This is a genomic window from Danxiaibacter flavus (assembly GCF_041060425.1).
Taxonomy (GTDB): Bacteria; Bacteroidota; Bacteroidia; order Chitinophagales; family Chitinophagaceae; genus Danxiaibacter; species Danxiaibacter flavus.
On sequence record NZ_JAULBC010000008.1, the window covers coordinates 288,357 to 403,699 of the forward strand.

Here is a 115,343-nt window from a genome sequence, read left to right on the forward strand (position 1 = left end):
CCAAAAAGAAAATAATGCAGATGATTTTAATTATTTCAGCAACACGTCGGAGGATACTGCGCTTGCCGGAGGACAGTTGATCATTTCTTCTATTGATACTGTAAACCAGACAATAACGGGTAAGTTTTTGGGAAACGTGTACTATGATGAAGACGGGTCAAGCAAAAAGATCACGAGCGGAGAATTTAACCTGCCATACGTGATTTCTATGCTAGATAACAATGAAAATGCTTCAACCACCGATACAGTGTCTGCATTAATAGGTGCAAATAAGTGGACGGCAGCGACGGTTAAATCTGCCTTTATCCAAAAACAGGGACTTGTAATTCGGGCATTGTCGGCTGATCAGGAAGTTTCGATTCAGTTTCAACTAGCCGCCAATATTAAAGTCGGTTCCTACCCACTGGAAATTTCATCTGAGCAAACGGCGTTATACACAGAAGGAAAATTTATTTCAAATCAAAGAGCTTTCAGCCCGATATCCGGTACGTTGGAAATCCTTGAGCACAATACAACCTCAAAACTACTTCGCGGTACATTTAGTTTTGCCGGCCTATCATACAACAGCACAGAGGCGAGGCAAATAACGCAAGGTTATTTCAGTGTGAAATATCAATAATATAAAAAGCTGACAGCTCAGCGCTGTCAGCTTTTTATATTATTGAAACACAATTTTGAAGACTTCTCTTGTTTTCAATTCATTCCCTCATTCGCATATTTGCACATTCCCCCATTTGCACATTTCCTATTCTTCATTGTTTATCACCACCTTCAACCCAATCTCATATTGCGGGTTATAGCCATACTTCATTTTCCCACTATAGAAAAAGTTTGCTTCAATCCAGTCTTTAATTTCAACACCAAGGCCGCCCATCATGTTGCCGGTGCTTTGCCAGTAGAGACTTGCATGAAAAACCTTTTCAAATTCAAATTGTGCGGCAGTTGTAAAAATGTTCTCATGTTGTTTGTATAGCTTGTAAGAAAGCAGCGGCGTTATGCTCATTTTGCTATCCTCGTCAAAGTAAAGTTTATAGCTTGTTTGAACTTGCGCGAGTGCCAGATCGGAAGTGGCTACTTTAAAGTTTTGGCTGCTCAGGTTAAAGACGGAAGCGCCCACCATAAAATTGTTTTTCTGGTAAGCAAGACCAACATCTCCATCAAATTGCCAGCCGCGTGAATTAAATTCTTTCACAACGGGATCAACATCGCCGGAAGCGTTTATTACATTATTGTCCAGCCGCTCTTTATACAGCTCCAGGCTTGTACCGAGCCGCAGAAATTCAGTCTCAGAAAACTTAACTCTATACGAGTAACTTATCGCGCCAAGGTTGCGTTGCAATACACCGCTCTTGTCTGAAATAAGTTGCAGGCCTGCGCCGGAATTGTTGCCAAAAGCAAAGTCGGCAGAAAAATTGATCAGTCGCGGTGCATTTTCAAAGCCCGTCCACGAGCTGTTCATTAACGCATAGATCCGGGGCCGTGTGGTTTGTCCCGCAAAAGATGGGTTCCATAAATAATCATCCCTGAAATACTGGGCGATGGGATTGTTAAAATAGCGTTGTCCATCTGCCTTAGTAACACAGAGCACAACAAGTATAATAAATGAGACGATCTTACATTGATTCCTTTTCATACTGCATCTTTTAATAGTGATGATTGCTTGCACAGGGTTCTTGCTCAAAAACTTAATGAGCAATGGTTACACCTCCCTTTTTAACAACTTTGCCGTTTACTGTTAGCACGAAATAATAGGTATTGTTCGGCGGAACATTTCCATTAATTCTTCCATCCCATTCGTTGTTATAGCTGGTCTTGCGATAAACAAGTTTGCCGTCCCTGTCGAATACTTCCAGTTTATTATCCGGGTATTGCGCAATGTTGGTGAATGTCAGCCTGTCGTTAATGCCATCTCCGTTAGGTGTTATCAATTTATTATAATCGAAATATGCGATGGTTACCTCAACCCTGGATGTGTCTGTTGCCTGACAACCTTCAGGGCTTGTTAATGTAGCTGTATACGTGGTAGTAGCAGTTGGTGACGCTTTTGGCGTAAAGCTGGTTGCATTATCCAGTCTTGTGGATGGCGTCCAGACGATTGCGCCTTCACCTGTTGCTGTCAGTTGCGCGCTTGATCCAACCCCGATTGATACATTTTTGGGCGTAACTGTCAGCAATGGTTTTTCCAGTAATGAAACTTTGACTGCTATTGCATCGGCAGGCTTGCTTTCGCAAACGTCATTGCCACGTACCGTTCCATAGAAAGTAGTATTGCTGTTAAGTGGCGCTGTAATGAACGGACTGCCCGTTCCCACTTTGTTTTGTAATGCTGCATCACTGTACCAGCTAAATACTGCACCCTGTACATTGCTTGTCGCGGTGAGGATTGCAGGAGATCCATGACATGCAGTTGTGTCTTTTGCACTGATGTCAGTAGCCACAGCATAAGGATTCACTTTTGTTGTTACCGGTGCACTCTCTGGCGACCAGCAGCCCGCGGCATTCTGAATCTTAACTGAATAGTTTCCGTTGATGTTTACCGTGATAGAAGAAGCTGTTGACTGATTGCTCCATTTATAGCTGCTTGCCGATGGTGCTTGTAAAACAACAGAATCTCCCTGGCAGAAAGTTAAAGGACCACTGGCCGAAACAACAGGCTTGGAAGGGGCTGGTTTTACAGATACCGTTACAGGTTTGCTTGTCAATGAAGTACAATGATTGGCATCCTGGATTGTCAACGTATATGTGCCGCCGTTCCGGACGATCAAAGTATCCGCGCCGGCCTGGTTATTCCAGAAGTATGTAATAGCTGCAGTGGCTTTGAGTATAACAGAATCACCCTGGCAGAAAGAGAGAGGTCCGGCGGACGTGATAGTCGGTATAGCAGGCAAAGGATTAACAACAATTTTTATTGAGTCGCTTGCAACTGATGTACATCCACTTGAATCCTTAACCTGCACAGCATAGTTTCCGCTTGTAAATACGGTAAGTGTTTGATTGGTTGAACCATTGCTCCATGTATAAGTAGGAAGCGTTGCATTTGAAGTCGCTGTCAGTACAACCGAATCTCCAGCGCAGAATGTTGTTGACCCACCTGCGCTAATTTCCGGTTTCGCGGGCGGTGTGCCGATCGTTACATTTTTAACAGCGCTTGCAAGTGATAAGCAATGGTTGGCATCACTCACCTGTACAGTATAGTTGCCGGATTGTGTGACGGTTAGTTTAGGTCCTGTAGCGCCAGTGTTCCATAGATATACCGGGGATGAAACAGCAGCGCTTGCAGTTAATGTTACAGAACCACCGGAGCAGGCATTTGTTGAACTGGACGCAGTGATGGTTGGCGCAGCCGGTAAAGGATGAATGCTGACACGCTGGGTATCGCTAACCGATGATGTGCAATGGTTAGCATCAGTTACCTGCACAGAATAGTTGCCGGAAGCAGACACTGTTACTGTAGCTCCTGTAGCGCCGTTGCTCCATGCATAAGCCGGAGATATAGCTGATGAATGTGCCGTTAAGATGACGGAGTCGCCTGCGCACAAAGTATCCGATCCCTGCAGTGTTATGGTTGGTTTTGCAGGTAATGAATGAACTGTTATTGTTTGCTCATCACTTGGAGCTGAGAGGCATCCGCTTGTATCTTTTACCTGTACGGAATAGTTGCCCGTCGTTGTAACGGTAAGTATTGTGCCTGTTTGTCCATTGCTCCATACATAATTCGGAGCGTTTGCTAACGATGAAGCTTTGAGTACTACTGAATCCCCGGCACAAAACGCTGTCGCGCCCATAGCGGTTATTGTTGGTTTTGGAGGAACTGCATTGACTTTTACCTGTAACGCATCGCTTGATGATGAGATGCATTTGTTGGAGTCTATTACTTGTACCGTGTAGCTGCCTGAGGTATTTACTGTGATAGAATTATTTGTATCTCCGTTGCTCCAGATATAAGATGGAGCAATAATACCGGAGTTAGCAGTCAATACAACAGATTTGCCGCTGCAGAAAGACGTTGGCCCGGCTGCGACAATTGTTGGTTTTGCCGGCAGCGCGTTTACTGTTACCATCTGTGCATTGCTGGCAGCTGATATACATTGATTTGCATCCTGCACCTGCACAGTATAACTGCCGCTCTTTGTTACCTTGATCGTTGCCCCTGAAGAACCATCACTCCATAAATATTGAGGAGATGTAATTGTTGTGTTTGCGGTTAAAATAACTGAATCGCCTGCGCATATGGTTGTAGTGCCACTGGTTGAAATTGTAGGTTTAGCAGGTAACGGATTTACGGTTACAGTTTGCGCGTTACTTGCCAGGGACAGGCATTGATTGGCGTCTCTTACCTGTACCGTATAACTACCGGACTTTGTTACACTGAGTGTTGCGCCGGTGCTGCCATCGCTCCATAAATAAGAAGGAGACGCGATAGATGTATTCGCAGTTAGCGTAACCGAACCTCCCGCACAGAACGTTGTTGTATCACTTGCGGTGATGGTTGGCTTAGTTGGCAGATTATGCGCAGTTATTTGCACAGCATCACTTGCAGGAGAAATACATTGATTGGCGTCTTTGACCTGTACAGAATAGCTGCCTGATACTTTAATGGTGTCGTTGTTGCTTGATGGTGCAGTTGGCTTATTGCTCCAGATAAATATTGGAGATGTCACTGTTGAACTTGCAGTAAGAATAACCGAGTCTCCTGCGCAGAAACTTAACGCATCGCTCGCCGCAATGAGTGGTTTGGCTGGCAGATTATATACAGTTACTGTCACTGCATCGCTCGCCGGGGATGTACATTGATTCGCATCTTGAACCTGCACAGAGTATGTGCCTGATGTTCTAATTGTATCCTTGTTGCTGGACGGCGCATTTGGTTTATTGCTCCAGATATATGTCGGAGAAGTTGCAGTTGAACTTGCAGTAAGAATAATTGAATCTCCTGTGCAGAATGTAAGTGTGTTGCTTGCTGCAATAAGTGGTTTGGCTGGAAGATTATGGACAGTTACTATCACCATATCGCTCGCCGGGGATGTGCATTGATTGGCATCTTTAATCTGCACAGAGTAGCTGCCTGATGTTTTGATTGTGTCCTTATTACTTGAAGAAGCGTTTGGTTTGTTGCTCCAGATATATATTGGAGAAGTCGCAGTTGTGCTTGCAGAAAGAATTACTGAATCGCCTGCGCAGAATGTAAGCGGGTTATTCGCAGCGATAAGTGGTTTGGCCGGAAGATTATGTACAGTTACAACTACTGCGTCGCTTGCCGGTGACAAGCATTGGTTGTTGTCTTTAACCTGAACAGAATAACTGCCTGTTACCTTAATAGTATCCTTGTTGCCTGACGGCGCATTTGGCTTGTTGTTCCATATATACGTTGGAGAAGTTGCAGTTGAACTTGCCGTAAGAATCACAGAATCTCCGGAACAGAAGGTCAATGGATCAGTTGCAGAGATCAATGGTTTGGCCGGAAGATTGTGCACAGTTACGGTAACCTCATCGCTCGCGGGAGAAATACATTGATTGGCATCTTTAACCTTAACAGAATAGTGGCCAGATGTTTTAATGGTGTCTTTGTCACTGGGTGGCGAATTCGGTTTATCGCTCCATATATATGTTGGCGAAGTTGCAGTTGAGCTTGCAGAAAGGATAACAGAATCTCCGGCACAGAAAGTAAGTGCATTGCCTGCAACGATGAGTGGTTTGGCTGGCAGACTATGAACAGTTATAAACACAGCATCGCTTGCTGGTGACAAGCATTGGTTATTATCTTTTACCTGAACAGAGTAACTGCCTGTTACTTTAATGGTGTCCTTGTTGCTTGACGGAGCATTAGGCTTGTTGCTCCAGATATATGTTGGCGAAGTAGCACTTGAACTTGCAGTAAGGATAACAGAATCGCCTGCACAGAAAGTAAGTGCATCACTCGCAGCGATAAGCGGTTGGGCCGGCAGATTGTGAACGGTGACATTCACAAGATCACTGGCAGGGGAGATACATTGATTAGCATCTTTCACCTGAACAGAATAGCTGCCCGATGTTTTGATTGTGTCCTTATCACTTGAAGGTGAAGTTGGTTTGTTACTCCAGATATATGTTGGTGAAGTTGCAGTTGAACTTGCAGCAAGAACCACAGAATCGCCTGCACAAAAGGTTAGTGCACCAGTTACCGCAATCGTTGGTTTGTCCGGCAGATTATGGATCGTTGTAGTTACGAGGTTACTTACAAGAGAAATACATCCATTGATGTCTTTAACCAGAACAGAGTAAGTGCCGGCCGTTTTGATGGTGTCCTTGTCGCTGGATGGTGCGCTTGGCTTGTCGCTCCAGATATATGTGGGCGAAACTGCAGTTGAACTTGCAGTCAGAATAACAGAATCTCCGACACAGAAAGTGGTTGGTCCCCCGGTAGCAATTGTTGGTGCTTCAGGTAAGGCATTAACAGTTACAGTTGTTGCATCGCTGAATAGTGAGGAACACCCATTTCCATCGGTGACTTTTACGCTGTAATTACCTGTAGTGTTAACCGTAATTTTATCGCCTGTTGAAGTATTGCTCCACGTAAACACTGGTGAAGTAACAGCTGAGATTGCAGTAAGCGTAACTGATTTGTCCGCGCAAATCGCAATCGGTCCAGCCGGATCAATTGTTGGCTTAGCGGGTGCAGGATTCACAAAAATCGTCGTTGCATCGCTTTCGGGTGATTCACAACCTGTAGCATTTTTTACTTTAACTGTGTAATCTCCGGCGGTGCTCACATCAATGCTTTGCGTAGTTGCACCCGTGCTCCATAGATAACTTGCAGAAAGTGGTGCTGTTAGTGTGATATGATCACCTTCGCAGATTGTTTTGGGGCCTGTTGGATTGATGATAGGTTTGGCTGGTAATGGGCTTACTGTTATGTCTATGTGGTTATCTAATGTAGGTTGTGCTACACAAGCACTTTCACCCCGTGCATAATACGTTGCATCCGCAGTAGGGAAAACATCAATTTTATTGCCAGTTCCAAGTGGGTTAGAGAATGAGGCATCTGAATACCAAACCCAGTTGGCTGCATCGTTCAGATCGCCACTTGCTGTAATGGTTATTTTACTACCGGCGCAATATGGTCCTGCGGAAGGCGTCAGGTTAGGTTTTGTGGGATTAATGTACGCCGGACTTAGTGTCATCACCGTAGCTTTCCCCAGGTTTGCTGCACTAAGGTCGCCATAGCCAATATAGGGCATGCCATTGTTATCAAGGGCAAGGGACACACTATTGGCGCCAGCTGTTGAAACGGAAGCTGCCTGCCAGCTTGTTCCATCAAATTTGCTTTCGTAGCATTTTGCACTAGGACTGCTTGTTGTCCATGCCAGTTCGGGTATTCCGGTTGCATCAAGTTCTAAAGCACAGGATGTAATGCGCCCATTAGAGACTGGTGCACCTATAGTTTGCCAGGTTCCTGAAACAAGTTTACAGACTATTATTGCTTGACTAGTTGATCTGTCCTGGAATGCGATAAAAGGTGTGCCAGCGTAATCGACCTTGATTTTAACAGGAGTCAGGTTCGCGGGGCCAACACTTCCCAAAAATTGCCAGGTTCCGCCGGAGAATTTCATCATCGATACTTCATTCGTGCCGATGTTTTCATTGTAGAACGCGATGAATGGCACGCCTGTATCGTCAATGTCCATATCAATAGACGAAGAATTGATCGCGGTCAATCCAACAGTACTGCTCATTCCAACAAGGCTCCAGGTAGTTGAGCCAGCAGGGCATTTTTTTACAAAAGCCGCATCGCCAATCAAATATGCGACATATAAATTGCCTGCATTATCTATGTCAAATGCCAGATCAGTAACAATTTCGGTCGGGGAAGTGATTGGCTGCAGGTCCTTGATCATTGTATTCCAGTTTCCGTTCACCGCATCATATTTTCTCACGATAAGCTCCCGGTCATTAATTCCTTCCGGTTCGGTGTAATAGGCTATATAAGCTGTGTTGTCCGGGGCGAATTTTAGTTTGGGGCCAACATTAGCAAAGGCGAATTCACTATTGCCAACTATGGTCCAGCCAGTACCCTGCACATATTTTTGAACAGATATTTTGCTGGAAACTTTATCACTGTATGCTATGTATGGAATGTTACCGGCATCGGTAGCAATTGATGTAGACCATACTGCAGCTGATGTAAACCCTTCGGGAGGTAATGCTTGTAAAGTTGGCGCATTGTAAAAATCATCATTGCAATCCAGGTTGTTTTGTACATACTTAACTGGACCGGATGGCGGGCCAACTGATGGCAAGGACGGATGATACCTATCTCCCAACCCATCTCCATCCTTATCAGGATACCACAATCTTTGAGCATATACCTCATCTGTACAACATAAAACAAACAGAAGAACATATAGCAATGGCAACAGTGTCTTCATATAGCAATTCAATACTTTAGTTTAGGAACAACGGCTTATAGGAGTGGAATTTCAGGCCTGTTTCTTAATCACGCATATAAGTTAGCAATACAAGAGGGCACGGTGGGTTACCTAATGCTATGTAATAACAGAAACTTATCGGTAAATGATCTGCAAGCAATCACGGAGTAAACAGAACAATAGTGTTGGTTTAATGTCCTCGTCGCTACCGTGCTTTAATCAAAACGTAACGATACAATATTTCTAAGGGGACAGTGTTTGACAGTTAGTTTTTTATAGATATGTGGATGGGTTATCTGTTTAAGAAAGTTAGTATAAACAAGCGAAATTTACAACAAACTGTAAAACATATTTATTTTTAAAACATCGCATAGTTTAACTCAGCAACTCTTTTAAATATGCTATGGAAACCGGTTTTATAATATAATCCGTTACACTTTTATATGCTTTGGCTTTTTTGCGATCGTTTTCGTCAATGGATGAGCTTACCATATAAATCTTAATAGATTTCGGGATGCCATCAGCCATCGTTTCATACGCTTCCATAAATTCCCAGCCATTCATAATAGGCATGTTGATGTCAAGAAAAATTACATCCGGAAGATCGTGCGTAGAAGAATTAGCAAGTGTGTTTTTAAGGGATGTAATTGCTTCAAGACCGTTCTTATATTCAATAATGCTTTTGCTGAGCTGATTTATTTCAATCATCCGCTTCATACTGAATAAGTAGAACTGGTCATCATCTATCAGAAAAATCTTCTCTGTTGTATTCATTGCTGCAACTATTTGTTCATTTGTTAGCGCTTTATCAATATTCAATGGCTCACAAACATTTAAATACTTACCAGCTTCGTCCATCCTTGTAAATTATAGGGTAAAATAAGTCATATTTTCATAAATCCTATGATTTTCAAGCGTTTATTTTTCGAAGCCGGCAAAATGATCTCTGTCTTGCCTACAAAGCAAGCTGAATGCTATGGGGGGAACATGACTGTGAATACGGTTTCGATATTGGATATTCAGGGCAGAACCTCTGTTATGGTAACAAGTATAACAAGCGAAAAGTTCTACCCGTGTGGTGATTTAGTATTTTGGATCAGAACTTATTCTTCCACATCATGCTTTCTATTGGTTTATCAGGCTGTCCATTATACTTAGCGTTTTTCTTCTGATTGTATTTTACTTCAATCTCTCCTTCAACAGGAAAATAGATCAACTGCCCAACAGGCATGCCTTTATATACTTTTACCGGTTGTTTTACTGAAATCTCCAGGGTCCAGTTACCACAAAATCCAACATCTCCTTTTCCGGCAGTGGCATGAATATCAATGCCAAGCCTTCCCGTCGAAGATTTACCTTCTAAGAATGGCACATGTGCATGTGTCTCAGTGTATTCTTCCGTAACGCCAAGGTAAAATATATGCGGGTAGAGTACAAACCCTTCCTCAGGAATTTCAAAATATTCTATCTCATTGTGTTTTTTTGCGTCGATGATATGCTCTTTGTAAGTAGCCAGCCATTTACCTAAATGCACATCATAACTATTGCTTCCAAGGCACTCTCTTTGATAAGGCTCTATTTTAATGGTGCCTTTATCTATCTCTTCTAAAATGCGTTGATCTGAAAGAATCATTGTTACAATTTTTATTATCCGTAACCGGATAAATCAGCGAATCTTTGATTGCCATCGGCGAATTTAAGCGGGGAATCTTTGTTTTAGTCACCCGTACTAAATATCTTGGTCGGCAAAGTTTTGCAAATAAATGCATTTCTTGCGTTATAAATAAAAAACCTTATTGTCAATTGGCTCTATTCTATCAAAATAACATTAATGCGTCTACGCGGCTGGGTATTTGGCATATTGAAGAAGATGAGCATTTTTTTCTTGAACATGTTCCTCTGAAAAAAGATATAACGCACCCCCACAAGCGGTTACAACATCTTGCAGGCCGTTACCTGCTTAAATTTCTGTTCCCGGATTTTCCACAGCATGAAATATTGATAGCAGATACACGCAAACCTTACCTGGCGGACGAGCTTTATCATTTTTCCATTTCGCATTGCGGCAATTTTGCAGCTGCCATTGTAAGTACAGATCATCGCGTGGGCATCGACATAGAAATTCCCTCAGCAAAAGTTGAACGTGTGCAACATAAGTTTCTCCATCCAAATGAAGAGGCATTTCTGACTTCATTTGTAAACATGGGAAAACATTTTCGTGTGGAAATGCTTACGGTGTTCTGGAGCTGTAAGGAAGCCCTGTATAAATGGCACGGCCTGGGTGAAGTGAATTTTAAGGAATGCATGTACCTGGACGGAGATCTTGTAGTCGGCGCCAGTAATATTATCGATCTACCCTACACTTTCGCTAAAGACAGCGTGAATAATGTTCAGCTAAAAGCAAAAATATTTGAAGATATTGTTTTGAGCTGGGTAGTGACTTAATGGATAATTGATAGTTGACAATTGAAAATGATTATAGCAAAGAATAAATATAGTTTTAAATTCCAAGCAATATTTCTCCCCCATTTTCAATTGTCAATTTTCAACTGTCAATTACTTTGATTAATTGTCTTCCACAACACATCCTTCAACTCCGTCAAACCCTTATTGGTGACAGAAGAAATAAACAGGTGAGGAATATTTGACGGTAATTCTTTAGAGATCGCTTCTTTTAACTCATCATCCAGCATATCACTTTTACTGATGGCTATTACAAAATCTTTCTGCAGCATTTCAGGATTGTACTGCTCCAGTTCATTAAACAGTATCTCGAATTCTTTTTTATGATCGTCACTGTCTGCCGGGATAAGAAAGAGCAATACAGCGTTACGTTCAATATGACGCAGGAACCGGTGTCCCAATCCTTTGCCTTCAGCGGCTCCTTCAATAATTCCGGGAAGATCGGCAATGCAGAACGACCTGCCGTCACGATATTCCACCATCCCAAGTTGCGGGGTTAATGTTGTAAACGCGTAGTTGGCAATTTTGGGTTTCGCAGCTGTAATTACGGAAAGTAAAGTTGATTTACCTGCATTTGGAAAACCTACAAGACCCACATCGGCCAATACTTTAAGTTCCAGCGTTTTCCACCCTTCGACGCCCGGTTCTCCCGGCTGTGCGTGTTCGGGAACCTGGTTGGTAGGCGTAGCAAAATTCTGGTTGCCCAGGCCACCTCTTCCGCCCCGTAACCAAATGATCTCCTGGCCGTCCTCAAGAATTTCTGCTTCTATTTCGCCGGTTTCTTCATCACGGGCAACTGTGCCCAAAGGCACCTCAATAATCACATCTTCACCGTCTTTTCCGGTACAATTGTTTTTGCTGCCGTTTTCACCATTCTCGGCTATTACGTTCTTGTAGTACCGGAGATGCAACAGCGTCCATAACTGCTTGTTCCCTCTTAAAATAACATGCGCACCACGACCTCCGTCGCCACCATCAGGCCCGGCCATTGCATTGTATTTCGTGCGCATAAAATGTTTGCTGCCTGCTCCTCCGTGTCCGCTTTTGCAGAAAATGCGGATATAGTCTATGAAGTTTGTTTTTTCCATTAAGTGCTGCAAAGATATTTTTCCAAAGTCAGGATATGAAATTAGTTTCAAAAATGGTTGCTAATAAACTGATTGCGAGTTAATTAGTTTGAGACAAAACGCGGCGTTGAGATATTAGTCAATTGCTATTAGAATAATTTCTAAGATAAATATCCATCTGAATCATTGCTTAGTGTACGTTGTTTTTTATTAATCGTGCAACAAAAAGGTTCGCTAATTGTATTACAAAAGAAATGAGTTGCAACACAATAATTTAGAGAACAATGTTTTAGGGGTTTGCAATGTTGGGCCGCTGTTTCCTTGCATGAAGAATCAATAGCAAAAGCGATTTTCAGGTTTCCTGATCAAATGAGAAATATACAATCCTCAAAATAGTGCACTCGTTGATTTACATCGACAAACGTTGCAGCTAATGAAAGAAATAAGTTGTCTGATGTAAGTGTGATTGCCGCTGCCTTACCTGCTGAAGACTATTTCATATCAGAAAAAACTGACACAACCTTTTTAACGGAGCCGGATAACAAGCCGGCGCAACTGCATAATCTGTCTGTTTTTTCCGGCAAGCATTTTTCGAGTTGCCAATGCATTTGATATTATAAAATTCAATAGTATGAAATATCTGCTTGTGCATCAGGATAACCTTCATCCCAAATAAAATAAAATGCGGAGAATGTTGGCGCATTCCCCGCTTACTTCAGGTTAACGTATTGCATAATCACCACCCTGGCGGGTTGGCTTTTTTCATTAACCATAATAATCTAAAGTATGAAATGTTTGCTAACTGATGTCAGACAACCTTTGGCATCAAGGCTATTGCTCATTATTAAAATAATGACAATATGTATGTTGGCTTTTAGCCTGCAGGCTTCTGCAGAGGGGCGTGGCAAAAAACTATCTGTCAAAACAGAGAAAACCGAAATTACTGCAGTGTTGAAAGCTATAGAGAAGCAAAGTAATTTCCGTTTTGTTTATAAGGATATAAAAAACCTGACACAGAAAGTTTCTGTTAATCTGCAAGATGCAGACATACAGGATGTGCTGGACCAGGTATTGCAGAACACAGGCCTTACTTACGAAATAATGGATGACGGGCAGATCATCATCAAGGAAGCAGCAGCGGGATATCACTCTGTTCAGGCAAATGTTACGGGAACTGTCCGTGGCGATAGTGGCGTGTTGGCAGGCGTTTCTGTACAGGTTAAAGGAACTACAAGAGGCACCGCTACAAATGAAGATGGAAAGTTTTCCATAAGCGCAGAGCCCACAGATGTACTTGTGTTTAGCTATGTGGGACATATTAGCCGCGAAATAACTGTCGGCACTCAGACGGAGATCAATGTAACACTTGCGAGTGAAGCTGTTAACCTGGATGGAGTGGTTGTTGTTGGGTATGGTACAGCGAGGAAAAAAGATCTTACCGGCGCAGTCGCCAATATCAAAGGTGATGAACTTTCCAAACAACCGGTGTTAACTGCGACACAAGCGTTGCAAGGTAAAGCCGCCGGTGTGCAGATCATTAGCTCCGGTGCACCAAACTCTTCTCCTTCCGTGCGTATTCGCGGTACAGGTTCTATGCTCGCCGGCGTTAACCCTTTGTATGTTGTAGATGGTGTAATTACGGATGATATCACCAACATTAATACTGCGGATATTTTGTCCATGGATGTGCTGAAAGATGCATCGTCCACAGCCATTTATGGTGTGCGTGCCGCCAACGGTGTGCTGATCATTACGACGAAGAAAGGTCGCTCGGGTAAAATGGTGGTGAATTATGATGGAACAATAGGCGTGAAAGAAGCTGCGCACCTGGTAAATATGGCCGGCTCGCACCAGTATGTTGGCTATCTGAACGAAGCGAGCCGTTATTATGGTAACAGTGATAATCTTGTTGACACAGCATTGCTAAACAATGGCTCTAACACAGATTGGTACGATCAGATCCTCCGTCGAGGATTACAGCAGAACAATAACCTTTCCATTTCAGGCGGTAGCGAAAAGATCAATTATTATCTCAGCGCCGGTTATTTGCTTGATGAAGGGATCATCAAGAATAACAGCTTCAGAAGATTTACCATCCGTAATAACAATGAATATAAATTCAACAACAAGCTTAAACTCACAACGGTAATTTCTTATGCCAACGGTGTTTTGGATGATGTTGATCTAAACTCCGCATATGGTAACTCTTACAGAGCCGCACCCGTTGTTCCTGCAAGAGTTGGTACTAAGTATGGTAATACGTCGGCGTTTCAAAATGTTGGTAATCCGCTGCTGGACATCGACAAGAATTACAACAGGGGGAACGACAATCGTATACAGGGTGCAGCAACATTTGAGTACAAGATTTTACCATGGTTGGTGTTCTCTTCTAACATCGGTGTGGATCTTGATTTTTATAAGAACACCCAATACGCGTATCAATATTTCGCCGACAGCACCATATTTGATCCGCCGGGTGGTAACCAGCAACAACCGGTTAGTGTTTTGCAGATCACCAAGAATGATGCAAACAGATGGTTGTGGGACAATACGCTTACTGCATCCAAAAAGTTTGGGGATCATAACCTGAAGCTGATGATAGGTACAACAGCCGAACAGTATAAGTTTAATCGCTTATACGGGTACCGGCAAAATGTTCCTCCTGCGAAGAATCAGTGGTTTCTCGACGCGGGCGATGCCAATACTGCAAAGAACAATGGTTCCGGCGATAAATGGGCCCGCAACTCTTATATCGCAAGATTTAATTATGACTATAAAGATCGCTACCTGGTTACTGCAACATTCAGAGGTGATGGTAGTTCCCGTTTTCCGGAAGGAAACAGGTGGGGATTCTTCCCTTCAGTAGGCCTTGGCTGGAATATTACGAGCGAAGACTTTATGAAGGATCAGAAAACCTTTAGTTATTTGAAGTTGAGAGCAAGCTGGGGTAGGGTAGGTAACGATCAGATCCCTTCATCTTTATACCTGCCTCTGGCATCTCCTAATCTTCCTTATGGCAACCTGGGTTCAGGTATTGCTTTTAACCAGATCACAGATCCCAATCTGAAATGGGAAACTACTGAAGAATTTGATTTTGGACTTGATTTTACGGTACTTGACAAACGTTTAAACGGTACAATAGATTTATATAGTAAAAAGACCAACGATGCGCTTATTTATGTAAACATACTAGGAACATTGGGTGATCAGGACAGCAAGTACCTGACCAATGCAGCAGCTATTCAGAACAAAGGTGTGGAACTGGGCTTAACATGGAGCGATAAGATTGGTAAAGACTGGACCTACAGCATCAGTGGTAATGGTGCCTACAATAAAAACGAAGTTGTTGGGTTATCAAGTGGCCAACCGTTGGTTGATGGTAATCTTGCAGGTCAGGGATATGTTACATTGTCTCCAAATGGCCAGCCTATCGGAAGTTATAACGTGTTGAAAGTTGCCGGAATTTTCCAAAACCAGGAAGAGATAGATAATTATAAAAACAAAGCCGGCACCGTTATTCAGCCAGATGCAAGGCCGGGCGATTTTAAATATGTAGATCAGAACGGCGACGGCGTAATTGATGCAAATGACCGGGTGTTGGTTGGATCTTATCAACCAAAATTTATCTATGGCTTTAGTGGCAGCGTTACTTACAAATCCTTTGATCTGAGTTTCGGCACTTATGGTACTTCAGGAGGTAAAATATACAATGCAAAAAAAGCTTTGCGAGCTTCAACCAACTCATTGGATAATATGGAAGCAAGTGTGGTTACTGACAGGTGGACCGTAGACAACAAGTCTAATTCAAATCCCAGGGCTACATTAAATCAATGGCCGGCGTCAACTTATTTTGTTGAACAGGGCGGCTTTTTCAGGATTAACAACCTCACGATCGGATATACGCTTCCTCAAGACATGCTGAAGAAAGCGAAGATCACTAAACTCAGGGTCTATGCCACCGTGCAGAACCTTGCAACAATTACCAATTACACCGGCTTTACACCTGAGTTCTCCGCTATTTCCACCGGTGTAAATGCGTTGAAGGCAGATCCGAATTCTGCGGCCAATCAAACCAATTTGGGCATTACAAATGCGGGTGTTGATATTAATACTTATCCAACTCCGCGCACATGGGTATTTGGTATAAACCTGGGTTTCTAGTCAATCAACAATTAAACTTCGCATCATGAATACCAATAATAAAACAATAAAATATTCACTGCTTGGAAGTGCTGTTGCGGCATTACTGTTTTTCAGCTGCAGCAAGAATTTCCTGAATGTGCCGCCGCAGGGACAACAAACCGAAGATGAAGTGAGCCAGGATCCTAACGCGGCATCAGACCTTGTACTGGGTGCGTACAACACTTTATATTTTGGCGGTTTCGATAATACCACCATCGGGCTGCTTTACTCACTGACAGTAGACGTTGCATCTGACGACGCTGACAAAGGAAGTACAGCTTCTGATGGTCCCGAGGCCAATCAAATGGATCACTTTAATATTAGCCCGACAAACTTCTACCTGGATAATCTCTGGAAAGGGCATTACCAGGCAATTGCCCGCACCAACCAGGCCTTAAAAGTATTGGATGCGGCTACATTTGACGAGACATTAAAGAACAGGCTGATTGGTGAAACAAGATTTCTGAGAGGTTTTTATTACTTCAATCTTGTTCGCTTGTTCGGCGGAGTGCCGTTGATTCTGAGAGTACCAGCTCCTTCCGAATCCAATAAAGATGAATTTGTGGTAAAGCAATCTGTAGATAGCGTTTACAAAGCGATCATTAGTGATTTACAGTTTGCTATGGATAACCTGCCTTTACGTGGAGAAGCAGGCGCGCAGGAAGGTCGTGCCAATAAAGGCGCTGCTGAAGCTTTTCTCGCAAAAGTGTACCTGTATCAGAAGAACTATCAGAAGGCTTATGAATTAACAAAGGATATTATTAACTCAGGAAAATATTCATTGGTTCCTTATCCCTACTACGGCGCAATATTCCGTGAAAATCCTGTTAATGGTGTTGGCGGGGTGAACAACACAGAATCCATTTTTGAAATGCAGGCAGCCAAAAACAATACCTGTGATGCCATTAGCAAGCTATATGCAAACGGACAGGGAGCACGAGCAAAGAAAGGCTGGCCGGATAATGTGTTTAATGATGTTATTTATGCCGGTGACCTGGGGTTTGGATTCAACGATCCTTCTGAAAGTTTGGTAAATGCGTATGAGCCCGGCGATTCTACCCGCAAGTTTGGAACAATCATATTTGTGCAGCCAACTGGCGGAGCCAATACGGGCACAGTGTTGTGGGATGGATTCAGGATACCTACACAGGACTCTGTTGAAAATCCGCGTTACAGTTACAAAGCATATCACAGTCCTTTGAAAGAAACTTTTGCATGCAACGGTCCGAACGATAAAGATGACAGACCTAAAAATATACGCCTGATGCGTTATGCAGAAGTGTTGCTGATTAATGCGGAAGCAGGATTGCAGGTTGGCCAGGCTGGTGAAGCTGCCACCAGTTTGAATATGGTAAGACAAAGAGCAGGGCTGGCGAATGCTGCTGCAACTATCGACAACGTATGGAAAGAACGCCGCGTTGAATTGGCTATGGAGTGTGACCGTTTCTTCGACCTGGTGCGCACCGGACGTGCAGTTACATTTCTTGGTCCGCTAGGGTTTAAGGCCCAACGAAATGAAGTGTTTCCCATACCGCAAAATCAGATCGATCTAAGTAACAAAAGGTTGACACAAAACCAGGGATACTAACGGTACTTGCATTTGTGTACACACAAAAAAGAAATGTATGAAAAGCATGATAAAAATATTCTCATCACCTTCACTGGCCTTGTTTACTATGGGGGTGATTATTTTCGCTTCCTGCACAAAAGCCGATTATGGCGATGATTTTAAACAGTCATCTCCGCCGCCTATAGGTAACTACAACACATCTGATGATGTGGCGAAGGATGCTATTATTGCCAAGTGGAGCTTTGAGAATAATTTCAATGATAGCATCCAGCATCTCACCGGCACAAATCACAATGCATCTTTTGTCGAAGGTTTTAAGGGGATGGGCTACCAGGGTAATGATACCAGCTATGTAACATTTAAGCAACCGGGGTCAATACCCAATCTTAAAGGGTTTACCATTTCATTCTGGATGAAAGCGCCTCAAACAAGCGGGCTTGCAAGAGGGATCTGGTCACTCAACAACAAGACAGATTTCTGGGGTAACCTGGACATCTACATGGAAAATTTTTCCAGTCCTGACACCGCTTATTTTAAAGTCCATCTTGGCAACAACATTGACGGCGTTAACATAGGCCAGTTTAGCGAAACCAAAATTCCGGCCGCCATTAATAAATGGACCAGTATTATTATATCTTATGATTCAGCTAGCTCCGTTTTTAATATTTACGCCAATTCTCAATCACAGCCCATCAATGTGGGTAGCCAGAGCAATGTAAGAGGACCGGTATTAAGCGGGCCGAATAATACGAACTATGGTCCGCTCAATTTTAAAGACAACAATGCAACCGCTGTGGTGCTTGGCACCTGGCAGTTTCAGCCGAACGATCCTGAGATTACCAGCACAGGCAGCCAGCCATGGGCCGGAAGTTTTGCAGGCGTATTGGATGAATTCAGGATTTATAGCAGAGCTTTAACAGCGAAAGAGGTAGATGCATTGTTCAGGCTTGAAAAATTGGGGCTGTAGAGAAGCTTATTTCAATTCATTGCCGTCGTGCTTTAGCCGACGGATGACAGTTGATATTTTAATTTGGCTTTAGCCAAAAAGTTGAAATATGTGGCTAAAGCTATAATCCAAATTGTGACTATCCGTTCGCTAAAGCGAACGGCAATGAAAAACAGCCAACATTTTGATATTGGACAGACACTCATATTGTGCCAATAACAAGCTTACCAATAATGCAGGTTTTCCCGTAGGGAATTAAGCTCAATAGAAATGTCAAAAAAGACAATCATAGTCCGTTAGGACTTTAACACAGGCGCGAGGTTAATGTCCCACGGACAACAACAGGCTTCAATCATTCTTAGTCTTTGACTGTAATTTGTCTTAGAAGATTGGAACGCATTCTCTGTGTAATTCTGTGCCTGCTCCGTGTAACTCTGTGTAACTGTATTATTGCGCAACCCTGAAAAGCACACCAATTTATTGCCCATGCACAAAAGGTCCTTTTTCATATTGAGTGCAATAGTCGTTTTGTTTTCCTGCTCAAAAAGCAGCAATTCCAATACGCCGCCACCTCTTCCTCCGGAAGACTTCAGATTCACCGGTGTTACAGTTGACGGTGTTTCAGGAACAAACAATTATTCCTATCAATCAGTGAAAGTAAGCCCTGTTATTAAACTTGCCTTCACTGTTCCTGTTAGTTTAACTTCCGCATCATCCGCTATTTCGCTGATCGATCAGCACAGTGTTTCTGCGCAGTTGCAGTACAGCTATGCAAGTGCATCTGACAGTAATACAATAGTAGTGCAACCGAAGAGCAATCTTCAAAACATTGAAGCATATGTATTGAAAGTAATGTCCGGTCTGCAATCGCAAAGAGGAACAAAATTGAATAATACGATTACAGTAAACATATTAACTGCAATAGATTCTACAGATAAATTCCCCCGGATTTCAGACAGTGCGTTATTGGATCTTGTACAAAAACAAACACTCAAATATTTTACAGACTTCGCACATCCTGTAAGCGGCATGGCAAGAGAACGCAATACTTCAGGAGATGTTGTAACGACCGGTGGAACTGGTTTTGGTATTATGGCCATAATAGCCGCAGCGAACAGAAATTTTATTGCGCGAAGTAGTGCCACTACACAGATTCAGAAAATTGTAAACTTCTTACATACTGCTGACCGTTTTCACGGCGCATTCCCGCATTGGCTGAATGGCAGCACAGGTAAAGTAGTCCCTTTCAGCACAAAAGATGACGGAGCCGATCTTGTTGAAACCGCTTTTTTAATGCAGGGATTGCTGGCTGCGCGACAATATTTTAACCTCGCAACTAATGAAGAAAAATTATTAAGAAGCGACATAGATAGTTTGTGGCGGGCGGTTGAATGGAGTTGGTTCAGGAAATATGTTGGAAACGGGCCGGAAAATGTTTTGTACTGGCATTGGAGTCCTAACTACGCTTGGGATATGAACCTCCAGGTCCGCGGATGGAATGAAGCGTTAATGCCATATGTGCTTGCTGCATCTTCACCAACGCATGGTGTTCCCAAAATAGTTTATGATAATGGCTGGGCGCAAAACGGCGCGATGAAAAACGGCAAAACATTTCTCGGGTATCAATTGCCGTTAGGACCGGATTATGGCGGCCCGTTGTTCTTTTCTCATTATTCATTCCTTGGAATTAAGCCCGGTAGCCTTAAAGATGTTTATGCAGATTATTGGATGCAGAATAAGAATCATACAATGATCAACTACAACTATTGTGTAAATAATGACAAGAATTTTTTTGGCTATAGTGCAAGTTGCTGGGGACTAACTGCCAGCGATGATAACAGACAGGGCTATCTGGCACACAGTCCTGCGAATGATGATGGTGTAATATCTCCTACGGCAGCGTTGTCAGCCATGCCTTACGCACCTGCCGAATCGATTGCAGCTTTAAAGTTTTTTTATTATACTTTGGGAGATAAGTTGTGGAAGGACTATGGTTTTATTGATGCGTTCAGTTTAAACGATGCATGGTTCGCCAATTCTTTCCTGGCAATAGATCAGGGGCCAATAATTGTAATGATTGAAAATTACAGAAGCGGTTTGCTTTGGAACTTGTTTATGAGTTGTCCTGAGATTAAGAACGGGATGAAATCCCTCGGATTTCAAAGTCCGTATCTGTAATGGTAAAATAACGGTGCCGGCTTGCTGAAGAAACGAAAAATAAAAACGCGCTTATGAAATATACTCACTTGTTCCTGCTATTATTTCTATCCTGCTGTTTTCATGCTGCTTTTTCACAAAAGAAGCAAGCTGTCCCTACAGTTGCATTTGATGCGGCTAAAAGGCCAAAGAACTTATCGGATACTGCTTTACTCGAACTGGTGCAAAAACAAACCTTTCGCTATTTCTGGGATTTTGCGCACCCCGTAAGCGGGCTTGCCCGCGAACGTAGTAATGTGGCTTATGATTACGGGAATGAGGTTGTTACCACGGGTGGCAGTGGCTTTGGGATTATGGCCATTATAGTTGCATCAGAAAGAGGATGGGTAACAAGAGCGCAAGCAGCAGAAAGAATGAATAAAATTGTCAGGTTCTTATATAAAGCAGACAGCTATCATGGTATTCTTCCGCACTGGCTGAATGGTGAAACGGGAAAGACTATTCCTTTTAGCAGGAAAGATGATGGAGCCGACCTGGTGGAAACAGCTTTCTTGTTCCAGGGACTTTTGTGTGCGCGACAATACTTTACAAAGGACAATCAAATGGAGCGTGAAGTGCGAGATCGTGTTAACTGGTTATGGGATCAGGCAGAATGGAATTTCTTTACGCGGGATGGTCGCGATGAACTATACTGGCACTGGAGCCCTAACAACGGCTGGAGTATGAACTTTCCGTTGCGTGGCTGGAACGAATGCCTGATGGCGTATATAATGGGAGCCTCATCACCACGCTATGCGATAACGCCACAGGTATATAACCGTTGCTGGGCGGAGAGCAACCATTTTAAGAATGGAAAGGAATTTTATGGCATCAAATTGCCGTTGGGCTTCGACTATGGCGGCCCGTTATTTTTTACACATTATTCATTTCTTGGGTTAAGTCCAAAAGGATTAAAAGATCAATACGCAGATTATTGGGAATTGAATACAAATCATACACTCATCAATCACGAACATTGCATTCGTAATCCAAAGAATTTTAAAGGCTATGGCGCCAATTGTTGGGGCTTGACAGCGTGCGACACATATGACGGCTATAATGCTTTTTCACCGGACAATGATTGGGGAACCATTGCTCCCACAGCTGCACTATCAGCATTCCCTTATACGCCGGAATTTTCCATGCAGGCACTCAAGCATTTTTATTATGATCTGGGGGATAAAATATGGAGCGAATATGGCTTTGTGGACGCATTTAATGAAACACAAAACTGGTATGCAAAATCTCATCTTGCCATTGACCAGGGACCGATTATTGTGATGATTGAAAATTACAGGACAGGGTTGTTGTGGAAGTTGTTCATGAGCTGCCCGGAGGTGCAAAAGGGGTTAAAGACGCTGGGTTTCGAAAGTCCCTATCTGCGATAGGGGTAAACCACGGAGGCAGGGCGCCAAAACGAAACACGGAGGTTTTTTGGGCCACAAAGACGCAAAGACAAAAAGAAGCACAAAGATGCTTGAACCCCGTCCGATCCGGCACGGGCGGGCACGGAGGCACAGGCGAAAGAACGAAACACGGCGTTTTTTTAACCAAACACAAAGGTGCACAAAGGATTAAAAGCTTTGAATTATCTTATTATTCTCGCAAATCTTTTTTATGATTTCGTACCCATCTACTATTCTCGAAATCTTACGGTCTTAGGCGTCTTACGATCTTACATGTCTTACACGTCTTACGATCTTACTGTCTTACTGTCTTCAAAATATTTCTCTTTCTTTGCTGTATGACTCACAAAACCAAAGGCATTGTTTTACGTGCAGTAAAATACGGCGAGACCAGCATCATCGCGACGGTATATACCGAGCTTTTTGGAATTCAGAGTTATATTGTAAAGGGGGTAAGACAATCATCAAAAAAATCCCAGGGAAAGAGTAATTATTTTCAGCCATCAGCTATCCTGCAAATGGAAGTGTATCACAACGAGCTGAAAAATCTTCAGTTTATCAAGGAATTTGAATGGGCATATTTATATGAACACTTATTTTTTGATGTAATAAAAAATGCAGTAGCTACCTATATGGTTGAATTGTTGCAACATAGTTTGAAGCAACCTGAAGCGAACCCGGAATTGTTTTACCTGATGGAAGATTCGTTAAAACAACTGGACAGAGGAGATGTTACACTCACTGCCAACCTTCCTCTATACTTTACCCTCCATCTCGCCACAGAACTTGGGTTTCAATGGCAGGGAGAATTTAATAAACATACACCTGTGCTGGATCTTGAAGAAGGGCAGTATGTTGGCGATATTCCCGGACACCCTTTTTATCTATCCGGCGAACTTGCCCGCATCAGTTCCGAGATCAATAGCATCAACTTCTACAACGATCTGGAAAATATCCAGTTAAACAGAACTGTAAGGCGTCAGCTGCTGCAATCTTTCCAGCAATACATTGCACTCCATGTCTCCGATTTCGGCGAGCTCAGAAGCCTTTCTGTCCTTTACGAGCTCTTTTAAGTTTCACGCAGCGCCCGCGACGAAGCAACGGCGCAACGAATCCTTTGAGCCTCTTAGTGTGTCCCTTGTGCTTCGTGGTTCGAATGCTCCGTGTTTCGTTTTCTCGTCCGTGCCTCCGTGGTTCAAGCATCTTTGTGCTTCTTTTTGTCTTTGCGTCTTCGTGGCAAATAAATCCCCGTGTTTCGTTTCTTCGCCTGTGCCTCCGTGGTTTAAAAAACCTATTTTTGGCATTTGAATCACAGTTCATGAGTAATCCCAATTTACAGGCAGATAAATCGCAGCAAAGTGCAGCAGAGAAGGAGTTCGAGAACACGATACGCCCGAAAGAGATCGTTGAGTTTGCCGGACAACCCCAGATTATCGAAAATCTTGTCATTTTTATAAAAGCGGCAAAATTGCGCGGTGAGGCATTGGATCATGTCCTGTTTCACGGTCCTCCCGGTTTAGGTAAAACAACTTTGTCCAGAATTGTTGCAAACGAGTTGGGAGTGAATATTAAGGAAACCAGCGGACCGGTTATTGAAAAGCCGGGTGACCTGGCGGGCTTACTGACAAATCTTTCTGCGGGTGACGTATTGTTTATTGACGAGATCCACAGATTAAGTACTGTTGTTGAGGAATACCTGTATGCGGCAATGGAAGATTTTCGCATTGATATCATGATCGATAGCGGTCCCAATGCCAGAAGTGTCCAGATCAATCTGAATCCATTTACATTGATCGGCGCAACAACGCGAAGCGGCTTGCTGACGGCTCCGTTGTTATCCCGCTTTGGTATCAAGTCCAGGCTTGAATATTATAACGCACAAACGCTCAAGAAGATCATCGAGAGAAGTTCTTCAATACTTCAAACTGCTATAACGCCTGAAGCCGCTTTGGAAATAGCTGGAAGAAGCCGCGGCACGCCCCGTATTGCAAATGGTCTTTTAAGGCGGGTAAGGGATTTTGCGCAGGTTTTGAACGATGGCAGTATTGACATCGGGATAACGCGTCATGCATTAAAAGCATTGAATGTAGACGAGCACGGCCTTGATGAAATGGATAACCGCATTTTGTCAACCATCATTGAAAAATTCAAGGGCGGACCTGTTGGTATCACCACCATTGCCACCGCCGTAGGTGAAGAACCAGGTACACTGGAAGAAGTTTATGAGCCATTCCTGATCCAGGAAGGATTTATTCAACGCACTTCCCGCGGACGCGAAGCTACCCATAAAGCATATGAGCACCTCGGCAAGAAACCATTTACCAGCACCGGCGCAAACACATTGTTTGATTAAAATACATTACTAAACCATATAAGGCATATAAGGCATATAAGAAAATATAAGAGCCAGCATAAATCTTATATTTTCTTATATGCCTTATATGGTTCAAAAAACAAAAAAGCCTGGCGAAGTCAGGCCTTTTTTATTCAAGTTATTTTTCTAAAATTTTTCGCCGTTAGGCATTTTCAATTCTCCATTAACCTAAGATGGTTCTTTCACCACCAAACGGAAACCATTTCCATGAATATTCACAATTTCAATGTGTTCATCGTCTTTCAGGTACTTACGAAGTTTAGCAATGTAAACGTCCATACTACGGCCATTGAAGTATGTATCGCTGCCCCAGATTTTCTTTAATGCCCGCTCTCTTGGTAAAAGATCATTTTTATGCTCTGCGAGCATTTTCAATAATTCGTTTTCTTTCGGGGAAAGTGTTTGCGTTTTGCCATCGAAAATCAATTCACGCAACTTAGGATTGAAATGGTATCTGCCCAGATCAAATTCCATGTTTTCATTTTCCTTGTTAAGGTCCTCATTGCGCTTTAAGATCGCTTTTATTTTGAGCAACAACACTTCGCTGTCAAAAGGCTTTGTAATATAATCATCGGCGCCAAGCTTATAACCCTGGATAATGTCATCTTTCATTGTTTTGGCACTCAAAAAGAACAGGGGAACTTCTGGATCAATATCGCGGATCTCCTCACCCAGGGTAAAGCCGTCCATATTGGGCATCATTACATCCAGCAGGCATATGTCAAATTTTTCACGCTGAAATGCGGCCAGTCCCAAACGCCCGTCCCTTTCCAGTGTAACATCGTAATCATTCAATTCGAGATAGTTCTTTAACACCATTCCAAGATTCGTATCATCCTCACATAACAGTATTTTGTATTTTTTTCCTTCCATAATTATCTGAATTTAAATTTTAAACAAATAAATATAACTAATTATTACGCCGATTCAAAATTGGATCATTGTTTTGTTAAAGGTAATTAGTACAGGCGTTCTGATATATTTCTGCACCATAGTTTAACGCTTGTTTTTAATTTTGCATTTTAAAAACCTAATATGTTGTTAACTCCGGATAATAAATTGAAAAAACTGATCGTAATAGGGGATAGGGTGCTGATAAAGCCACTGCAGCCGAACGATAAAACATCTACCGGCTTATACCTTCCGCCCGGCGTACAGGAAAAAGAAAAAGTGCAGCAGGGATATGTAATCAAAACCGGTCCCGGATATGCTATTCCGATGCCTGTTGAAAATGAGTCCTGGAAATCTGAGGAAGAACAGGTAAAATATGTTCCGCTTCAGGCGAAAGAAGGGGATCTTGCGATCTTTTTATTAAGTGGCGCAACAGAAGTAATATATGAAGGCGATAAATATTTCATTGTTCCGCAGGGCGCGATATTAATGCTGGAGAGGGAGGAGGATTTGTAATTGACAATTGAAAAGGGATAATTGAAAATGAAAAACCGGGAACCGCTGTGCTAACTCCTTATATTTTCAAAGAAATAAATACAATTACACTGTTACACGGAGGATCCACTGAGTATCACAGAGTTTTATATTGTTCCATCATTATCAATTGTCAATTTTCCCTGCCTGAACGACTCCGTCGGGCAGGAACTTTCAATTAAAGAAACATTTGCGTATCTTTATAATGGTCATTAATAAGAAATATAGCATTGCTTTCGCTTAAAGATTGTATGCCGGATAATTGAATGGCAATTTTCTCCTCGCCGACCGTGTTTAGATTTTGAAGCTAAAAATCTCCGCATATGAATACCGATTATCAACATCACCACCACGATCTGTCACGTTACGATTATCAGCAAAGCGATCTTTCCCGGTGCGTACTAGGCGGATTATTTGCAGGCATTATCGGCACAATTGCCAATCTTATTTTCATTGCAGTTTATCGCCGAATTAATGAGTTCTATACATTTAATGCGCTGGACGTTGGCACTATTATTTTTGGCAGCACTTTATTGCTGATGGCCTGCGGTATTTTCTATTATTTCTTCGCACATTTTATGAGAAGAGGCACCAATCTGTATCGCGTGGCAGTTTTTATTATCACAGGTGTTATTGTGTACTTTGCTCTTATGGTTCGTCCGGAAGAAAATAAATTCCCCGGCGATTTCAGGGCAATGTTCATTGGGACACAAATAATCATAGGTGGGCTGGCAGCATTCTTAATCCCATACCTGTTCAGGCATGACAGTCTGATCAGTTGACTTATACAAATCACTTCCTTCGCCGCAAGGCGAGCCCTGTGAAAAAAGTAGCCTGAAGTTGAAGATTTATTCTCCAGCTCCAGGCTACAAATGTTTTAGATAATGCAAGTTTGTTACCAGACATACGTGCCCACTGCACCGCTATTCAGATTTGTATTCATCGAAGTTCCATTCTCTTCAATAGTAAATGTTTGTGTAGTATTGCTTTCATTCAACACGATCAGCACTTTCTTTCCTTCAGGAGTTTTGAATGCCACATTGGGCAGCCCATTAACTGTAGTGCTTGAAATGCGGACAGAACCGGGTCTTACAAATTTGGCTGCATGTGCAATAATGTAGTATGCAGAATTGCGTTTAACCTGGTTACCATCTATTGTAACTGCGCCAAGACATTCTGTACAACCACCCGGAGTATGTGGTTCTTGCTTTGAGTTTGCTGCGAGGTTCCACTGAAGAGAAACCTTGCACCAGTTTCTTGTAGCGCCGATAATCAGATTCTTGATATGCCACTTAAGATCTTCAGGTAAGTTGCCCGGAGCACCTACCCATTGTTCTGTGAAGTAAAGGTTCTTATCAGGATATGCATCATGCACTTTTGAAAGTGTATCAATTGGTCCGGCATAAAGATGAAACGCTGAACCATCTACATACTGCGCAGCATCTTTATCTGCGAGAATGGACATTGGATAATCCGGCCGATCAGCATTGTGATCGTAAAGGATAATCTTTGTAGAGATACCCGAAGACTTAAATGCTGGTCCCAGGCTTTGTTTGATAAATGCTGCCTGCTGTTCCGGTAACATTAGTAAGCTGGGATTGTTGCCCGGGTGCAGAGGTTCGTTTTGAATCGTGATGGCATCAATCGTAATGCCTTCAGCTTTCATACCCTGGATGTATTTTATAAAATATCTCGCATAGGCGTTATAGTATTCAGGTTTAAGACTTCCTCCTTTCGAGTTGTTGTTTGTTTTCATCCATGTGGGTGGAGACCATGGTGATCCTAAGATTTTGATTGAAGGATTGATGGCCAGAATTTCTTTTAGTACTGGAATCAAAAAAGCTTTATCCGGCAGCAGGCTGAATTTTTCCATCAGCGTATCAGTCTGACCTTCGGGCAAATCATCATAAGAAAAAACTTTTTCGTCAAGATCAGAGGCGCCGATGCTTACCCGCAAATAGCTTGTACCAATGCTATTTCCATCTGTAGCAAATAATTCTTTTAATAACGCAGCCCGGCTTGCCTCTTCCATATTGTGGATATGGAAAGCACTGCCGCCCGTAAGACAAAACCCAAAGCCGTCAATTGTTTGAAAGGATTGTTTATCGTCTACCTGAATCACCGGCCCGGAAGAACCTGTGAGTACATTATTTTTCTTTTGAAACAGAACTGATAATGCAGGATCTGTTATCCATGCTTCCGTTGAAGCAACTGTTCCATTACCGGATGAAGGAGTTGCAGATGTGCCCGGCATTGTTTTTTTAGAGCAGGAAACTATTAGCGTGCAGAAAAGTAAAACGTGTAGTATTTTCATGTAACCCGGTTTAACAGATTTCCGCTGGCAAAACCGGCGGAAGTAAATTTTATTAAGATGCTTTGTGCTGTGTGAGCAAGATTGTGAGTATTGTCCTACACTTTAAAAGTGTAGGACAAATACTCACAACGGTCTGGAATATATTTAGTATCCCTCGTTCTGTGTGAGCAAAGGATTGAGATCTATCTGCGCCTGTGGAATAGGCATCAGCAAACGATGTGCATCAACATTGTAATTAAGATTATTGCCACTGCCATCTTTTTGTGCATTCATTGTACTGATTGCTTTTCCGGTTCTTAGCAGGTCAAACCATCTGTGGCCTTCGAAAGCAAGCTCCAGCCTTCTTTCATTTGCAATAATGTTCCTGGCGTCGTCGGCGCTTACTGCAGCTTTCGGGCTCAGTTTAACACGGGCTCTAACCTGGTTAACCAGGGCCATCGCGCCGTTGATGTCAGCCTTCTCAACCAGTGCTTCCGCTTTCAGCAAAAGAATATCCGGCAGACGAATGATATAGAAATCATTGGTGCCGTTAAATGGATCATTGTATTTAGCCAGGAACGGATAGTTGGCCAGGTTCCAGTATTTGTCTGTCCAGTGACCACGCATATCAGCAAATGAAATAGAAGCATTCATGCGAATACTGTCATGTTCCGCCGTATAAGCATTTACGAGATCATTTGTTGGCGTATTGAAACGTTTCCAATCACTACCGAGGAAAATGCTTGGAACCCAGTTGCCTATAACATCGTATCCCTCGTAATTCAGTTCCCAGATTGCTTCGCTGTTGTTTTTATGGTTGTTATCCCACAGGAAAGTAAAATCAGGAACAAGTGAATAATCAGGAATTGTTGCATTGCAGTAATATAGAACAGAATCCCAGTTTGGTGTTGGCAAACTCGCATATACTTTAGCAAGTGTTGCATTTACTGTGCCTGTCGCTACAGTGAATTTAGAATCTGATGCTCCAACTGAACGTACAGTGGATCTTGCAAACCACAGGTCCTTTAAAATAGCATCATAAATTGAATCTGTAGAAGATTGCGGAACGATGGTTGAATTAAGTAGTGTCTCAGCATCCTTTGTGTCGGCGGGAGCCAGTAATAATGGAACTCTTCCATACAAACGAACCAGATCAAAATAGGAATAGGCACGCATGAATTTAGATTCGCCGAGTATTTGGTTTTTACGTCCTGCGCTAAGCGCAGGGTCAACACATTTTTCAACCTGGTCTATTGCAATATTCAACCGCCCTATAATGCCGTATGCATCCTTCCAGTCTCGCGCTACGTTACCATTTAAGGAGTTTGCAGTAAACAGGTCTAACGTGATGTTATCAAGGTTATCACCGCCCGCGTAACAGTTGTCGGCAATGGCATCGCCGTTCACTATGCGATCCAATACATTCAATTCAAGACCAAAATCATAGCCCCTGTAAGTCGTATACGCGCCGGAAATTAAATTCTCTGCGTCGGCAGCTGAAATAGTAGCATTGTCAGCAGGCGCTACTGTTTGCGTTTGAGGTTGTTTGTCCAGAATTTTTGAACACGCCTGCATGCACATCATTGCAAATAGAGCAAGTCCGCTGCAGGAAAGTATATATAAGATTTTTGTTTTCATAACAATCAAGGTTTAATTCATTTACGACTTTAACCGTTTGCGGGTTTACTTTAATGACACATTTACGCCAAACAGGAACATTTTTGCCTGGGGATAAGCTCCGTAATCAATTCCAAGAGAAATGTTCTTGTTATCGCTATCTGTAGCTGTTCCATATGTACTTACTTCAGGGTCAAATCCGGTGTATTTGGAAATTGTTATCAGATTTTGGCCTGAAACATACACAGATGCAGCACTCAAGCCGATATGTGTAAGCCATTTCGGATCAAACCGGTAAGAAAGTGTAATAGTTTTAAAACGCAGGTAAGATCCGTTTTCCAGGAACCGTGTAGAGATCTGGCTGTTGTCATTGCTGTTTGCTTTGATGCCTGGAATATCTGTAACATCACCCGGGTTTTGCCACCTGCTCAAAACAGCAGTGCTTTGGTTACGTGAATCTTTCATGCCTTCTGTTTCCACTCTCACGCCGTTGAAGATCTTGTTGCCCTGGGATCCCTGGAAGAAGACAGTAAGATCAAAGTTTTTGTATGAAAGGCTGTTTGTCATGCCATACACAAAGTCCGGCAAAGCGCTTCCGATAAGTTGCCTGTCAGAAGGTTTGATCTCTGCATAAGTAACAGCTTTACCAGCCTGGTTAACATATAACTGATCGCCTGTGTTTTTATCCACTCCACCAGATACAAATCCGTAAAATTCGCCTAAGCCGTAACCTTGCACAAGTGCGATTGCATTTCCTCTTTCATAGATGTTGCCGTAAGCATTCATGAATGTGATACCATTACCAATGCTGGTAACTTTGTTCTTGTTAAATGAAATGTTGAAATCGGTATTCCATGTAAAGTCTTTCTGCACAATGTTTTTACTGGAAACCTGGAATTCCATACCCTTGTTCTCCATAGATCCCATATTTAACAGAACGCTTTGCACAATCTGGGATGAAAGGGGTACCCTAACCAATACATCCTTTGTTTTCTTGAGATAGAAGTCTGCAGAAAAGGTGATCCTGTTTTTAAGAAATCCGGCATCAATACCGAAATTCGTTTGTGTACTGGTTTCCCATGTAAGATCCTTAGGTGCAATGGTAGCAGGGCTGGTAGATCCGTCAAGGGGATTAATATTCATCAGGGAAAGATATTCGTAGCTGCCAATGCCTTCCTGGTTACCGTTCTGACCCCAGCCGGCTCTCAGTTTAAGATCGCTGATTACATTCACATCACTCATGAATTTTTCCTGCGAAATTCTCCATCCTGCAGAAAAAGAAGGGAAGGTAGCTGTTCTGTTTCCGGGAGCAAATTTGGATGAATTGTCTGAGCGGATATTTGCCTGCAAGAGATATTTGCCATCATAGTCGTAAGTAATTCTTCCTAAATAAGAAAGCAGCGCCCACTCATCAATACTCTTGGTGCCAGGTTGTTTAGTCTTTGTACGCATATACATTTCATCCCATGACTGATGGCGATAAGCGGTATCCAGTTGCGTTCCGGAAATGTAAGTCTGATTCCACTTGGATTCTTGGACAGTCCATCCGGCCATTGCCATAAAATGGCTCTTACCCCAGTTCTTATTGTAGGTAAGTGTTTGTTCGCTCAGCCAAACCAGTTGTGTGCTTTTAGTTTGGTTTAGCTGGCCTTGTGTTTGTTGGCCGTTTGTAGTAAGCCATGGATCAAGAAAATAATTCTGCTGATAGTCTGTGTAATCAATACCAAAACGTGAGCGGAACACCAGATCTCTCATCAGTTTTACATCCGCACCAATGTTTGACACGAGTCTGTCTGTTACTGCCTTGGTTGTTTGCCCTTCAATTGCACCAAGCGGGTTCTGCCATCCTGATAGCGGATTAAGACCGATCGTTCCATTAGCATTGTATTTAGGCACAGTGGGAGGAGTTGCTAAAGCTGATAATACTACACCACCTCTTGCCACACTTGCATTATCAGTAACATCGTTTGTATTAGAACGTGTAATGACTGTTGCTGTTGTTAATGTAAGCCAATCATTCGCTTTTGTGGTCAGGTTTACACGTCCAGTCAGACGATTGAATTTCGCGGGTTTAATCGTTCCCACCTGGTCACTGTAACCCAATGAGATCAGATGCTGTGTTTTTTCTGTTCCACCTGATACGGTTAATTGGTAATTTACCTGGTTGCCGTGTCTGAAGACCTCGTCCGGCCAGTTAATATCATTCGCCTGAACCATAGAATCTGTAATGGTTCCGGGGCCAAGTACTTTGTTCGCATAATCCTGGTATTGCTTGCCATTCAGCACCGGCAGCTTTTTAGTTGTAGAGGATGTGCCGTAGTACATGCTGAAATCTATTTTAGACTTTCCGGCAACACCCTTTTTTGTAGTTATCACAACAACACCATTTGCTGCACGTGTCCCATATATGGACGATGATGCCGCATCTTTAAGAATGGATATTGATTCAATATCGTTGGGTGTGTATGAGGAAATGTCTGTCATAGGAATGCCGTCAACAACATATAACGGGTCGTTGCCTGCACTAATAGAAGACGAGCCTCTTACACGAATGGTTAATCCTGCGCCAGGTTTTCCTGAATTCGAAACCACCTGTACGCCGGTGGCCTTACCCTGCAAGGCTTCTCCAACGTTTACAATGGGTCTGTTTGCCATGTCTGCGGCGCTAACAACTGAAACAGAGCCTGTAAGATCTTTCTTTCGCTGGCTGCCATAACCTACAACTACTACCTGATCTAACAATTTTGTAGAAACACTTAACTGAATAATTAAATTGGTCTGCCCTCCAACAGGCACTTCCTTGTCGTCGTATCCCACGTAAGAAACAACCAATACGGCATCATCTGCGGCAGTGATCTTAAAAACGCCGTTGTTATCTGTAAAAACACCGTTGTTGGTGCCTTTTACTTTTACGGCTACTCCGGGTAGTGGTTGATTGTTTTCGCCCGTTACCGTTCCGGTTATTGATGCAGGTGTGTAAGCCGCCTCTTCTGAGGTCGCCAGGATTACTACCAGGTTATTGTCAAGCACCCGGTAAGTAAGGCCGGTATTTTCCAATAGCTTATCTAATGCAGTCTTAAAGTTGAGGTCATTTGCCGTAAAATCGACTTTCTTATTTAGTGCATATAACAGGTTGTAATTATAAAGAAAGCGTACGTTGGTATTTTTCTCAATTGCCGATAAAACGTTCTTTATTTCTGTTTGTTCCACATGTACGCTTACCTTTTGCCCAAGCACTTCTGCGTGTAACTGATAAGCAGTGAATAGCGTAAGTAGGATAATCATTTTCATGATCAGCAAGCATTTAAGCAAAGGCACCACGTGCCGGCGCCTGTTTTCAGGCACATTTTTTTTCATACTTTTGGTTTTACGGTTTTACAATTGGAAACGCAGCAATTTGCCGATCGCCCGCGTTTCCGTTAAGCCTAATGTGGGTAGCCGCGCTTTTCTTCAACCTGTATCCTTGCACAGAGTCAGGCCGGAAAGCCGGTTTCCCTTTTTATAAGCGATAACTTACAATTGGCCTTGCCGGGCCCGTGTACATTAGTCGCTTTTTGATTTATAGATCTCTACTTCATGGTCATGTATTTTATATGTAAAGGGTGCGGTTAGCTGCAGGGCATTTAAAGCCTGTTCAATAGTCTCGTTTTCAAACACACCTTTAAAACGGTAATTCATCACCCTATCACTCCGGAAAATGATTTTTACATCAAACCACCGTTCCATTTTTACTGCGAGGTCCTGAAACCTGTCTCCGTCAAAAATCAATTTGTTGTACACCCAGGACGTTTCCTTCATTGCGCTGTCCGGTAGGCTTTTAGACACCGGCATAATGAATATATCCTGGGATGAAGTTTTTGCGATCGTATTTGCCGGAACTGTCAGTTTCAGGCTATCTCTTTCTTTATTAAAAATGAGTTTTTCGTGTGGTTGAAGTAAAACACGCGGACCTGTTGGTTCATTTTTTTTGATCACTTCGATCAGGCCACGTACGAGCGTCGCCTCAATGGTAGATTCTTTAGGGTAAGATTTTACGTTGAAGGCAGTTCCCAGTACTTTAATATCTATTCCCGACGTGTGCACTATAAATGGTCTTTGTGCATTTTTCACAACATCAAAAAATGCTTCTCCCTCCAGTTCCACTTCACGGAATTTGCTGTTAAAGCTGCTGTTGTAGGTGATCCGGCTTTCAGCGTTCAGCCATACTTTAGTTCCATCCGGAAGTGTCAGCCTGGATTTTGCGCCGCTTTTCGCGCTTACTTCATTTTTATGGGAAACGGCTACAATTGGCTGCGGCTGTTTTCCGGAATATTTATAGATACCCAAAAACACTGCGGCACATGCAGCAGCCGCGGCTGACCATAGATATATTTTTCGCCTGAAAGAAGAATTATTTTTTGGGGCACTTATTTGCTCCTCATTTGTAGAAGTTGTTTCGTCTGCAAGCGCGAGTATGTGATTAAAATGTTCGTCTGAGTTGGTTTCGTCATCAGCAAATGTGCCTTTGCCGGAGATCCAGTAATTACTCAGCAGATCCAGGAAATATTGTTGATCCGGTTGATCTTTCAGCAGGTCAAACAGTTCCTTTTGCTCCTCTTCAGAAGTTTCTCCGGCTAAATGTCTGGTGATTAAAACAGCAAGTTTATTGTTAAGCATGATTGTGACTTAACTATACAGACAGGGAAAAAGAAAGATGACCCTAAAAGGGCGAGAAACTTTTTTTGACGAGGTGTGAGGTGTGAGGTGTGAGGTATGAGGCGTGAGGTGTGAGGTGTGAGGTGTGAGGTGTGAGGTATGAGGTTTAAAACTTTAAGCCTCATACCTCATGCCTTAAATCTTATCCCAGGCTTTTACTTTTGAATTTTGATTTCTCTGGAAGTTTTTATCTCCAGGTGGTTGCGGAGTTTTTCACTGATGCGCTTTACGGCAATTACCATTTGAGCATCTACCGTGTTAACAGAAACATTGAGTATTTCGGCTACTTCTTTATATTTCAATCCGTCTTCTCTCACCAGTTTAAAGATCATTTTACAACGTGGAGGCAATTCTTCAACAGCGGTTTCAATTTTTTTGAAAAGTTCTGCTGTCATCATTTTTTGCTCGGGATTCTGCTCTGTTGCAAGATGTATGTCGATAAAATCAAATGGATCGGTGATCTGTTCTTTAGCTTTCTGTGAAAGACGATTAAGTGAGGCATTTTTTACAGCCGTATATAAATAAACACTGATATTTTGTATATCCGGGGCGTTTACCCGGTTTTTCCACAGCCTGACAAACACCTCGTCTACGACTTCTATCGCCGCTTCGCGGTTTTTTAATATTGCCAGTGAAAAATGGATGAGGCGTGCGGAGAAAAGATCAAATAACTGCCTGAAGGATTGCTGGTTGCTATTTGCAATTCCTGTCAGTATATCGTTATTTTCTTTATCGTGACCTGTAATCTTCATAAAATGGCAAGCCGGATGAATAAGCCTCAAATTTATAGGAGAAGCAGTTGTTCTGCAAAATCTCTTTTTAAAGGCAACAATTTAATCTGTTGCGTTGCATGAAAAGCCGCAACTTTCGGAATTTTGTGTCTCCGCAGTTCACGTAAACAATTACAGACCGGTAAATGAATCTTTGAATATCGGTCGTGGTTGTGTCTTTCCGAATGAGGGACAAGTTCGTCTCTTAAAAAAATAATACCTTAGCCGGCCCCTTTCCCCCCTTTTGACAAACATTTAAACCAAAGAACGATAATGAAGCTAAAAGAACAACTACTGAAAAGAAGCGAAGGCAAATGCGAATTGTGCGGATCTGCAGATAACCTTGACGTTTACGAAATACCGCCTCAATCGCAAAGCGATGAAAACAATAGTATTCTTATTTGCGGCAAATGTCTGGCTCAAATAGAGAAAAAAGAGGAGCCGGACAGCAACCATTGGCAATGCCTTTCTACAAGCATGTGGAGCGAAGTGCCGGGTGTGCAGGTTGTTACCTGGCGTTTATTGAACAGGTTTCGTGGTGAAAGCTGGGCCGCTGACAACCTGGATATGATGTACCTTGATGATGAAATGTTGAGCTGGGCAAAAGCGACAGGCGATCATGAAAATGATGCTTCCGTTGATCTGCACAGGGATTGCAATGGCGCAATATTAAATTCGGGTGATACTGTTGTTCTGATAAAATCATTGGATGTAAAGGGTAGCACCATTAATGCCAAAATGGGCACGGTAGTAAAAAACATCCGTTTGGTGGAGGATAACACAGAGCAGATTGAAGGCAGGATTGAAGGACAGGTAATTGTAATCCTGACAAAATATGTGAGGAAACAGAATAGCTAAGAAGTGCTGTATTGTGTCATGATAATTTTTCGATATTATTAAAAAGAAAAAGTTGCTGCACAACCAAGTGCTGCAACTTTTTTGTAGTAAGCTTGTCGAAGTGTGGATTTATTCTCTGTGCAACTCAGTGTCTTCTCCGTGGCACTCTGTGTAACTGTATTTTTAACAGAGCATGTAACATCGGATGTGAGATCGTTTGCGAATATTCAAAAGAAGTTTTGTAAATGTTTGTATAAGATCACGTTTAATCTCCCTCATCTTCTTCCAGCGAATTTTTTTCGTCGCCTCCCAGGCTGTAATAGTTATTTTCTTCATCTTCTTCACCAATTATTTCGTCGCTGTCGTCCAATTCTGAACCGGGAACATCCAGATCTTCCGAAAGGGGAACGCTATCATCAACAAACTCTTCTTTTTTGTCCTTGTTATAAATGTCTTCTTTTTCAGGATAATGGGGATAGCCCGGAAATTTTTCATCTTCTCCGGATGAAGCTTGCTGCTGATTTTTCTTCTTATCCATAAAGCTTAATTTAATATTACTAAGGTACTCAGATATCATTGAATATAGTGCAAAATTTCCCCGGATTCCTTATCCAAAACGCAGACTACCGGTGCTTTTGCTGATCTTCGGAGTTGCACGAATTTTATATAATTTTTGAAGAAAGCTACTCATAGACATTGGTGTAAAATTCTTTGAGTTTATGGGTTAATTAATTAAACAATATATTTGATACCTGTTAAACCAATTATCCGTAACCAAAACTTTGTATGACTATAATGCAACTAAGACATTATGCAAGCCTTCTTGTTGGTTTGGTTTTTATTTCTTGTAATCAAAACGCTTCGGTTAAATCCACAAATAAAATCGTAGATTCTACCAAAACAAGTGTAGCTCCGGCCGTGGAGGATAGTTTGCAATATGCGATTGACTTAAATAGCTACGCTGGTCTTCCTTTCTGGACTTCAGATATGGCGCACGCTGGAGCAAATGGATACATCGATACTTTTACTATTGGCGAAAACGAGCTCCGGATCGTTCATCAAAACGAGGAGTATGATGGCTTGGTTGAAGTAAATAAAAATGGCCGTTGGTATAAAGTGTGGCAATTTGAGAACCTTGGAAATCACAATGATTACGATAGAACACAGGACCTGAACAGGGATGGTTATAACGATCTCATATTTTACTGGAAATGGTCTGCTGAAGTGCATTTTTTTGATCCGTCTAAAAGCTGCTTTTCTCCGGAGATAAATTGCGAGTTGGCTGAAAGTTGGGAAAGACTTGATAGTTCGGCTGGAACGTACTATGAAGTCAGAGAGGGAAAGCTATTACAACCGGTTAGGAGCGCGCTATTCAAGTTTAAAAACTTTGAGAAAATTGAGTTGGCGAATCTTACGCTGACTTTTGATTCCGGAGATGAAAATTATTACATAAAAAAAGCAGCGCTCCGTTATGCAAATAGTGATCAAGTGGACGAGATAAAGGTGCCTGAGAAGATGAGTGTTATTGATTTTGACTATAAAGGCTTCTGGAAAGAAAAACAGGCACATATTACTGGCAACCAATGATTGCAACGGTGCGACTCATTAATCAGAACTTAGAAAGGTATAAAAAGCACCTTAAGCAAGGTGCATATATAAACTTCGTTGGGTTAAAAGAATTTCTGCGTTTCCACGATCTTTCTTTGTACCATCATCTTTTTCACAAATAATTGTTCATTAGAGGTGATTCCCAAAAGGTCGCCGAGCGTTTCGATCAGGCGATCCTCCGAGGCATCCAGTTGCCCGTCACTTAAAAATAATTCCACACAATAGGAAAATAAAGCTGCTTCGTTTGCAGAGCTGATAGTTGTAATCAGATATTGCAAATACGCACGCTCGTCAGTTATGGTAGGTTTATAAGCTTTAAAGCGGACAACTTCATCTTTAAAATTGAGTGTTTCATGCATGCCCAGTGCGGCAAATTTTCCCGCAACGGAGTCCAGCTCACCCTCGGAGAAAACACCATCTTTAAAGCAGCAATACAAAAACAAATGGCATACAGCTGCGTCTTTTGATCCAATCTCTTTATACATACTATTGAGTTTTTTGTTTCGATAAAACAATTTTGATGCCGGGGCGATTAGGGTCAGCCAGATTAATTGATAGTCGTCAGCGTTTTATTCAAGTACGATTTACGAAGTACGAAGTACTCAGCTTTTTGGCACGTTGTGTTTTATATACAGGTCGAAAAAACAAGATGCCTGTCGAGAAGGAACAAGTTTGAATTAAAGTACTTCGTACTTCGTAAATCGTACTTTAAACACGTTGTATAACCCAGGAAGCGATGTTTGCTTCTTCTGCCTCCCCTCTTGCACTTACAAAAAATAATACGTAAATTTAAGAAAGACTGAGCATTACCTTTTCTGAAATCTCCGGCATTAGCTTCCCGATAGATTAATGTTAGCAATACATTAAATCATGGCCAATACCAATAAATACCCATTTAGAAGAAATCTGTATATTATCCTCACGCTTACGGGATTGGTTTGTCTTTTTATCGCATTGAATTACCTGGTGATTATTCCCCAGCAACAAGACTGGTTCAACAAAAAGACGTTTCGCATACTGCAGGATCAGACAAATGATTTTTCGGAGATGATTGGAGGCTATGATACTTACTTCAGGAACTATGCTGATACCCCCACCAGGAAGATTCAATGGAATGAATCTTTTACTAACCCTGCCTTATTTATGCAAACGCTCAAGGGTTCTTTTGATGGATACAACGCCCGTAAAAAAGATACAACACGGTTTTGGATTGAATTTGTGGCTGACTCAGTAAAGTTTTATAACAGCAGACATCCGAAAGATCCTTTCTTTAAAAGCTTGCACGATCTTATTCAGCCCATTCAGTCAATGCACGAACGGATATTTGAGCATGTATTGCTGGTAAAGCACGATACTTTGGAAAAGGAAGAGATGTTGATCTATAAATCTCCGGGGTTGTCCATAGACTATGACTATATCAATCTCGATTCAAGCCTGAAAAAAGGCCCACTGCATCTTTCTTCCATTACGGATATCGTTGTTAACGGTGTGCCGTATAAGATGTTTCTATGTCCTTTTAAATTCAGGGATCAGTCCTTTATACTTGGCGGCTTATTGTCCACACGCATCTACAAGCAAAGTCTGACGGCTTCTTCATACCCTGTAATCATTACAATCGGATCACTGGTGATACTTATTATCATCAGTTTCCCATTTCTTAAAATTTATTTTTTAAGCAGGAGAGAGAATATCAATATCACGGATGTGCGTACGCTTGTAGCAGCTTTTTTACTGGGGCCTTCTTTTTTTATTCTTTTGCTTGGCACAGGCTATATCTTCACGATGGGCGATGAGCGCACAACCGAGTTACTTAGATCGTTGCATGCCTCCGTTCAGCGTAACTTTTACGCAGAGCTTGATTCTGTAGTAAAGCAAATGCGGGAGTTTGACGCATTACTGGATACCTCCAGATTTTCGCAGAATGCAGATTCTTCTTCAATAGTTCGCTACAAGTCTATGGTTGACTACTGGAAGGAATATAAGAAGAGCAGAACTGGCAAGCGTACCTACTCGTTCGCTGACCTGTATTTTTATCCGTCTACGTACAAGAATATGGACGGTGTTACCTGGGCCGATTCCAACGGGCAAATGATTGCAAAATGGAACTTTATTGATACTGCGTTTAGTTATCTTTCCCTGCGTGAGCGTCAATATTTCAAAGATGTGCGGGATGGCAATCTTATCGCTTTACCCAATCACCCAACAAAAGATTCTTTTGCTATACAGCCTACCATTTCATGGGCTACGGGTGGTTATACCATTAATATATCTTCAAGAAGCAATGCTACTTTTAAAAATGCGAATGAGATACAAAGAGCCAAAATGATTCTGATCTCGGCCAACATGTACTCAGTCTTTAACCCTGTTACCCCTAAGGGGTTTGGATTTTGCATTGTTGACGGAAAAGGCAATACTGTTTTTCACTCCGAGTCTTCCCGCGCCATGCACGAAAATGTTTTAAAGGAAACTGATGGTAATGATGAGCTGGTTAAAGCAATACGGCACAAGGATTCTGTTTATATAGACAACATTACTTTGTATGGCCTTAGTGTTAAGATGATTGTAACGCCGATGAAGAATCTTCATTATTATCTCATCAGTTATTATCAAAACAGGGAGCAGAATTTGTTTGTTTTTCATATTACTGCATTTACTTTCTTTTGCACGCTTGTACTGTTTGCGGCGTTTCTCGTATTTCTTCTTGCTTATTATCTTTCAGAAGCAAAACCTTCGCGTTTATTGTTTGAACCGGGCAATCCTGATTGGATGATGCCAAAACCATCCAAGTCCAATTATTACAAACAGTTGATTTTGTTTGAGCTGCTTTTGCTTGGTTTCGTAACGATACTTTTCCTGTTTGCCAAACAGTTTAATGCGCTTTCATTCACCCTTGTTGATGTTGCTATATTTCTGCCTTTTCTTACTATAACCGGATATTACATCATCAAGAACAACCTGAGTGAAGAGATGCCGGATCATACGTTGCGGTCTTTTTTTGTGCTCAATAAAAAAATACTCCTGTTTTACCTGTTTACATTGCTCATATTTCTTCTGTTGAGAAAGTATCTTATCGGATCGGGCAACTTAAAAAATATAGCAATTGCATCACTTATAAGTATCTGTCTGCTGGCATTTTTCTTTACTGCCATCTTTAAAAAAGATAAGCCGCAAAGTACAGTTCAGGACAAAAGCAACTATTTGCAATATTTTACTTTTGCTACTTTTTTGGCCGTGGTAATAATGAGTATAATACCAACGGCCGGCTTTATGTATTATGCTTTTAATAAGGAACTTCCACTACAAATTAAAACCCGTCAACTTTACTTGTCGGAAAATATAGAAAGAAAAAGTCGTGAGGTTGATTACAATAGAAGAAAAAGAAAATGGAGTTTTATTACCCCCACCAATGATAGCTTTGCTATGGCTTATAATCGTTACCAGGATAGTCTGAAATATTCGTCCAGGTACGGCATCTATAGTGGCTCCGGCAAACTAAAAAGGGTTGCTTTTGATTCGTCAAAAAGAGATGTTGTTAATAATCGATTGTATAAACTGGTTACCAACTATTTGTTTCTTCCCTCAGATCACCTTGATTTTGTGAGCGACAGCCCATACTACTATTGTTGGTTTCAGGACACTTCTGGCGCTACTAACCTAAAGTATGCAATATATGATTCGCTGCATAGGGACAATGCCATCCAGTTGACCAGCAGGTCTCCAAGATCCTTTGTGTTCTTCAATTTATTCAACACTGGCAGGGCATTCCTGGCATGGTTGTATTTAATAATCGGGCTACTCTTTGTTACCGTACATTTCTTTCTTATCAGATCGATGGCGAAAAAGATCTTTCTCCTCGGTTATTTTAGAAATTTTGAACCGGAATATGACTGGATGTATGAGCAGCTCAGCACCGATAAAAAAGTTGGCGATAAGGTGGTGATGCCAGCACAAACCAACATGAGCAGGCATAGTTTTGATCACTACGTGAAGAACATTATAGATGAAGAGGAAGCTGACATAGCAAACAGTGAGGATGGCTACGACAGTATACTTAAAAGGCAGTTTATGCTTGAGAAGAGTTACGACCGCCTTTGGAGTGAATGTTCAACAGAGGAGAAGTTTATTTTATATGATTACGCGCTGGATGGCTTTACCAACTACAAGAATACTGATTTTCTTTACAGGCTTTGCGTGAAGGGACTGCTGAGAATTAATGAAGATGGTCAGCTGCGCATTATTACTTACAGCTTCAGAAATTACCTGATTGCCAAAACAGGCACCGATGAAATAAACCGGCTGAAACAGGATATGAATATCGCTGGCACCTGGTCAAGCCTGAGAAATGTATTCTATTTCTTATTGTTTGGCATTGCTGTCTTCCTGATTGTAACACAGCAGGAAGTTGTTACCACCAGGCTCCTCGTGATTATTCCAGCGCTGGCTACGTTACTGCCGCAGATTATTAAATTGTTTGATAGAGGAGGTACTACAGTAAGTAGTGCCGATACAAAGAATAGCTAGTTTTTGAGCTTTATATGGAGTTCCCATACTTTCTTTTAAAATAAAAATAAAACGGTACTCCCGTTGCTGTTAATGCCAGTCCAAGCAAGCTGTTGATTACAGGTGCTCTGCCTGCGTTGTAATTGCTTACCTCATTGTATATCGTTACCACAAAATAAAAAGCGGAAAAGGCTACAAAAACAATTGGTACATAAGGATATCCCCATACTTTGTATGAGCGTTGAGCTTCCGGCATTTTATGACGCAGCACGATTACGCCGTAGCCCAAAAATCCGTAGAAGATCCATGCAATAAAAACAAACATATCCATCAACATATCAAATGATCCCGACAACACAAACAGGGAGGAAATAATACATTGTAACCACAGCGAGGTTACAGGTGTTTTGTAACGGGGATGAACCGTTGCTACACTTTTGAAAAGCCTGCCCTCTGTTGCCATGGCGTAATTCAGGCGAGCGCACGGAAGCACATTTCCATTCACTCCACCTATTGTTGAGATCATAACAAGAACAGCAATAAAACCTCCACCCATGAAACCTGCAGCTTTTTCGTACGCATCTGTAGCAACGTGCTGAGATAGCTTCATATCGTCAATCGGTAGCATATATAAATAAGCCTGGTTTGTAAAGATGTATGCGATAATGCAGATTGAAATGCCAATCAGCAAGCCTTTGGGTATATTCCTCGACGGGTTTTTTACTTCCCCCGCTGCATACCCGAGTACGATCCATCCGTCATATGCTGCCAGTGCGCCAGAGCAGGCTGCTATCATACCCGTGATGATCTCCCACCCGGAAAAATGCACTTCGGTTTTAGTTGTATAAAAATTGGATACATTTCCCTTGCCGGATAGAAAAATGCCTGTAACAAGAAATGTGATAGCCAGCAATTTTATAATTGTAAAGAACACTTGTACGTAGGCTCCAGCTTTAACACTTCTGATATTGATAACTGTAAGCAGAAGGATCAAAGCGATAGCAGATAATTTTACGCCAATGTTTTCCAGCCAGAAAAGTTTACCAATAAAGGGAATTGTTATGGCAAAAGAATGTTCGGTTGTTGCATCAAACCGGGGTAAATGAATAACGTAGTCTGAGTATTGTGCAAACAAAAACGCGATACCCGCAATCGACGCAGTGTTGATCACAATAAGTCCTGCCCAGCCAAATAAAAAGGAAAAAAAATCGCCGTACATATGCCTGAAGTAGACATACATCCCACCTGTCTCAGGAAACACAGAGCCGACTTCTGCATTGATCATTCCGCCGAAGATGCTTATAACACCCGTTATGAGCCATACCGCAAGAAGCAACAATGGCAGGTGAACCTGTGAAGCCATTATAGCAGGCTTCATAAAAATACTGCTGCCTATAATTGTGCCCGCAACCAGCGATATGCAGGACCATATTCCAAGCTTTCGTTCCAGTTGAGGCACAGTGTAATGTTTAGGTTAGATGAATTGCGCTATGAGTGAGTGAAAATGATGTGTTCCCTGTTCTCTTGTTGCCGAATAACGTCCGTGCTCGTAAAATCTTGATCTGATTCCTTTCTGAACATTCTCCACTACCTCCTCATCTTCATGCTCTACTGTGTCCAGCCCGCTTCCGGCGCCTGTTCCCAATTTGCTTTCATCATATACATAAGAGAGAAAAGATACTTTGCAGCTGCTTATTCCGGTGGGCTGCACGATGTTAAGGGAGAGTCCCCAGGGATAAAAATTAAACATCATGTTCGGGAATACCCAGAAATAATAAGCCGCAACTTCTTTTCCGTAATCCGGAGAAGTTTCAGGCAGTTCGAAACAGACATCGTCTTTTTTACCAATACCCAATTGCAGGTTGGAATACCGGAAAAGCTCCGTTGTATATTCCCCGAAATCAAGTACAGCATTCAGCCCCGAATGAACAAAAGGTATGTGAAACCCTTCCAGGTAGTTTTCACAATACAGGGCCCAATTGGCTTTTACATGATAGTCTTTTGAAAGATCGGCTCTAAAGACAAGCTTATCCATTGGCAGCCAGCTTACCCTTTCCATCATTTCGCGGAAAAGCTCAGCAGCGTCAATGCCGCTCCGTAAGCTTGTGAATAACAGTTTGCCCCACTTAAACAGCGGTAATGATGTAAGATTATCACAAGGTTCGGGAAAATTTTGAACCTCTTTGAATTCAGGCATAGAAAGAAAAGATCCATCCAGCAGGAATTGCCTTCCATGATATCTGCATCGCAACAGGTTAGCTTTTCCTGCTTCATAAGCTACAAGATTGCCGCGATGCGTGCAGACATTTGACAGGCAATGCATGTTGCCTTCTTTGTCTTTTGTGAGTACCAACGGTTCATCAAGATAGCCAGGAAGTAATGTAAAGGGGTGAATAGAGCCATGCTCGCCAATCATGCCTTCATCGCCGGCAAACTGCCACAACGGTGCGAAGATCTTTTCTTTAGCCTCCTCAAAATATTGCGGACCAGTATAGAATGTGGTGGACAACGTTTTTGCGCGGGTTATATCCGGATCTATATGGAAGCGCCTCATGAGCAATGTTTGTCTTGAAGATAGGCAGAAGATTTGGAGATTTGAAATTTGAGGATTTGAAATTTGAGATTTGAGATTTGAAATGATTCAGTTTGATTCGGTAGCCTTTGTGCAGGCAGCGTGATTGGTAAAATTTGAGATTTGAAGAAAAAAGGGTTACACAGAGAGCACAGAGAAGACACAGATGTGCACAGAGAGTGTGATTTGAAATTTGAGATTTGAAATTTTGGATCTGCGGTTCACTTGTCTCGTCCTGCTTTAAGTTTAATAACCAGATCTATTCGTGATTTTTGCACTGATCAACTTTGATAATCTCAAATCTCAAATTTCAAATCTCAAATCGGTCTACGCCACTTCTTCCACTTCAACCGGTGGTTGCAGTTTTGTAGCGACGCCGATCCTGTTCCATGCGTTGATGGTGACAATTGCCATGATGATCTCTGCAGTTGTTTGTTCGCCAAACAGTGCAATAGAGCGTTCATAAGCGTCATCACTTAATCCGTGTTGATGGATTAGTGTAATCTCTTCTGTCATCTGGAGCAGTAGCAATTCTTCTTCATTAAAGATATTTTCTGCTTCACGCCATGCGCTGATCAGGTATAACTTTTGTTCTGACATGCCTTTCTTCCTGGCATCTTTTGAATGCGAGTTTACACAATATGAACAACCATTGATCTGCGATGCACGGATCTTGATCAGTTCTTTGTATAAAGGGTCAATATTCACTTTTGCAGCTTCTTCATCCAGTGTAAACATTGCTTTATAGGCCGGTGGCTGAATTTTTCTTAGTGGAGTTCTTTGTTTCATCTTTTATTGGTTTTATTTATAGACTTTTGATTCGGTTTCGTTTAGTTTCATGTCTGCATCAGCTCTGTGCAACTCTATGTAATTGTATTTCTATTAACGTAAATAAGCTTCTTCCGTACAATCATTCAATACAAACTCGCGAATGGCTACGCCTATCTCATGCGGCGAATCCTCCTGGATATAATGAATTCCTGCTACAGTCACTTCCCGCTGGTTGGGCCATTTTCTGCAAAACTCCAGTGCTGAACCAGTAAGCAGCGCGCCAGGTTCTGCGGAAATCAACAGCTTCGGAAACTTACTTTCAGAAAGCCATTCCCCATACTCTTCAACTATCGTTACAATATTTCTCGGTTCTCCTTCTATGGGTAATTCACGGGGAAATACAAGCGCCGGCAGTCTATCTTTTTTATTTTTAAATGGTTCGCGGTAGGTATCCATTTCCTCCTTGCTTAATTGGCGGATAACACTTTTGGGTAACACCGTTTCTATAAAGAAATTCTGTTCAAAGATCATTTTTTCACCCTTGTCTGATCGCAGCATCCTGAAAATTGCGTCACGGCCGTTATGGAAATCTTTCCATAAGCGAGGCAGCACCAGCGCTTCCATGTAAGCAATTCCTTTTATCACTTCCTGGTTCCGGTAAGCATAATAAAAACCAAGCGCTGAACCCCAATCATGTAAAACCAATACAATGTTCTTGAGCCCTAATTGTCTAAACCATTCATCCAGGAATTTTGCATGCTCAGTGAAGGTGTAAGTGCCCGTGGGTGATTTGTCAGATCTGCCCATGCCGATCAGATCGGGTGCAAGACATCTGCGGTATTTACTCAGGTAGGGAATAATATTGCGCCATAAATAAGAAGACGTCGGATTGCCATGAAGAAAGACAACAGGCTCTCCTGCGCCCTCATCCACATAGCTCATCCGGCCGCCTCCAACATCTATCGTTTTGCGTCCGAAATTATCTTCAGCGCTAATCGGTTCCTCTATTTCTTCATCAATGAAAAACTGTTTAGTTGATGGTTTCATAGCATTAGCTGTTATTGTGATAACAAAGCTAGCTATGGTTTAAAAGCATGTCTATATCCATTTTGTAAAAAGCGATAAGACCATTTAAGCTTAAAGCCTAAAGCCCAAAGCCTAAAACTGTTGTACGTTGTAAGTTATACGTTGAAGCCTGAGGAAATGAACCACGAAGATACAAAGGGCACAAAGTGGCACGAAGATAGGTTGTTCTTTTCTAAAGCTTTGTGACCTTATACGCATTAGCGCTTTCCTTTAATTCTTTGTGCTCCTTAGTGCCCTTGGGTCTTTGTGGTTCAAAAAAAACTTTGTGCCCCTTTCTGTCTTAGTGTCTTCGTGGCAAAAAATCGTCGTGTTTCGTCCTGTCGCCCGTGCCTCCGTGGTTCAATAAGCTATTCTCAAAACACTCCTTTAGTTTTTCCACACCCATTTTCAATCTGTATTTTGTAAACGCCGCGAAGCCCAACGTTATAGCCGGCGGTATATTATGTTCTATTGTATATTCAGAAGGAAAAGAAACAAACAGCTTTTTCTTTTCTATTTCTTGTTTCAGTAACGCAAGATCTACTTTGTCCGAGATCCAGCATAACAAGTGCAGGCCAGATTGTCCATCTGATGGTGTCAGGTATTCACTCAATTGAGCCTTTAATAACCCAATTAAAATAGCAAGCCGTTCCGCATACAGCACACGCATTTTGCGGATGTGGCGCAAGAAATGCCCTTCTTCCATAAATGTGCATAGCATTAGCTGTTCCATAACAGGAGAACGTCTGTCAATCGTCTCTTTAAACGCGTTAAATTCTTTAACCATTTCTACGGATGGCAATACAAGATAAGCAAGCCTCAGCGCCGGGAACATCACTTTACTAAACGTTCCCATGTAAATAACGCGGCCGGCTTTATCCATTCCCTGAAGGCTTGGTAACGGGCGCGATTCATACCTGTATTCGCTGTCATAATCATCTTCCAGTATCCAGGTATCATTCTCTTCGGCCCATTGTAAGAGCTCTGTTCTTTTGTTCTGTGGCAACATGCATCCTAAAGGAAACTGGTGCGAGGGTGTTACGTAAGCAAGCCTGGCGCCTGGGAAATTTTTCTTTGCATAATCAATATCAATTCCATCCTGAGTTACAGGTACCGGGCATAGTTTTACGCCAGCGTACAGAAACGAGGAAACGGCACCAAAATAACCCGGATCTTCCATCCATACTTCATCACCCTTTTTAAGCAGAAAGCCGGCAACCATATTCATACCTTGCTGTGCACCTGTTACAATAACAACCTGGTCAGCTTCACATTGTACAGCACGCGATAAGCGGAGATAAGATGCTATTGCTTTGCGCAGCGGCCAATAACCGAGGGAGTCTCCATAACCGAGATTGTGCTTTTTCAAATCCTTCAACACTTTGTTGCCTGTTGTTTGCCAGGTTTTATAGGGAAAATAGTCGAGCGATGGAATGCCTAATTGAAAAGGTTCAATCTTCGTCTGCATCTCGCTTTGAGGCAAACTCACTACAGGTTTGTTTACTTCAGTTGCAGCTTTCTTCTTTGAGGTTGTTTGCCTGGCTCCAACATGCAATAGTTGGTCAGGAAGTGTATCTGCTACAAAAGTACCGGCACCAGTCTTGCCTGATAGATATCCCTCAATAATCAGTTGTTCGTACGCCTGGCTGACAATGACACGTGATGCGCCCAGTTCAGTTGCCAATGTTCTGCTTGCCGGAAGCCTGTCGCCGGAACGCAGACGTCCTTCAATGATCATTGTTCTAAGTTGATTGTAAAGCTGTAGATATAATGGATCCTCAGAGCTTTTCGAAAGCTTGATTCCGGCAAGGTGTATTTCAGGTGATTCTTTTGGCAAGGAGCGGGATATTTAAAATTTGAGATTATTGTTGCCCGGCTAAAAGCGTGGAATAGCCTTTAATTAACAACGGTGAGGCTAATCAGTCTGATTTTATTAAGAAGAGTAAGCTCAATTTATACAATCCCGAAGCCCGCCTGACCGGACGGGCAGGGGATTAGGTTAAACTTCGCTAAAATGATTTTCTCTATACGATATTATCACCCACGTCTGTTCACTAAAAAAACTGCATGCCGGGATCGGCTCTCTTCCTGTCTGTAACTCGTAATTTTGAAACATCGAAGATCTTAGATTCAATTTGTTCAAATTTTAGTCGGACAATAATGAATTGAAATTTGAGATCAGGTTGCATTTCATAATTGCTTCTGTTCTCCGGACAGGTCTTCTTTCAATGCTGACAAATTAGTCTGCTTGTGATTCGAATGCTAACCAAAATTGCCCATCTCAAATTTCAAATATTTTACAGTTTTTCCATTTCACCATTCACAAATTCCATCAGCGTTTTTATATGATCCGGAGAGAAATTGAATTTCAATCCCGCGGTTTCATACAATTGAGGTAATGTTTTAGTGCCGCCCAGGCTCAGTGCATTAATATAATTCTGTAATGCCTGTTGCGGGTGTTGCTGGTATTGCATCCAAAGGCCTATGGCGCCTAATTGTGCAATGCCATATTCAATGTAATAGAATGGCACTTCAAACAAATGTAACTGGCGCTGCCAACCTGTTTTACGGTATTCTTCCAGTCCGCTGAAATCAATGGTTGAAGCAGAAAATTCATTCAGGATCTCCATCCATTTATTTGTTCTTTCTTCAACTGTGTGTTGCGGATGTTCATACACCCAATGCTGGAATTTATCTATAGTGGCGATCCATGGGAAGATAGTGATCACCCTTTCCAGCTGATGTTCCTTAGCGCGTTTTAAATCTTCTTTATTGTTGAAGAAGGCATCCCAGTGATTCATGCTGAAAAGTTCCATAGCCATGCTTGCTACTTCAGCAATTTCCATTGGATATTCTTTAAATGCACTTAGTTCCAGGTGGTGCGATAAAAATGAGTGAATCGCGTGGCCTCCCTCATGCACCATGGTGGTAACGTCTCCCATCTGGCCTGCTGCATTCATAAAGATAAAAGGAGCGCCGCTTTCGGCTAACGGGCAGTTATAGCCACCCGGAGCTTTTCCTTTGCGGCTGTCCAGGTCAAAATGTTTCATCTCATCCATCTTACGCAAACAGTTTGCAAAGAATGGATTTAATTCATCGAAACATTTCTCAGTCTTGGATAATAATTCAGATCCTGTTTCAAATGGATGAAGCGGTTGAATGCCGTCCGGCTCTGCTTCGGTATCCCAGGGGCGAAGTGTATCAAGACCGAGTTTTTGCTGTTTTGCTTTATAGATCTTTTCAACCAGCGGAAGTACATGTTGTTTTACCGCTTCATGAAAAGCATAACAATCTTCTTTAGTGTAATCAAACCTTCCCAGTTCAATAAATTTATAATCACGATAATTGGCGAAACCGGCATTTTTAGCAACCTGGTCGCGCTTTTCAATCAACTGCGTATATAGATCGTGAAGTGATTGTTTATCCTGCAGTCTGCGTTCCTGGATCTTTCTGTAAACCTCTTCGCGCAAATTCCTGTCATGACTTTCCAAAAATTTGGAAGCCTGTTGCAGTGTGTATTCCTGTCCATTTACCTCAACCGTCATTTTGCCAGCGATAACGCCGTACTGCTGCTGCATTACAGCCAACTCGGCTTGTAGTGGAATGTTTGCTTCGCGAAAAAGATCTATGCTTTTTTTCACGCTGCGCAAATAGGTAAAATATTTATCCTTATCCAGATTATTGGTAAGCGGATTGTTGATGAGCTTTCTGTTTAGTTTATCTGCATAAGGTTGCAGGCGCGGCTGAATCTCCATGCAGAAATAGGTAAAAGCTTCTTCAAGGCTTTTATCTGTTGTATCACATGTCATGCGTATTTGTCTCCAGCACGCATCTTCGCTGATTACGGCTTCCGCTTCACTCAGGTCTTTCAGCCATTGTTCAAGGGATTTTTCATCCGTTATTTCGCGTTGCTCCAATTGTATAAAATAAGGTTCCAGTTCATCCCAGGTCGTTACTTTAAAATCCTCCGGTAGAAACTCTCTTTTTGCCTTTTTAATGTCTGCGCTTAATTGCATAACCAGGATCTTTTAATGGTGAGTGATGTAATTAACCGGCATATCCGCCGTATGTAAATAGCAGGTTTCTGCCTGCTCTAACGAAGAACGAGGCAGGAAAATACAAATAAATGCACTTCCGGCCTCGCCCATTTTGTTATTGAAACACAAAATCTCTTGCTGTCTTACGTGTCTTACACGTCTTACGGTCTATTCTTCTGTCTTTTTCTTCTTTGGCGCAGCTTTCTTCTTTGGCGCAGCTTCTGCAACTACAGCATCGCCATCTTCAGCTTTAGGTTCTGCTGCTTTTGCTTTCTTTTTTGCCGGCTTTGAAGCAGGTTCTTCTGCATCTTCTGTTGCTGCTTTTTTAGCTTTGGTGGCTTTTTTGGGTTCTTCTGCCACTTCTGCAGTTGTTTCTTCAGCTACCGGTTCTTCCACTTCTTCCTCAACTTCTTCGTCGCGCAGTTTTATCTCAACATCATTTTTCTTTAATACTGAAAACCACTTCACCATCTTCTTCATATCGCTAGGGTAAACCCGGTCAAAGTCCATGTCAGGATAAACTTCCTGGAAATATGCTTTAACAGCAGCCTGGTCTTTTTCGTTTGGCAGTGCCAGTGAGCTTTTACCCATAGCTGCAAACACATCTACCAGGTTTACATTTTCACGTATGGTATACACTTCTATGCTTTCCAGATGAGAGAAGCTATGAATTCGCGATGAAACGAACTTTGTGCTCTTATCTTCCAGTGAGCGAACGATGGCGCCATCATTTTTACTGCCAACCAATTCAAACAGCCCGCCCATACCGGTTACGGAAATAATTTTACTGTATTGCATATCAAAAAAACTTTTAAAGGAGGTGCAAGATATTCTAAAATCCCAACATGAAAACCTGAAAGTAAAAAAACTGGATACTTATTAATATTTCGAATTGTTTTCCACCCTTTTGCATTAAAATTAATTTTAATAAAATGACCTTTTTTATATATTTTTTTAAAAAAGTCGCTAGGGAATGGCCGTCAAAAAACTTAGCTTTGGTAAGACCGCATTACTAACTAAAATTTTCGACCTATGATAGTAGATGTAAAAGATATACAGGAAGGCTATGTAAAATCCGAAACACATAAACACGTTAGAACAATAGAATTTTTTCATCCGCAAAGCAACTCCCTTCCCGCCAAACTACTTTCTGATCTGGCTCATGAAATTACTTATGCAGGTAACGATAAAGATGTCCGTCTGATCATTTTAACCTCTGCAGGACAGAATTTTTGCGCCGGAGCATCATTTGACGAGTTGCTGAAAGTTACTAACGAAAAAGAAGGAACACAGTTTTTTAGTGGATTCGCCTATATAATAAATGCCATGCGTAAGTGTCCGAAATTTATTATAGCGCGCGTACATGGCCGGTGTGTGGGAGGTGGTGTGGGTGTAGCTGCAGCTGCAGACTATGCCATTGCTGTTGAAGGCGCCGATATAAGACTGAGCGAATTGTCCCTCGGAATAGTGCCTTTTGTTGTGGGCCCTGCAATAGAGCGGAAGATTGGTCTTTCTTCTTACAGCCAGCTTGCAATTGACTCAAGTATGTGGCGAAATGGCGACTGGGCAAGAAGAAAAGGGCTTTTTGCAGAACTGCATCCTTCCGTGGAAAGTATGGAGGAATCTATCGCAAGACTTTCTGATACTTTGGCAAATTATAGCGAAGAAGCTACTATCGAACTGAAAAAAATGTTGTGGCACGGTACTGAAAACTGGGACACGCTGCTCCTGGAACGTGCTGCTTTGACCGCAAAACTTGCACTTACGCCAAAAGCGAGGGAAGTAATAGCTGCTTTTAAGAACAAGACAAAGGTGAGTACACCGCACTAGAATCGATTTATATCATCCCAAACAATACGAAAGCCGCTATTATTGGCGGCTTTTATTTTCAGGTATAGTAAGTTTGATGCTTCTATACAACTAGTGAATAGTGAATGGTCAATGGTGAAGGTCCGGGCTGGTTAAGTAAATATATTGTCGTTTAAGTGTTACTATTATCCTGGGCAAAAGCTCTTATTTGCTCTTATATGCCTTCTATACAACTAGTGAATAGTGAATGGTCAATGGTGAAGGTCCGAACTGGTTAAGTAAATATATTGTCGTTTAAGTGTTACTATTATTCTGGGCAAAAGCTCTTATTTGCTCTTATATGGCTTATACGGTTTAAAAAACTTCGCTTCGGTCAGTTTTAGGCTTTAGGCTTTAAGCTTTATCAGTTGTTAACAAAGAAACGTTGGCGCGGCCGACACCTTACTTCTATGGAGATGAAACACCAAACATTTGACCACTCAAATTTTCATCAGATCTGTGATGAGCTCGCGCGGCAGGATAGCGATTTTAAGCGCGTTATTGAACAATACGGATATCCGCCGCTGTGGAATAGAAAACCGTCTTTCGCTACATTGATTCATATAATACTGGAGCAGCAGGTTTCGCTCGCTTCAGCAAAAGCCGCTTTTTTAAAATTGCAGGAAAAAATCGGCCACATCACTGCCGAAAAGCTTTTGCAACTTACCGACGAAGAATTGCGGGGCTGTTATTTCAGTCGCCAAAAAGCGGTCTATGCCCGGGCGCTGGCTACCGCGGTGATTAATAAAGAGATTATAATTGAGGAGCTGCATCTGCTCGCAGATGATGAAATAAGGATCTCGCTCAAAAAGATCAAGGGTATTGGAGACTGGACGGCAGATGTTTTCTTGATGATGGTGCTGAACCGTTGCGATTTTTTTGCTCCCGGCGATATTGCATTGATGAAAAGTGTTAGGGAAGTAAAACAACTGTCATCAGATGTTCTTAAAGATGAAATAATAGCACTGACTGAAAAATGGAAACCTTATCGTACCGTGGCATCTTATCTGCTTTGGCATGCTTATCTGAGTAAAAGGAATATTTCGCAATAGGAAGGACTTAAGTACGAAGTACGAGTTACGAAGTACCTGGGTGCAAAAGCGAAAGTGCTGTGGATGTAGTCCCTTTTTTTACTGCTACCGCGTTAGAGTGTAATAGTGTTCGAAAGAATATGTCCTGCATTTTCAAAATGTAGGACATATTCTTTCGAGCCAAAGCTCCTCGCACCTGTGCATAACTAAGTCATGTTTCTATCCGTCATTCTATATTATCTTCGCAGCCTGAAAATCAAACGAGATCAACCCCGCTACCCATTTCCAACTTTTAATGTGAGTTATTCGATAGCGATATGATTGTTAATCTGGATGTTAGTTCAAAGTTTATGAGCAAGTTTAATTCAATCCTTATCCTGTGCTGTGTGCATATTCTTTTACCTGTTCTTCTTGTTGCCAGGGACGTAAAAAATATCGGAATCCCTTACATTCAAAATTATACAAAGGACTTGTACAGGTCCGGCAATCAAAACTGGTCAGTGTCAAAAGATGAGCGTGGGGTGATGTATTATGGTAATAATGATGGCCTGCTGACATTTGACGGCAGACACTGGCAACTCTATTCAATGCCGAACAAGTCAATAGTTCGTGCCGTTGCTTGTAGTAGAGGTAAAGTATTTGTAGGAGGTTTCGGAGAGTTTGGCTATTGGTCATATGATCAAAAAGGATTGTTTAAATACACTTCACTTGCCCATCTGGTTCCGGGCGGATTATTGTCAAGAGATGAAATATGGAAGATTTATATAGATGGTAACAGGGTTGTTTGTCAGTCATTCGGACGAATGTACGCATATGAAAACGGTAAAATTTCTATTATTGATGCCCACCGTCCACTGTTGTTCTCGCACAAAGTAAACGACAGGATTTTTGTAGAGATATTATCAGGCGGATTATTTGAACTGAAGAAAAATGAACTTCACTTTGTTGAAGGCTCTCAAAGCCTGGGACAAACAGGTATCTATTCAATCCTTCCGTTCAGAAATAATCAGTTCCTTATTGCAACAGCTAAAAATGGACTTTTCATTTATGATGGTAAACAGTTTGTGCGATGGAATACCCAGGCTGACGGCTTTTTAAGATCCAACCAGGTAAACAATGGCCTGGTAATGTTTGACAAATATTATATATACGGAACTATATTGGATGGGATAGTGATTTTAAATGATTCAGGGAAAATTATCCAACACATCAATAAGTCGAGTGGCCTGCAAAACAATACTGTACTTAGCCTGTTTGCTGACAACGAGGAAAACCTGTGGCTCGGGCTGGATAATGGGATTGACAGGGTAGAATTAAACTCTCCTTTATACTACTATTTTGATAAGGCCGGTGTATTCGGAACCGTTTATACAAGCCTTGTGTACGACAACAAAATTTATCTGGGCACCAACCAGGGACTGTTCAGCAGCAGCTGGAACGGTGGAGGTCAAAACGCATTTCAGCCATTCAATTTTAAGCTGGTCCCCAACTCCCAGGGACAGATCTGGAACTTATCTGTTATTGATAATCAATTGATATGTGGGCAGAACGACAAGACCTTTCTTGTAAAAAATGACCAGTTGACCAAGATCTCGGAAAGTGGCGGCGGCTGGACAATCAAGCCACTGAACAGCAATCCCGGCCTGCTGATCCAGGGGATGTATACCGGTCTTGCCATTTACAGAAAAGATGCGTCAGGCAGATGGACTTTTGCGCACAAGGTGACAGGATTTAGTGAGCCTGCCCGGTATGTGGAGCAGGACGCCAAGGGGAACATCTGGGTAGGACATCCTTACAAGGGTCTTTACCGTCTTACATTAACGGATGATGCTACATCTGTCAGTTCCCTTAAATACTACGACGGACAAAACGGCCTGCCGCAAAATCTGCATGTGAACGTGTTGCAGTTTAACAACCAGGTGGTTTTTTCATCAGAAAAAGGGGTTTATGTATATGAAGAAATAAGCGACAAATTTGGGCCATATGATCAGCTAAACAAACTGCTGGGATCTTTCGCTACCGCAAATAATATCATCCCGGCAGGCGACAAGCAGTATTGGTTTATCAATAAAGGAAGAACTGCGTTAGCCGATTTTTCACAAACTGACCATTTTTCGATTGATTCCGTCAGGTTTGGTGCCCTTACCGGCAAAATGGTCGCCTCTTATGAAAATATTAATAAAATTGACACTTCGTTGTTTCTTATTAGCGTTGACGATGGTTTTGCCATTTTTAGCTCGGAAAATATCGAAAGCAACGAGCAACCGTTGCCATCTGTGTTGATCAGGCAGATTAATAACACCACTGACTCCAGCTTTGCATTGGCTGAGTCAGATCTGGCTACTTCGGTTATTGAGATCCCATACGATCAACACAATCTGTCCCTTTTCTATGCTTTGCCGTATTATCACCAGGCAAATGTTCAATACCAATACTTTCTCGAAGGATATTCAAGGCAGTGGTCGCCCTGGGAAAGCCAAAGCCGTAAAGACTTCACCAATCTTCCGCAGGGTAAATACCGTTTCCTGGTTAAGGCAAGGATAAACGGAGGGGCGCCGACAAGCGCGTCTGTCTATGAATTTATCGTTCTGCCACCCTGGTATGCAACCACCTGGGCGTACATTTTTTACTTTATTGTCTTTGTTGTTGCTGCCTTCGCCGCCCGTCGCTGGTATAAGTTCCGGTTACTAAAACACCGGAAAGAAATTGAAGAGAAAGCTGAGCAGGAGAAAGAAGAATTCCGCAAAAAGGAAAAATTGGCTAGTGAACAACGGATTTCCTTGCTAAAAACACAGCAGTTGGAGGCTGATCTGGCAAACAAAAAAAGAGAACTGGCCACTTCTGCCATGAACATCGTGTACAAAAACGAATTATTGCAGAAGATCAACGATGAATTGTTGGGGTTAAAGGACAAGGATGGAAAAACACTGCCCGGCCATCAGCTACGAAAAATACAGGAGGTGATAGAAGACGGTATGTCAGACGAGCGCGACTGGCAACTTTTTGAAAACAGTTTTGACGAAGTACACCAGGATTTTTTCCGGAAGCTAAAAACTACCTATCCTGATCTGTCCCTGAATGACCTTAAACTTTGTGCTTACCTCCGCATGAATATGAGCAGTAAGGAACTTGTGTCCATTTTAAATATTACGCTCCGGGGGGTTGAAATTCGCCGTTACAGGCTGCGAAAAAAGCTCAATTTAGAGCACGATCAGAACCTGGTGGAGTTTCTAATGGCTGTTTAGCACTACATCATTACCTCTCATCCTTAAAATCCGGCCTTTCTTATTTTTTTAAATTTTTATTTGTATAAGGTTAAAATTCAACAGTTTAATTAAAAGTATTTCCAAAACTCATGATTTCTGACATGTGTGTGGAGATGTAGAGGTGCTTTTTTTGTTATTGCATGCACTTACCAGCAAATTGCCAGCTGTTAAATTTTATGCAATAACCAAAAAATTGCCATTATGAATCGACTACTAGTCTTTATTATGACGGTGTGTTTCTGTTTTTCCAACCTCATCAGGGCACACGCACAACAAAATACCATCACCGGAACAGTTAAAAATGGAGCCAGTGGCGATGCGCTCGCCGGAGTGAATGTATTGGTAAAAGGTACCCAATCCGGAACCCAAACGGATGATAAAGGGGAGTTTAGTATTAAGGTAAAAAATGAAAATACCACCCTGGTGTTTTCATATGTAGGGTACAAAAGCCAGGAAGTTAAGGTAGGCAATCAGAATGTAATCAACGTAAATCTGGAACTTGAGGTCGCTATCCTGGACCAGGTAGTTGTTGTAGGATATGGCACCCAAAAATCCAAAGACCTCACAGCGCCGGTTGTTACAATAAAAAATGAAGAAATTACCAAACAACCGGTTTCAAATGCATTGAATGCCCTGCAAGGAAAAGTGGCGGGTGTAATGATCAGCACAGATGGAAAACCCGGCGGCGCTCCCACGATGTTGATCCGCGGTGTCGGCTCTGTCAGAGGCGCTGTTAGTCCGCTTTATATAGTGGACGAGGTGTTTATGGATGATGTAAGCTCAATCTCTCCGAGTGACATCGAATCTGTTACGATCTTAAAAGACGCATCTTCCTGTGCCATATATGGTGTAAGGGCGGCCAACGGCGTGGTGATCATCACGACCAAAAAAGGCACGAAAAATCGTCCGGCAAAAGTTTCTTATAATGGATATGTAGGCGTTCAGTCAATAACCAACAAAATGCCGCTGGTCGGTTCAAAGCAATATGTTCAGCTCATTAATGAGAAAATGTACTCAGCTTTTTTGAGGGATACTTCAAAAGGCACTTATTCTCCATTTGATCCTGCAAATTACCCAACAAGCACAAACTGGTATGACGAGTTATTGCGTAATGGCTTTATGCAAAATCACGACCTGAGCGTAACCGGAGGTTCTGAAAAATCCGCTTATTATTTTGGTGTAGGCTTGTTTACACAGGATGGACTGGTAAAAAAGAACGATTATACCAGGTTTTCTTTGAGAGGGTCTCATGACATTACAATCAATAAATATGTAAAAACCGGGTACAGTCTTACGCTGAGCACGTGGCAGGAAAATGCACCAGCAGATGTATTGACAAGAATTCACATCATTCCACCTGTATTTGCACCAAAAGACGCCCAGGGCAACTTTACGAATCCGCTGGAGTCAGGATTTGGGATTTTCGCAAATCCATCAGCGGTTATTGAATACAATAATTCGTTGAACAAGAATATAAGAGGGCTAATGAATTTGTACCTGGAAGTAAAGCCGATAAGGAACTTAACGCTCAAAACATCTTTCACTCCTGATTTTAAAACGACAAATAGCTCTATTTATGTTCCCAAATACTGGGTATCCAGTGCTCAGTATGACACAGTGGCTCACTTAACCAAAGAGTCCAATTACAATTTAAACTATGTATGGGACAATACAGCTACATACGAAACCCGCATTGAGGAACACAGAATAAAAGCAATGGTGGGCTTCTCCGCTGTACATAACTCCGGAGAATTGTTGCGTGCCGTTGGAACTGGCGTGCCTGATTTTACGGATGCAACACATTATATTGATCTTGGTGACAAGACTGGCTATTCCGTTGTTAACTATCCTTATGATAAAATAAGTGCGTTGTCTTATTTCGGACGGGTGCAATACTCATTTAAAGAACGCTATTTGGCAACTGCTACTTTGCGCAGAGACGGATCTTCCAAATTTCCTTCTGACAGCCGCTGGGGTACATTCCCTTCTGTTGGTCTGGGTTGGATAATAAGCGATGAGTCGTTCATGAAAAAGGTAAGAGGTATTGATTTCTTAAAAGCACGTGCAAGCTGGGGTAAGTTGGGTAATGACAAAATACCTCAGAATGCATACACTTTAACAGCCAATACTGACGCAAGATATTCTGCTATTTTCGGACCTTATGGTTCTAACGTTGTATCGCCCGGCGCCAATATCACTACCGCAGTTCAGCCAAGACTGAAATGGGAAATAGTTGAAGAGTCCGACGCCGGAGTTGAAGCCGCATTTTTGAGAAGCAGGTTAAACGTAACTGCGGACTATTATCACAGACTTACAAGAAATGCAATTTTTGATGTTACCCTGATCGGTAGCTCCGGAGCTTCAGGTACCGTACTTGATAACAACGCTGATATATTGAACCAGGGTTTTGAGTTTACCGCAAGCTGGGCCGATAACATTTCAAATAAATTCAGCTACAGAATTGGAGCTAATCTCACCACTATTAATAATAGAGTTCAAAAATTGAAAAATGGAACCTTGCCAATTAATGATGGTGATGTGGTGAACGGAAACCTGGCCACTTACACGCAGCAGGGCCACCCGATCGGAGAATTCTGGGTTTACCAGGTAGACGGTATTTTCCAGAATTTCAATGATGTTCACGCATATAAAAATGACAAGGGCGTAGAATACATGCCAAATGCTGTTCCTGGTGATTTTAAATACAAAGACATAAATGGAGATGGCGTTATTGACAGAAAAGACCGCGTAACTGTTGGTAGTTATATTCCAAAAATTACCTATGGATTTAATATCGGTATTAACTACAATTCTTTTGATCTGTCTGCCGACTTCCAGGGTGTTGCAGGAAATAAGATCTATAATAAAAAGCGTGCGAACAGGTTTGGTAATGAAAGCTACGATGCTGATTTCTACAATCACAGCTGGCATGGCGAAGGAACATCAAATACTTACCCCAATGCAGATATCAGTGGTGGCTTAAATGCATATCCAAATACATTCTTTGTAGAATCCGGAAGCTATTTCCGTATTCGTAACATTCAGTTGGGATATACTATGCCAAATGCGTTAACAAAGAAGATAGGTATTGAAAGGCTGAGATTCTTTGTAACATCTCAAAATCCATTCACATACTTTAAATACAACGGCGTGTCTCCGGAGATTACCGGCGGTACTGCTACAACAATGGGTATAGACAACGGTGTGTATCCGCTTTCCCGCACAACAACTTTCGGTGTAAATGTTAACTTCTAAATAGTGGACAATGAAAAAATATTCAAGTTTATTAATTCTGATAGCAGGCATATTTATCACGTCTTGCAAAAAATATCTGGACTTTCCTCCTGAAGGAAAAGTTCCGGCAACCAATTTCTTTCAAACTCCTGATGATGCGGCAAAGGCCATGACTTCTATGTATGGTAATTTGCGTACATGGGACATGTATGGCGGGTTTAATTACCTGTTGGTAAATGAACTGCCTTCTGATGATATCATTAAAGGAAGCGAACCTGGTGATGGTGGTGCTAATAACATGTATCATTCATTCCAGTTTCAAAAGACCGAAGGAACATTCAATAGTTACTGGAACACAAGATACCAGCAGATCAATTTAAGTAACCAGGTTCTTTCCAATGTGCCGGGTATCAATATGGACCAAACACTTAAGAATCGCTACTTCGCTGAGGCTAAGTTTTTAAGGGCATTCTCTTATTTTGATTTGCTGCGTGCGTTTGGTGGCGTTCCCATTGTAGATAAAGTTCCGGTTGGGCCAGAAGGCATGTTACGCAAAACTTCGGACGAAACATATGACTTTATTGAAAAGGATTTGAAAGATGCAATAGCTGTATTGCCGTCTGACCTGCCTCCTGCTGAATTGGGCCGTGCAACAAAATGGGCTGCTGAATTTTTATTGGCTAAGGTCTATTTGTACCGTCAAAAATATAACGAATGTAAAACGCTTACGGATGAAATCATATCCAGCAACAAGTTCTCTTTGTATGGCGACTTTTACAAATTGTTCCGCCCGGAACAGGAGTTTTGTTCAGAATCAATTTTTGAAGTAGTAAGCACTTATCTCAACGAGAACAGCGGTATTTCCAGTTGCCAGTACGCTCAGATCAGAGGCGTTAGAGGCAGCGGTACTGAAAGCTGGGGCTGGGGTTGGGGCACTCCAAGCGATAACCTGGTTAAGGCCTTTGATAATGCAGGTGATGTTGTGAGAAAAAAAGTGACCATTTTAACAAGAGGTGATATTACTCCGGATGGTGATCTCGTTGCAGGAATCCAGGTTATGGATGGCGCATCCGAGCCACGCTACAATGGTAAGGCGTACGTTCCTACACGTATTGCGCAGGGCAAGAGCGGTGGCACTCAAAACAGTGACCAGAATATCCGTTTGATGAGATATGCTGAAGTACTGCTTATGAACGCTGAGGCTGCTGTTAGAACAGGTGGCAATGGCGCTGCATCGTTGAATCTCGTTCGTAGAAGAGCCGGCCTTTCTGACATTACTTCACCAACACTTTTACAAATTCTGGAAGAAAGGCATCTTGAGCTTGCCGGTGAAGGAGACCGCTTTTGGGATTTAGTTCGTACCGGTCGCGCAGCCGAGGTTCTTGGCCCGCAGGGATTTGTTGCCGGAAAGAATGAATTGTTCCCTATTCCGGATTTGCAGGTTCAATTATCCGGAGGACAGCTGACTCAAAATCCGGGTTGGTAAAATTGCTAATACTCAAATTAAAACAATGAAAATAATTAATAACATATTGAAGGCAAGTTGCCCGTTAACATTGTTGCTAATGCTTGCAGCGTGCCAGAAGGAAGGAGTTGTTGACAGAACTTCCTATGCTCCGGATCACAAAATAAATATGCCGGACGAACAAGTGTATGACGTTGTAAATGCTGATCATCAGGTGGCTTACTGGAATTTTAATAACAGTATCAAAGAACTGGTTGGAAACAGAACTGCAACAATTTCAAAAATGGACTATGGTGTAGATCGTAAAGGATTTAAATCATCTTCTTTTAGCGGCAACGGTAAAGATATCTGGTTTACAGTGCCGGCCGATGATAAATTGAAATCCGGCAGTGTTACCGTTTCTGTTTGGGTTAAGCCCCAACTCAATACGAGCGGTACCGGCTTTATAGTATCCCTTACTCAAAAAGATACATGGGCCAATGGCTATACCCTTTTTATGGACGCCGCCGCAACAAATTACAGGTTTAAGGCCACGGACTATCATCAAATGACAGCAGGAGGTCTTGGAAATAACTGGTTTGATAAATCAGGTGGGTATCCGGATGATGGTTGGTTTCATCTGGTTTACATGTGGGATGCTGTCACCAGTACACAAACAGTGTATGTTAACGGCTCAGAGTTTAACAAATCGGTTGCGTCTGCTACTGCTCCCCGTGGTCCGCTGGTATACAGTGACGGCACTGCGAACGCAGAAGTATTGTATGTTGGCAAGAACGGAGGAACGGATGGATGGATCAGCCCCTTCAATGGCTTGATGGATGATTTGCGTGTGTACGATGTAGCATTGACTCCCACTGAGGTTGCGCAGATTTACAATAATGAGAAAATTAAGTAGTTGTAAAAACTGCTGATTTAGTTAAACAAAGGAGATGGGTAATACTCCTGTCTCCTTTGTTCTTAACGATTGATTTAAAACAGACATTGTGAAAAAGAATCATTTATTACTTATAGCTGCCATAACGTGTGTATTGCATTCTTGCTCAAAGAAGGATGAAACACCTACGCCGCCGGCACCTGTTCCTTCATCTTTCAGCTGTTCTGATATTACTATAAATGGCAGTCAGTCGTTTAACGGAAAAAACTATTTTGATGTAGGCAGGCAACCTTCTCTCAGGTTTAAATTTGGTGCCCCCCTGGAACGGTCATCTGTTGCAGACAATATTGTTCTTTTGGGTGCAACAGCCAATGTCATTAATTGTTCAACAAGTTTCGAAGATGACGACAGTGTAGTCGTATTGAAGCCGTCTTCCACCTTAACAGCGCTGTCTCAATTTAAAGTGTCGGCGTATACAAGCCTCACATCGAAATCCGGCGGAAAATTGAATAATGCCATATCACTTTCTTTCGTGTCTTCTATCGACTCAACGGATAAATTTCCCAGAATTTCAGATAACGAACTGCTTGACCTTATTCAACAAAAGACTTTTAAATATTTCTGGGACCTGGGCCATCCGGTTAGTGGCCTTGCAAGGGAGCGTAATTCATCTGGCGATTTAGTTACAACCGGTGGATCCGGCTTTGGGATAATGGCATTGGTTGCAATGGTTGACCGGGGCTTCAAGACACGTGCGGAAGGATTGCAACGAATGAAAACCATTGTTTCGTTTTTACAAACAGCAGACAATTTTCATGGCGCATTTCCTCATTGGCTCGATGGCAACACAGGAAAAGTAATTCCTTTTAGTGCAAATGATAATGGTGCCGATTTAGTAGAAACGTCTTTTCTGATGCAAGGTCTTTTAACAGCCCGCCAATACTTTAACCAGGCAGTGCCGGATGAAGTGGCTTTACGCCAGGATATAGATAGCTTGTGGAGGCGAGTTGAATGGTCATGGTTTCAAAATGGCACAAACAGTTTATACTGGCATTGGAGCCCGGATAAGCAATGGGTAATGAATATGCCGGTCTCAGGATGGAATGAGGCATTGATCACCTATATTCTTGCAGCTTCATCACCAACTCACCCTATTCAAAAAGCGGTGTATGATCAGGGATGGGCAAAGAATGGAAATATCAGGAACGGTAGTAGCTATTATGGAATTCCTTTACCGTTGGGTGATGCATTCGGTGGCCCGCTGTTCTTTTCTCATTATTCTTTTTTAGGTCTGAATCCAACGGGTCTGAAAGATGCATATGCGGATAATTATTTCGTACAAAATAAAAATCATACATTAATCAACTACAATTACTGTAAGATCAATGCCCGTGGCTTTTTTGGTTATAGCGATGCGTGTTGGGGATTAACAGCCAGTGATATTCCTAACGGTTACACGGCGAGTTCTCCTTCTAATGATGTAGGTGTCATTGCTCCGACTGCAGCAATTTCTTCTTTGCCTTACACCCCCGAAGAGTCAATGCGTGCGATCAGATTTTTCTATTACAAACTGGGCGACAAACTCTGGGGTGACTATGGCTTTAAAGATGCATTTAGCTTAAAGGATTTGTGGTTTGCAGATTCATTCCTCGCTATAGATCAGGGACCGCAAATTGTGATGATAGAAAACTACCGTTCAAAATTATTATGGAATTTATTTATGAGCAGTCCGGAAGTTAAAACCGGATTGACGAAACTTGGCTTTTCCGGTTTTTAAAATAACAATTGATTGGTGCACATTTTTTGGCGGCATATATTCCACCGATTGCAGAATGCTGCCGCCAAATATTAAAAAAACTTTGCTGATATGAACAGAAGACCGTTGCTATTATTGATGTTAATCCTGCTTGAGTCGGTTTGCTTTGCACAAAAGAAATCCTCTTTCAATCCCGCCAATCGTCCTAAAAATCTTTCAGACTCTGCATTGCTTGGGCTGGTTCAAAAACAGACTTTCAATTATTTCTGGGACTTCGCTCATCCGGTGAGCGGTTTGGCAAGGGAACGCAGTAACGAATCTTTCGATTACGGGGGCGAAGTAGTTACTACCGGCGGTAGCGGTTTTGGTATTATGGCGATCATCGTGGCATCCGAGCGTGGTTGGATTACGCGTGAACAGGCTGCCGAACGCATGAACAAGATTGTAAAGTTTTTATGGAAAGCAGATGCTTTTCATGGTGTTTTTCCGCACTGGATGAATGGCGAAACCGGCAAAACAATCCGGTTCGGCAGAAAGGATGACGGAGCCGATATTGTTGAAAGCTCATTTTTGTTCCAGGGACTGCTATGTGCTCGTCAGTATTTTACAAAAGATAATGTAATGGAAAGGGAGATTCGTGACAGGGTAAACTGGATGTGGAATGAAATCGAATGGAACTGGTTTACAAAAGATGGTCAGGAAGTCCTTTACTGGCACTGGAGCCCAAATAACGGATGGGTAATGAATTTTCCGTTGAGAGGCTTTAATGAATGTTTGATCACTTATGTTTTGGCTGCATCTGCAGAACATTATCCTGTTACACCTGCCGTGTACCACCGTGGCTGGGCGCAAAGCGATTTCTTTAGAAATGGGAAAGAGTTTTATGGTATTAAACTGCCGCTGGGTTTTGATTACGGTGGGCCGTTGTTTTTCTCGCATTATTCTTTTTTAGGACTTGACCCGCGGGGATTGAAGGATCAGTATGCCGATTATTGGGAACAAAACAGGAACCATACCCTCATTAACCGCGAACATTGTGTTCGTAATCCTAACAAATTCAAGGGCTATGGAGCGAATTGCTGGGGTTTGACGGCAAGCGATACATATAACGGCTACAACGCGCATTCTCCCACAAATGATTTTGGAACGATTTCTCCGACAGCTGCATTGTCTGCATTTCCTTATACACCAGAATATTCCATGCAGGCGCTAAAGCATTTTTACTACGACCTGGGTGATAAGATTTGGGGTGAATACGGCTTTGTGGATGCTTTTAATGAAACACAGAACTGGTACGCAAGCTCCTACCTGGCCATCGACCAGGGACCAATTGTTGTAATGATAGAAAATTATCGAACAGGACTATTGTGGAATTTGTTTATGAGTTGTCCGGAGGTGAAGAACGGGTTGAAGAAGCTGGGATTTGAGAGAACAACGCGTTGATTGGCGACAGTTTAACCACAGAGGACACAGAGTTTTTTTCACAGATGACACAGAAGCTTACATTTGGCGTATTACCTAAACCCGTTTTATGAATGTAAACGATCTGACAGGAACAATAATTGGTGCTGCTTTTAAGGTTCATAGTGCACTTGGGCCCGGATTATTAGAAAGTTCCTACAAAGAATGTCTTTATTATGAAATAATGAAAACTGGACTTGGAGTTGAAAAAGAAAAAGGATTGCCACTAGTTTATGAATCAGTAAGATTGGATATTGGTTACCGGATTGATTTGCTTGTCGCCGGCCAGATAGTCGTTGAAATTAAAGCGGTTGAGAAATTGTGTGATATCCACCTTGCGCAGATCCTGACGTATCTTAAACTTTCCCGATGTAGAATAGGGTTACTGCTAAACTTCAATGAAGTAAGCATGAAAAACGGAATTAAAAGGGTTGTATTATAACAAAAAACAGGGTATACGGCCACTGTGTCACTCAGTGAAAAAACTCCGTGTCCTCTGTGGTAAAAAAATAATTATGAAGAAAATACTCATTTTATCTATCGCGTTAGTATTAAGCTACTCTTCATACTCCCAACAAAAAACCTATTGCAATCCCATCAATATCGATTACGGCTATTGCCCGATTCCCAATTTTACACAATGGGGCAAACATCGTGCAACTGCCGATCCGGTTATTGTTACCTATAAAGGCGATTACTATCTTTTCTCCACTAACCAATGGGGCTACTGGTGGAGCAGCGATATGCTGCACTGGAACTTTGTCTTCCGTCATTTTTTAACTCCCGAACTTACCAACAAGTATCCGGGACTATATGATGACCTGTGTGCACCTGGCGTGTGGGTTCAGGGCGACACTATGATGGTTTTCGGTTCAACATACACTTCTGAGTTTCCCATCTGGATGAGCACCGATCCCAAATCAAACAAATGGGAAAAAGCCGTTTCCAACTTTGAAATAGGCGGTTGGGATCCGGCCTTCTTTGTAGATGCCGACGGCAAATTATATATGTACAACGGTAGCAGCAATGTATATCCGTTATACGGGATTGAATTGGATCGTAAGACATTACAGCCTATCGGCACCCGCAAAGAAATGTTGTTGACAGACGATGCCCGTTATGGCTGGCACCGCTTTGGTGAATATCTTGATAATACATTCCTCAAAGGTTTTATGGAAGGTGCATGGATGACAAAGCACGACAATAAATATTATCTGCAATGGGGTGGACCAGCTACCGAATTCAGCCATTATGCCGATGGTGTAGCAGTAGGGAATTCGCCGCTTGGTCCTTTTGCACACGAGTCGTTACCGCTTAGCTACGAACCTGGTGGTTTTGCGCGCGGTGCGGGACACGGCGCCACATTTCAGGATAAATGGGATAACTACTGGCACGTTTCATCGATAGCCATTTCTGTCAAAAATAATTTTGAGCGCCGCCTGGGTATCTGGCCTGCAGGCTTTGATAAAGATGGAACCATGTATTGTAATACAGCCTGGGGCGACTATCCGCATTATCTTCCTTCCGGTAAGGCTGATCACTTGCAAAGCCAATTCACCGGCTGGATGTTGTTGAATTATGATAAACCGGTTCAGGTGTCATCTACACTCGGTGGCTTTCACGCCAATCATGCTGTTGATGAAAACATCAAAACTTACTGGAGTGCAAAAACTGGCGATAAAGGAGAGTGGATCCAAACTGATCTTGGGGAAGTTAGCACTGTTAATGCAGTTCAAATAAATTATGCTGATCAGGATGCAGAATTCCTGGGAAAGCAACAAGGGATTTATCACCAATACATTTTAAGGTATTCAACTGATGGTAAAAACTGGAAGGTGTTGGCTGATAAAAGTCAAAATAAAACAGACATTCCGCATGACTATGTTGAGCTGGAAAAACCTGTTCAGGCTCGTTATATAAAGCTTGAAAACATTCACATGCCAACGGGAAAATTTGCCATCTCCGGCCTGCGTGTGTTCGGCCTTGGTGTAGGAGAAAAGCCTGATGCAGTAAAGCAATTTATTGTATTGAGAACTGAAGCAGATAAGCGCAGTGCGTGGTTGAAATGGGAGCCGGTTGATAATGCCTACGCATACAACATTTATGTCGGCACCGCCCCTGACAAACTGTACAACTGTATCATGGTGCACGATGCCAACGATTATTTCTACAAAGCAATGGATAAAGAGAAGCCATATTATTTCGCCATAGAAGCAATTAACGAAAACGGTGTTTCGGTACAAACAACAGCAAAAGCGGAATAATCGCCACTAAGACGCAAAGGCGCAAAGGTGCACAAAGGAGGAAGCTTAAAGCTCAAAGCCTAAGGCTTAAAACTAAATACTCGTGTGTGGTGAGTAAATCGAACTCTGTGTTTCGGTGCCTCCGTGGCAATTTAAAACTTTGTGCTTCTTTGGGTTTTTGTGTCTTTGTGGCCCCTAAAACTTTGTGTTCCTTTTTGTCTTAGCGCCTTTGTGGCAAAAACTAAAATTATGATCATGAATAAAAAAGCAGGATGGTTGTTGCTTGCTGCAACAATTGCGGCAACGCCCTCTTTTTCCCAGGTTAAAGAGAAAGTGAGCAAAGTCGACGTCGTTGTCAACAAGTCCACGATGGATGTCTTCGTCGATAACCTGATAAAGCATATGACGATTGAGGAGAAAATTGGTCAGTTAAATCTTGTCACGCCCGGCGGAGCAGTGACCGGTTCTGTTGTGAGCGGTGATGTAGATAACAAGATCAAGCGTGGCGAAGTAGGAGGCTTGTTCGGGATCACTGGCGCAGAAAAAATCCGCAAGGCCCAGGAGATTGCCGTCAACAATTCAAGGCTTAAAATTCCGCTGATCTTTGGACTGGATGTCATTCATGGCCATAGAACAATATTTCCTATTCCGTTGGGTATTTCCTGTTCCTGGGATATGCCGATGATTGAAAAGAGTGCGCAGATAGCTGCAAAGGAAGCGACTGCCGATGGGCTGGCATGGGTGTTTTCACCAATGGTTGATATTTGTCGCGATCCACGTTGGGGGCGCATTTCTGAAGGTTCAGGTGAAGATCCTTATCTCGGGTCGCAAATTGCCAGGGCAATGGTCAAAGGCTACCAGGGAAATGATCTTGCAGCGAAGAATACAGTAATTGCCTGCGTTAAGCACTATGCGTTATATGGTGCAGCTGAAGGCGGACGTGACTATAATACAGTGGATATGAGTCGCATTCAAATGTTCCAGGATTATATGCCTCCGTATAAAGCTGCAGTCGATGCCGGTGTTGGCAGTGTAATGAGTTCTTTTAATGTTATTGATGGCGTTCCCGCAACCGTAAACAAGTGGTTGCTGACAGACCTGTTACGTAAAGATTGGAAATTTAAAGGCCTTGTTGTTACGGACTACACTGCTGTTAATGAAACCATTGATCATGGAATGGGAAATCTGCAGGAAGTATCTGCACTGTCTTTAAAAGCCGGCGTTGATATGGATATGGTCGGCGAAGGATTTTTGACCACACTAAAAAAATCACTGAACGAGGGAAAGGTTACGGTTAAGCAGATTGAAGATGCATGCCGAAGAGTATTAGAAGCAAAATTTAAACTTGGATTGTTTGAGGATCCATATCGTTATTGCGATCCCAGTCGTGCAGGAGATATCTTTAATGCTGATAATCGTGCTGCCGCGAGGGATTTTGCAACCCGTTCTGCAGTATTGTTGAAAAACGGCAATAACGTTCTTCCCCTGAAGAAGTCAGGCACAATTGCACTTGTTGGTCCTTTAGCAGATAATCATTTAAACATGCTCGGCACATGGAGTGTTTCCGGTGATTTTGTGAACAATGTAAGTGTGTTGCAAGGAATGCAAAATGTAGGTGGAAGCAATGTAAATATCATTCATGCAAAAGGTGCAAATATTTCTGATGATACAGCTTTTGCAAAAAGGGTGAATGCATTCATGAATGAGATTGATATTGATAAACGTTCAGCGCAGGAGATGTTGGATGAAGCGGTGACAGCAGCCCAAAAGGCGGATGTTGTTGTCGCTGTGTTGGGTGAATCCGCAAACATGTCAGGAGAGTCGTCCAGCTTATCTAATATTGACCTTCAGCCGAGTCAAAAAAGATTGTTGGATGCATTGAAGAAAACAGGCAAACCTGTGGTAATCGTTTTGATGAATGGCCGCCCGATGACCATATCCGAAGAAAATGCAAAAGCAGATGCTATTCTGGATGTTTGGTTTAGCGGAACCGAAGCAGGAAATGCGATTGCAGATTTGTTATTTGGAGATCGCGTGCCTTCAGGCAAACTGACCGCATCTTTTCCCGTGAATGTAGGCCAGATTCCAGTTTATTACAACCATAAAAATACTGGCCGTCCTTATGTTAAAGGCGGTCCGGCAAAGTTCAAATCAAATTATCTCGATATTCCCAACGAGCCATTGTTCGAATTTGGCTACGGATTGAGTTATACTACGTTCAATTATAGCCCGGTAAAATTATCATCAACAAGCATGACAAAGACAGGTAATATTACAGCTTCTGTTACTGTGACAAATAGCGGTAATTACGACGGTGAAGAAGTTGTTCAGTTGTATATCCGTGATATGGTTGGATCAGTAAGCCGTCCGGTTAAAGAATTGAAAGGATTCCAAAAAATATTATTGAAGAAAGGCGAAAACAAAGAAGTGACCTTTACGATCAATGAAGAGATGCTGAAATTTTTCAATTCAGATCTTAAATACGTATCAGAGCCTGGTGATTTTAAGGTATTTATTGGCCCGAGTTCGGCAACGACGAATGAAGCGGGTTTTATTTTAAAATGACGGTCGGCGTCTGAATGATGACCTGGGATGTTTTTGGTGTGGTATTTTTTCGCTAACGCCCTTTCAGGGCTTGATTGACGATGTTCATCTTTTCATAGGGCGTTGCCCTATGCTAATGCTTCAAGGCCTTCAGCCTTGTGCGTAGAGGGTGTTGTCTTGCCATGAATATGGTCGTGCATATAACATGCGGTCAGTCTTCCAAGATGCTCATTCTTATTAAAATAAACATAAACGATTTGCGTTCGCAAGCCCTGAAAGGGCGTTGGCAATAGCCCAGGGCAACACCCTGGGTTCAATGATCAAAATGTAACTAAGCCCTGAAAGGGCGAAAGCCAGGGCCAAAAAATAATCCGACCTTTGCATTAACTAAACTCTTAAAACATGTCACAATCCTTATCCAAAGTTTATATCCATCTAACTTTTAGCACAAAAAAACGTGCTCCAATTATCGACGATAACATAAAAGATTCTTTGTGGGAATATGTCGGTGGCATTTGTAAAGGAATTGGATGCGATCCGGTACAGGTCGGCGGATACACTGACCATGTGCACATTCTATGCGCGTTATCAAAAAAGATTACCGTTTCACAAATGATTGAAGACATCAAAAAACAATCTTCAAAATGGATCAAAACAAAAGATCCAAAATATAAGGACTTCTATTGGCAAAATGGCTACGGCGCATTCTCTGTAAATCCTTCTGAAATTGAAATCGTAACCACCTACATAAAAAATCAGGAGCAGCATCACAAGGTTTATCGGTATCAGGAAGAATTAATCGCCTTTTTAAAAAAATATCACATTGAATACGACGAACGATACTTATGGGATTAGTCTCGCGGATTCTATTACGATTCAAGAACATATTGTCATAACAAAAAGGCCGCAGATCACTCCGCGGCCTTGCATGCATTTATACAAATATTACATAACACTTGTAAATCCACTAAAGATCATCGTATTCGTACAATGGATCTATATGAGTGCCTGCTTCCATTTCGAAAACAGGTTTAATAATTCCATCTTTCAAACCATACACCCAACCATGCAGGTGCGGCTTTTGAGTGTGTTTCCATGCACGTTGAATGATGGACGTTTTTGCCAGGTGCATTACCTGTTCCCTAACGTTGAGTTCAACCAGTCTGTTTGAACGCTCTTCCTGACTTTCTATTGCATCCAGTTCTTCCCTGTGCAATCTGTATACATCCTTGATATTTCTGATCCACATATTCAATACCTGCTTGTAATCGTGGTTGCCCATAGAAGCATTTACACCGCCGCAGCCATAGTGGCCGCAAACAATAATATGCTTTACTTTCAGGTGCACTACTGCATATTCCAATACGCTCAACAGGTTTACATCAGTATGTATCACCATGTTGGCAATATTACGGTGTACAAATATTTCACCCGGCTGTGTTCCTGTTATTTCATTTGCAGGAACACGGCTGTCGCTACAGCCTATCCACAAAAACTCTGGCGTTTGAATGTGGGCCAGTCTGTCAAAATACATTGGGTCGTCCTGGATTTTTTCTTGTGCCCAGGCCTTATTCTCTAATAGTAACTTTTCGTATGATTGCATAATATTATTCTTCGATTAATTGAAATTGCTTTTTTATTACCAGTTGATGCATCGGTTTAAGCATACTCTTTTTTAGTTCAACGCGAATGTTCTTTAAATGGGCGTGGGTTAAAAAGTCATTCACTACTTCAATAACGTCCTTGTCGATAAAGTCTGCCCTGGAAATGTCAATCAGTATAAAACTATTTTCCGGCACCTCTTCCAGTCTTCTTTTTAAAATAGCCTTGTTTAAAAAGGATACGTCTTTGCGTAAGCGGATAAGGTATTTATTCGCATCGCTCACTATCAATACTGCCGATTTAAAATTGCTCCTTAAAATGAAAACGAGGCCAACAAGAATGCCTATGATAATTCCTATTAAAAGGTCTGTAAAGATAATAGCTAAAACCGTAACAATGAAAGGGATAAATTGATCGAGCCCTTTTTTGTACATGGAGGTAAAAAGCGACGGTTTAGCGAGTTTATAACCGGTATAGATCAATACTGCTGCCAGTGCTGATAGCGGAATCAGGTTTAAAAGTGACGGAATAAACATCGCACAGATCAGTAACATGAAACCATGCAGTATGGCAGACATTTTTGATCTCGCACCAGCATTCACGTTCGCTGAAGTTCTTACAATTACAGAGGTAACCGGCAAACCGCCTACCATTCCGGAAACGATGTTACCTATACCCTGAGCTTTCAACTCCCTGTTAGTTGGCGTTACTCGTTGGTAAGGATCCAGTTCGTCCGCGGCTTCAATGTTTAAAAGCGTTTCAAGGCTCGCCACAATAGCCAGCGTAATGGCTGTGGTCCACACAACAGGATTAGACAGGTGTTCCAGCTTCGGAAAGATGAAAAAAGAGAAAAAGCCGGACACATCTTCTGCAACCGGTATGTTCACAAGCTGGTCTTTCTGCAGGCTAAGTGCAGGAAAAGCAGAAAGGCACCATTGGTGAATAGCCGTAGCTACCAGTACAACTATCAATGGTGCCGGTATCAGTTTGAAGAACGACGCTTTTTTTACCAGCACTTTATCCCAAACAATCTGAATGAGGATGGATATAATACCAATTATAACTGCCAGCTTCGTAATCTTACTAAAGGCACCGAATAAGCCGGAAAACGTGTTTTTGTGATCCGCTTGGGCAAATGTTTCGTCGCCCTCAAAATCAGCATCGTATCCAACAAGATGGGGTATTTGCTTCATGATCAGGATGAGGCCGATAGCCGTGAGCATTCCTTTAATAACGCTTGACGGAACAAAGTCGCCCAGGAAACCTGCTTTAAAGGAGCCCAAAAGAAACTGAAGTACACCAGCAATAATAACTGCCAGCAAAAAGGCTTCAAACGCAGGCATACGGGCTATTGCAACGGCTACAATTGCTGTTAAGCCAGCAGCCGGACCGCTAACACTCACATTAGATCCGCTGAGGGAACCAACAACAATACCACCGGCAATACCGGCAATAATTCCTGAGAAAAGAGGTGCACCGGAAGCCAGTGCTATACCGAGGCATAGAGGTAGTGCAACAAGAAACACTACCAGGGAAGCAGGCAAGTCAGCGCCTGCATTCCTAATAAAATTTTTCATTATTGAAGATGTTATGTAGTAAGTAATAAATGCACGCGAAACATGGTCTGCACAATGCAGGCCTGCATTCTTTGAGAATGATATTTACTACATGAAGTTGGGAGGAGGAGTCTGAATATCGCCGTTATGATTGTCGGGGATGGACGATGCAAAATCAATGTGATGATTTTTTGACAACAGCGATACAATGATATGACCATTTAAATAGTCATTGCCTGCAGGCTCGAATTTTAAGTCGACTGCTTTTTCTACGCCGAATGAATGGGGTAACTCTTCTGTGATCTGGTTACTGCTCAGCAGCGATCCCACCTGTCTTACAGGAAGTATCTGTATGCTAAGCACCAGAAGACACAATATTGCGATTACCTTTTTCATCATTTGTACTGCAAGATAAATAACTGAGCGTCAAAATAAAAACCGCTCAAAACATATTTAACGTTTTAGGTGGTAAGTTATACGTTGTACGTTGATTGGTAAGCGTTTGAGAGGCTTATCCATACTATTTTTCCAGATTAAATTATTCTTAATACAATCTTTCTTCTTCTTCCTGTCTTATTCTTATACTAAGAGCCCCTTCAGATCTTCGCCCAAGAAAAACGTACAACGTATACCTTATTACTTACAACTTATATATTGAGTCCGCCGCAAGCGCTTAGCACCTGGCCTGTAATATAAGTGCTCATGCTACTTGCAAGAAACACAGTAGCATCTGCAATCTCACTGGCGCTACCAAATCTGCCCAGCGGAATTTTTTTCAGAAAGTCTTCCGCACCGCTTCCTTCTTTTAAATAATGCGTCATGTCTGTTTCAATAAATCCCGGAGCAATGGCGTTACAACGAATGTTGCGGCTGCCTAATTCTTTTGCAACGGATTTAGTGAAACCGATAATGCCAGCCTTGCTTGCTGCATAACTTGCCTGGCCTGCGTTTCCGCTTACACCAACAATGGAGCTCATGTTGATAATGCTTCCGGCCTTAGCTTTCATCATTGGGCGGATAACCTGTTTGGTCATGTTGAAAACACTTTTCAGATTGGTGGTCATTACATCGTCCCATTGTTCTGCAGTAAGGCGGAGTAAAAGATTGTCTTTGCTGATACCTGCATTGTTAACACAAATGTCAACGGTTCCGAATTCTTTTACCACATCATTTACAAATGTCTCGCATTGTGCAAAGTCACCTGCGTTACTTTTATATGCTTTTGCTTTTACACCAAGTGCCTGCAACTGTGCTTCCAAAGCGGCTGCTTTTTCTGCACTGCTGTCGCTTACATAAGTAAAAGCAACGTTTGCTCCATGTTCTGCAAATTTCAGGGCAATGGCAGCGCCAATACCTCTTGCGGCGCCTGTAACAATGGCCACTTTTCCTTCCAGTAATTTCATTCCGTTATTTTTTGTTGGTTAATGATTTGGTGTTATTAATTGCTAAAGGAGGAAAAACATTGAATTGTATTGCCCTGCACAGCAGTTAATAAGTGAGCAAATGTAAAGTAATAGGAGAAAAAATTAGCATGTACTTATTTTAATGCGTCAGCGCCAGTATTTCGTCAATATACTTGCGGTCGTTACTTAAGCGGGGGATTTTGTGTTGTCCGCCAAGTTTGCCTTTATTTTTCAGCCATTGCATAAATACATCTTTCTTAAGGGAATGAAGCAAAGGCATGCGGAGTGCAATGTCTTTATGTCTTTTGGCTTCGTAATCGCTGTTGATGCTTTTTAATGCGCAATCCAGCTCGTAAGCAAACTGGTTAAGGCTTTCGGGTTCTTTGTCAAACTCTATCAGCCATTCGTGGGCGCCATTATTTTCATCCGAGAAATAAACAGGAGCTGCTGTATAGTCATTAACAAGTGCACCGGTTTTCTGGCAGGCGATTGCAATTGCTTTGTCGGAATTGTCTACGATCAATTCTTCGCCAAAAGCATTAATGAAGTGTTTTACCCTGCCGCTAACCTTTATTTTAAAAGGAAACAAAGAGGTGAATTGAACAGTATCTCCCAATAAATAACGCCACAATCCGCCGTTTGTAGAAATTACCAATGCATAATTCTTTCCGATTTCAACATCCTGTAAGCCGATTGTTATAGGATCAGGTTTGCCATACTCTTCAATTGGCATGAATTCGTAAAAAATGCCATGTTCAAGAAACAGCAACATACCTTCTTCGTCGGGGTTGTTCTGCGCAGCAAAAAAACCTTCGCTGGCATTGTACATTTCCAGGTAATTGACACCCTGGCCTATAAATTTTTTGAATTGGTCCCTGTATGGTGTAAAGGAAACTCCGCCATGAATATATAACTCAAGATTTGGCCAGACTTCCTTAAGGCAGGATTTGCCGGTTATTTCAAGTATTCGTTTAATAAGCACAAGTGTCCAGGTAGGTACACCCGAAATAGATGTAACGTTTTCAAGAATAGTGGATTGTGCAAGACTTTCAATCTTGGTTTCCCATTCATCCATTAATGCGATGGAAAGCTCAGGCGTTTTTATCCACTGGCTCCAGAAAGGGGCATTTTGCAGGAGGACAGCACTAAGGTCACCATAATGCGTTTCTTCATTCACCTGGCTTACCTGGTGGCTGCCGCCAATTACCAATCCCTTTCCGGTTAGCAGGTCACTTTCCGGGTTAAAATTGTAGTATAAAGTAAGAACGTCTTTAGCGCCCTGGTAGTGGCAATCTTCCAGGCTTTCTTCTGTAACGGGAATGAATTTACTTTTTTCGCTGGTAGTGCCACTGCTTTTGGCAAACCAGTTAACAGGGGTGTTCCACAAAAGATTCTGTTCGCCATCCATCAATCTTTGTACGTAAGGTTTTAGATCCTCATACTCCTGGATGGGAACGTTTTTTTTAAAAGCGCGGATATTAAAAGTATCGCTGAAATTGTATTTTCTTCCGAATTCAGTATGCTGACCATGGGTTACAAGATCCTGCAGCACGATACGCTGAGCCGCAATGGGATCATTTTTCCATTGTTCAATGCTCCAATAGCGAAAGCGAGCCAATCGTGATATTGCGGGAGAAAGTATTTTCATGCTGACAGTTGGCAAAATAAGAAATGCTGCCCATATATGAGCAAGATATCCGTTTATCTTTTATGTCTGTAAGCAGAATTTATGCTTATTCTGACTATAGAAAAAATGCCTGGCCTGAATCTTTGGCTGATTGCTTTATTCAGCTTTGCTGCTGTCTTTGGCGAGATGTGCAACGCTGTCGTTTTTACCCATCTCAATGATCCAGTCTTTGCGCCTTAGCTCAAAGTTTGTTCCAAGGTATAAGCGGCGAACCTGTTCATTAGCAGCAAGTTCTTCCGCAGTTCCGTGTTTAAATATTTTACCATCTATGAGCAGATATGCTCTGTCGCAAATAGATAATGTTTCGTTTACGTTATGGTCGGTGATTAATATACCGATGTTTTTATATTTCAATCTGGCGACAACGCTTTGAATGTCCTCAACCGCGATGGGGTCAACACCTGCAAAAGGCTCATCCAATAGTATGAATTTGGGGTCCACAGCAAGTGCCCTGGCTATCTCGGTTCTCCTTCTTTCCCCTCCACTCAGGCTGTCGCCATTGTTTTTGCGTACATGATGCAGGTGAAATTCATCCAGTAACGATTCAAGCTTGTCTTTTCTTTCCTGCCGGGTTAAATTGGTCATTTCAAGCACTGCCATAATATTGTCTTCCACACTCAGTTTCCTGAATACACTGGCTTCCTGTGGCAAATAACCGATACCCATTTGAGCGCGCTTGTACATGGGCAGTTTGGTGATGTCTATCTCATCAAGAAAAACTTCACCTTCATCGGGCTTTATTAAGCCAACAACCATATAGAAGGTGGTAGTTTTACCGGCTCCGTTAGGACCCAGCAAACCCACAATCTCTCCCTGCTTTACGTTCACTGATACATTGTTAACTACAGTTCTGCTGCTATAGGTCTTGACCAGATTCTTTGTATGTATAGTTAAACTCACTCGTGGATGTAATTTGGACAAAAATAAATGAAGTGTTTGAATAAGGTTGCCAATAAAGGTATATAAAGGTACTTAGCCTGGTTCTGATATCAATATTTGTATTTTGGTTAACGAATTAACTATTGACTTTCAGCTATATGCATTGATTGGTCCAATCATCAATCAGATTTTACTTTATTAGATATGTAGATAAAAGCGTTGGCTAATGTATATTGCAACAATTTTATAGAAAGAGATGAAAGTTACAGATCACATTGCGCAGGCAAAAGACACATTGGTTTCGTTTGAGATTTTGCCCCCTCTGAAAGGTAAAAGTATTGCATCGATTTATGACCACCTGGATCCATTGATGGAGTTTAAACCTTCCTGGATAAATGTTACCTATCATAGAACAGAAACAATGTTCAAAAAGAAGGCAGACGGAAGTTTTGAAAAAGTGGAGGTGCGTAAAAGACCCGGTACTGTTGGTATTTGTGCTGCCATAATGAACCATTATCATGTTGATGCTGTGCCACATATCATCTGCGGCGGCTTTACGCGACGTGAAACAGAAGATGCCCTGATAGATCTTAATTTCCTTGGCATAGATAACGTGCTGGTGCTGCGTGGAGATGCTGCAAAAAATGAAACTTTTTTTGAGCCGGAAGCAGGCGGGCACCGCTACGCCATTGATCTGCTCAAACAAGTGTCTAATTTAAATAACGGAATTTATATTGATGAAGACATTCTGAACGGAGGAAAAACAAAGTTTTGTATTGGTGTGGCCGGTTATCCTGAAAAACACTTTGAAGCACCCAATCTTCAGACGGATTTGCAACGTTTGAAGGAAAAGGTTGATGCTGGTGCTGAATATGTAATGACCCAAATGTTCTTCGATAACAAGAAGTATTTTGCTTTTGTGGAAGCTTGCAAGCAGGCTGGTATTAACGTGCCGATCATCCCGGGATTAAAACCCATCAGCAACAAAAAACAATTGTCTGTACTGCCAAGGATTTTCCAGGTGGAATTGCCGACTGAACTCTCCAATGAAATTCTTAAATGTAAGACCGATGCGGATTGTGAGCAGGTTGGTACCGAATGGCTGATTCAACAGAGTAAAGAATTAAAGGCGTTCGGTGTGCCTGTATTACATTACTATACACTAGGTAAGCCTCAGATCATCAGAAATGTAGTGAAAGAGTTGGTATAAGCTGAAATTATAAAAATTGAGAACGAACCCGGAGCAACGCTTCGGGTTTTTTGTTGCACCACATTGAGATTTGCTTAAATTTTTTATACGCTTACCAAAGACTAGCAAATTTTAAAAGTGTGTTGTAACTTTCTTAAGGCTTTAATCTGTAACCTATACACATATTCGATATTCCGGCTTGGACTGAACTGCTGCAACCTTTCGTCGTTACCTTGATTTTTCACAATTAAAATACAACAAACATGGCCCACTTTTTACTGCAGGGTTCCTATTCACCCGAAGCATGGAAAGCATTGGTAAACAAGCCCGAAAACAGAATTGAAGTTGTCCGTCCTGTCATTGAAAGCCTCGGTGGCAAAGTTGAGTCTGGTTATTTTTGTTTCGGGGAATATGATGTTTTTCTGGTTGTTGAATTGCCAGACAATGTAAGCGCCGCTGCGTTTTCGGTTGCAATAGCCGCGGGCGGTGCATTTAAAACACAAAAGACGACGATACTTATAACTTCGGAAGAAGCTGTAGATGCTATGAAAAAGGGGGCGGGCCTTTCGGGATATCGCGCGCCGGGGAAATAAGACCGTAAGACAGTAAGATCGTAAGATCGTAAGACGTGTAAGACGTGTAAGACAAAGAATACCGGGTGTGTAAAATAACGATTGGGTAAGGCTTGATTAAGTCTTATGGAAAGATTTTGTTCCCTTCTGGAGCGAGTGTTCCACAGGATCACGTGTCGATTAATTTTTGCCCGATTGTGTCGGGAACTTAGAGACAAATGCTTGTTTTGGGGCTGCTCTTCTGTAAAGTCCGGATACAGTTCGGCTGAATTACCAAGCACTGACTTATGCTGCACTTGCGGTTAACGAAATGGGCTATCGCAAAAAGTAACTGACGAGTTAAAGTGTGTTTCTCTTTGTCGGACGAGTGAATTTGGCAATCATTTATTTATCCTTTTGGCTTTGTGCTAGTGCATATTCCGATTCCAATTCAGCAATGGGTTTAATGGACTCACAGGCTGCAATGAATGGATCCTTTTCATTTTCCGATGCAAATTCTTTAGCCTTGTCCCGGTGTTCATTTACTTTGGCGACAATCTTTTGTTTGTCGGAGTCTCCGGCACCCCAAGCACAATAGCGTAGAAATTCCCTCATGTAATTATGATATTCTGCAAATTCATTTTGTCCTTTGGACAGTTCTAGTTCACTAAACCCTAATTTTTGATTAACCAAAGACTGGAAAGCGATATGCTCGTCTGAATAAAAAGCGGAAGATACACTCGGCGATGTTTGTTCATATTGTTTTCCGCCCCATTCCCATGCGTCCCAGGTTGTATAGCGATAATTCCCTGTTTTTTCTTTAGTTTTTTCCTGCTGTTCTACGTGATCCATTTCGTGTATAAGATCAATCAATGGGCAATCAGGATTATAATAAACAATTTTCTCTACCTGATCACCGGGAATGACCTGATCGTTGGTTTTCTCGTTAAGCATGTACGCAGGAACATCATAGTTTGGTTCTTTGCCTTCCTCTTTTTCAGGATCTGACCAGTAATGGCGTATCACTTCCGTGTAACAATGGTCGCGATCTTCTGTTTTCCTCAGTTGCCAACCGAGTGTGCCCAGTTTCACTTTTATTGCATTGAATGATGCAAGAGCTTCAGCTGGTATATCAGGCTTAGTTTTATCTTCTACATCCTCCTCGACGTCCGATGAATTTTCCAATGAGAAGGACTGTAGATTTTTTTTAAAGTTTTCACCGGTCATATCCCCGATTTTTGTTTCCCCTTCTTTAAATGTCAGCCGTTGTATAATACCGTTGCCCTTTTCAGTGCCCGGAACAGCGGAAATATTCTCCAGGGTTTGAATGATTTTCAATTGCGTGGGAATATCGTGGGGTTGAGCATTATCGTTGCCTTGCAATTCCTTTAGTTTGATATGTTGAAAAGCAGGTATCGCACTGGTTGAAATCCCGCCTGACGGAGAATGATTGGCTGCTGACCTTGATGTAGGGTTGGAATGAGTAACATTATGTGTGCTTTCATGCATGTACTAAAACGTTGCATTGTTAAGAATGGAACTTAAATATAATTAATGTTTTTTGGCTTGTAAACTTTGTTTGAGCTAATACCATTACTCTTCTACCCGTGTGTTTGGGAAGATCATATGCCGCCGATTTTGCTTTAATTGTATGAGTGAAAGGCAATCGTAAACTTCCTGGTGCAGCAGGTCCTTGGGGGCCGGGCAGCAGTTACGAAAAGGTTAAAGTAGACGTTGCTAATCTTAATTTAATCTCCGCTTATTGCGTAAACTGATGCATGCTAATATATTAGCAGTAAGTCAATTTGTAAACATTTACATTAATTGTGATAATTCGTGTAATTATTTATTGATCAACAACCCGGGAGTAGTATTCTCTTGAAATAGATCCTTTTTATGAAAGATTACCAGAATTACAATATTTATATTGGAGCGATAATCCTGCTGGTTCTTTTCAGCTGCAAAAAAACAATATCAGTTCAATTAGAGTGGGGAACTATAGAAACTCCCAAAAACGTAGAGGCAGGACTGCCAATTACCTCAAAAGTTCAGCTTATGTATTCGACAACCTCTTATCCCATCAATTTTCAGGGCTTTCGAACAGTGGAAAAGTCAAAAAATCATTTTCTTATTGCAGCGCCTGCAACTATCATAACGCATGGAGCCGGTTCTGTGAACGCAATGGAATGGATAATGGACACCACGTACGTTTTATTAACAACCTCTTCTGGCCAATATATTCTTGATTTTGTTTTTAAAGGGAATGTAATGCAGTCGGACACCGTTGATGTAAGATGAACAGAAACTTCTTGTGTGTTTGTGAGTATCGAGACGAAACATTTCGGAGCCACAACAGCTGTAAATCCACGGAATTTTAGGATTGCCAAAAAACAAAAAAGCCTTGTAAATCAATTTACAAGGCTTTTTAAATTGCTGTAGGGGTAGGAGTCGAACCTACACGAGGCAGTTGGCTAAAGTACAAAGTCTGGTGGTCAACCCCGGTCGGCCGAACTCGAGAGTAGGTCGACTCTATGCTTAGTTTATCCTGTTGTCCTCACCCCCGAGACGAGAGGGCATGTCTGCCAAAATTTCATCACCCCACAGTATAAAAGAACTTTTTCCGTTTCTTTGAGAATGCAATATTAAAGAGATAAACTCACTTATTGCAAATATTTCAAAGATTTTTTTCTAAGTATTGAAATTATTTAATAAATTGGTGTTTTGGTTAGATTTTATTTAATTTTAAACAAAATAAACCCGTGAAATTTAATTTAGACAAACTTGACTTCCAGATTATCCAGGAAATGATGGAAAACGCAGAAATTTCCTACGCGGATCTCGGTAAAAAGCTATTTGTTTCAGGGGGCACAATCCATGTCCGCATTAAAAAGCTACAGGAGTTCGGTATTGTTAAAGGTACTAAACTCAATGTAGATTTAAAATCTTTAGGTTACGATGTTATAGCTTTCATCGGTATTTATCTCGAAAAAAGCTCTTTATATGATTCCGTTGCCAAAGAATTAAGAAAAATCCCGCAGATTGTTCGCCTTAACTACACAACAGGAAATTACAGCATGTTTGCTGAGATTGTTTGCAAAGACATTCAGCAGCTCCGCTTTGTTTTACACGATGAACTCCAGAAAATAAAAGGCATAGAGCGAACGGAGACCTTTATCTCGCTAGATGAAAGTTTTAGCCGGAATGTGTTGGTTAGCAGCGAGTGAGAGGATCAGGGTGGAAGGAATGAGGCTTGAGGCCTGAGGTATGAGGCAGAAGGAATAAGGTCTAATGCCTAACGTTGATGTATGAAGAGGAAGGTTTAAGGCATGAGCTATATGGTTTAACGAACGCCAGAAGTGTCCCGCACCGAAAATGCCGGACACTTTTTGTTATTATTCACATTCCATACCCGAAGCCTTCGTCTACCGCCTCAAGCCTTATACCTCAAGCCTCACGCCTCTCCCCCTTAACCATAACTTATCATTTTCTTCGCTCTTCCCATTTATTTAATGTGTAACTTCAAGCAAACCTTTAATTTTTATGCGTTGGAGAAAGTTTAACGGAGAAACCATCCATTTACCTATCAAAAATGCGGTAGAAGAGGCTATAAAAAGAGAGTATGCAAAGGGCGTTCGATTGAAAGTTTGCATAGGAACTGATAGCCAGGTAAAGGGTGAGGAAACAGAATTTGCCACGGTAATTGTTTTTTTGAGGGAGCACAATGGTGGATTTATGTACATCCACAATGAAAAAACAAGGCACAAGTACAACATCAAGGAACGTATGCTGGTTGAAGTTGCTAAAAGCATTGAAATTGCATACGAATTGTGCAACCTGTTTATTCAGTATGATATTGACATGGAAGTTCATGCTGATATCAACACAAATCCTCAGTTTAAAAGCAATGACGCTTTGCGTGAAGCCATGGGTTATATTCTTGGTATGGGCTTCGCGTTTAAAGCGAAACCGGAGGCCTTCGCCAGTAGTTGCTGCGCGGATAAAGTTTGCAACTAATTGAGCTCAACATCGCTCTGTGCACAATCTGTCCCGGCAGGTTGCATGATATCCTTTCCCCTATACTTTTTGAAATTGACACTCGGCCCTAAAAAAATACAACTCATCCCGGCAACATTTTACTGCTGTAAGATATCTATTAAGAAAGAATATCAACCATGTATAAACTGCTCCTTTTATCTCTTTTTGTCTTTTGTTTCGGCTCATGCAGCAAGGAGGATCATTCTCTGCCGTTAAATGAAATAAGCGGTACATGGAAATATGTGGGCGAAAGGGCAGGCAAGGCTAATGCTTATTTTATACAGAAAGATTCGGCTGACTACTATTTCCGTTTTGCGCCTGATACCTACCTGCGCCAGAGAGACGGCGCCCGTATTTGCGGCAGTTACTTTTATTCAAAAGGGACGCTGACTTTACGCATTGGCAAGTCAGACAGCAGTTTTCAGGCTCAGTTTCTCAATGATACACTTGTACTTAGATCCAATGATCATCCTGGAAATGGCTTCCAGTACTTCATCCAGTCGCTCAGGCAACTAAAAAACTGCAACTAAACTCATCTGCGATTTTAACCAGTGGTGTAAAATCAACATCATTTTCCCGGGGCTTGAATAATTTTGCGCCATAAAAAAAATTAAGCACTGCATAGGGGTAACTTTCTTTTGGACTGTTACTATTGAAAAGGATTTAAAGTGAATGCAGTTGCACTTGGTACATCTTGTCAAACATTTATTTTGGAGTATAGCGACAATGCACTTGTGCAATCTTTGATCAATGGCAATGAACAAGCCTTTGAACAGGTTTTTAAAGCCTATTTTAAAAATCTGCATGCCTATGCCTGCAATATTCTTAAAAACGATGCAACAAGCGAGGAAGTGGTTCAGAATGTATTCTTTAAACTTTGGAACAGCAAGAGCAATATTAATGTTCAATCTTCTCTCAGTGCCTATTTATACAGAGCCGTACACAATGAATGCATGAATCATATAAAACATGGAAATGTAAGAAAGGTCTACCAATTGCATGCCGCACATACCATGCAATCAGCAGGTAACGGGCATGCAGATCATAGTCATGCGAGAGCCGAGCTGCAACAAAAATTACAGGAAGCTTTGAATGATTTACCAGAACAGTGCAGAACTGTTTTTCAACTAAGCAGGTTTGAGGAGTTAAAGTACCGGGAAATTGCAAAAGTGTTGGGTATCTCGGTAAAAACGGTTGAAAACCAAATGGGTAAAGCGTTGCGGATACTCAGAACAAAACTGGCTGATTTTCTGCCATTGCTTATTTTTATTCACTGCCTATTTTAAACCTACGTTGATTGAAACATTTTTCGAACGATATGATTGATGATCTGCTGGTTAAATACCTTGCCGGAGAAATAACACCGGACGAGGAACAGGTATTGAATCAATGGATAAATGAAGGCGCAGAGAACAGGAAATATTATAACGATTTCAGGTTGATATGGGAAAAAAGCCTTGACCTGGCGGCTAAAAGTACGATGGACGAACATGAGGCGTGGAAACGGTTTCAGCAACGCATCAATCAGAAGCCCGGCGCGGCCATTGTTGAGCTCCCTCGTAAAAAGACTAAACGAAATACCTGGCTAAAAATTGCTGCTGCAATGTTTTTTGTAATTGCCGGATCTGCAATAACATATCTGTACATTTTTAAGCCAAAGCCAGTTGAGACACTGCAAATCGCGACTGTAAATGAAGTGATCAATGATACATTGCCAGATGCTTCCGTAGTGACACTGAATAAGCATTCAAAACTTTACTATCCGTCGAGGTTTAATAAAGACAACCGCTCTGTGACACTGGAAGGAGAGGCTTTCTTCAACATAACACCAAACAAGCAGTCACCTTTTTTGATTACGGTGAATGACATTACTGTAAAAGTGGTTGGCACTTCATTTAATATAAGAAGCTTTAATGGCAAGACAGAAGTTATCGTAGAAACTGGTGTAGTGCAGGTAATAAAGAACGGAAAGATAACTGAGCTGAGGCCCAAAGAGAAAATAGTAACCGATGCGCAAGATTCATCTTTTACAAAGCAACCTTTAACGGATGAACTGTACAACTACTACAGAAGCAAGAAATTTATTTGTGATAATACGTCGCTGGAACGTTTGGTTGAAATGCTGAACGAGGCTTACGGAGTACATATAATTATCGCAAAAGATGAACTGAAAAAACTTTCACTCACAACCACATTTGATAACGAAACCCTGGATCATATTATCGAAATAATCAGTGACACATTTAATATTTCGGTAGTTCATAAAGACGGCCAGATCATTCTTGAATAAAACAGGAAATTAAGATGGAACAATTTTTTTGCCGGTTAAAAAAACGGCTTGGGATAACTATTGGCATCATTGTTTGCATAGCATGTAGCGCTGTGGCGCAAAGCCAGCTGAATAAGCAAGTGTCATTTGAAGTGCACAATGAAAAGCTGGAAGATGTATTGGGCGTACTTAGCAATAAAGGCAACTTCTATTTTTCCTACAGCAGCAATATCATCAGAAAAGATAGCGTAGTAAGCCTTAAAGTAGTTAATAAGACTGTAAAGCAGGTGCTGGATGTTTTGCTCAAAGGATATGAGTACAAAGAAAACGGCAATTACATCATTATAAAAAAAGCTCCCGCGCGTGTCACAGTCGTAACCACACAGATTGTAGCGGATAAACAATATACCATTAGCGGATATATTATAAATGAAGAAACAGGAGAAAAGATAAGTGATGCCAGCATCTATGAAAAGCATCAACTGGCTTCGGCGTTAAGTGATGAAACAGGCTTCTTCAAACTGAAGTTAAAAAGCAAGTATCGGACTGCTGAAATAACCATCAGTAAAGAATTGTATGAAGACACTACAGTTAATCTAGCCTCTAAACAAAGCCAGCAGCTAACGATAGCCATCACACCAATAGAAGTGCCTGTAACAATCAGCCCGGAAGATTATTCCCTTCCGGATTCTGTAATTGTAAAAGTGAAAACTGACAGCACGGAGACTGAGTACACATTTGTAAAGCAGGATTCTGTTAAGGTTGAAAAGACTGTATTGGGGAAGTTTTTTCTTACATCCAAACAAAGGATTCAAAGTCTCAATTTAAAGAAGATCATTGCGGAACGCCCATTCCAGGTTTCGCTGACTCCCGGATTGAGTTCACATGGAAAGTTAAGTCCGCAGGTTGTAAATAACTTTTCGTTGAACGTATTGGGCGGTTATACAGGTGGAACAGAAGGTGTTGAAATAGGCGGTTTATTCAACATCAATAAGAAAGATGCACGATATGTTCAGGTGGCTGGTGTATTCAATATTGTAGGAGGGTCAGTGGCGGGAGTGCAGGTAGCAGGTATTCATAACCTTGTTTTGCATGATCAATCGGGTGTGCAAGTAGCTGGTATCAGCAATCTTGTGCACAGTGACGCGAGTGGTGTTCAGGTAGCTGGTATTTACAATCATGCGACCAATAGTGTTAAGGGTGTGCAGGTTGCAGGTATTGGTAATTTCACCAATTATACAAAAGGTGTTCAGACCGCAGGTATAGTTAACATTACACACGAAGATTTGAAAGGTGTTCAGATTGCAGGTGTATTTAACTATGCGAAATCGTTGAAGGGAGTGCAGATCGGCCTGATCAATTTTGCAGATACATCTGATGGGTATAGCATTGGTCTGATCAATTTTGTGAGAAGAGGGTATCATAAGATCGGGATATCTACAAACGAATTGATGCAATTGAACGTGGCATTCAAATCAGGCAACAGAAAACTGTATAGCATTTTGCTTGGCGGAATGAGCACCAATGCAAATGAAAAATTATATTCATTCGGATATGGTTTGGGAACGGAAATCGGGATTGGCAGAATGTTTTCAATTAATCCTGAGTTAACAACGCAATACCTGTACAAAGGTGCCTGGGACGAATACAATTCATTAAACAAACTTACGCTGAATGCGAATTTTAAGATTGGCAAGTATTTCTCCATCTATGCAGGTCCCGTGTTGAATATTTATTATGGAGATCAAAATGCTGCTTCAAGTGAATACAAATCTGTAACGCCGCCATCCGGCTATCATCAATTTGATTTCAAGAATGATCATCTAACCGGATGGGTTGGGTGGAATGCGGGAATACATATTTTTTAAGTGAGTCGCTTGTCTTCCGAAACTAACTTTCAACATTATTGAAGTGTGGGCTGTCATCGTCATTTCGAGCGAAAAGAAAGTTGATTGAGAATAGTGACTCTGACAGATACAAAACAGTTGCGGGAAATCGGCTGAAGGTCAGGTTATTGAATTTTGTGAGAAATTGATAGCGGTTAATGCCCTACGGGCAATGCTGGTCATCTTCATGGTTGATTCTATTGAGCTTAATCCCCTACGGGGAAAGAACAACATGCAAACTGTTTATCACTTAGGTCGTTGACAGCCGTTTGATTTTTGAAAGAGTTCCGATGCATATCGTCATTTCGAGCGGAAATAGGTTGATTGTGTTTAGTGAAATCGGTAGCTATAAAACCGTCGCGGGAAATCTTCCGAAAATTGAGCTGTTGAATTTTGTGAGAATCTGATAGCGCACAAGGTTAATGCCCTACGGGCAATGCTGTTCCCCTTATGGTGTGTCTCTATTGAGCTTAATCCCCTACGGGGAAAAGAACAACATGCAAACTGTTTGTTACGCAAGGCACTGGCAGTTGCTTGAATTCGGAAGCTTTCGATATCATCGTCATTTCGAGCGAAAAGAAAGTTGATTGTGAATAGTGACTCTGACAGATACAAAACAGTTGCGGGAAATCGGCTGAAGGTCAGGTTATTGAATTTTTTGAGAAATTGATAGCGGTTAATGCCCTACGGGCAATGCTGGCCATCTTCATGGTTGATTCTATTGAGCTTAATCCCCTACGGGGAAAAACAACATGTCGCTTTTCGCAACCGAATAGCGGCAAGAACTGTTGAATTAAATAACTACGTGAAAAAACTATTAAGCTTAATCCTCTGCGGGGAAAAGAGAAACCCGAAGGTTGTTTAATATCTAAGTAGGCAGCCTTACCCGAAGTAAACAATTCCATGCGGCGAAAATAAACCCGAAGATTATTGAGAACCTTGCAGGCCGGTCTTGCCCGTAGGGCATTAAGCTCAATAGAACTGTAGACGCATAAGTTCTTATTGTCCGTAGGACATTAACCATACATAAACCAGGAAAATTCACTGAAGCAATAGGGGGAACTCATCCCTCGATTGTCAATCATGCAAATATCAACCTGTTCTATTAAACACACCAAAAATGACGACGACTAAACAATCAGGGTCCGCGATAAAGAACTTCATCATCCAACCTTTATTTTACATAATAACGATAATTATACTTACTGCAACAAGCTGTACAAAAGATCGTGTAACCGGAAGTGGTAGTATTATCTCTCAAACCCGGAATGCCGATCCATTGCATGGCATCTCAGTAAGCGGAAATAACAAGGTAACTGTAACGTATGGTACAACTCAACAACTCACATTAACAGGCTATGAAAATTTGTTGCCTTACTTTGAAACTAATGTGCGCAATGGAATTCTTGAAGTTGGATATAAAAACAATACCCATATAAAAAACGACAACATAGAAATTGCTATAATGGTTCCGGCGTTTGATAAAGCAATGTTGAGTGGTTCCGGCGAACTTTCCGTAAATGGGTTTAACGGTAATTCTTTATCGCTCGATTTAAGCGGTTCCAATAATGTGTCTGTTGTTTCAAGTTATGCAAATGCCGATATATCAATGAGTGGTTCAGGAAACGTAAATGGTGCTGAGTTCAAAACAAAGAAAGCTACAACCCATATCAGCGGTTCAGGCACCATCGAACTAAGTTGTTCTGATAATCTCACAGCTCACATTTCCGGCTCGGGAAACATCTATTATTGGGGAAGTCCTTCGCTTGATGTCTCCGTTAGCGGAAGTGGTAAAGTAGTAAAGAAATAATTCTGCTCCTCGAAGTCAGGATTGCTTACAAATGGATTTTAAGTTATGCAAGTTTTTGACTTTTTACTTTTGACTTTGTTCTACTGTTCCACTTTCTTATTACAACTATCAATAAACGTAAGCACTTCCTCTCTTCCCGTTTTCTTTTCCGCACTGGTAATAAAACTTTGAGGAAGGAACTGCCATGTCTCCCGCATAGCATCTAAAAAATTCTTTACATGCCTTTCCAGTGCTTTTGGCTTTTCTTTATCGGCTTTCGTAAAAACCAACGTGAAAGGCACCTGCCATTCGCCCAGTTTATTTACAAATTCGAGATCGATGGCTTGTGGCTCATGGCGACTGTCTATCAGCACAAAAATATTTACAAGGTTGTCCCGTTTACGCAAATAATCTTCGATCATTTTTTCCCACTTATTCCTCTCGGACTGAGAGCGTTTGGCATAGCCATATCCTGGCAAATCAACCAGGTACCATTTGCTTTTTGTAGCGGCTTTAATGCTGGCTTTACTTTCAATATCGTAATGATTGATCAGTTGTGTTTTTCCCGGTGCGGCGGAGGTTTTTGCAAGCGTACTATTATTGCACAACATGTTTATCAGCGACGATTTGCCCACGTTACTTCTGCCTATAAAAGCATATTCGGGCCTGTCAGCCTTCGGGCATTTTTCAACCGAAGGGCTGGAAATAAGATAGTTCGCTTTTTTAATAACCATTACGTTCTACGTTGTAAGTTATAAGTTATACGTTGTACGTTTTTTACGTAGAACGTGTTTAAGAAACCCTGGCAGCAAAAGTAGTGTATTAGTTATACGTTGTACGTGATAAGTTTTACGTAGCCCGAACCTTCAAAAAAGAAACCCGGCATTTAACCGGGTTCTTTAAAAGAAATATTGCGAATGGACCAAAATGGTTCTTCCTTTTCAATTCGATGTCATTTAAGTCAAACAAGCATCATCAACCTTGGGTGATGTCTCCTATCGTCGACATGACGATCCTGGCTTATCAGAAAAAGTGATTGCAACACTGATGCCGCACGATCTGGGGAAGTTCACAACCGCATCGTCATCTCGACGATAGGAGAGGTCTCCCGAATATTGATCTGATCGTGACAGTTTGTGTGCGCTGGAGAATTAAAACTTTAATTAAACGACACTTCATTGTCAATTGTCAATTCTCCATTATCAATTAACTCACAAGCACATCGCCTTTCATTTCCGGAGGTATTGGCAATCCCATCATAGTTAATATTGATGGAGCAATATCCCCTAATTTGCCGGGCTTCACTGTGCCGTGCCAGTTCTTGTCAATTACAAACAGAGGAACCAGGTTTAAAGAGTGTGCTGTGTTAGGAGAACCATCAGGATTTACCATGTAGTCAGCATTGCCATGGTCTGCTGTCAGGAAGATAGTATAACCATGCGCCAGTGCAGCGGTAACAACACGCTCAACACATTTGTCAACTGTTTCAGCAGCTTTTACTACCGCAGGAAAAACACCTGTGTGGCCCACCATGTCGGTATTTGCATAGTTGAGCACAATAAAATCAGCAGATTCTTTTTCAATTTCAGGAACAAGTTTATCTGTCAATTCGTAAGCGCTCATCTCTGGCTGAAGGTCATAAGTGGCAACTTTAGGAGATGCTGCCAGTATGCGGCTTTCACCTTCAAATGGCGTCTCCCTTCCTCCGCTGAAAAAGAATGTAACGTGCGGATACTTTTCAGTTTCAGCAATGCGGATCTGTTTCTTGCCATTGGCTTCCAGCACCTGTCCAAGTGTGTTGTTCAGGTTGTCATTTTCAAACACTACCTCAACATGCTGGAATGTTTTGTCATATTCCGTCATGGTTGTGTAGTGCAAGTTCAGCTTGTGCATACCAAAATCAGGGAAATCCTGCTGCGTAAGCACTTGTGTAATTTCGCGGCAACGGTCAGTGCGGAAATTGAAGCAAAGTGCAACATCGCCATCCTTAATGGTGGCCAGTGGTTGCTGCGCTTCATTTACAATCACAATTGGTTTAATAAATTCATCTGTTATATCTGCTGCATAAGATTGTTCAATCGCCGCAATAGCATCAGTTGCTTTTGGTCCTTCACCTTTTGCAATAGCATCATAAGCAAGCTTAACTCTTTCCCATCGTTTGTCACGGTCCATTGCATAATAACGGCCGCTAACAGTTGCAATTTTGCCGGTGCTTGAATTCAAATGCTCCTGCAATTCCTTTATAAAACCAAGACCGCTTTTTGGGTCGGTATCACGGCCATCAGTAAATGCGTGGATGTAAACTTCTTCCAGGCCTTCATTCTTGCAAAGCGTTGTTAAAGCTTTTAAGTGATTGATGTGTGAGTGCACGCCACCATCACTCACCAGCCCCAATAAATGGAACGGCTTTTTATTTTCTTTTGCATAACGGATAGATTTTAACAAAACTTCATTTTTGAAGAATTCACCATCACGTATTGCAACATTAATTCTTTGTAATTCCTGGTAAACTATGCGTCCTGCGCCCAGGTTTAAATGTCCTACTTCACTGTTACCCATTTGTCCGTCGGGCAAACCTACTGCTTCACCACATGTAACTAAGGTTGTATTAGGGTATTTGCTATAAAGACTGCTCACAAAAGGAACATTGGCGTTCTGTATGGCATCGGCTGCCTTAACCTTTCCAAGACCCCAACCGTCCATAATGATCAGTATTGCTTTTTTATTATTTTCCATGCGCTATGAATTTTGCTGCGCTAAGCTACACATGAATTTTGAATTTTTGTTTACCATCTGTTAAGGCTTTTGTTTAATATGAGTAATTGGCATATTTTTAGCTCCAAATAAGATCAAAATAAAAAATGAAAAGTTTTTTGTACGCGGCGGGGTTGGTAATGGTATTATGCTCTTTTAGCATATCTACTGATAGTGACGGAATTGTTAATGCATTGAAAAAAGGCAACGCTGATATGCTGAGCGCTTATTTTGATAACATTATTGATGTTAAACTCCCCGGAAAAGATGAAGTGAAAGGAATAGGAAAAAATCAGGCAACTATTACGCTGAAGGACTTCTTTACCCAAAATCGCATAAATGATTTTGAACTCACTTCTCAGCGGGAAATGAGCGGAACAATGTATATGGCCGGAAAACTAAAAAATAATGCTAACGGCTACAACATTACGCTGATGATGAAGAACCGGGGCGATAAGCTCTCGATAATAACCATCCGGATCAACTAATTTAGATCCCGCCACTACGGCGGGATTTTTTGTAAGCACACCTTGATATTTATCACACGCTCAGATGAATGAATCCCTACCTTTGCGCCAAAATTTTAGCTATATGGATTACCGCATAGAAAAAGATACTATGGGCGAAGTGCAGGTACCCGCCCAGGTTTATTGGGGTGCTCAGACACAACGCAGCATCGAGAACTTTAAAATTGCGCAGGATATTAATAAGATGCCCAAGCCAATTATCCAGGCTTTTGCTTATTTGAAAAAAGCAGCAGCTTTAGCGAATTTTGAGTTGAATGTATTGCCGGTTGAAAAAAAGGACGCCATCGCCAAAGTTTGTGATGAGATACTGGAAGGAAAACTGGATGATCAGTTTCCGCTGGTGGTTTGGCAAACAGGGAGCGGCACCCAAAGCAACATGAACGTGAATGAAGTGGTTGCTTACCGTGCACACGTGTTAAACGGCGGTCAGCTTACTGATAAGGATAAATTCGTTCACCCGAATGATGATGTAAACAAATCCCAGTCTTCTAATGATACATTTCCTACCGCAATGCACATTGCTGCATATAAAATGCTGGTAGAGACAACAATTCCAGGTATTGAAAAACTGCGTGATACCCTTGCTGAAAAAAGCAAAAAATTCATGCACGTTGTGAAGATTGGCCGTACGCACTTTATGGATGCAACGCCGTTAACCCTTGGCCAGGAGTTCAGTGGTTATGTTGCACAACTTACGCATGGCCTGAAAGCGATCAAAAATTCACTGGCACATCTGAGTGAACTGGCTCTTGGCGGAACTGCGGTAGGTACAGGAATTAATACGCCGGCTGGCTATTCTGAACTGGTTGCTAAGAAAATTGCTGAATTAACTGGCTTGCCTTTCATTACTGCTGAAAATAAATTCGAGGCACTTGCTGCTCACGATGCTATTGTGGAGGCACACGGCGCACTGAAGACTGTTGCTGTTAGCCTGATGAAAATAGGAAATGATGTTCGTATGCTGTCCAGTGGTCCACGCAGCGGCATCGGCGAAATCCATATTCCTGACAATGAGCCGGGTTCTTCTATCATGCCCGGAAAAGTAAATCCTACACAGTGCGAAGCTTTAACAATGATCGCGGCGCAGGTATTGGGTAATGATGTTGCTATCAATATCGGCGGTGCTACCGGTCATTTTGAACTGAATGTGTTTAAACCGGTGATGATCTTCAACTTCCTGCATAGCGCAAGACTGATCGGTGAAGGCTGCATATCATTCAACGATAAATGTGCGGAAGGAATTGAGCCGATTGAAGCAAACATCAAAAAACATGTCGATAACAGCCTGATGCTGGTTACCGCGTTAAATACTAAGATCGGTTACTATAAGGCGGCTGAAATTGCGCAGAAAGCACACAAGGAAGGAACGACGCTAAAAGAAATGGCATTGAAACTTGGCTATCTGACTTCAGAAGAATTTGATGCATGGGTTGATCCGATTAAAATGGTTGGAGAGTTGAAATAGTTCTCAGTTCAAATAACTCAATAGAAGTAGGCTGCATCCAAAAAAAGATGCAGCTTATTTTTGGGGCTTAACCGAGGGTTAAGAAAAAGAGAAGTTATGAGTCAGGAATGCTTAATTTGGTAGCAATAACTGCCATATAATGCAACTAAAACATTGTTTCTTCGTTCTGCTGCTATTTGCTTTTTCTGCGGCAACTGCGCAAACGGAAGGTTTTTCTATTACTGAAGCAAGTAAAAAGCAACCTTCACTTGATGGTAAAGCCAGTAACCAGGATTATTTGTATGTAACAGCCGGCGACAGGTTGTATGCAATCGGCAATCAACAGGGAAATTTTCCTTCAGTGGGTTTCCATATTCCAGGAGAAATGGGTGGGATCTGGCAACATCCTATAAAGCTATTAAATGGCTTTGGGTTGGCTATCCGCAAAGCCGGTTCTGCAGATTTTCATAAACTGGAAAAAGCAGACCATTTTAAAACATATCCCTTCACTACATCTTTTTCTTACGAGCTGCCTGACGAAGGTTTAAGCATAACAAGAACACAGTTTGTTCCCGACGCCACGCCGGTTTTAGTTGTTGAATATGCTATTCACAACAATGGACAAGAAGACGCGGCGTTCAATCTCTTGTTTAATGCAACAATTAATCTGTTGCCTACATGGTTGGGGGATCGTGCCGGAATGATTGACGGGAAGGATGAGTTAGCATCTGCCGACGATAATAAAGGAATGTACTTTATAAAAGATCACAACAACACCTGGTTTGCAGGTATAGCTGTAGAAGGTGCAAAAACTAATCTGCAAAAGCAGGAAGGAGCAGGTAATACTTTAAATGCCGCATTTGCTTCGGATTTACGTGTGCGAAAAAACAGAACAGCCTACGTCCGGTACTTTATTTCCGGTTCAATAAATAATGCACGAGAGGCGGGAGGAATGATCTCTATTGTAAGAAACGATCTTGCCCGAATGTTTTTTCAAAAAGCCATGCGTTATGAGGTGATTGCGAGACAGGCGCATGTCTCTATTCCTGACACCTTGCTACAACAGGCTTATGAATGGGGAAAATATAATTCCGATTGGCTGGTGCGCGATGTCCCGGGAATGGGCAGGGCAATGAGTGCAGGTTTGCCGGATTATCCCTGGTTCTTTAGCAATGATCAGGCTTATACTTTTCGCGGACTTACGGGCACAATGCAACCTTCGTTATTCTACAGCTCGTGGAAAATGCTGAAACAACTTTCAGATAAAACGAATAATGGCAATGGAAGAATTATGCATGAAGCATCTACCAACGGCGCCGTTTATGATAAAGGCCGGATGGAGGAATCACAGCTGCATATCATTGCCGCATGGCATATTTTTAAGTGGACAGGCGATCTGGATTTTCTAAAAGAAAACTATGCTTATGGTAAAAAGACCTGGGATTGGTTACAGCAACACGATACAAACAAGAATGGTTATATAGAAGGATATGGCGGGGTTGAAATTGAAGGCTTAAATGAGGAAATGCTGGATGTGCAGGTGCACACCCAGAAATTTCTCGCCTGTATGTCGGCTATGGCAAGGCAATTGAGTGATGAAGCAAGTGCGCAGATTTACGCGCAAAAGGCGGATTATTTAAAATCAAAGATCAATACGGAGTGGTGGCTGCCGGAGGAAGGCCGTTATGCCGATTTTATTACTTCACGAGGAAAAGCGCTTACAATAATCGATACCGCCCTGAGTAAACGTGTTCATACAGGCAGGAACGAATGGGCAAGAAAAAAACTGAGTGACCTGCGGAGACAAATTGCCGACGGAAGCTACCGCGATAAGGGTTACGCAGTTTATTACAACACACCCGGAATTTTGCCTGCCGAAACCGGTATAGTTGACACCGCGAGAGCGAGGGAAATGTTTAAGAAACTGAGCTTCTTTACCAATAAATTTGGTTTATACATAGCCGGCATCGAACGGCCGGATGATATTTCAACAGACGAAGGTTCTTTTGCACACGACAGTACTTTTACCTACAACAGGGCTGTTATGACAATAGCGACTTCGACGGCCGCCATTGCCGCTTGCAAATATGGTTTGGCAGATACTGCCCTGGCTTATATCCATAAGATCCTGAATACCTTCGGTTATGCGACGCCCGGAACTACTTACGAAGTGTCTCCTGATTATGGCATGTTTGTTCAGGCGTGGAATACAACGGGAATCAATATCCCGTTAATTCAGTACTTTTTTGGAATTGACCCTGATGCGTACAACAAACAGATTGCCATCAGGCCACTCATGCCATCTAAATGGAATAAAGCAAGCATTGGCGATGTTATTATCGGAGATGCCAGGCTTTCTTTTGACTATAGCAGGAATAAGGATCAAACTACTTATATGATCAAGATAAACAAGGAAGGATGGACGATCAATGTAGCATTGCCGGCCGGCGTGCGCGCCGCCACAGTGAACGGAGTTGAGCAACAGGCAAAAGACGGGATGATCCTGCTGGATAAAAACAACAATGTCGTAGTTTTTTAGACTGGATCTGCGTGGAAATTGGCCGGGATCTGTTGTTTTATCATTTGTTTGAATCAGCATCCTTAGTACCTTCGTTTTTCACCGTTCATAACCTACAACTATGCCTGTTCGCCCTCACACTTACTATGATTTTACAATAAGCTTGTGTCCGGTATGTCTTAAAAGAGTAGATGCTAAAATTGTATTTGAGGATAGCCAGGTCTTTATGCTGAAGAAATGTAATGAACATGGATCGTCGAAAGTGCTTATTGCAACAGATATTGAATATTACAAAAACATCCGCAATTATAACAAGCCTTCAGATATGCCACTTCGGTTTAATACGTCCGTGCATTATGGCTGTCCGTATGATTGCGGTTTGTGTACCGATCATGAACAACATAGTTGTTTAACTGTAGTTGAAATTACCGACAGGTGTAATCTTACTTGCCCAACCTGTTATGCCATGAGCTCGCCACATTACGGCCATCATAGAACGGTGGAAGAAGTAGAAAGAATGCTGGACAAGGTTGTGGCGAATGAAGGTGAGCCCGATGTGGTACAGATAAGCGGAGGAGAACCTACGCTTCATCCCGACTTTTTTACCATTCTGGATATAGCCAAACAAAAGCCAATCCGCCATTTGATGGTCAATACCAACGGCATGCGAATTGCGAAGGACAAGAAGTTTGTTGAGCGGTTAGCAACCTACATGCCGGATTTTGAAATTTATCTGCAGTTTGATTCTTTTAAGCCCCAGGCATTAAAACATCTCCGGGGTAAAGATCTTTCAGCTGTGCGGTTAAAGGCATTGGAAAATCTGAATGAGTTCGATTTGTCAACCACGCTTGTTGTCACGTTGCAGAAAGGACTGAATGATGATGAAATGGGACAAATTATCGAGTTTGCCTTACAGCAACGTTGCGTGCGGGGTGTTACTTTTCAGCCAACCCAAATTGCCGGAAGGCTGGACGGCTTTAATCCTGCAACGGATAGAATAACACTCACCGATGTTCGCACCAAAATTCTGGAGCAAACAAAGATCTTTCAACCCAATGATCTTATTCCTGTTCCCTGTAACCCGGATGCTCTTGTAATGGGCTATGCGCTGAAGTTGGGCGGACAAGTTTTTCCTATGACGCGCTATGTTGATCCTGCACATCTTTTAAATAATAGCCGGAACACAATCGTTTATGAACAGGATGAGCAGCTTCATCAGCATATGCTGAAAATATTCAGTACCGGTATTTCTGTTGATCGTGTTGGAGATGATTTTAAAGAGTTGTTGTGCTGTCTTCCTCAAATACATGCGCCGGGGTTGAACTACGACAACCTTTTTCGCATCATCATCATGCGCTTTATTGATGCATACGATTTTGATGTGCGTGCAATTAAGAAAAGCTGTGTGCATATAGTGCATAAAGATGGACGGATCATTCCTTTTGAGACAATGAACTTGTTTTACAGGGATGAAAAACAAGAATATGTGAAAGAGCTGCGGGACCAGATACATGCGGTTCCTCAATAGCATCAGTAGCCTCAAACCAATGATATGAAACCATTGCAATTTCCCTACAAAGTACTTTTGGCAAATATTGTAGTAGCCATAATCTTTTCTTTTCTCTACATCCTTTCACAAAAGAGTGGACCTCGCGATGGCTTTGGGATAATTTTCGGTCTTACCTGCCTGCTCTCCGGCCTGATTAATTTATTTCTGGGGCTTGTCTTTATTTTCATTAAAGAAAGAGACTGGCGCGTTGGCTTTTTTATAAGCAGTGCCGTGCTTTTTGTGCTGAGTGGTATATCTTGCGGAAGTAGTTTCTGAAATTAATAAAGACTAACTTATGACCAACACAGAAGATTTTAAACAATCGCTTTCATTTAATCAGCCTCCCGCGGGCTTGAATGTGTATCTGGAATCTTTGTGGTATGATGGCAAGGGGAATTGGGATAGGTCGCATGAGGTAATACAAGATGTGCCGGATAAAACTGCATCCTGGATACATGCTTATCTGCACAGGAAAGAAGGTGATATCTGGAATGCAGACTACTGGTATGGTAAGGCTGGGAGAACCCGTCCCGCAGTAAGTCTGGATAATGAATGGGAGACACTTGTTGAATACTGTTTAGGAATCTGACTTCCATTCTGACCGGCTTTTGGTATCGCCTTGTCCTTCGTTTACTATTTTATTGCAGACAACAAATGTTGAAGGTTATTTCTCAAAATGCTTGCAAAGGAGGTAAATAATTATTACCTTTTACTAACCCCCGTAAATAGTCCTTTTTTACCTCACCTTCATAAACAAGTTCTCTATGAAAAAGTTATTTATTTTATTGCTTGCCCCTGCCTTCGTCTGTGCTCAAAAAAATGTTATCTCTGTTGACAGGATTACTCCTAAGGCGGATAAGATCATGGAATTTGAAAAAGCCGTATCTAATCACATCCAGAAATACCATACAGGTAACTGGAAGATGCATGTATTTGAAGTGCAAACGGGTCAATATGCCGGAGCTTATGACCTGATTGAAGGCCCAAATACCTGGGATGATATTGATGGCCGCAAAGATCTAAGTAAGGAACATACCGAAGACTGGATGAAAAACATCGCACCGTTAACATCCGACCGTACCTTCGCAGCATTTGGTGTTTATAAGCCTGAATTAAGTTCTGGCAGTCCCCAGGACAGTGCTACAAAAATCTACCTTACGCACATTACCGCAAAACCCGGTAAGGTTACCAAGGTTACCGATATGATTAAGACAATGAAGACAATGTGGGATAAGGATAATCAAAGTGTTGGGGTATACCAGATGATGCTTTCCGGAGAACCTGGTTTTACCATTGCATACAGGCTAAAAGACGGGCTAAAAGAAATGGCAGATGGTTACAGAAAGCCCTTACCGGAGAGGTTTAATGCAGCCAACGGCGACGGCTCATTTGATAAGTTCCTGACAGATTTTGCCGATGCAGTGCAAAGTCGTTGGGATGAGTATGTAATCCTTCGGGCAGATCTTAGTTCTAAATAGGTCTTTTTATTAGCGTGCGGGAATGGCATAAAACTGTATCAATTTTTATGAAGTGCATTGTATGCCTGTCCCAAAGAAAAACCCGCAGTATGTTTTAAACTGCGGGTTTGCTTTCTCGTATTATTAGTTCGATTATTTTTCTCTTACACTTACAGAAATGCGTCTGTCTTTTTGCTTCTCTTCGTCAGGAGCATTGGCTGCAGCTTTCGCGAGCTGTGAGCCATAACCTTCGGCACCAGTCAATTGTGCAGTGTTTACTGAATGTCCTTTTAATGCTTCAACTACTGCATTAGCGCGGTCTTGTGATAATTTTTGATTAGCAGCGTCGTCACCTGTTTTGTCTGTATAACCACCTATTTTGATCTTAACCTTAGGATAAGCTTTCAAAATAGCAGCAATATTTTGGATCTGTGCATGACTTTCCGGAGTGATTTCTGCGCTTGCAGATTTGAAGTTCAGGTTGTCGAAATCAAACCATGTGTCTTTGCTTACTTTAGCGGTGCTATCATTTAAAAAAGCCACCAGTTTATCTTCTATACCACCTTTATATGCATTTAATTCAGTTCCGTCAGGCAATTTAACCTTAATGCTTTCAGCTTTGTGTTCAGCAGGGGCCGGAGCTGGAGTAGCATGTCCCGCATTTTCAGTGTCATGCGCCTTTGTTGCTTCATGCTCTGCACCGCCTGGTTTAAAACTTCCGCTGCAATTCATCATTATCATCAGGAAGAAAAATACAGTGACAAAGCTTAAAAAAGCAGTCAGCGTAAATTTTTTTGTGTCAGTTGAATCAAATTCATGATGTGACATAGGTATCTGTTTTTAGTTATTTGAGCGCACAAAATAATAAAAATAGTCAATAGTGAATAGTCAATGGTGAAAGGTGCATCCTTTTACGTAGTCGCAAACATCTGAAAATAGAAAAACTTTTAGTTGGATAATTTTAGGCTGCTAGTGAATAGTGAATGGTCAATAGTGAATGGTGCATCCTCTTACGTAGTCACAAACATCTGAAAGTATAAGAACTTTTCGTTAGATAATTTTAGGCTGCTAAAAATTGAATCAATTTAAATGAAATGCATTGCAAGTTTCATCTTTCACTATTGACTATTCACTTTTCACTATTGACCATTCACTTTTCACCAATCAAAATTGATCATTGCAAATAAAAAGTGTGCAAGCTCCACCTTTCACTATTGACCATTCACTTTTCACCATACAAAACTGCTCATTGTAAATGAAATGAGTTGTAAGCCGCACCTTTCACTATTGACCATTCACCCTTCACTATAAAAACCTCATCATATTCAACACAAGATCCGGATCCGGACAATTACCAAGATACTTGTCTGCTTCACTAAGACGACAAACACCCGGATAATCGCCTTGCTGTAGTTCCATATCAACAATCACCTGGAAATGAAGATGTGGTGGCCAGCATCCATTTTCATGCACATTACCGAAACGGGCGATCTGTTCACCGTGAGTTATATACCTGCCTTTTTGCAAACCTGCTAAATCAAGTAAAGAAAGATGTCCGTACAAAGTATGAAATACAACACCATCAAGTTGATGCTGTAAGATTATGGTTGCGCCGTAATCTCCTTTATTGTTGTTGTTGGCAAAGCTGTGAATGCTTCCTCCCATCGGAGCGAAAACTGGCGTACCGGCTTTACCCCATATGTCAATTCCCAAATGAAGTGTGCGTGATTCTTCAACCAGCATCGCAGGTTCATTTTTATTCTTTTCAAACAGGTTAAACTGGTTGTACACAGTTCTGTTCTCTTTGTATCCACCAATGCCGTACAAGGCATTGCTTTCGGATAAGAGTTCGTTTACATAACTACAGAAGTGGTTTATATCCTGCATCACTTCCGTTGTAAGCTGGCGGTTATTTGCCGTCAGACCCATCTGCAGCAACTTGTCCTTCGACGGGTCAAAGGGTACAACCTTGTGAAAGGTATTGCGATATCTTTTTAATAATCCGGAAATCATAAAAGCTATGAGCTGTCAGCTATAAGCTATCAGCTGTTGTTCAGTTTTAATCAACGTAATTATCTTTTCAAGTACGAATTACGAAGTACGAAGTACGTCAGGTGCATCAGGTTGTTTTTTTCAAACACTCTTAAAACAACAATCATCATGACCGATCCTGTATATGCATTCGCACATTCTCACAGCCGAGCATTCGGACAATTAGCATATCCGCAAATTTACCAGCGCGCCTTCATTTTCAATTGTCCCTTTTCAATTATCAATTCAGTCGCACATTTGGATATTCACACATCCTCACATTCATTCGCACATCCGCACATTCTCATATCCGCACATTGACGCGCCTCATTTTCAATTTTCAATTATCCATTGTCAACTGACTAATGCGCTGCCAGCCAGCTGTCTCCAACGCCTACCTCGGCCTCAACCGGCACATCATTCGGCAGAGGTAGTGCAATTTTCATGTTCTCCAATATCAACGGCTGAATGATGTCCAGTTCGCTCTTGACTACATCAAATACCAATTCATCATGCACCTGTAAGATCATCCTGCTTTGCAGTTTTTCTTTCTTGATGGCTTCGTGAATTTTGATCATAGCAAGCTTGATCATATCTGCTGCCGTACCCTGGATGGGAGAGTTGATCGCATTTCGCTCAGCAAAGCCGCGCACAGTAAAGTTGGATGAATTGATATCCCTTAGCCAGCGTTTACGTCCCATCAGCGTTTGCACATAACCATGTTCACGCGCAAAGTTTGTGGTGTTATCCATGTATTTGGTGATGCCGATGAATTCCTTTTTGTAATTGTCGATAATTTCTTTGGCTTCGGTTCTGCTGATGCCCAGGTTGTCAGCCAGTCCAAAAGCACCTTGTCCGTATATGATACCGAAGTTTACGCTTTTTGCTTTGTAACGTTGTTCTTTTGTTACTTCACCCGGTTCAACGCCATAAACTTTCGCTGCTGTAGCGGTGTGAATATCTATCCCTTGTTTAAATGCTTCGCACATATTGGGATCGCCACTTATCGCTGCAACGATGCGTAGTTCTATTTGCGAATAGTCGGCGCTGATCAATACATGATCACTGTTTCTGGGTATGAATGCTTTTCTTATTTCCTTGCCTCTTTCTGTCCTGATCGGAATGTTTTGAAGGTTAGGATTATTGCTGCTCAATCTGCCTGTAACCGCCACCGCCTGTGCGTAAGATGTATGCACACGACCTGTTTTGCGATTGATCATTAGCGGCAGTGCATCTACATAAGTGGACTTCAGCTTCGTCAATTCGCGGAAGGTTAGGATATCATCGACGATTGGGTTGGTTTGAGCCAATTTCAATAAAACATCCTCGCCTGTGGCATATTGGCCGGTTTTGGTTTTCTTGGCCTTAGGATCAAGTTTTAGTTTTTCAAACAATACTTCTCCTAATTGTTTAGGAGAGGCCAGGTTGAATTTAACACCCGCGCCTGCATACACATTCTGTTCAGCATCAGAAGCATCACTTTCCAATATTCTTGAATATTCTTTTAAGAAGCCTTCATCAATACGTACGCCTTCAAATTCCATATCGGTCAGTACTTTCACCAGCGGATTTTCTACTTCATAAAAAACCTTTTCTACTTCTTTAGCTTTCAGTCCCGGCTGCAACGCATATTTCAGTTGTAAAGTAATATCCGCATCTTCCGCAGCGTAGTCTTTAATTTTTTCTACTTCCACATCGCGCATATTCCCTTGCGCCTTTCCTTTCTTGCCTATCAATTCTTCAATGTGCACAGGTTCATAATTCAGGTATTGTGCACTCAGCAAGTCCATACTGCGTCTGCCTTCCGGCTCAATAACATAGTGCGCGAGCATAGTGTCGTAAATGTTTCCGGCCAGCTCAATACCATACCATTTCAGTACCAGCAGATCATACTTTAAATTCTGTCCGATCCATGTTGTTTCGGTACTATCAAACAATGGTTTGAAGATCTCTAATAACTGTTTTGTCTTTTCCTGATCAGCAGGTGCAGGTACATAATACGCTTCAAATGGTTTGTAGGAGAAGCTCATGCCAACAAGTTCAGCGTCGTTAGCGTCGATGTTCGTTGTTTCAGTGTCAAAGCAAATCTCTTTTTCTTTCAAAAGTTTTTGTACAAGATCCTTTGCTTTTTCATCTGTGTCGACGAGTATATATTCGTGAGGCGTATTGTTAATGTTTTTATCCGCATTAAAACCGCTCTCTACCGGTTCTGCCACTGCAGCTTTTGCGGGAGTTTTAGCAGGTACATCATTTCCAAATAAGTCCTTTTGACCGTTTTCTTTTGGTTCGGTTGTAGCTGCAAACATTTCGGTCTGAACAGCAACCGTGGTAGATTGAAACACATTGAATTCATCACCAAGAATGCGTTTGCCAAGCGTTTTGAATTCAAGCTCCGTAAATACTTCAATCAGGTCTACCTTATTCCATTCTTTGATCTTATAATCTTCTTCATGGAACTGTACGGGTGCATCGGTAATGATTGTCGCCAGTTTCTTGCTCAATAGCGCAGATTCTTTTCCATTGCGAACCTTTTCTCCCAGGGCGCCTTTTATGTTGTCAGCATTGGCAATAACGTTTTCAAGTGTGCTGTACTCTTTCAACAACTTGGCAGCAGTTTTTTCTCCAACACCAGGAATGCCCGGAATATTATCTACGGCATCACCCATCAGGCCAAGGATATCCACTACCTGCTCAACGCGTTCTATGCTCCATTTGTCACACACTTTTTGCGCATCCAATATTTCAACATCACCGCCCTGGTAACCGGGTTTATAGATAAATACATTCTTGTGGATCAAGAGTTGGCCATAGTCTTTATCAGGCGTAACCATGTATACTTCATAACCCTGGTCTGCAGCCTGCCAGGCAAGTGTTCCGATAACATCATCAGCTTCATATCCATCAACTTCTACAACAGGAATATTGAAACCTTTGATGATCTTTTTGATATCGTCTAATGAATCAAGCAGATCCTCGGGCGCTTCCTGCCGGTTGGCCTTATATTCAACAAACTCTGTGTGTCTTTCAGTTGGTGCGTGTGTGTCAAAACATACAGCGAGGTGCGTAGGTTTTTCTTTATTGATCAGGTCGTATAATGTATTGGTAAAACCGAACTGAGCGTTGGTATTGCGACCTTTAGATGTAATACGCGGATTGCGGATCAACGCATAATACGCACGATATATCAGTGCCAGTGCATCTAGCAGGAAGAGTTTTTTTGCCATGCGGCTAAGTTAATGATTTGGACCGGAAAAGACAGTAAGATCGTAAGACGGGGAAGACATGTAAGACACGTAAGACACGTAAGACAGTAAGATCGTAAGATTGTAAGACCGTAAGATGTGTAAAAGTTATGTGAGTGCATCTTGCGATGGATTGTCTTGACCTGGATTTGTTGGATTTAGGAATTGACGGGATTATTGATTGGGAAAGATGGAGGATAATTTCGATTTGAATGTACTCGATCTTGCTATGGATTGTCTTGACCGGGATTTGTTGGATTTAGGAATTGACGGGATTATTGATTGGGAAAGATGGAGGATAATTTCGATTTGAATGTAGTCGATCTTGCTATGGATTGTCTTGACCTGGATTTGTTGGATTTAGGGATTGACGGGATTATTGATTGGGAATGAAGGATGATGATTTTGATTTGATTGTTGCGCATCTTGCAATGGATTGTCTTGACCGGGATTGATGGGATTTAAGGATTGGCAGGATTTAGATGCAGATTGATTTTTTATTTCTTATACGTCTTAAGATATTACGCATCTTGTGGTTTTTCCTTCTTACACGTTTTATATGTTTTACGCGTCTTACATGTCTTACGGGTCTTACGATCTTACTGTCTTACGTGTCTTACGGTCTTACTCTCTTCCCACCATGTCGCTGTAGCTGTTTTGAATAAGGTCTTCTTCTTTTATTCCGAAGGCTTCCATTAACTGTTGGCATTGTTGATGAAGTTCCTCTACAGTTTTGTTGGGGGCGGTGATGTTGCCGGCTTCAATTTCAACAAAGCTGCCGAGGGTTTCAAGCTCGTCAAGATGGATTTTTACGTTGTCAAGAAAAAAGATCTTTCTTTTTTTCTCAACGATGACTTTTACGCCAAGTGCATTTTGAAGCAGTAGTTCCAGTTCGGGACCTTGTGCAATTTTTACCAGGTCAAAATCGGACTGCTTGGGACCGGCCTGGTCGTTCCGCTGATAGAAAATAAGGCTGTTTTCAATGTTGCCCTGCCGCAGTTTAAGGCGGCCGTTCGGAACATTAAAATAGGTGTCTTTTTGATGATCAGTACCTTTGAAAACTGCATTGTGTTGCAACAAAAATGCTTCCACCTTTTCGGGATGGAAGCATCTTGCTTTTATTTCAACATTAATATGTTTCATGGAAATTGATGTTAAGCCATTTCCATTTTGGATTTTTTGGTTGATTTTGTTTTTGCAGGGGCAGGAACAACCTCTTCAATCACATCCAGTTTCTGAAATCGCATTGCTGTCCAAACATGGTCCAGTGTTACCTGAATGGCAGCCTCATAGCTGTTATCACTCAAGATCTGCCAACTGCAGTCCCTGTTAAGATCGCTGGCGATTTTGCTGGCAGCTTTAGGATAAGCCACCCATAACTTGCTTTCACTATGTAGCGCCGGAAACACTTCTTTTAGAATTGTACACATCTGGTTCTGATTGACGGCAAAAACCAGTGCGAAATCAATTTTTTTACTTTTTAATAACGGCGTAACATTCTTTGAGTACGATAACTTAACAAATTGCTTTTCAATGGATGATGGAAGACCTTGAATAAGGATATTCTTCTCATCCTGAATCTGCAACTTTTCAAACAAACTTTGCTGTGTAGACATCCTTAAAAAATAATTGAGGTTTTTAAAGAATCGGAGTGCAAAGGTAAAAAATCCTGCTGGTAGATACTAAAAAAAGCCCACCTTTTTTCGAAAAAGTGGGCTGTCTGCTTAAGTTTTAGCGTTTTTTTATTTAGTTACAGGCTTATAGTACTGTAAAGCTTCAGGCATTAATTGCTCCAACTTTTGAATTCTGTCCTGATCGCTGGGGTGATCGCTCAAAAATACCGGAGGTTTTTCACCACCAAGATTCGCCATTCTTGTCCAGAAAGGAATAGCTTCTTTCGGATTATAGCCGGCCATCGCGGCGAATATCAAACCATAGTGGTCAGCCTCTGTTTCCTGCTTTCTTGAATTAGGAAGCAAAACACCTACTTGCGCTGTAGGCGCATAAACCTGGTTAAAAATATTGACTGCCTGCGGATTATTGCTCATGGAAAAAGCTGCCGATCCTACTTCCTGTATTCCTGCCGCCAATAATTGCTCGCTCATTCGTTCTCTCCCGTGTCCTGCGACTGCGTGAGTAATTTCATGACCAAGCACAATTGCTAACGCGGCCTCATTTTGTGTGATGGGTAAAATACCTGTATATACCACTACTTTTCCGCCGGGCATACACCATGCGTTTACTTCCTTGCTGTCAACGAGATTAAACTCCCATTGATAGCCCTTTAATACATCGCCCTGACCTTTTTGTGTATAATACTGTGTAATGGCATTGGCAATTCTTGTACCTACGCGCCTTACCATTTCTGCGTCCTTACTTGTTGTTGCGGGAACTACTTTGCTTGTAGCGAGGAATTGCTTGTATTGGGTTACTGCTGTTGCCTGCATTTGCTCTTCTGACACTAAAGACAACTGGTTTCTTCCGGTAATTGCATTCCTGCTGCAACCTGCAATAATCATTGCTGCAATACACGGAATAAATAACATTTTCCTGTTCATAAGAATTTAATGTTTTAAGGAGTATAATTCAATATCTATACCAAAGGGCTGCAAAGGTAGGATTTCGATGTTAGATGTATGATGTTAGATGTACGATGTTGGGTTAGGCTTAAGGTGTGTGAGGTATAAGGTATCAGGTATCAGGTGTGAGGTATCAGGTATTGGTTAATGCGGCTAGGTCTTGCAAAGTTTTTTTACAAAATGCAAATAAAAAAAGACGGCGTAAAGCCGTCCTTCAATTCAATTATGTAGAAAAAATCTTCTAAAGTCTGTCATAACATCCACACATCGTACACCGTACATCTAACATCTAAATTACTCCCCTCTTCTCCTCTGTCGCCTCCTGTCCCTGTACTTGAGAATGGGAACTTTGCTTTCGGTGCCGTTGATAAGCCGGTTGATATTTTTTTGATGGGTAAGAATCACCATTAGTGCAACGAGAACAGAAAATATTCTGTAAAGTGTCACGTCATCGTTGAATATAAAAAGAATGAATATCGCAAATGCGATGCTGGAAAGTATGGAACTAAGAGAAACAAATCTTGTCAGGTATAAAACCAACAGGAAAACACCCACACAGCATACAGCTACCAATGGTTGCATCGCCACGATCATGCCGAACAAAGTGGCTACACCCTTTCCTCCTTTAAAATTAGCCCAGATAGGAAAAATATGACCAAGTACTGCAGCAAGCCCAAGACCGATCATCAGGTTGGTACGGTCCCATTCGCTGTGCATATAAAATGGAAGGAAAATATACAATGAAGTGGCTGCTACACCTTTCAGCATATCTATTACCATTACGAAAGTGCCCCATTTGCTGCCCAACACACGGTAGGTATTGGTAGCGCCTGCATTGCCGCTTCCGTAGTCTCTTATGTCGATCCCAAAGAATCTTTGACTTACCCAAACAGAGGTAGGAATAGATCCAATCAGGTATGCTAACACAATAAGTAGAAGTTCCTTCATTGGTACATTGGTTAAAGTTGGATAACAAATATAGGTGTATCGGTCCTTAAAACCGAATTTCAGCATCGGTATTTATCAGGATTTAGCCTTAAAAACCATACAAATCCATTGTTTTTTTGAATTAGTGGTGAGATGCGTTATATCGTATTTTTTTAATGCGTCTGATATTTCGCTTTCATCCTCAACAAGTAAACCGCTCAACAGAAGATGACCTGAAGTGCTGAGCTGAGTTATCAGCGCATCGAGGTTGGATAGAATAATATTTTTGTTAATATTAGCCAGGATCACGTCATACTGTTTGCCTGTAACTGCTGTATCTGCCAGTTGCAGTGTAACGTTACCGCAGTTGTTTTTTTCTACATTTTCAGTTGCATTCTCAATGCTCCATTCGTCATTATCTATGGCGTATACAGATGCCGCACCCAGTTTGTCCGCAAGTATTGCAAGAATGCCGGTGCCTGTACCAAAATCAAATACAGTTTTTTGATCAATATCGAGTTTGCCCATTTCCTCAATCATCATAAAAGTTGTTGCATGATGGCCTGTGCCGAAGCTCATCTTCGGAGTGATCAGAATTTCGTGCTGAACATCTTTGATCGGCTCATGAAAATCCGCACGTATCGCAACAAAATCGTTTACAACAACCGGATCAAAATTCGATTCCCACACCTTGTTCCAGTTTTGCTTTTCAATTGTTTCAGATATGTAGGAGAGCTGGTAAACAGCAAGTACATCGGCCAGCGCTTCCTCTGAAAAAAGATCACGGGAAATAAAAGCTTTCATACTGGTTTCTTCTTCCACAAATCCTTCATAGCCTTCATTGCTTAATAATGCGACCAATATTTCCTTTTGCTCTTCCGTTACCGGTTGAATGGTTACCTGAATGTAGTTCATAGTATAGTGTGTTATACGTGATGGGTTGATACAATCGAATTGTATATGATGATGGCCGTTTTTATTAACGAAACAGGCTAACATTTTTGTTAGCCTGTTTGTTGAGTTTTATTTGAATAAGCTGATCGTGTAAGTCATATGATATCCGGCATCGCCTGAAACGTATAACGCACAACGTTCAACTTATAACATTCTAATTGTTGCTTTCTTCTCTTGGCTTAGCCTCAGGTTTTGGCATCAATACTTTTCTGCTAAGTTTGAATTTACCGGTCTTAGGATCAAGGCCAATCAATTTTACCTTAACCATATCACCTTCGCTCAATACACCTTCCATTGATTCAAGGCGTTTCCAGCTAACTTCGCTGATATGCAGCAGACCTTCTTTTTTAGGAAGGAATTCTACAAACGCACCATAAGGCTGAATGCTTTTTACTTTAGCCTCGTATACTTCACCAACCTGGGGAACTGCAACAATACCTTTCACCCATTTCAGTGCTTTTTCAACACTTTCTTTATTAGTAGAGAAGATGCTTACTTCACCAAAGTTACCAACTTCCTCAATGTTGATGGTAGTACCTGTTTCTTTCTGAATTTCCTGGATCACTTTACCACCTGGTCCGATAACTGCACCGATAAATTCTTTATCAATGATCAGTTTTTCCATACGTGGCGCGTGAGCTTTCACTTCATCGCGTGCTGCAGGAATTGCTTCATACATAGATTCAAGGATGTGCAGACGCCCTTTGCGAGCCTGTTCCAATGCTTCACGCATTACATCCATGCTTAAACCATCTACTTTGATATCCATCTGCACGCCACAAATACCATCGCGGGTACCTGTTACTTTGAAGTCCATATCACCCAGGTGATCTTCATCACCAAGGATATCAGTAAGAATAGCGTATTTGTTATCAGAATTTCTTGTGATCAATCCCATTGCAACACCACTGACATGTTTAGGAACAGGAACACCTGCGTCCATCAATGCCAGTGAACCGGCACAAACTGTTGCCATGGAAGAAGAACCGTTACTTTCCAATACATCACTTACCACGCGAACAGTGTAAGGGTATTCATTGCCCGGCATCATTTTTTTCAAAGAACGCATAGCCAGGTTACCATGACCAACTTCACGACGTCCCGGAGCTCTTACAGGTTTTACTTCACCGGTAGAGAAAGGAGGGAAGTTATAGTGAAGGATGAATTTTGTGTAATTACTTACAGCAGCGCTTTCAATTAACAATTCGTCCAGTGGAGTACCCAATGTTACGGTTGTTAAAGATTGAGTTTCACCTCTTGTAAAGAGCGCTGCACCGTGTGGAGAAGGCAGTACATCTACTTCCATAGCCAACGGGCGAACCTGATCCAGCTTGCGTCCGTCTAAACGGGTGCGATCATTAAGGATCATGTCGCGCACCAGTTCCCACTGAAGATCTTCGTAATATTTTTTAGCCAGTTTCTTTGTCTTGTCATCAGCTTCTTCACCCAGGCTGGCAATTAATTCATCTTTCAATACAGAGAACGCATCGCTTCTTTCATGTTTAGAAGTACCGCCTCTTGAAATCTGGTTAATTTTTTCAGTACAGAACGCATTTACTTTAGCGCGCAATTCTTCGTTCTGTTCTGGTTTAGTATAATCACGTTTGGTAGTAACACCAACTTTATTTCTTAATTCTTGTTGAGCTTTGATCTGCACGCGGATTGCATCGTGAGCAACTTCCAATGCTTTAACCAGGTCTTCTTCGCTGCACTCGCTACTTTCACCTTCCACCATCATCAGGTTCTTTTCAGTAGCGGCGATGATGAAGTCCATATCAGCTTTTGCCAACTGAGAACGGGTAGGGTTAACTATCATTTCGCCGTTGATTCTTGCGATACGTACTTCAGAAATAATTTCTTTAATGGGAATATCTGAAACAGACAATGCTGCACTTGCAGCTAAACAAGCCAATGCATCAGGAAGAATTTCTGCGTCGCTGGAAATTAATGTGATTAGAACCTGAACATCGCAGTAGTAATCTTCAGGGAATAAAGGACGAAGTGCACGGTCAACCAGACGGCTGATCAGTACTTCATAATCGCTTAAACGGCCTTCACGTTTGAAAAATGAGCCGGGGATACGTCCCGCAGAAGCAAATTTTTCCTGGTAGTCAACGCTTAAAGGGAAAAAATCCTGTCCTTCTCTGGGTTCCTTGTTAGCTACTACGGTGGCCAATAATATATTGTTGCCCTGGCGAACTGTAACTGAGCCATCTGCCTGGCGGGCCAGTTTGCCGGTTTCAATAATTACCTCTGAACCATCTGGGAGTGTAAAGCTTGATTGAATAGGTTGAGATAACATAAATAGTTTTTTGAATACGATCTGCGATGTACAAGGCGGGATAGTACGTATGGTACAATCGTAATCGCGGTTAGTTAAAATATTTCCGTAAAAACAGGCTTATGTACAAAAACAGCTATTCCCAACCGTATTATTGTCAGTTGGGAATAGCCTTATACATAACGTAAGATTTATTTTCTGAGGCCCAGTTTTTCGATCAGTGCACGGTAACCTTCAAGGTTATGTTTCTGCAGGTAGCTCAGTAAGCGTTTACGCTGACCTACCATGTGCATCAAACCGCGATGGGTAGAATAGTCTTTTTTGTTTGCCTGTAAATGGGCAGAAATATTGGTGATACGCTCGGTTAATAAAGCGATCTGACCCTCAATAGAACCAGTGTTCTCAGCTTTTCCACCAAAGTTTGCAAAAATTGTTGCTTTTTTTTCTTTTGTTAGATATGACATCTCAATTTCTTTTTAAATGAGCATCCAAAGTTTTTCTTCTTCTTAATTTGGACGGCAAAGGTATATCAATTTCTGTGGAAAACCGGAAAAAATCTATATTTTTTTCAAGAGAAGACCGTAAGACAGCAAGACCGTAAGACGCGTAAGACAGGTAAGACGCGTAAAATAGTCAGACGTTTAAAGATGGGAAGAGCTGAAAACTAAAAATCTACAAATAATTATTTATTTTCATTTATCTATTCCATCAATAATAGTCAGCCCTCAAAATTAAGCCAAAACCTCTTACTGTCTTACACGTCTTACGGTCTTACTGTCTTACGTGTCTTTATTGTATCTCTTCCTGTATTCCAGCGGCAGCATACCTGTAATCTTCTTAAAGGCACTGCGAAAAGCTTTCCGGTCCGAATAACCAACTTCGTACATCACATCATTGATATTCTTGCTGCCTGCTTCCAGGTTCTTTTTCACGAATTCAATCCTGGCCCGCTGTATATATTCAATAGGTGTATTGGCGGTGGCCTTTTTAAAGCGGCGTTCAAAATTACGTTTGCTCAGGCCATATCTTCTTGCAAGTTCAGACACTGAAATTGTTTCGGTTACATTGTTCTCTATATAATGTTGTGCTTGTTTAACCGGTTCATCAATATGATCTTTTTGACCCATAAAGATAGAAAAGGGTGACTGGCAGTTCCTGTCAATATCAATCTGGCCGACCTTGGAACAATAAATGGCAATTTCACGGCCACAATATTTTTCAACAAGATGAAGTAATAAGTTAAGGAAGGAATAAGCGCCGCCGTTGGTATAAATGCCTTGTTCTTCGGTAATTACTTTGTCGGTTGTCAGTTTTACATTGGGAAACAGGGAACGGAATTTATCACCAGCCTGCCAGTGTGTAGAGCAGCTTTTGCCATCCAGCAACCCAGTAGATGCAAGTACGAAGGCGCCGATGCAAAGACTTGCTACTTCTGCTCCGTTATTATATTGCTGCACGATCCAGGGAGTAAAAACCTGGTTGGCCCTTAAACTTTGTTCATTTAGGGCAACGGGTGGTATTATAATAAGATCTGTTTTCTTTACTTCTCTGAAATTGGTTTCCGGCTGAATAGAGAACAGACCATCGTTCAGTTTTACTTCTTCTGAATCTCCTACCAGTTCAATTTTAAATGCAGCTTTTGTTCCTCTTGCGGCAAAATAGTCATTAACAACAGAGAACATTTTGTATGCTCCTATTACGCTGATGATGGTGTTTTGTATAATCTCTCCTTCCGGAATAAGAATAGAAATATGTTTCATTACATGGCGTTTTGCAATTAGATAGCTCAATGAATTATCAGAGGGTAAAAGTTGTTAAGCAGGGAATGAATTATATGCAGTAGTTGACGGAAAGCAATTTGTGAATTATATAAGCTCTTCAGTATACAGTGCCATTCTAAGTTATTTATCCGGTTTCTTCTCAAAGGTAATAAAAACTGTTTGTCGCCTCACACCCCCATAGTTGTCGCCCGTGCCAACCTCTATTCTTGTATATGGCTGCTACCTTTATATCGTTGAATCTGTCCTGCACTTTCAAAGTGTATGACAGATTCAACGATGACAGCACACATTATTCAGAATAACATGGATCCAAAAGATTTCCACTGTACTAATCAGGTTAAAGAAACCGTTGAAAGCAGTTTTAACGCCATTAACAATGTTGCAGGATGGTGGGCAACAAATGTTGCCGGCAGCTCTCAGCAAGTTGGCGACAGGTTCACCGTAAGATTTGGTAAAACCTATGGCTCCTTCCTTGTAAAAGAAATTATTCACGGAAGGAAAATTACATGGCTGGTTGAAGATTGTTATCTCCCTTTATTTAAAAATGCGAAGGAATGGAAGGGTACAAAATTGCTGTGGGATCTTTCTTCTACGGAAAATGGCTCGATCATCAGTTTTACACATAAAGGATTGACTCCGCAACTGGAATGCTATCCTGATTGTATAAAGGGATGGAGCTTTTACGTGAAGGAAAGTTTATGCAAACTCATCACCGAAGGTAAAGGTTTGCCGGGCACAGGAATATTTGGCAGGATCTTTAGCGGCGACAGAAAATATGAAGGGATCTTATATTTTAAGAACGATGCTTTACCGGATTATATAGATGGTTATCTGTTTGTCGATGTCAAATCAACATCGGGCGAAACTGTCACAGCAGCTTATAACGCAGGAGAATATAAGAAGGAGACTTTTGATGCCAGTAACCTTTTGGGAGAATATTTTATGGTGATTGAAAATAAACCTGTGTATGAAAACATTGACCCATTAAATGATATACTTAATTTAATAAGAAACCATATGGAACACAAAGACTACACCGCTAGCATTACAGTAAATGCTGATGCAAAGACAGCTGAACAGGCAATCAGCAAAGTGCCTGGGTGGTGGACGGAAGGTTACACCGGCAGTTCAGAAAAACCGGATGATGTTTTTACAGTTACTTTTGGCGAAACGTTTGTAACCTTTAAAGTAACGGAAGTTATTCCCGGTAAGAAAATTGTCTGGAAAGTAACAGACTGCTACCTGCACTGGCAGAATGATAAAAAAGAATGGAATGGTACTGAAGTTGTATGGGATATAGAATCTAACGACAACTCAACCTCAATTACAATGACGCATGTTGGGCTTGTTCCTGAAGTAGAATGCTACGAAAATTGCAGGGAAGGCTGGGATTTTTACATATATAAAAGCTTATTTAAGTTATTAACGGAACACAAAGGGATGGCTGATTTAAAGAATAAAGTGGCTGCGCAGGCAGATTAGCATACAACCCAAGATGCAACTATTTAATGCCGGTTAATATGTAAGACCGTAAGACCGTAAGACCGTAAGACAGTAAGACAGTAAGACAGTAAGACAGTAAGACAGTAAGACAGTAAGATCGTAAGACCGTAAGATAGTAAGAGTTTTTCAATTCATGAATCTGCCAAACTTTCAACAGTCATCTTACGCGTCTTACATGTCTTACTGTCTTACGGTCTTTCTATGGCTAAAACAATCTGCCCTGCTCGCCCGGCCTTCTGAATTTGCTGCAATCCAGTTCCCATCTTTCTGCATTCAGGTTGTAAAGCTTATTGTATTTGTGAAACTGCTGACGCACCAGGTCGCTGATGGGGCCTTCTCCGCGCATACGCACGCCAAAGCGACTGTCGTTTACCTGCCCGCCGTGGCCGTTTTGGATCAGGTGCCATACTTTATCAGCGCGGTCCGGAA

Annotated in this window: 85 protein-coding genes (2 of these 85 cut by a window edge); 44 read left to right on the forward strand and 41 right to left on the reverse strand. The window is 41.8% G+C overall.

The window, feature by feature from the left end; translation table 11 throughout:
• On the forward strand, positions 1-619 hold the 3' portion of the coding sequence (locus QTN47_RS22860; RefSeq protein ID WP_369331759.1) for a Riean_0653 family protein. It extends 302 nt beyond the left edge of the window; only the last 619 of its 921 coding nucleotides appear in the window; the start codon falls outside the window, past its left edge; it ends in the stop codon at positions 617-619.
• Positions 620-745: 126 nt separating this feature from the next.
• On the opposite strand, the gene QTN47_RS22865 is transcribed toward QTN47_RS22860, so the two are convergent.
• The 4 genes from QTN47_RS22865 to dcd all read right to left on the reverse strand — a co-directional run bounded on the left by QTN47_RS22865 (position 746) and on the right by dcd (position 10,038).
• On the reverse strand, positions 746-1,633 hold the full coding sequence (locus QTN47_RS22865; RefSeq protein ID WP_369331760.1) for a PorP/SprF family type IX secretion system membrane protein: 888 nt from the start codon (positions 1,631-1,633) through the stop codon (positions 746-748).
• Positions 1,634-1,685: 52 nt separating this feature from the next.
• Entirely contained in the window at positions 1,686-8,405 is a 6,720-nt protein-coding gene (locus tag QTN47_RS22870; RefSeq protein WP_369331761.1) for a T9SS type B sorting domain-containing protein, read from the reverse strand.
• A 375-nt stretch (positions 8,406-8,780) separates the two neighbouring features.
• Positions 8,781-9,263: a response regulator gene (locus QTN47_RS22875; RefSeq protein WP_369331762.1), complete on the reverse strand. Its 483-nt coding sequence runs from the start codon at positions 9,261-9,263 to the stop codon at positions 8,781-8,783.
• A gap of 238 nt (positions 9,264-9,501) precedes the next feature.
• Complete coding sequence (gene dcd / locus QTN47_RS22880; protein ID WP_369331763.1) at positions 9,502-10,038, reverse strand: dCTP deaminase; 537 nt, start codon at positions 10,036-10,038, stop codon at positions 9,502-9,504.
• 170 nt (positions 10,039-10,208) lie between these two features.
• Between dcd and QTN47_RS22885 the strand changes: the two genes are divergently transcribed.
• Entirely contained in the window at positions 10,209-10,850 is a 642-nt protein-coding gene (locus tag QTN47_RS22885; protein ID WP_369331764.1) for a 4'-phosphopantetheinyl transferase family protein, read from the forward strand.
• Positions 10,851-10,957: 107 nt separating this feature from the next.
• On the opposite strand, the gene obgE is transcribed toward QTN47_RS22885, so the two are convergent.
• Entirely contained in the window at positions 10,958-11,956 is a 999-nt protein-coding gene (obgE, locus tag QTN47_RS22890; protein ID WP_369331765.1) for a GTPase ObgE, read from the reverse strand.
• Between the two features lie 765 nt (positions 11,957-12,721).
• Between obgE and QTN47_RS22895 the strand changes: the two genes are divergently transcribed.
• From QTN47_RS22895 to ruvB, 7 genes are all read left to right on the forward strand, one after another.
• Entirely contained in the window at positions 12,722-16,096 is a 3,375-nt protein-coding gene (locus QTN47_RS22895) for a SusC/RagA family TonB-linked outer membrane protein (RefSeq protein WP_369331766.1), read from the forward strand.
• 25 nt (positions 16,097-16,121) lie between these two features.
• Entirely contained in the window at positions 16,122-17,705 is a 1,584-nt protein-coding gene (locus QTN47_RS22900) for a RagB/SusD family nutrient uptake outer membrane protein (protein WP_369331767.1), read from the forward strand.
• A gap of 37 nt (positions 17,706-17,742) precedes the next feature.
• Positions 17,743-18,654, forward strand: coding sequence for a LamG-like jellyroll fold domain-containing protein (locus QTN47_RS22905; protein ID WP_369331768.1), 912 nt, complete (start codon positions 17,743-17,745; stop codon positions 18,652-18,654).
• Positions 18,655-19,119: 465 nt separating this feature from the next.
• Positions 19,120-20,811: a glucoamylase family protein gene (locus QTN47_RS22910; protein WP_369331769.1), complete on the forward strand. Its 1,692-nt coding sequence runs from the start codon at positions 19,120-19,122 to the stop codon at positions 20,809-20,811.
• Positions 20,812-20,864: 53 nt separating this feature from the next.
• Entirely contained in the window at positions 20,865-22,217 is a 1,353-nt protein-coding gene (locus tag QTN47_RS22915) for a glucoamylase family protein (protein WP_369331770.1), read from the forward strand.
• Positions 22,218-22,573: 356 nt separating this feature from the next.
• A complete protein-coding gene (gene recO / locus QTN47_RS22920) occupies positions 22,574-23,308 on the forward strand; it encodes a DNA repair protein RecO (protein ID WP_369331771.1) in 735 nt (244 codons plus the stop codon).
• A gap of 224 nt (positions 23,309-23,532) precedes the next feature.
• Positions 23,533-24,588: a Holliday junction branch migration DNA helicase RuvB gene (ruvB, locus tag QTN47_RS22925; RefSeq protein ID WP_439100193.1), complete on the forward strand. Its 1,056-nt coding sequence runs from the start codon at positions 23,533-23,535 to the stop codon at positions 24,586-24,588.
• A 189-nt stretch (positions 24,589-24,777) separates the two neighbouring features.
• Here the strand turns inward: ruvB and QTN47_RS22930 are convergent, their stop codons facing one another.
• Positions 24,778-25,482: a response regulator transcription factor gene (locus QTN47_RS22930; RefSeq protein ID WP_369331772.1), complete on the reverse strand. Its 705-nt coding sequence runs from the start codon at positions 25,480-25,482 to the stop codon at positions 24,778-24,780.
• Between the two features lie 162 nt (positions 25,483-25,644).
• On the opposite strand from QTN47_RS22930, the gene QTN47_RS22935 reads away from it, so the two are divergent.
• Positions 25,645-26,016, forward strand: coding sequence for a co-chaperone GroES (locus QTN47_RS22935; protein ID WP_369331773.1), 372 nt, complete (start codon positions 25,645-25,647; stop codon positions 26,014-26,016).
• Positions 26,017-26,357: 341 nt separating this feature from the next.
• A complete protein-coding gene (locus QTN47_RS22940) occupies positions 26,358-26,816 on the forward strand; it encodes a hypothetical protein (protein WP_369331774.1) in 459 nt (152 codons plus the stop codon).
• Positions 26,817-26,929: 113 nt separating this feature from the next.
• On the opposite strand, the gene QTN47_RS22945 is transcribed toward QTN47_RS22940, so the two are convergent.
• The 5 genes from QTN47_RS22945 to QTN47_RS22965 form a co-directional block, all read right to left on the reverse strand.
• On the reverse strand, positions 26,930-28,348 hold the full coding sequence (locus tag QTN47_RS22945; RefSeq protein WP_369331775.1) for a glycoside hydrolase family 30 protein: 1,419 nt from the start codon (positions 28,346-28,348) through the stop codon (positions 26,930-26,932).
• 144 nt (positions 28,349-28,492) lie between these two features.
• Entirely contained in the window at positions 28,493-29,965 is a 1,473-nt protein-coding gene (locus QTN47_RS22950) for a RagB/SusD family nutrient uptake outer membrane protein (protein WP_369331776.1), read from the reverse strand.
• A 45-nt stretch (positions 29,966-30,010) separates the two neighbouring features.
• On the reverse strand, positions 30,011-33,301 hold the full coding sequence (locus QTN47_RS22955) for a TonB-dependent receptor (protein ID WP_369331777.1): 3,291 nt from the start codon (positions 33,299-33,301) through the stop codon (positions 30,011-30,013).
• Between the two features lie 186 nt (positions 33,302-33,487).
• Entirely contained in the window at positions 33,488-34,600 is a 1,113-nt protein-coding gene (locus tag QTN47_RS22960) for a FecR family protein (RefSeq protein ID WP_369331778.1), read from the reverse strand.
• 194 nt (positions 34,601-34,794) lie between these two features.
• On the reverse strand, positions 34,795-35,391 hold the full coding sequence (locus QTN47_RS22965; RefSeq protein ID WP_369331779.1) for an RNA polymerase sigma-70 factor: 597 nt from the start codon (positions 35,389-35,391) through the stop codon (positions 34,795-34,797).
• 291 nt (positions 35,392-35,682) lie between these two features.
• Here QTN47_RS22965 and QTN47_RS22970 point away from each other — a divergent pair, with 291 nt between their 5' ends.
• Positions 35,683-36,267 (forward strand): PhnA domain-containing protein, encoded by a 585-nt coding sequence (locus QTN47_RS22970; RefSeq protein ID WP_369331780.1) that lies wholly within the window; start codon positions 35,683-35,685, stop codon positions 36,265-36,267.
• 244 nt (positions 36,268-36,511) lie between these two features.
• Here the strand turns inward: QTN47_RS22970 and QTN47_RS22975 are convergent, their stop codons facing one another.
• Complete coding sequence (locus tag QTN47_RS22975; protein ID WP_369331781.1) at positions 36,512-36,784, reverse strand: hypothetical protein; 273 nt, start codon at positions 36,782-36,784, stop codon at positions 36,512-36,514.
• Between the two features lie 248 nt (positions 36,785-37,032).
• On the opposite strand from QTN47_RS22975, the gene QTN47_RS22980 reads away from it, so the two are divergent.
• Entirely contained in the window at positions 37,033-37,833 is an 801-nt protein-coding gene (locus QTN47_RS22980; protein WP_369331782.1) for a hypothetical protein, read from the forward strand.
• Positions 37,834-37,916: 83 nt separating this feature from the next.
• On the opposite strand, the gene QTN47_RS22985 is transcribed toward QTN47_RS22980, so the two are convergent.
• Entirely contained in the window at positions 37,917-38,339 is a 423-nt protein-coding gene (locus QTN47_RS22985) for a TerB family tellurite resistance protein (RefSeq protein ID WP_369331783.1), read from the reverse strand.
• A 385-nt stretch (positions 38,340-38,724) separates the two neighbouring features.
• On the opposite strand from QTN47_RS22985, the gene QTN47_RS22990 reads away from it, so the two are divergent.
• On the forward strand, positions 38,725-42,375 hold the full coding sequence (locus tag QTN47_RS22990) for a hypothetical protein (RefSeq protein WP_369331784.1): 3,651 nt from the start codon (positions 38,725-38,727) through the stop codon (positions 42,373-42,375).
• A gap of 10 nt (positions 42,376-42,385) precedes the next feature.
• Here the strand turns inward: QTN47_RS22990 and QTN47_RS22995 are convergent, their stop codons facing one another.
• From QTN47_RS22995 to QTN47_RS23025, 7 genes are all read right to left on the reverse strand, one after another.
• The gene (locus QTN47_RS22995; protein ID WP_369331785.1) at positions 42,386-43,813 is read right to left on the reverse strand and encodes an amino acid permease; all 1,428 of its coding nucleotides are present in this window, start codon (positions 43,811-43,813) and stop codon (positions 42,386-42,388) included.
• Positions 43,814-43,828: 15 nt separating this feature from the next.
• On the reverse strand, positions 43,829-44,908 hold the full coding sequence (locus QTN47_RS23000; protein ID WP_369331786.1) for an aromatic ring-hydroxylating oxygenase subunit alpha: 1,080 nt from the start codon (positions 44,906-44,908) through the stop codon (positions 43,829-43,831).
• Between the two features lie 345 nt (positions 44,909-45,253).
• Positions 45,254-45,715 (reverse strand): carboxymuconolactone decarboxylase family protein, encoded by a 462-nt coding sequence (locus QTN47_RS23005; protein ID WP_369331787.1) that lies wholly within the window; start codon positions 45,713-45,715, stop codon positions 45,254-45,256.
• A 93-nt stretch (positions 45,716-45,808) separates the two neighbouring features.
• The gene (locus QTN47_RS23010; protein ID WP_369331788.1) at positions 45,809-46,744 is read right to left on the reverse strand and encodes a haloalkane dehalogenase; all 936 of its coding nucleotides are present in this window, start codon (positions 46,742-46,744) and stop codon (positions 45,809-45,811) included.
• A 319-nt stretch (positions 46,745-47,063) separates the two neighbouring features.
• A complete protein-coding gene (gene pdxR, locus QTN47_RS23015; protein ID WP_369331789.1) occupies positions 47,064-48,599 on the reverse strand; it encodes a MocR-like pyridoxine biosynthesis transcription factor PdxR in 1,536 nt (511 codons plus the stop codon).
• 460 nt (positions 48,600-49,059) lie between these two features.
• Positions 49,060-50,778: a M3 family oligoendopeptidase gene (locus QTN47_RS23020; RefSeq protein WP_369331790.1), complete on the reverse strand. Its 1,719-nt coding sequence runs from the start codon at positions 50,776-50,778 to the stop codon at positions 49,060-49,062.
• Positions 50,779-50,967: 189 nt separating this feature from the next.
• Complete coding sequence (locus QTN47_RS23025; protein ID WP_369331791.1) at positions 50,968-51,597, reverse strand: DUF5606 family protein; 630 nt, start codon at positions 51,595-51,597, stop codon at positions 50,968-50,970.
• 234 nt (positions 51,598-51,831) lie between these two features.
• Between QTN47_RS23025 and QTN47_RS23030 the strand changes: the two genes are divergently transcribed.
• From QTN47_RS23030 to tnpA, 12 genes are all read left to right on the forward strand, one after another.
• Positions 51,832-52,629, forward strand: coding sequence for an enoyl-CoA hydratase/isomerase family protein (locus QTN47_RS23030; RefSeq protein WP_369331792.1), 798 nt, complete (start codon positions 51,832-51,834; stop codon positions 52,627-52,629).
• A 434-nt stretch (positions 52,630-53,063) separates the two neighbouring features.
• Positions 53,064-53,699 (forward strand): DNA-3-methyladenine glycosylase family protein, encoded by a 636-nt coding sequence (locus QTN47_RS23035; RefSeq protein ID WP_369331793.1) that lies wholly within the window; start codon positions 53,064-53,066, stop codon positions 53,697-53,699.
• Between the two features lie 329 nt (positions 53,700-54,028).
• Positions 54,029-56,923 (forward strand): ligand-binding sensor domain-containing protein, encoded by a 2,895-nt coding sequence (locus tag QTN47_RS23040; RefSeq protein WP_369331794.1) that lies wholly within the window; start codon positions 54,029-54,031, stop codon positions 56,921-56,923.
• Positions 56,924-57,145: 222 nt separating this feature from the next.
• A complete protein-coding gene (locus QTN47_RS23045) occupies positions 57,146-60,199 on the forward strand; it encodes a SusC/RagA family TonB-linked outer membrane protein (protein WP_369331795.1) in 3,054 nt (1,017 codons plus the stop codon).
• 10 nt (positions 60,200-60,209) lie between these two features.
• The gene (locus QTN47_RS23050; RefSeq protein WP_369331796.1) at positions 60,210-61,664 is read left to right on the forward strand and encodes a RagB/SusD family nutrient uptake outer membrane protein; all 1,455 of its coding nucleotides are present in this window, start codon (positions 60,210-60,212) and stop codon (positions 61,662-61,664) included.
• Positions 61,665-61,689: 25 nt separating this feature from the next.
• Complete coding sequence (locus QTN47_RS23055; RefSeq protein ID WP_369331797.1) at positions 61,690-62,538, forward strand: LamG domain-containing protein; 849 nt, start codon at positions 61,690-61,692, stop codon at positions 62,536-62,538.
• An 88-nt stretch (positions 62,539-62,626) separates the two neighbouring features.
• Positions 62,627-64,294, forward strand: coding sequence for a glucoamylase family protein (locus QTN47_RS23060; RefSeq protein WP_369331798.1), 1,668 nt, complete (start codon positions 62,627-62,629; stop codon positions 64,292-64,294).
• Between the two features lie 90 nt (positions 64,295-64,384).
• Positions 64,385-65,716 carry a glucoamylase family protein gene (locus QTN47_RS23065; protein WP_369331799.1) on the forward strand — a complete coding sequence of 444 codons (1,332 nt, stop codon included), beginning with the start codon at positions 64,385-64,387 and terminating at the stop codon, positions 65,714-65,716.
• Between the two features lie 88 nt (positions 65,717-65,804).
• On the forward strand, positions 65,805-66,176 hold the full coding sequence (locus tag QTN47_RS23070; protein WP_369331800.1) for a GxxExxY protein: 372 nt from the start codon (positions 65,805-65,807) through the stop codon (positions 66,174-66,176).
• A 73-nt stretch (positions 66,177-66,249) separates the two neighbouring features.
• Complete coding sequence (locus QTN47_RS23075; RefSeq protein ID WP_369331801.1) at positions 66,250-67,998, forward strand: discoidin domain-containing protein; 1,749 nt, start codon at positions 66,250-66,252, stop codon at positions 67,996-67,998.
• Between the two features lie 234 nt (positions 67,999-68,232).
• The gene (bglX, locus tag QTN47_RS23080; protein WP_369331802.1) at positions 68,233-70,542 is read left to right on the forward strand and encodes a beta-glucosidase BglX; all 2,310 of its coding nucleotides are present in this window, start codon (positions 68,233-68,235) and stop codon (positions 70,540-70,542) included.
• A 381-nt stretch (positions 70,543-70,923) separates the two neighbouring features.
• Entirely contained in the window at positions 70,924-71,376 is a 453-nt protein-coding gene (tnpA, locus tag QTN47_RS23085; RefSeq protein ID WP_369331803.1) for an IS200/IS605 family transposase, read from the forward strand.
• Between the two features lie 112 nt (positions 71,377-71,488).
• On the opposite strand, the gene QTN47_RS23090 is transcribed toward tnpA, so the two are convergent.
• The 6 genes from QTN47_RS23090 to lptB form a co-directional block, all read right to left on the reverse strand.
• On the reverse strand, positions 71,489-72,124 hold the full coding sequence (locus tag QTN47_RS23090; RefSeq protein ID WP_369331804.1) for a carbonic anhydrase: 636 nt from the start codon (positions 72,122-72,124) through the stop codon (positions 71,489-71,491).
• Positions 72,125-72,128: 4 nt separating this feature from the next.
• Positions 72,129-73,700 carry a SulP family inorganic anion transporter gene (locus QTN47_RS23095; protein WP_369331805.1) on the reverse strand — a complete coding sequence of 524 codons (1,572 nt, stop codon included), beginning with the start codon at positions 73,698-73,700 and terminating at the stop codon, positions 72,129-72,131.
• An 87-nt stretch (positions 73,701-73,787) separates the two neighbouring features.
• Complete coding sequence (locus QTN47_RS23100; RefSeq protein WP_369331806.1) at positions 73,788-74,078, reverse strand: hypothetical protein; 291 nt, start codon at positions 74,076-74,078, stop codon at positions 73,788-73,790.
• 248 nt (positions 74,079-74,326) lie between these two features.
• On the reverse strand, positions 74,327-75,082 hold the full coding sequence (gene fabG / locus QTN47_RS23105; protein ID WP_369331807.1) for a 3-oxoacyl-[acyl-carrier-protein] reductase: 756 nt from the start codon (positions 75,080-75,082) through the stop codon (positions 74,327-74,329).
• A 139-nt stretch (positions 75,083-75,221) separates the two neighbouring features.
• Positions 75,222-76,730 (reverse strand): GH3 auxin-responsive promoter family protein, encoded by a 1,509-nt coding sequence (locus QTN47_RS23110; RefSeq protein ID WP_369331808.1) that lies wholly within the window; start codon positions 76,728-76,730, stop codon positions 75,222-75,224.
• A gap of 135 nt (positions 76,731-76,865) precedes the next feature.
• The gene (gene lptB, locus QTN47_RS23115; protein ID WP_369331809.1) at positions 76,866-77,669 is read right to left on the reverse strand and encodes an LPS export ABC transporter ATP-binding protein; all 804 of its coding nucleotides are present in this window, start codon (positions 77,667-77,669) and stop codon (positions 76,866-76,868) included.
• Between the two features lie 235 nt (positions 77,670-77,904).
• On the opposite strand from lptB, the gene metF reads away from it, so the two are divergent.
• Positions 77,905-78,858 carry a methylenetetrahydrofolate reductase [NAD(P)H] gene (gene metF, locus QTN47_RS23120; RefSeq protein WP_369331810.1) on the forward strand — a complete coding sequence of 318 codons (954 nt, stop codon included), beginning with the start codon at positions 77,905-77,907 and terminating at the stop codon, positions 78,856-78,858.
• Positions 78,859-79,100: 242 nt separating this feature from the next.
• On the forward strand, positions 79,101-79,430 hold the full coding sequence (locus QTN47_RS23125) for a GYD domain-containing protein (protein WP_369331811.1): 330 nt from the start codon (positions 79,101-79,103) through the stop codon (positions 79,428-79,430).
• 363 nt (positions 79,431-79,793) lie between these two features.
• Here QTN47_RS23125 and QTN47_RS23130 read toward each other — a convergent pair whose 3' ends face one another.
• A complete protein-coding gene (locus QTN47_RS23130; protein WP_369331812.1) occupies positions 79,794-80,726 on the reverse strand; it encodes a hypothetical protein in 933 nt (310 codons plus the stop codon).
• 558 nt (positions 80,727-81,284) lie between these two features.
• Here QTN47_RS23130 and QTN47_RS23135 point away from each other — a divergent pair.
• The 8 genes from QTN47_RS23135 (at position 81,285) to QTN47_RS23170 (ending at position 89,388) form a co-directional block, all read left to right on the forward strand.
• Positions 81,285-81,686 (forward strand): hypothetical protein, encoded by a 402-nt coding sequence (locus QTN47_RS23135; RefSeq protein ID WP_369331813.1) that lies wholly within the window; start codon positions 81,285-81,287, stop codon positions 81,684-81,686.
• Between the two features lie 461 nt (positions 81,687-82,147).
• The gene (locus QTN47_RS23140) at positions 82,148-82,612 is read left to right on the forward strand and encodes an Lrp/AsnC ligand binding domain-containing protein (RefSeq protein WP_369331814.1); all 465 of its coding nucleotides are present in this window, start codon (positions 82,148-82,150) and stop codon (positions 82,610-82,612) included.
• Positions 82,613-82,928: 316 nt separating this feature from the next.
• Entirely contained in the window at positions 82,929-83,402 is a 474-nt protein-coding gene (locus tag QTN47_RS23145; protein WP_369331815.1) for a ribonuclease H-like YkuK family protein, read from the forward strand.
• Between the two features lie 158 nt (positions 83,403-83,560).
• Positions 83,561-83,953, forward strand: coding sequence for a hypothetical protein (locus QTN47_RS23150; RefSeq protein ID WP_369331816.1), 393 nt, complete (start codon positions 83,561-83,563; stop codon positions 83,951-83,953).
• Between the two features lie 138 nt (positions 83,954-84,091).
• The gene (locus QTN47_RS23155) at positions 84,092-84,709 is read left to right on the forward strand and encodes an RNA polymerase sigma-70 factor (protein ID WP_369331817.1); all 618 of its coding nucleotides are present in this window, start codon (positions 84,092-84,094) and stop codon (positions 84,707-84,709) included.
• An 11-nt stretch (positions 84,710-84,720) separates the two neighbouring features.
• Positions 84,721-85,713, forward strand: coding sequence for a FecR domain-containing protein (locus tag QTN47_RS23160; protein WP_369331818.1), 993 nt, complete (start codon positions 84,721-84,723; stop codon positions 85,711-85,713).
• A gap of 14 nt (positions 85,714-85,727) precedes the next feature.
• Positions 85,728-87,560, forward strand: a complete 1,833-nt coding sequence (locus QTN47_RS23165) for an STN and carboxypeptidase regulatory-like domain-containing protein (RefSeq protein ID WP_369331819.1) — start codon at positions 85,728-85,730, stop codon at positions 87,558-87,560.
• Positions 87,561-88,698: 1,138 nt separating this feature from the next.
• Positions 88,699-89,388 (forward strand): GIN domain-containing protein, encoded by a 690-nt coding sequence (locus QTN47_RS23170; RefSeq protein WP_369331820.1) that lies wholly within the window; start codon positions 88,699-88,701, stop codon positions 89,386-89,388.
• An 80-nt stretch (positions 89,389-89,468) separates the two neighbouring features.
• Here the strand turns inward: QTN47_RS23170 and yihA are convergent, their stop codons facing one another.
• Positions 89,469-90,101 (reverse strand): ribosome biogenesis GTP-binding protein YihA/YsxC, encoded by a 633-nt coding sequence (gene yihA, locus QTN47_RS23175; RefSeq protein WP_369331821.1) that lies wholly within the window; start codon positions 90,099-90,101, stop codon positions 89,469-89,471.
• A gap of 472 nt (positions 90,102-90,573) precedes the next feature.
• Entirely contained in the window at positions 90,574-92,103 is a 1,530-nt protein-coding gene (gene gpmI / locus QTN47_RS23180; RefSeq protein WP_369331822.1) for a 2,3-bisphosphoglycerate-independent phosphoglycerate mutase, read from the reverse strand.
• Positions 92,104-92,228: 125 nt separating this feature from the next.
• Between gpmI and QTN47_RS23185 the strand changes: the two genes are divergently transcribed.
• The 7 genes from QTN47_RS23185 (at position 92,229) to QTN47_RS23215 (ending at position 99,637) form a co-directional block, all read left to right on the forward strand.
• Positions 92,229-92,609 carry a DUF4783 domain-containing protein gene (locus QTN47_RS23185; protein ID WP_369331823.1) on the forward strand — a complete coding sequence of 127 codons (381 nt, stop codon included), beginning with the start codon at positions 92,229-92,231 and terminating at the stop codon, positions 92,607-92,609.
• Positions 92,610-92,712: 103 nt separating this feature from the next.
• Positions 92,713-94,113 (forward strand): class II fumarate hydratase, encoded by a 1,401-nt coding sequence (fumC, locus tag QTN47_RS23190; RefSeq protein ID WP_369331824.1) that lies wholly within the window; start codon positions 92,713-92,715, stop codon positions 94,111-94,113.
• A gap of 139 nt (positions 94,114-94,252) precedes the next feature.
• Positions 94,253-96,631: an alpha-L-rhamnosidase-related protein gene (locus QTN47_RS23195; RefSeq protein ID WP_369331825.1), complete on the forward strand. Its 2,379-nt coding sequence runs from the start codon at positions 94,253-94,255 to the stop codon at positions 96,629-96,631.
• Positions 96,632-96,731: 100 nt separating this feature from the next.
• On the forward strand, positions 96,732-98,138 hold the full coding sequence (locus QTN47_RS23200) for a radical SAM protein (RefSeq protein WP_369331826.1): 1,407 nt from the start codon (positions 96,732-96,734) through the stop codon (positions 98,136-98,138).
• A gap of 24 nt (positions 98,139-98,162) precedes the next feature.
• Positions 98,163-98,435 carry a hypothetical protein gene (locus QTN47_RS23205; RefSeq protein ID WP_369331827.1) on the forward strand — a complete coding sequence of 91 codons (273 nt, stop codon included), beginning with the start codon at positions 98,163-98,165 and terminating at the stop codon, positions 98,433-98,435.
• Positions 98,436-98,454: 19 nt separating this feature from the next.
• Positions 98,455-98,748: a hypothetical protein gene (locus QTN47_RS23210; RefSeq protein WP_369331828.1), complete on the forward strand. Its 294-nt coding sequence runs from the start codon at positions 98,455-98,457 to the stop codon at positions 98,746-98,748.
• Between the two features lie 175 nt (positions 98,749-98,923).
• Positions 98,924-99,637, forward strand: coding sequence for a hypothetical protein (locus QTN47_RS23215; RefSeq protein ID WP_369331829.1), 714 nt, complete (start codon positions 98,924-98,926; stop codon positions 99,635-99,637).
• Positions 99,638-99,769: 132 nt separating this feature from the next.
• On the opposite strand, the gene QTN47_RS23220 is transcribed toward QTN47_RS23215, so the two are convergent.
• The 11 genes from QTN47_RS23220 to QTN47_RS23270 all read right to left on the reverse strand — a co-directional run bounded on the left by QTN47_RS23220 (position 99,770) and on the right by QTN47_RS23270 (position 113,390).
• Positions 99,770-100,444 (reverse strand): OmpA family protein, encoded by a 675-nt coding sequence (locus QTN47_RS23220; RefSeq protein ID WP_369331830.1) that lies wholly within the window; start codon positions 100,442-100,444, stop codon positions 99,770-99,772.
• 477 nt (positions 100,445-100,921) lie between these two features.
• Positions 100,922-101,629, reverse strand: coding sequence for a peptidoglycan DD-metalloendopeptidase family protein (locus QTN47_RS23225; protein WP_369331831.1), 708 nt, complete (start codon positions 101,627-101,629; stop codon positions 100,922-100,924).
• A gap of 380 nt (positions 101,630-102,009) precedes the next feature.
• A complete protein-coding gene (gene polA / locus QTN47_RS23230; RefSeq protein WP_369331832.1) occupies positions 102,010-104,871 on the reverse strand; it encodes a DNA polymerase I in 2,862 nt (953 codons plus the stop codon).
• A 642-nt stretch (positions 104,872-105,513) separates the two neighbouring features.
• Positions 105,514-106,032, reverse strand: a complete 519-nt coding sequence (locus QTN47_RS23235) for a class IV adenylate cyclase (RefSeq protein WP_369331833.1) — start codon at positions 106,030-106,032, stop codon at positions 105,514-105,516.
• 11 nt (positions 106,033-106,043) lie between these two features.
• Positions 106,044-106,505, reverse strand: coding sequence for a hypothetical protein (locus QTN47_RS23240; RefSeq protein WP_369331834.1), 462 nt, complete (start codon positions 106,503-106,505; stop codon positions 106,044-106,046).
• A gap of 126 nt (positions 106,506-106,631) precedes the next feature.
• Complete coding sequence (locus QTN47_RS23245) at positions 106,632-107,447, reverse strand: M48 family metallopeptidase (RefSeq protein WP_369331835.1); 816 nt, start codon at positions 107,445-107,447, stop codon at positions 106,632-106,634.
• A gap of 315 nt (positions 107,448-107,762) precedes the next feature.
• Positions 107,763-108,416 carry a glycerol-3-phosphate 1-O-acyltransferase PlsY gene (gene plsY / locus QTN47_RS23250; protein ID WP_369331836.1) on the reverse strand — a complete coding sequence of 218 codons (654 nt, stop codon included), beginning with the start codon at positions 108,414-108,416 and terminating at the stop codon, positions 107,763-107,765.
• A 75-nt stretch (positions 108,417-108,491) separates the two neighbouring features.
• A complete protein-coding gene (prmA, locus tag QTN47_RS23255) occupies positions 108,492-109,310 on the reverse strand; it encodes a 50S ribosomal protein L11 methyltransferase (protein WP_369331837.1) in 819 nt (272 codons plus the stop codon).
• Positions 109,311-109,503: 193 nt separating this feature from the next.
• Entirely contained in the window at positions 109,504-111,651 is a 2,148-nt protein-coding gene (gene pnp / locus QTN47_RS23260) for a polyribonucleotide nucleotidyltransferase (RefSeq protein WP_369331838.1), read from the reverse strand.
• Positions 111,652-111,821: 170 nt separating this feature from the next.
• Positions 111,822-112,094 (reverse strand): 30S ribosomal protein S15, encoded by a 273-nt coding sequence (gene rpsO / locus QTN47_RS23265; protein WP_369331839.1) that lies wholly within the window; start codon positions 112,092-112,094, stop codon positions 111,822-111,824.
• Positions 112,095-112,409: 315 nt separating this feature from the next.
• Positions 112,410-113,390 carry a GlxA family transcriptional regulator gene (locus QTN47_RS23270; RefSeq protein WP_369331840.1) on the reverse strand — a complete coding sequence of 327 codons (981 nt, stop codon included), beginning with the start codon at positions 113,388-113,390 and terminating at the stop codon, positions 112,410-112,412.
• A 282-nt stretch (positions 113,391-113,672) separates the two neighbouring features.
• Between QTN47_RS23270 and QTN47_RS23275 the strand changes: the two genes are divergently transcribed.
• Positions 113,673-114,893 carry an SRPBCC family protein gene (locus QTN47_RS23275; RefSeq protein WP_369331841.1) on the forward strand — a complete coding sequence of 407 codons (1,221 nt, stop codon included), beginning with the start codon at positions 113,673-113,675 and terminating at the stop codon, positions 114,891-114,893.
• Between the two features lie 226 nt (positions 114,894-115,119).
• On the opposite strand, the gene QTN47_RS23280 is transcribed toward QTN47_RS23275, so the two are convergent.
• Positions 115,120-115,343, reverse strand: the 3' portion of a protein-coding gene (locus QTN47_RS23280; RefSeq protein ID WP_369331842.1) for a PA0069 family radical SAM protein. It continues 883 nt past the right edge of the window; the window shows 224 of its 1,107 coding nt (coding positions 884-1,107); its start codon lies off the right edge, out of view; it ends in the stop codon at positions 115,120-115,122.

What these genes read in the sequence shown, in the direction of transcription:
- QTN47_RS22865 (WP_369331760.1), bottom strand. Translation starts at nt 1,633, where the DNA reads ATGAAAAGGAATCAATGTAAGATCGTCTCATTTATTATACTTGTTGTG.
- QTN47_RS22870 (WP_369331761.1), bottom strand. Translation starts at nt 8,405, where the DNA reads ATGAAGACACTGTTGCCATTGCTATATGTTCTTCTGTTTGTTTTATGT.
- QTN47_RS22875 (WP_369331762.1), bottom strand. Translation starts at nt 9,263, where the DNA reads ATGGACGAAGCTGGTAAGTATTTAAATGTTTGTGAGCCATTGAATATT.
- dcd (WP_369331763.1), bottom strand. Translation starts at nt 10,038, where the DNA reads ATGATTCTTTCAGATCAACGCATTTTAGAAGAGATAGATAAAGGCACC.
- obgE (WP_369331765.1), bottom strand. Translation starts at nt 11,956, where the DNA reads ATGGAAAAAACAAACTTCATAGACTATATCCGCATTTTCTGCAAAAGC.
- QTN47_RS22895 (WP_369331766.1), top strand. Translation starts at nt 12,722, where the DNA reads ATGAAATGTTTGCTAACTGATGTCAGACAACCTTTGGCATCAAGGCTA.
- QTN47_RS22900 (WP_369331767.1), top strand. Translation starts at nt 16,122, where the DNA reads ATGAATACCAATAATAAAACAATAAAATATTCACTGCTTGGAAGTGCT.
- QTN47_RS22905 (WP_369331768.1), top strand. Translation starts at nt 17,743, where the DNA reads ATGAAAAGCATGATAAAAATATTCTCATCACCTTCACTGGCCTTGTTT.
- QTN47_RS22910 (WP_369331769.1), top strand. Translation starts at nt 19,120, where the DNA reads ATGCACAAAAGGTCCTTTTTCATATTGAGTGCAATAGTCGTTTTGTTT.
- QTN47_RS22915 (WP_369331770.1), top strand. Translation starts at nt 20,865, where the DNA reads ATGAAATATACTCACTTGTTCCTGCTATTATTTCTATCCTGCTGTTTT.
- recO (WP_369331771.1), top strand. Translation starts at nt 22,574, where the DNA reads ATGACTCACAAAACCAAAGGCATTGTTTTACGTGCAGTAAAATACGGC.
- QTN47_RS22930 (WP_369331772.1), bottom strand. Translation starts at nt 25,482, where the DNA reads ATGGAAGGAAAAAAATACAAAATACTGTTATGTGAGGATGATACGAAT.
- QTN47_RS22935 (WP_369331773.1), top strand. Translation starts at nt 25,645, where the DNA reads ATGTTGTTAACTCCGGATAATAAATTGAAAAAACTGATCGTAATAGGG.
- QTN47_RS22940 (WP_369331774.1), top strand. Translation starts at nt 26,358, where the DNA reads ATGAATACCGATTATCAACATCACCACCACGATCTGTCACGTTACGAT.
- QTN47_RS22945 (WP_369331775.1), bottom strand. Translation starts at nt 28,348, where the DNA reads ATGAAAATACTACACGTTTTACTTTTCTGCACGCTAATAGTTTCCTGC.
- QTN47_RS22950 (WP_369331776.1), bottom strand. Translation starts at nt 29,965, where the DNA reads ATGAAAACAAAAATCTTATATATACTTTCCTGCAGCGGACTTGCTCTA.
- QTN47_RS22955 (WP_369331777.1), bottom strand. Translation starts at nt 33,301, where the DNA reads ATGAAAAAAAATGTGCCTGAAAACAGGCGCCGGCACGTGGTGCCTTTG.
- QTN47_RS22960 (WP_369331778.1), bottom strand. Translation starts at nt 34,600, where the DNA reads ATGCTTAACAATAAACTTGCTGTTTTAATCACCAGACATTTAGCCGGA.
- QTN47_RS22965 (WP_369331779.1), bottom strand. Translation starts at nt 35,391, where the DNA reads ATGAAGATTACAGGTCACGATAAAGAAAATAACGATATACTGACAGGA.
- QTN47_RS22970 (WP_369331780.1), top strand. Translation starts at nt 35,683, where the DNA reads ATGAAGCTAAAAGAACAACTACTGAAAAGAAGCGAAGGCAAATGCGAA.
- QTN47_RS22975 (WP_369331781.1), bottom strand. Translation starts at nt 36,784, where the DNA reads ATGGATAAGAAGAAAAATCAGCAGCAAGCTTCATCCGGAGAAGATGAA.
- QTN47_RS22980 (WP_369331782.1), top strand. Translation starts at nt 37,033, where the DNA reads ATGACTATAATGCAACTAAGACATTATGCAAGCCTTCTTGTTGGTTTG.
- QTN47_RS22985 (WP_369331783.1), bottom strand. Translation starts at nt 38,339, where the DNA reads ATGTATAAAGAGATTGGATCAAAAGACGCAGCTGTATGCCATTTGTTT.
- QTN47_RS22990 (WP_369331784.1), top strand. Translation starts at nt 38,725, where the DNA reads ATGGCCAATACCAATAAATACCCATTTAGAAGAAATCTGTATATTATC.
- QTN47_RS23000 (WP_369331786.1), bottom strand. Translation starts at nt 44,908, where the DNA reads ATGAGGCGCTTCCATATAGATCCGGATATAACCCGCGCAAAAACGTTG.
- QTN47_RS23005 (WP_369331787.1), bottom strand. Translation starts at nt 45,715, where the DNA reads ATGAAACAAAGAACTCCACTAAGAAAAATTCAGCCACCGGCCTATAAA.
- QTN47_RS23010 (WP_369331788.1), bottom strand. Translation starts at nt 46,744, where the DNA reads ATGAAACCATCAACTAAACAGTTTTTCATTGATGAAGAAATAGAGGAA.
- QTN47_RS23020 (WP_369331790.1), bottom strand. Translation starts at nt 50,778, where the DNA reads ATGCAATTAAGCGCAGACATTAAAAAGGCAAAAAGAGAGTTTCTACCG.
- QTN47_RS23025 (WP_369331791.1), bottom strand. Translation starts at nt 51,597, where the DNA reads ATGCAATACAGTAAAATTATTTCCGTAACCGGTATGGGCGGGCTGTTT.
- QTN47_RS23030 (WP_369331792.1), top strand. Translation starts at nt 51,832, where the DNA reads ATGATAGTAGATGTAAAAGATATACAGGAAGGCTATGTAAAATCCGAA.
- QTN47_RS23035 (WP_369331793.1), top strand. Translation starts at nt 53,064, where the DNA reads ATGAAACACCAAACATTTGACCACTCAAATTTTCATCAGATCTGTGAT.
- QTN47_RS23040 (WP_369331794.1), top strand. Translation starts at nt 54,029, where the DNA reads ATGAGCAAGTTTAATTCAATCCTTATCCTGTGCTGTGTGCATATTCTT.
- QTN47_RS23045 (WP_369331795.1), top strand. Translation starts at nt 57,146, where the DNA reads ATGAATCGACTACTAGTCTTTATTATGACGGTGTGTTTCTGTTTTTCC.
- QTN47_RS23050 (WP_369331796.1), top strand. Translation starts at nt 60,210, where the DNA reads ATGAAAAAATATTCAAGTTTATTAATTCTGATAGCAGGCATATTTATC.
- QTN47_RS23055 (WP_369331797.1), top strand. Translation starts at nt 61,690, where the DNA reads ATGAAAATAATTAATAACATATTGAAGGCAAGTTGCCCGTTAACATTG.
- QTN47_RS23065 (WP_369331799.1), top strand. Translation starts at nt 64,385, where the DNA reads ATGAACAGAAGACCGTTGCTATTATTGATGTTAATCCTGCTTGAGTCG.
- QTN47_RS23070 (WP_369331800.1), top strand. Translation starts at nt 65,805, where the DNA reads ATGAATGTAAACGATCTGACAGGAACAATAATTGGTGCTGCTTTTAAG.
- QTN47_RS23075 (WP_369331801.1), top strand. Translation starts at nt 66,250, where the DNA reads ATGAAGAAAATACTCATTTTATCTATCGCGTTAGTATTAAGCTACTCT.
- bglX (WP_369331802.1), top strand. Translation starts at nt 68,233, where the DNA reads ATGAATAAAAAAGCAGGATGGTTGTTGCTTGCTGCAACAATTGCGGCA.
- tnpA (WP_369331803.1), top strand. Translation starts at nt 70,924, where the DNA reads ATGTCACAATCCTTATCCAAAGTTTATATCCATCTAACTTTTAGCACA.
- QTN47_RS23090 (WP_369331804.1), bottom strand. Translation starts at nt 72,124, where the DNA reads ATGCAATCATACGAAAAGTTACTATTAGAGAATAAGGCCTGGGCACAA.
- QTN47_RS23095 (WP_369331805.1), bottom strand. Translation starts at nt 73,700, where the DNA reads ATGAAAAATTTTATTAGGAATGCAGGCGCTGACTTGCCTGCTTCCCTG.
- QTN47_RS23100 (WP_369331806.1), bottom strand. Translation starts at nt 74,078, where the DNA reads ATGATGAAAAAGGTAATCGCAATATTGTGTCTTCTGGTGCTTAGCATA.
- fabG (WP_369331807.1), bottom strand. Translation starts at nt 75,082, where the DNA reads ATGAAATTACTGGAAGGAAAAGTGGCCATTGTTACAGGCGCCGCAAGA.
- QTN47_RS23110 (WP_369331808.1), bottom strand. Translation starts at nt 76,730, where the DNA reads ATGAAAATACTTTCTCCCGCAATATCACGATTGGCTCGCTTTCGCTAT.
- metF (WP_369331810.1), top strand. Translation starts at nt 77,905, where the DNA reads ATGAAAGTTACAGATCACATTGCGCAGGCAAAAGACACATTGGTTTCG.
- QTN47_RS23125 (WP_369331811.1), top strand. Translation starts at nt 79,101, where the DNA reads ATGGCCCACTTTTTACTGCAGGGTTCCTATTCACCCGAAGCATGGAAA.
- QTN47_RS23135 (WP_369331813.1), top strand. Translation starts at nt 81,285, where the DNA reads ATGAAAGATTACCAGAATTACAATATTTATATTGGAGCGATAATCCTG.
- QTN47_RS23145 (WP_369331815.1), top strand. Translation starts at nt 82,929, where the DNA reads ATGCGTTGGAGAAAGTTTAACGGAGAAACCATCCATTTACCTATCAAA.
- QTN47_RS23150 (WP_369331816.1), top strand. Translation starts at nt 83,561, where the DNA reads ATGTATAAACTGCTCCTTTTATCTCTTTTTGTCTTTTGTTTCGGCTCA.
- QTN47_RS23165 (WP_369331819.1), top strand. Translation starts at nt 85,728, where the DNA reads ATGGAACAATTTTTTTGCCGGTTAAAAAAACGGCTTGGGATAACTATT.
- QTN47_RS23170 (WP_369331820.1), top strand. Translation starts at nt 88,699, where the DNA reads ATGACGACGACTAAACAATCAGGGTCCGCGATAAAGAACTTCATCATC.
- yihA (WP_369331821.1), bottom strand. Translation starts at nt 90,101, where the DNA reads ATGGTTATTAAAAAAGCGAACTATCTTATTTCCAGCCCTTCGGTTGAA.
- gpmI (WP_369331822.1), bottom strand. Translation starts at nt 92,103, where the DNA reads ATGGAAAATAATAAAAAAGCAATACTGATCATTATGGACGGTTGGGGT.
- QTN47_RS23185 (WP_369331823.1), top strand. Translation starts at nt 92,229, where the DNA reads ATGAAAAGTTTTTTGTACGCGGCGGGGTTGGTAATGGTATTATGCTCT.
- fumC (WP_369331824.1), top strand. Translation starts at nt 92,713, where the DNA reads ATGGATTACCGCATAGAAAAAGATACTATGGGCGAAGTGCAGGTACCC.
- QTN47_RS23195 (WP_369331825.1), top strand. Translation starts at nt 94,253, where the DNA reads ATGCAACTAAAACATTGTTTCTTCGTTCTGCTGCTATTTGCTTTTTCT.
- QTN47_RS23200 (WP_369331826.1), top strand. Translation starts at nt 96,732, where the DNA reads ATGCCTGTTCGCCCTCACACTTACTATGATTTTACAATAAGCTTGTGT.
- QTN47_RS23205 (WP_369331827.1), top strand. Translation starts at nt 98,163, where the DNA reads ATGAAACCATTGCAATTTCCCTACAAAGTACTTTTGGCAAATATTGTA.
- QTN47_RS23210 (WP_369331828.1), top strand. Translation starts at nt 98,455, where the DNA reads ATGACCAACACAGAAGATTTTAAACAATCGCTTTCATTTAATCAGCCT.
- QTN47_RS23215 (WP_369331829.1), top strand. Translation starts at nt 98,924, where the DNA reads ATGAAAAAGTTATTTATTTTATTGCTTGCCCCTGCCTTCGTCTGTGCT.
- QTN47_RS23220 (WP_369331830.1), bottom strand. Translation starts at nt 100,444, where the DNA reads ATGTCACATCATGAATTTGATTCAACTGACACAAAAAAATTTACGCTG.
- QTN47_RS23225 (WP_369331831.1), bottom strand. Translation starts at nt 101,629, where the DNA reads ATGATTTCCGGATTATTAAAAAGATATCGCAATACCTTTCACAAGGTT.
- polA (WP_369331832.1), bottom strand. Translation starts at nt 104,871, where the DNA reads ATGGCAAAAAAACTCTTCCTGCTAGATGCACTGGCACTGATATATCGT.
- QTN47_RS23235 (WP_369331833.1), bottom strand. Translation starts at nt 106,032, where the DNA reads ATGAAACATATTAATGTTGAAATAAAAGCAAGATGCTTCCATCCCGAA.
- QTN47_RS23240 (WP_369331834.1), bottom strand. Translation starts at nt 106,505, where the DNA reads ATGTCTACACAGCAAAGTTTGTTTGAAAAGTTGCAGATTCAGGATGAG.
- QTN47_RS23245 (WP_369331835.1), bottom strand. Translation starts at nt 107,447, where the DNA reads ATGAACAGGAAAATGTTATTTATTCCGTGTATTGCAGCAATGATTATT.
- plsY (WP_369331836.1), bottom strand. Translation starts at nt 108,416, where the DNA reads ATGAAGGAACTTCTACTTATTGTGTTAGCATACCTGATTGGATCTATT.
- prmA (WP_369331837.1), bottom strand. Translation starts at nt 109,310, where the DNA reads ATGAACTACATTCAGGTAACCATTCAACCGGTAACGGAAGAGCAAAAG.
- pnp (WP_369331838.1), bottom strand. Translation starts at nt 111,651, where the DNA reads ATGTTATCTCAACCTATTCAATCAAGCTTTACACTCCCAGATGGTTCA.
- rpsO (WP_369331839.1), bottom strand. Translation starts at nt 112,094, where the DNA reads ATGTCATATCTAACAAAAGAAAAAAAAGCAACAATTTTTGCAAACTTT.
- QTN47_RS23270 (WP_369331840.1), bottom strand. Translation starts at nt 113,390, where the DNA reads ATGAAACATATTTCTATTCTTATTCCGGAAGGAGAGATTATACAAAAC.
- QTN47_RS23275 (WP_369331841.1), top strand. Translation starts at nt 113,673, where the DNA reads ATGACAGATTCAACGATGACAGCACACATTATTCAGAATAACATGGAT.